The organism is Nostoc sp. NMS2, assembly GCF_017115105.1.
GTDB lineage: Bacteria > Cyanobacteriota > Cyanobacteriia > Cyanobacteriales > Nostocaceae > Nostoc.
Window position 1 is genome coordinate 1 of the sequence record NZ_JABXKH010000157.1, and the last position, 87612, is coordinate 87612.

General features: G+C 41.9%; 66 protein-coding genes, 2 tRNA genes and 2 pseudogenes. 39 read left to right on the plus strand and 31 right to left on the minus strand.

From position 1 onward, the window contains the following. Window positions 1-30: 30 nt before the first annotated feature. Window positions 31-546 (minus strand): hypothetical protein, encoded by a 516-nt coding sequence (locus tag HWQ36_RS28100; RefSeq protein ID WP_292708941.1) that lies wholly within the window; start codon window positions 544-546, stop codon window positions 31-33. 199 nt (window positions 547-745) lie between these two features. Here HWQ36_RS28100 and HWQ36_RS28105 point away from each other — a divergent pair, with 199 nt between their 5' ends. Then, window positions 746-925 carry a high light inducible protein gene (locus tag HWQ36_RS28105; RefSeq protein ID WP_069071239.1) on the plus strand — a complete coding sequence of 60 codons (180 nt, stop codon included), beginning with the start codon at window positions 746-748 and terminating at the stop codon, window positions 923-925. Between the two features lie 87 nt (window positions 926-1012). On the opposite strand, the gene HWQ36_RS28110 is transcribed toward HWQ36_RS28105, so the two are convergent. From HWQ36_RS28110 to HWQ36_RS28130, 5 genes are all read right to left on the minus strand, one after another. Next, on the minus strand, window positions 1013-2104 hold the full coding sequence (locus HWQ36_RS28110; protein ID WP_292708943.1) for a hypothetical protein: 1092 nt from the start codon (window positions 2102-2104) through the stop codon (window positions 1013-1015). A 174-nt stretch (window positions 2105-2278) separates the two neighbouring features. After that, entirely contained in the window at window positions 2279-5254 is a 2976-nt protein-coding gene (locus HWQ36_RS28115; RefSeq protein ID WP_292708945.1) for a molecular chaperone, read from the minus strand. Window positions 5255-5651: 397 nt separating this feature from the next. After that, a complete protein-coding gene (locus tag HWQ36_RS28120; RefSeq protein ID WP_292708949.1) occupies window positions 5652-5933 on the minus strand; it encodes a hypothetical protein in 282 nt (93 codons plus the stop codon). A 56-nt stretch (window positions 5934-5989) separates the two neighbouring features. Continuing rightward, entirely contained in the window at window positions 5990-6814 is an 825-nt protein-coding gene (locus HWQ36_RS28125) for an Rpn family recombination-promoting nuclease/putative transposase (protein WP_292708951.1), read from the minus strand. A 53-nt stretch (window positions 6815-6867) separates the two neighbouring features. After that, window positions 6868-9411 carry a proteasome protein gene (locus HWQ36_RS28130; protein ID WP_292708953.1) on the minus strand — a complete coding sequence of 848 codons (2544 nt, stop codon included), beginning with the start codon at window positions 9409-9411 and terminating at the stop codon, window positions 6868-6870. Window positions 9412-10457: 1046 nt separating this feature from the next. On the opposite strand from HWQ36_RS28130, the gene HWQ36_RS28135 reads away from it, so the two are divergent. The 10 genes from HWQ36_RS28135 to HWQ36_RS28180 all read left to right on the plus strand — a co-directional run bounded on the left by HWQ36_RS28135 (window position 10458) and on the right by HWQ36_RS28180 (window position 22033). Then, on the plus strand, window positions 10458-13751 hold the full coding sequence (locus HWQ36_RS28135) for a PAS domain S-box protein (protein WP_292708955.1): 3294 nt from the start codon (window positions 10458-10460) through the stop codon (window positions 13749-13751). A 280-nt stretch (window positions 13752-14031) separates the two neighbouring features. After that, window positions 14032-14754 carry a cyclase family protein gene (locus HWQ36_RS28140; protein ID WP_292708957.1) on the plus strand — a complete coding sequence of 241 codons (723 nt, stop codon included), beginning with the start codon at window positions 14032-14034 and terminating at the stop codon, window positions 14752-14754. A 243-nt stretch (window positions 14755-14997) separates the two neighbouring features. Next, complete coding sequence (locus HWQ36_RS28145; RefSeq protein WP_292708959.1) at window positions 14998-16494, plus strand: aldehyde dehydrogenase family protein; 1497 nt, start codon at window positions 14998-15000, stop codon at window positions 16492-16494. A 453-nt stretch (window positions 16495-16947) separates the two neighbouring features. Then, window positions 16948-17017, plus strand: a tRNA-OTHER gene (locus tag HWQ36_RS28150). 133 nt (window positions 17018-17150) lie between these two features. After that, on the plus strand, window positions 17151-17351 hold the full coding sequence (locus HWQ36_RS28155; RefSeq protein ID WP_012407952.1) for a hypothetical protein: 201 nt from the start codon (window positions 17151-17153) through the stop codon (window positions 17349-17351). Window positions 17352-17619: 268 nt separating this feature from the next. Next, a complete protein-coding gene (locus tag HWQ36_RS28160; RefSeq protein WP_292708963.1) occupies window positions 17620-18345 on the plus strand; it encodes a hypothetical protein in 726 nt (241 codons plus the stop codon). Window positions 18346-18377: 32 nt separating this feature from the next. Continuing rightward, window positions 18378-18446 (plus strand) — tRNA-Ser (locus HWQ36_RS28165). Window positions 18447-18748: 302 nt separating this feature from the next. Beyond that, window positions 18749-20182, plus strand: coding sequence for a VWA domain-containing protein (locus tag HWQ36_RS28170; RefSeq protein WP_292708965.1), 1434 nt, complete (start codon window positions 18749-18751; stop codon window positions 20180-20182). Between the two features lie 229 nt (window positions 20183-20411). Then, window positions 20412-21242 (plus strand): hypothetical protein, encoded by an 831-nt coding sequence (locus HWQ36_RS28175; protein WP_292708967.1) that lies wholly within the window; start codon window positions 20412-20414, stop codon window positions 21240-21242. 152 nt (window positions 21243-21394) lie between these two features. Further along, complete coding sequence (locus HWQ36_RS28180; RefSeq protein WP_292708969.1) at window positions 21395-22033, plus strand: ThiF family adenylyltransferase; 639 nt, start codon at window positions 21395-21397, stop codon at window positions 22031-22033. 260 nt (window positions 22034-22293) lie between these two features. Here the strand turns inward: HWQ36_RS28180 and HWQ36_RS28185 are convergent, their stop codons facing one another. The 3 genes from HWQ36_RS28185 to HWQ36_RS28195 all read right to left on the minus strand — a co-directional run bounded on the left by HWQ36_RS28185 (window position 22294) and on the right by HWQ36_RS28195 (window position 27336). Then, entirely contained in the window at window positions 22294-22569 is a 276-nt protein-coding gene (locus HWQ36_RS28185) for a peptidase (RefSeq protein ID WP_292708971.1), read from the minus strand. Window positions 22570-22618: 49 nt separating this feature from the next. Beyond that, window positions 22619-23041 carry a DUF4363 family protein gene (locus HWQ36_RS28190; protein ID WP_292708973.1) on the minus strand — a complete coding sequence of 141 codons (423 nt, stop codon included), beginning with the start codon at window positions 23039-23041 and terminating at the stop codon, window positions 22619-22621. A 416-nt stretch (window positions 23042-23457) separates the two neighbouring features. Beyond that, window positions 23458-27336, minus strand: a complete 3879-nt coding sequence (locus HWQ36_RS28195) for a response regulator (protein WP_292708975.1) — start codon at window positions 27334-27336, stop codon at window positions 23458-23460. A 323-nt stretch (window positions 27337-27659) separates the two neighbouring features. On the opposite strand from HWQ36_RS28195, the gene HWQ36_RS28200 reads away from it, so the two are divergent. From HWQ36_RS28200 to HWQ36_RS28240, 9 genes are all read left to right on the plus strand, one after another. Next, on the plus strand, window positions 27660-27983 hold the full coding sequence (locus HWQ36_RS28200; protein WP_292708977.1) for a YnfA family protein: 324 nt from the start codon (window positions 27660-27662) through the stop codon (window positions 27981-27983). A 683-nt stretch (window positions 27984-28666) separates the two neighbouring features. Beyond that, entirely contained in the window at window positions 28667-30109 is a 1443-nt protein-coding gene (locus HWQ36_RS28205; RefSeq protein WP_292708979.1) for an ammonium transporter, read from the plus strand. 163 nt (window positions 30110-30272) lie between these two features. Next, window positions 30273-31103, plus strand: a complete 831-nt coding sequence (locus HWQ36_RS28210; protein ID WP_292708981.1) for an SGNH/GDSL hydrolase family protein — start codon at window positions 30273-30275, stop codon at window positions 31101-31103. 95 nt (window positions 31104-31198) lie between these two features. Beyond that, entirely contained in the window at window positions 31199-32407 is a 1209-nt protein-coding gene (locus HWQ36_RS28215) for a 4-hydroxy-3-methylbut-2-enyl diphosphate reductase (protein ID WP_292708983.1), read from the plus strand. 162 nt (window positions 32408-32569) lie between these two features. Continuing rightward, window positions 32570-33343 (plus strand): class I SAM-dependent methyltransferase, encoded by a 774-nt coding sequence (locus HWQ36_RS28220; RefSeq protein ID WP_292708985.1) that lies wholly within the window; start codon window positions 32570-32572, stop codon window positions 33341-33343. A gap of 20 nt (window positions 33344-33363) precedes the next feature. Further along, window positions 33364-34572, plus strand: coding sequence for a precorrin-6y C5,15-methyltransferase (decarboxylating) subunit CbiE (gene cbiE, locus HWQ36_RS28225; protein WP_292708987.1), 1209 nt, complete (start codon window positions 33364-33366; stop codon window positions 34570-34572). A 320-nt stretch (window positions 34573-34892) separates the two neighbouring features. Beyond that, window positions 34893-36881 (plus strand): ATP-binding protein, encoded by a 1989-nt coding sequence (locus HWQ36_RS28230; protein WP_292708989.1) that lies wholly within the window; start codon window positions 34893-34895, stop codon window positions 36879-36881. 35 nt (window positions 36882-36916) lie between these two features. Beyond that, window positions 36917-37105: a hypothetical protein gene (locus HWQ36_RS28235; RefSeq protein ID WP_292709066.1), complete on the plus strand. Its 189-nt coding sequence runs from the start codon at window positions 36917-36919 to the stop codon at window positions 37103-37105. A 171-nt stretch (window positions 37106-37276) separates the two neighbouring features. Next, window positions 37277-37468 carry a type II toxin-antitoxin system HicB family antitoxin gene (locus tag HWQ36_RS28240; protein WP_292708991.1) on the plus strand — a complete coding sequence of 64 codons (192 nt, stop codon included), beginning with the start codon at window positions 37277-37279 and terminating at the stop codon, window positions 37466-37468. On the opposite strand, the gene HWQ36_RS28245 is transcribed toward HWQ36_RS28240, so the two are convergent. Continuing rightward, window positions 37440-43133: an alpha-2-macroglobulin gene (locus HWQ36_RS28245; protein ID WP_292708993.1), complete on the minus strand. Its 5694-nt coding sequence runs from the start codon at window positions 43131-43133 to the stop codon at window positions 37440-37442. The two genes, HWQ36_RS28240 and HWQ36_RS28245, sit on opposite strands and share 29 nt — an antisense overlap. A gap of 500 nt (window positions 43134-43633) precedes the next feature. Between HWQ36_RS28245 and pbpC the strand changes: the two genes are divergently transcribed. After that, window positions 43634-45988 (plus strand): penicillin-binding protein 1C, encoded by a 2355-nt coding sequence (gene pbpC / locus HWQ36_RS28250; RefSeq protein ID WP_292708995.1) that lies wholly within the window; start codon window positions 43634-43636, stop codon window positions 45986-45988. A 676-nt stretch (window positions 45989-46664) separates the two neighbouring features. After that, the gene (locus HWQ36_RS28255) at window positions 46665-47141 is read left to right on the plus strand and encodes a DUF1499 domain-containing protein (protein WP_292708997.1); all 477 of its coding nucleotides are present in this window, start codon (window positions 46665-46667) and stop codon (window positions 47139-47141) included. 392 nt (window positions 47142-47533) lie between these two features. On the opposite strand, the gene HWQ36_RS28260 is transcribed toward HWQ36_RS28255, so the two are convergent. From HWQ36_RS28260 to HWQ36_RS28275, 4 genes are all read right to left on the minus strand, one after another. Then, window positions 47534-48862, minus strand: coding sequence for a response regulator (locus tag HWQ36_RS28260; protein WP_292708999.1), 1329 nt, complete (start codon window positions 48860-48862; stop codon window positions 47534-47536). Further along, window positions 48859-51717 (minus strand): CHASE2 domain-containing protein, encoded by a 2859-nt coding sequence (locus HWQ36_RS28265; protein ID WP_292709001.1) that lies wholly within the window; start codon window positions 51715-51717, stop codon window positions 48859-48861. The genes HWQ36_RS28260 and HWQ36_RS28265 overlap by 4 nt, the downstream gene beginning before the upstream one ends. A 177-nt stretch (window positions 51718-51894) precedes the next feature. Beyond that, the gene (locus HWQ36_RS28270) at window positions 51895-52881 is read right to left on the minus strand and encodes a DUF928 domain-containing protein (RefSeq protein WP_292709003.1); all 987 of its coding nucleotides are present in this window, start codon (window positions 52879-52881) and stop codon (window positions 51895-51897) included. A 340-nt stretch (window positions 52882-53221) separates the two neighbouring features. Then, entirely contained in the window at window positions 53222-55774 is a 2553-nt protein-coding gene (locus HWQ36_RS28275) for a CHAT domain-containing protein (RefSeq protein ID WP_292709005.1), read from the minus strand. A gap of 143 nt (window positions 55775-55917) precedes the next feature. Between HWQ36_RS28275 and HWQ36_RS28280 the strand changes: the two genes are divergently transcribed. The 3 genes from HWQ36_RS28280 (at window position 55918) to HWQ36_RS28290 (ending at window position 58732) form a co-directional block, all read left to right on the plus strand. Then, window positions 55918-56046, plus strand: coding sequence for a hypothetical protein (locus HWQ36_RS28280; RefSeq protein WP_292709008.1), 129 nt, complete (start codon window positions 55918-55920; stop codon window positions 56044-56046). 246 nt (window positions 56047-56292) lie between these two features. Further along, window positions 56293-56571, plus strand: coding sequence for a hypothetical protein (locus tag HWQ36_RS28285; RefSeq protein ID WP_292709010.1), 279 nt, complete (start codon window positions 56293-56295; stop codon window positions 56569-56571). 535 nt (window positions 56572-57106) lie between these two features. Then, the gene (locus HWQ36_RS28290; protein WP_292709012.1) at window positions 57107-58732 is read left to right on the plus strand and encodes an NAD(P)H-quinone oxidoreductase subunit 4; all 1626 of its coding nucleotides are present in this window, start codon (window positions 57107-57109) and stop codon (window positions 58730-58732) included. 333 nt (window positions 58733-59065) lie between these two features. Here the strand turns inward: HWQ36_RS28290 and HWQ36_RS28295 are convergent, their stop codons facing one another. The 5 genes from HWQ36_RS28295 to HWQ36_RS28315 form a co-directional block, all read right to left on the minus strand. Further along, window positions 59066-59452, minus strand: coding sequence for a CVNH domain-containing protein (locus HWQ36_RS28295; protein WP_292709014.1), 387 nt, complete (start codon window positions 59450-59452; stop codon window positions 59066-59068). Window positions 59453-59601: 149 nt separating this feature from the next. Further along, window positions 59602-60150, minus strand: coding sequence for an antibiotic biosynthesis monooxygenase (locus HWQ36_RS28300; RefSeq protein ID WP_292709064.1), 549 nt, complete (start codon window positions 60148-60150; stop codon window positions 59602-59604). A gap of 157 nt (window positions 60151-60307) precedes the next feature. Then, window positions 60308-61255 carry a gluconolactonase gene (locus tag HWQ36_RS28305; protein ID WP_292709016.1) on the minus strand — a complete coding sequence of 316 codons (948 nt, stop codon included), beginning with the start codon at window positions 61253-61255 and terminating at the stop codon, window positions 60308-60310. A 6-nt stretch (window positions 61256-61261) separates the two neighbouring features. Further along, on the minus strand, window positions 61262-62008 hold the full coding sequence (locus HWQ36_RS28310) for an SDR family oxidoreductase (RefSeq protein ID WP_292709018.1): 747 nt from the start codon (window positions 62006-62008) through the stop codon (window positions 61262-61264). A gap of 101 nt (window positions 62009-62109) precedes the next feature. Continuing rightward, complete coding sequence (locus HWQ36_RS28315; RefSeq protein ID WP_292709020.1) at window positions 62110-62790, minus strand: NAD(P)-binding domain-containing protein; 681 nt, start codon at window positions 62788-62790, stop codon at window positions 62110-62112. A gap of 70 nt (window positions 62791-62860) precedes the next feature. Here HWQ36_RS28315 and HWQ36_RS28320 point away from each other — a divergent pair. Together HWQ36_RS28320 and HWQ36_RS28325 are read left to right on the plus strand one after the other, a co-directional pair. After that, a pseudogene (locus tag HWQ36_RS28320) lies at window positions 62861-63443 on the plus strand (Uma2 family endonuclease). Window positions 63444-63513: 70 nt separating this feature from the next. After that, window positions 63514-63807 (plus strand): DUF5678 domain-containing protein, encoded by a 294-nt coding sequence (locus tag HWQ36_RS28325; protein WP_292709022.1) that lies wholly within the window; start codon window positions 63514-63516, stop codon window positions 63805-63807. Window positions 63808-63905: 98 nt separating this feature from the next. Here HWQ36_RS28325 and HWQ36_RS28330 read toward each other — a convergent pair whose 3' ends face one another. Next, window positions 63906-64292, minus strand: coding sequence for a hypothetical protein (locus HWQ36_RS28330; protein WP_292709024.1), 387 nt, complete (start codon window positions 64290-64292; stop codon window positions 63906-63908). A gap of 238 nt (window positions 64293-64530) precedes the next feature. Between HWQ36_RS28330 and HWQ36_RS28335 the strand changes: the two genes are divergently transcribed. Beyond that, window positions 64531-65358 (plus strand): hypothetical protein, encoded by an 828-nt coding sequence (locus HWQ36_RS28335; protein ID WP_292709026.1) that lies wholly within the window; start codon window positions 64531-64533, stop codon window positions 65356-65358. A 130-nt stretch (window positions 65359-65488) separates the two neighbouring features. Here the strand turns inward: HWQ36_RS28335 and HWQ36_RS28340 are convergent, their stop codons facing one another. The 4 genes from HWQ36_RS28340 to HWQ36_RS28355 all read right to left on the minus strand — a co-directional run bounded on the left by HWQ36_RS28340 (window position 65489) and on the right by HWQ36_RS28355 (window position 68956). Further along, window positions 65489-65839, minus strand: a complete 351-nt coding sequence (locus tag HWQ36_RS28340) for a DUF1257 domain-containing protein (protein ID WP_012407317.1) — start codon at window positions 65837-65839, stop codon at window positions 65489-65491. A 141-nt stretch (window positions 65840-65980) separates the two neighbouring features. Continuing rightward, window positions 65981-67492, minus strand: coding sequence for an AAA family ATPase (locus HWQ36_RS28345; RefSeq protein WP_273762402.1), 1512 nt, complete (start codon window positions 67490-67492; stop codon window positions 65981-65983). Between the two features lie 96 nt (window positions 67493-67588). After that, a complete protein-coding gene (locus tag HWQ36_RS28350; RefSeq protein ID WP_292709029.1) occupies window positions 67589-67942 on the minus strand; it encodes a hypothetical protein in 354 nt (117 codons plus the stop codon). 222 nt (window positions 67943-68164) lie between these two features. Then, the gene (locus HWQ36_RS28355) at window positions 68165-68956 is read right to left on the minus strand and encodes an FHA domain-containing protein (protein WP_292709031.1); all 792 of its coding nucleotides are present in this window, start codon (window positions 68954-68956) and stop codon (window positions 68165-68167) included. Window positions 68957-69131: 175 nt separating this feature from the next. On the opposite strand from HWQ36_RS28355, the gene HWQ36_RS28360 reads away from it, so the two are divergent. The 6 genes from HWQ36_RS28360 (at window position 69132) to HWQ36_RS28385 (ending at window position 76011) form a co-directional block, all read left to right on the plus strand. Then, window positions 69132-69662 (plus strand): hypothetical protein, encoded by a 531-nt coding sequence (locus tag HWQ36_RS28360; RefSeq protein ID WP_292709033.1) that lies wholly within the window; start codon window positions 69132-69134, stop codon window positions 69660-69662. A gap of 133 nt (window positions 69663-69795) precedes the next feature. After that, window positions 69796-71370: a type II CAAX endopeptidase family protein gene (locus HWQ36_RS28365; RefSeq protein WP_292709035.1), complete on the plus strand. Its 1575-nt coding sequence runs from the start codon at window positions 69796-69798 to the stop codon at window positions 71368-71370. A gap of 643 nt (window positions 71371-72013) precedes the next feature. Further along, entirely contained in the window at window positions 72014-72289 is a 276-nt protein-coding gene (locus tag HWQ36_RS28370; RefSeq protein WP_114084755.1) for an NINE protein, read from the plus strand. Window positions 72290-72379: 90 nt separating this feature from the next. Continuing rightward, window positions 72380-72559, plus strand: coding sequence for a hypothetical protein (locus HWQ36_RS28375; RefSeq protein ID WP_292709038.1), 180 nt, complete (start codon window positions 72380-72382; stop codon window positions 72557-72559). Between the two features lie 135 nt (window positions 72560-72694). After that, the gene (locus HWQ36_RS28380) at window positions 72695-75205 is read left to right on the plus strand and encodes a heavy metal translocating P-type ATPase (protein ID WP_292709040.1); all 2511 of its coding nucleotides are present in this window, start codon (window positions 72695-72697) and stop codon (window positions 75203-75205) included. Window positions 75206-75513: 308 nt separating this feature from the next. Continuing rightward, a complete protein-coding gene (locus tag HWQ36_RS28385; RefSeq protein WP_114084752.1) occupies window positions 75514-76011 on the plus strand; it encodes an FHA domain-containing protein in 498 nt (165 codons plus the stop codon). Window positions 76012-76083: 72 nt separating this feature from the next. Here the strand turns inward: HWQ36_RS28385 and HWQ36_RS28390 are convergent, their stop codons facing one another. Continuing rightward, entirely contained in the window at window positions 76084-76431 is a 348-nt protein-coding gene (locus HWQ36_RS28390; RefSeq protein WP_292709042.1) for a hypothetical protein, read from the minus strand. Between the two features lie 468 nt (window positions 76432-76899). On the opposite strand from HWQ36_RS28390, the gene HWQ36_RS28395 reads away from it, so the two are divergent. Then, window positions 76900-77910: a TIGR01777 family oxidoreductase gene (locus tag HWQ36_RS28395; protein ID WP_292709044.1), complete on the plus strand. Its 1011-nt coding sequence runs from the start codon at window positions 76900-76902 to the stop codon at window positions 77908-77910. Window positions 77911-78034: 124 nt separating this feature from the next. Here the strand turns inward: HWQ36_RS28395 and HWQ36_RS28400 are convergent, their stop codons facing one another. The 3 genes from HWQ36_RS28400 to HWQ36_RS28410 form a co-directional block, all read right to left on the minus strand. Next, window positions 78035-78283 (minus strand): hypothetical protein, encoded by a 249-nt coding sequence (locus tag HWQ36_RS28400; protein WP_012407305.1) that lies wholly within the window; start codon window positions 78281-78283, stop codon window positions 78035-78037. 126 nt (window positions 78284-78409) lie between these two features. Then, a complete protein-coding gene (locus tag HWQ36_RS28405) occupies window positions 78410-78832 on the minus strand; it encodes a hypothetical protein (protein ID WP_292709047.1) in 423 nt (140 codons plus the stop codon). A gap of 137 nt (window positions 78833-78969) precedes the next feature. Further along, on the minus strand, window positions 78970-79326 hold the full coding sequence (locus HWQ36_RS28410; RefSeq protein WP_292709049.1) for an iron-sulfur cluster assembly accessory protein: 357 nt from the start codon (window positions 79324-79326) through the stop codon (window positions 78970-78972). Between the two features lie 325 nt (window positions 79327-79651). Here HWQ36_RS28410 and HWQ36_RS28415 point away from each other — a divergent pair, with 325 nt between their 5' ends. The 4 genes from HWQ36_RS28415 (at window position 79652) to HWQ36_RS28430 (ending at window position 85348) form a co-directional block, all read left to right on the plus strand. Continuing rightward, entirely contained in the window at window positions 79652-81295 is a 1644-nt protein-coding gene (locus HWQ36_RS28415) for a hypothetical protein (protein ID WP_292709051.1), read from the plus strand. 1685 nt (window positions 81296-82980) lie between these two features. Next, window positions 82981-83157 carry a CopG family transcriptional regulator gene (locus HWQ36_RS28420; RefSeq protein ID WP_181154351.1) on the plus strand — a complete coding sequence of 59 codons (177 nt, stop codon included), beginning with the start codon at window positions 82981-82983 and terminating at the stop codon, window positions 83155-83157. A gap of 271 nt (window positions 83158-83428) precedes the next feature. Beyond that, window positions 83429-84865, plus strand: coding sequence for a 9,9'-di-cis-zeta-carotene desaturase (zds, locus tag HWQ36_RS28425; protein WP_292709056.1), 1437 nt, complete (start codon window positions 83429-83431; stop codon window positions 84863-84865). Window positions 84866-84904: 39 nt separating this feature from the next. Further along, the gene (locus HWQ36_RS28430; protein WP_292709058.1) at window positions 84905-85348 is read left to right on the plus strand and encodes an SRPBCC family protein; all 444 of its coding nucleotides are present in this window, start codon (window positions 84905-84907) and stop codon (window positions 85346-85348) included. A gap of 71 nt (window positions 85349-85419) precedes the next feature. Here HWQ36_RS28430 and HWQ36_RS28435 read toward each other — a convergent pair. From HWQ36_RS28435 to cobQ, 3 genes and pseudogenes are all read right to left on the minus strand, one after another. Then, window positions 85420-85639, minus strand: a pseudogene (locus HWQ36_RS28435) (type II toxin-antitoxin system HicB family antitoxin). 103 nt (window positions 85640-85742) lie between these two features. Then, window positions 85743-85979, minus strand: coding sequence for a 2Fe-2S iron-sulfur cluster-binding protein (locus HWQ36_RS28440; protein ID WP_292709060.1), 237 nt, complete (start codon window positions 85977-85979; stop codon window positions 85743-85745). A 58-nt stretch (window positions 85980-86037) separates the two neighbouring features. Further along, a complete protein-coding gene (gene cobQ / locus HWQ36_RS28445) occupies window positions 86038-87522 on the minus strand; it encodes a cobyric acid synthase CobQ (RefSeq protein WP_292709062.1) in 1485 nt (494 codons plus the stop codon). Window positions 87523-87612: the final 90 nt, after the last annotated feature.

The window sequence follows — 87612 nt, forward strand, 5'->3', positions numbered from 1 at the left end:
GTTTCTGTTTTGGCTGCGGCTCTCCCAAACTCAGACCCTCTGCCATAATCCCTCTATCAATAGGGTTTGAGACGCGCTAACCCTGGCTGGCTGATAACCAACTGGCAAATTTTTACTTCCCAACAAAGCGTTTGCCATGTGTGATTTACCAGCATCGAAGCCTCCAGTCAAAACAACATTAGGCTTTTGTTTATAAAGCTTAAGCTGCTGCTGGAGATCATGTGGTGTAGCTGGCGATGTTGGTATATCTAGTTTGTCTACAGGAGGAGTAGCATCAATGTACTGATTCAGTAAATTTAGTTTGCGATAAAGTTGAGTGTATGGAGTTCCTGGATCAATTCCTTTGAGTGGTGGTGTTGATGCTGACATGGCTGTAGCAAAGTCAACCCCCAATATTTGCAGCCATTTTGCTAAAAGACCCATTGGAACTGTTTCAGGCTTTTGCTCATAAAAACAAATTTCTTCATGGGAGATGCCCAGTATATTAGCAACCTGTACTTGACCCATGCCTACTTTCTGACGATATCCCAGTAAGTCAATATTCATTGCTGTATCTCAACTGCACTATTAATATTACTTATTTGGTTATGGTATAGATATTAATCTGCCAGCCAGTAGGGATTACCCACCCTTATTTATCGGAAAGAATTTTGCCTTGATTTTATGTTGCATTCTCTTAAAAATCTGTTACATTACTTTACAGGCAGTTATAACTGTTACAACATAAAAGCTCGGAGTATTATTTATGGCAGACGTTAAAAAGACTACGCCTTCAGTTTCAGAAGATCCTAATGCTTTGCGCTGGGGCTTTACTCCTCAGAGCGAAAACTGGAACGGTCGTTTTGCAATGATTGGTTTTTTATCTGCTGTTGCACTTGAAGTCTTTTCTGGTCAAGGAATTTTACACTTCTGGGGCATTTTATAGATTTAAAGGTTTTTACAGCTTCATTAGATGATCGGGCAAGGCAGCGATTTGTAAGATTGTCTGCCTTTCCTTTATGAGAAAATTCCCTTAGCGCGACGAGCGAAATATTACACGGCCTGGGGATTCTTCTTGATTAATTCGCGCATATACTCGAAGACAAGTTAATACTTCACCAGGAATGCCACCACAGTCTAGTTGTAAGTCATCCTTGGATGAAGCACAGATATCTGCATAAAGTCCCGATAATTGGCGAATTCGCACTTCATTACCTGCATTAACTGCCTCATCAGCGACTTTCTTCAAAATGCGTCGTGATTCATGTTGTAGCTTTCCCCACCAAGAATAGCGTTCAGCCGGTGGTACGAAGACTAGGGAATGTATCGCTTCATCCATGTCAATCCAAGCACGGAGAATTGACAGGGGATCAGTGTTTTTCTCGGCTTTTTGGGTGCGTTGGAAGCGATCGCTTAAAGCATCAATATATTGATCGCGCTGTTCTGGTTTGGAGTGTAAGGAAATGACATCAAAGCTAAAAATGCTCTTTAAAGCATGATGTAAATCTGGGTCTATTTCGATAAAATTCATATATAAAAATAGGAATGCTGCTGGTAAATCGGATGCATTGCCTTGTGTATTTTGAGGATTTGAAAGTGCTTGTTGATACAATGTCAATCCCTGAGTTTGAACAGTACCACTAAGTCCGGGGTAGATAATTTCATCGCGGATAAAAGGAAGTTGATAGAGGTTAGAATTATCTGCGATCGCACCAACTTCTTGAGCTAAATCTAAAGTGCGCGATCGCCAAGTCGCAGCCAAATCTTCTGGTATCCGTAGCAGTTTGCGTTGAATCTCATTCCACAAATCAGAGTCAGTTGTGCTTTGCAATTTGGAATTACCCAGATAATAATTAAGTTCTGAGTCAGAATCGAAAGCTTCTCGGAGGTGACTTAGTTTTAAATCATCTGGTGCATCTTCCCAACCAGTATCTAGCTGTAGGGGTTCAGGTTGCAACAGGTTATGAAGTTCTTGCAGCACCTCATCGCATATTTTAGATCCTGGATCTAGTGGAAATTCTGTGCGAGCCTGATTTAAAGTAGCCTCTAGTCCATATAAACTAAACCGCAGTAACTGGGCTAACTCTGAGTTTTCTATCTCTAATAATTGACGCAAGTGCTGCATGAATATCACCTCCATATATTACCTGTATGTGATTCATAGCGAATTAAACTTAGCAAACCTCTGCGTTCCTTTGCGTTCACTCCGCGCCCCTTTGCGTTTAAAAATCTTAATTTTTTTCAACGCAGAGGAACGCAAAGGTTAGCGCAGAGGAACGCAAAGGTTTAATACAGGAGTTTAATGTATGCCGCAAAATGGATCGCGTTCTTTATCAACTTCATTGGGCTGCAATTCTAATTCAGCAATATAAACGCATCCCTCTTCTTTTAGGCATTCCTGATTGTTTGATGTCCAGTAAGGTACTTCACCGGCGTGCATCCGTAGGATACCTTGATCGTCAAGAGTTACACGATATTGGCAAGGATAATCTGTTGTCACATCTGGTTTGCTTAGTGCGCCAATTCGTATCCATTTTTTGCTGTTGGTTTCTGCGTCTGTTTGATAAATATAAAAAGTGTGCTGGCCAGTTTGCGGAAATGGAGGTAAGGGATTACTAATTAACCCGATTCCTGGTTCCGTCACGCCATCACGCAGATAGTGAAATTTTTGAAACAATTTACTACCATCATTTCCTACTTCAAAGACAAGATGATAGGCATCTGGTTGATCGACAGTTGCGGCCTCAATAACATTGACGGCAATATCACCATCATTTAAATCTTTATTGAAGCGTTCTACGGCGATATTCCAGTTCAATTTACCATCGGCAAATAGCGGCGATGTTTCTGAAACAACTGATTCTAAATCAATTCCAGGAATATCAATTAAATAATGGGGATTTCCCTGACAAAGCAACACATTAAATTCAAGGGTTTGGTCAATTTCAAACTGGACTTTAATTTTTTTCAGAAAATCTGCTTCTTGCATTTCCAGTTTATTCATGAGGTTTTTGCCGTCGAAGCTACCCCATAATCGTAAATCTCCATCTTCGTAGTCTTGACGGTAAATAATATTAGTTAGTTGGATTCCTTGCCATACAGTACGAACCTTAGCCACAGTTTCCCAAGGTGCGAGTTGATAGAGTTCTTGTCCAGCTTTGAATATGGTGAGTAAATCGTTACTTTGGGTTTTGCGTTTGAAGTTGCAAGGCAAATAATAAAACAGGTTTTTGACATCAATTTCTAGTTGGTTGGCTCCCTTACGCAGCAAGCTTTTAGACTCTTCTGGATCGAATCTCAATCTTCGCAGCTTCTCGGCATAGCAAGCGCCAGCAGAGGTGGCTAATTTGGTAAATTCCAACACAAAGGTAATTCGTTCTGGATTCCACACAAAATATGGAGATTTACTAAATTCTTGGTAGATTTGGCGCTGCACTATGTCTAAATTACAAGTTTTTCCAGATAGAATTAACCAATCAACTTTTTGGGAATTCCAAGAATCTTTGGTGAGTTCATCAGGACGCAAGCGACTTTCCATCAATCCTTTAGCAATACCGATCGCTTCTTTTATTCCTGAAACGGCGGCTCGTTCAAATTGCTGGTTATCTAGGGTGACGCAGATGCTATTTGGATCTTTGACTTGCAATTTAACGGCGCTTTGGGTGAGCAGTTCGGAAATTTGTTGCTCAGAAAGTGTGAAGGTTAATAGAGAATTATCTGCTGGTGCTTTTTGCCCAAGTTTAAGTTTGGCAGCTTCCGCATAATCCCAAAGAATATAAAAGGATTGTAGGCGTTGGGGTGCTTGTTGCCAACGAGTTGGTAATACTTTCTCGGCAGTATCTAGGGCATCTTTGTAAGAAATATCACCTTCTGGATTTTCTTTATCTAGACATTTTAAAAGACTGCCACTTTTAAATTTGCCTTGTTCTAAAAAGCGTTCGTTTAATTCAGAGTTAATTAAATCTTCTAGCTTTTCACTTTCAATATCACCTGTTGTTACTGCTGTCAATAAAAAATCTGCGATCGCAACCTTTAATAATCTAAAAATTCGCAGTGTAATTAACTCGCCACCTAACTGCAAATGACCAGATGAACCTAATAGTTTGGGAGTGAGTTTATAGTAACGTCCTCCTAAACCCCGGTCTTCATAATCGGCAAAAGTAGGGGTTTTATCTTCTAAAGTCAGTTCAATTAAAGCTAAATCTGTGGTTCCGCCGCCAATATCCAAAACGAGGACATTTTGTGACCATTTATTCCCTGCTTGACGGCAACGAGTTTTGAATGACTCAATGCCAATATTCAGATTACCGCCAAATTCTCGCCATAAAAAGAATATTGCCACAGAAACGGCTTCATCATAAGCAGTTTGGACATCATCGATCCCCAATTGCTCAACAAATTCCTTAACTTCTTTGCGAACAACTGGTGGAGCGACGGTGGGGTAGGTGACAACTGCTGTCAAAAAAGTTCCTTCTGAAAACCTGCGTTGTGCGCGTTGGCGGTAATCTTCAGTTAACTCGATTAAATGCGCCCAAGCAGATTGAATCAGTTGATTTGCGGTAATTATTTCTTCTTTACCATCCAAAATAATCGAAAACGATCGCTCCTGACCAAAATAACGTTTGGGTGAATGGTGAAATCTGCTGATAATTTCCTTTAAAGAACTGCTTGTACCTTGAGCGATCGCTTTTTTGCGGTTATCTCTAGCTTCCCTACCCATCCGCAGTTTTAAATCCCCTAGCTGCGAAATTTCTAACTCGCTGGGAATTTCCGTATCGCGGCGATCGATATCTAGGACAACTGGGATCAGATTTTGCGACTCTAGGGTAGGAACGCGGAACACCTCATGATAGATTTGGTAAAGTTTTTTGCTGACAGCACGGCGGAATCTTTCACTGTTTCCCAAAGAAAGCTCAATTTGGCGAATTGCTTCTAAAAATCGCTCTTTATTGTCACTTTCAAATACTTCACTCAATCGGCTGGGTTCTATCTCCAGGTTTTTGCTAATTTCTGTGATGAATTTCGCCCAATCATCATCGCTGACATCTGGTAAAGCCACGGAAGCGGGAGAACTGAGCCATTGTGATAAGCGATCGCGCAACCGCATTTCTTGTTCTTTTGGGAGAATTTCTGCGATCGGTACTTCAATCGGATCGAAAAGTGTGACTGTCGAATTTGACGTACCAAAATCTAAAGCAAACCATCCCGGGAATCTTTTTTGTGGTTTCTCAGTTGATTCTTGATCGGTATAGTTGTTCAATTTAAAAGGGTTCATTATAGTATTAGTTTCTGTTGTTCGTTTTATCGCTGGCTAAAAATTGTAATGTTCTATTATAAAATTACAAATTTAGTAAGAAAAAGTTGTGGTAAAGACTTTTAATCGTTGGTCTTGTACCACTGATTCTCTTTAGCACTGGCTTTTTTATTTAGCGCGATATCCACGGTGGACTAAGCTTTTAGGGACTGACAAGAAATAAATTATCCATCCTGTGGGGTGGGCATCCTGCCCGCCCTGAATATGGGACGGGTGTTAGCGTAGCGGCACGTAGTGCGGACACCCATCCCACAAGAAAATTTGGGATGTTTTTTTTATTTGGAAGTCCCTTATATGAAAGGGCATAGGCGTAGCCCAAACTAGGCGATCGCTATGAAAATTGCAGCCGTTACTAAGTTTATGTTGAAGATTCTTGCTCACTTGCAAGTCTTATTTGTTCGACTTGTTCGATAGTTAAATTAAGTATCCTCGCAACCTCTTCTATCGAAATACCATAAGCTAAACACCGAGGTATAAGTTCAAGTTTTGCTTGTTCTCGTCCTTGCTTTCGTCCTTTTTCCCGTATTTCTTCTAGCGCTTGTTTTAGTCCTTCTTGTCGTCCTAGTTCTAGTCCTAGTTCTAGTCCCTCTTGTTTAGCTTCTCGATAAACCCTAGTTTCTTGTAACTTAATTTCAAACATTGCCTCTACCTCTTCACGGCTTAAGTTTACAAATTTATAACCAGTAATTGTTGTGATTACTCAGCTGCAAGTCTTACTTGTTCGATGGTTAAATTAAGTAATTTGGCAACGTCTTCCATCGACATACCAAGAGCTAAGAACTGAGGTACAAGTTCAAGTTTTAGTTCTTCTCGTCCTTCTTCTCGTCCTTCTTCTCGTCCTTCTTCTCGTCCTTCTTCTCGTCCTTCTTGTTTAGCTTCTTGATAAACCCTAGTTTCTTCTAACTTAACTCCTAACATTGCTTCTACCTCTTCACGACTTAAGTTGGCAAATTTATAAACAGCGATCGTTGTGATTACATCTATTATCTCCTCCTTAGCTAAAACAGTTATCTGTTCTTGTTGCACCCGCTCAATTAAACGTTTCGCTTCTTGCACCATTTGAGTCTCTGAGGCAATAGTCAACTGCATCAAACTGATACCTACTTTTTGCTCATCAGGATTACCTAACTCATCCAAATAAATACGTTGTACTTGGGAACTATTCAGTAGCGATCTGTGAATAGTAGTCTTTTCCGGTTCCAAGCTGCGAGACTGTAAAATAACTACACCGTACCAGTCATCGTAAAGCGACGGGTTGCGATACATATACAGCATGGATTCGGAGAAAAAGCGATGGTATAGTAACTCATCTTTCTGGAATTGTACCTCAGCAAAAAAGATCATCTGAGATGCTGCATCCGGTGGAGGTAAAAATACCCCATCAATCCGAAATGTTGGTTCTTTAACTTCAACTGATTCAAAGCGATAGCTACTAGCTTCGGCTGGTGGCTGTTCTACTAACTCGAAAAATAATCCTGGGACACGCTTGAAAATTGTATAAAAAATAGCATCTCGTCTCACAAATACATCCTCATACCCGTAGCCGATCGCAATCAGTCATTTTCGGAGTTAGCTCATCTCAAATCATCTAAGTAAGAAACAGCAGCGATTTCTGAAAGAATCTGTAACCAAGTCGGAATTGCTATCTCAGATGGCAATTCCCCTGCCGCCAAATATCTTAGCAAAGTTTCTTTTTTTGAAAGGTTTTGCAAACTAGGAATAATTTGATCCAAAATACCTGCTAGTTCGGAATTAATTTGTTGATTAACTTCGCTAACATATTGCACAAGATGGAGACTAGCACTAGCAGTTATTTCATCTCGCAGTCGCAGTACTAAAAGTTGGTGATTGCTCGATCTCGGTAAACCTTGACTTTTTTCTGGTGCCCAGTCAAAAATTTGACCAACATTGTGTTTTTCGTCTTGACGCGCTAGGGGAAAGATGGTTTCAGGTGCAACGATTTTATCTTTACTAGTGATTTCTGAAATGATTGCTTCTTTCCATTCGTTAGGTTCGCATCCTAGTAATAATTTGTAAAAGAGATCGGCATCTTCAAAACCAAATTTTTCTTCAATTTCTTGTTCCATTTCTGGATGAAAAAATGCCTGTAATTGTTCGCGTTCTAGGGCTACATAAGTTGACAATTGGTTCAACAAATCTACCACTGCTTGATGAATGCGATCGCGGGCAAAATCTTCTACTTCCTTAACGGTTTTTTCAAATACTGGATAAAAATCATCACTCTTAGTCGGAAGGGAAGTATTTACACGATTTCCCCGATCAAATAATTTCCCGGCTGCACCTTTAGATTCTGTCAGAGCGATCGCTCCATTGTTGGCTTTGTTGAAGAGTAAAGTCCATTGGTTCCAATTGAGGATTCTAAAAGTGAGTTCGTCTTTAACTACATCGCTGACGACAACACCACGCCGATCTTTAAGCGGTTCTGTCCCTAAATCTTTTTGAAAATTCCTGTAGATTTTATCCAAGCTTTCGACTACAAAGCGCAACTCGATAAAGGCGGGACTGTCTCCTGTGGGGATACCTTGCTCGTGAATTTCATCTATGATGTCCTTCAAATGATCTTGTTGCTGATTCACCACATCAGCCGCTCTGCGAGTGTCTTCATACAGTTGCTTCAGACCGTGAGTTGCTACGTGAGTTTGAATCAATTCCCGCAGCTTACTAAGTCCCCCATCTTGACCAAAGTAACCTAGCTGCTTACCTAAATTGCTGCGGGGATCGGCATCTAACAGCTGTTCACTTAATAGCTCCCATTTATCTTGTAGCCGTTTAGACCGATCTAGGTAATCAGGATAGTCCAAGTTAGCCAAAAAATCTGGTGAACCTGCTTTGACGGTACTAGAACGTTTTGCTAATTCAGCTAGTCCCAACAGTGGCGACAGTAAAACGATGCGGTCTTTTTGGGTTGTAAAGGCTTCTGCACCGTCAATGGTAGTTTGCAGAACTTTGAGTTTTTGGAAAACGGTTTCCTCTTTTAAATTTGGACTATCTTCAATCAGGTGGTCAAGTTCTCTTTCGCCACCTTCACTGTCTAGGGGGAGTTGATCGAAGCGACCCACACCTACGAGAATTAAATCTTTCAGGTCTTGTCCCGGTCGCTGCTGCTGCATCATGGTGAAAATTTTATTGGCGCGATCGCTACCGGGAGATTTACCATTTAGCAATACCAAAATTGTTTGTACTTCTGCCAGTTCCCGCAGTGACAAAAAGGTATCCCTAGCCCCCGAATTCGCAGCCCCCAATCCTGGAAAGTCGATGAGAATAAATTTAGCTGCACCTGTAAAATCCCAAATTTCCCGTGAGATTTTCACATCGATATCTACGCGACGGATGAGTGGAAAGCTATTCTGCAATAACTTTGTTGGTAGCCTCTGGGGTGGACTCGGTAATCGGATATGCGCTGGCGGTAAATCCTCAAATTTTAGACTTTGGATTGCCATTGGCTGTTCGACCAGTTGTAGCCCCTCGCGGGCGGTGGTAGCATCAATCTGGTAGTGTCCACCACACATCACTTCCCCATAAGCTTGATAAGCCCGCAGGAATAATACTAATTCCCGGAGTAAATAACGTAGCTCCAAATTGTTACTACTATTCCAAGCCTCCTCACACCAGCCAATAATATCTTTGCCAGAGTTGAGTTTCGATACTGGTATCGGAGGAAGCCCTGCTGCTGTCGTGCGTTTATGGGCTTCCCCTAACATGAAGCGTAGACACTCATGTACCCCTTCGTGAGAAAGATACTCTACAGTGAAATTACTTAATTGAGTAGTTGCAAAATCGTCTTGCGGAATAATATGTATTGCGGTAACATTACCTGTAGTGGGGTTTTCACTGACTGGCAAAGCATCTGCATATCCAATTAGACTGCCTAAAAGTAAAGTTTTCCCACTACTGAATTCCCCCATCACCCCAATTTTGACAGGTGAAGTTGCCAGGTCTACAGTTTTCTGGGCAGCTGACCGTAAATGCAGGAGACAGTCATCAAGACTAGCTGGAACCCAATCTTCTTGTTTTGAAGGGTACTGGGGCACAGAATCTATCTTTCGGAGGATGAATTCGCCGTACTCCTTAAAACGGCCCAGTTTATCTGGTTCCATAAAGTAGTTCCCGCCTAACATGAATTTCTGTGAGCTTTATAACATATAAAACGTGATGGCTAGCCATTGTTGCAACGTGTTGATATCACATTTAGCATTTCTCTCATTTAATTTGCGGTTTTGGGATGAGGCATTTTGAACGTCAAGACAATTGTGAAAAATCGGGTTTTGTGGGGAAAGTTGAAGAAGAATTCAGAAGTCAGAATTCAGAATCCAGAATAAAAAAGTAGAGTTTTATACACAAAATGGCTGGTAAATGCTTAGTGTAGATATGGGCATTAAATCCTTTTAGACCCCTGATTTTAACAGAATTTCTGAAAAGCATTAGGTGAATATAATGATGCCTCCGGCACGCCCTGACAATTCAGGTTATGTGGAAAAGTCCACCAAAAACCTAACCCCCTAACCCCCTTCCCGACGCGGGAAGGGGGAAATTCAAAGTCTCTCTCCTAAAAGGAGAGAGATTTAGAGAGAGGTTTTCCAGATGACCTGAATTGCCTCCGGCACTCCAAGGGCGAACGCTACTACACAAAGCTTAGTCTACCTAAACGGGAAACATGATAAATTTCAACCCCACGGAAGTGGGTTTTGTTTGCATAGTCGCCATGAGTCTAATTAATGCTGAATTCTTCTTGATAAAAAATCAATATTTATTTGATAATAAATTACTGATTATTATGAATTTCTGATAAAGATGTAAGTGCCTCATAGCGAATCATTTAGTTTTCGTGAAGATAACTCAGGTTTTTAAGACATATAATTACATAGCTAAGATAAATTTATAGGTGATTTTAAAAATCAACATAGTCCAAAATTTGTCTAATAGATGAATAGTTTAAATTTCATCAAAAGTACTGAATTTAATCTTGACGATAACTTCAGCATTTTTTCAATTTATTTACAATAAAAGAGGATTTTCTACATACTATAAAAATAAATAAAGTATTAATATAAATAATGGATGGCAATGAAGATGATATCCATTTATTGACAAATTCTATTTTTAGACATCCTCTTAATAATTTAGGCAGAGCAGGCAGGCAAAAGTGTTTTCTAAAAAGGTGCAGAGCTACATTAACCAAATCTTATCTGAAGAGGAAGAAATACAACAGGATGAAAAAGTATTTTGCCAGCAAGCGGATATTGCTCCTTTGATGATTTGGATGGCTGGATGCAATGCCCTTTATTGTTACTTAAATTCAAATTGGCTGGAATTTACTGGCACATACTTAACAACAGGCGGGCCTGCATCTGCGCGAGAAGGGGAGATAAGCAATACCTGGGCTTGTAGCGTCCATCCAGAAGATAGACAGCGATGTGACTATATATACTTAGAAGCATTTGCTGTGCATGATTCCTTTCAGAGACAATATCGCCTCCGTCGGGCTGATGGCGAATATCGCTGGATTTTAGATACAGCCGCACCACGATTTGCAGTAGATGGTAGCTTTGTCGGTTACATCGGTTATTGTGTGGATATAACAGAAGTGCTGAGAGTGGGAAACCATACTACCTTGCAAAAAAGCTCCTCAGCATCTACAAACTTCTCTATTTTTCTAAGTGAAATTACCTGTCAAAAAAAGAAGATAGGATTAACACAACTAAAAGACCTACATACCGAAACTGCAAAACGCCAAGCAGTTGAAGCAGAGTTACGCCAAAAAACATCAGAATTTACAGCGATTTTACAAGTACTTCCTGATTTATACTTTCGTATCGATGCTGATGGAAGTATTCTGGATTACAAGTCAGGGAAGATAGAGAATCCGTATATTTCAACAGAAGATTGTCAGGGCAAGAGTTTGCTACAGTGCCTACCGAATGCTGTCAGCGATCGCTACCAGCAAGCAATAACTCAAGTCCTTGAAACTCAATCTTCAGTCAGTTTTGAATATACCTTACCGCTCCCACAAGGGAAAAACAATTTTGAAGCTAGGTTATTACCGTTACCAGACCAGCAAATAATAGTTCTTGTCCGCGACACCAAAGACAAAGTACAAGCAGCATTAATAGAAAGCGATACCAAGTTTCGCACCATTATTGAAAACGCCAATAACATTATTTTTGCACTGACCCTTGAGGGAATATTTTCCTACGTTTCTCCAAACTGGACTGAAATTTTTGGGCATGAGGTTGCAGAGGTTGAAGGCCAATCGTTTGTTCCCTTTGTCCATCCTGACGATGTGCCTATTTGTGCAGATTATTTCCAAAAAATTGCGACAACAACCGAAAAGCAAGACGCAATTGAATATCGAATAAAACACAAAGATGGCACTTGGCGATGGCATACAAGTAACTCATCTGCTATTAGAGATGCCAATGGTAATGTTATAAACTTCGTTGGTATTTGTTATGACACTACCGATCGCAAACAAGCAGAAGAAGCTTTAGCAGAACGAGCGCGGTTAGCAAATTTTCGTGCCGATGTAGACGCGGCCCTTACCCAGAGTGACAGCTTACAGAACATGATGCGCCGTTGCACCGACGCTTTAGTTGAACATATTGATGCAGCTTTTGCTCGTATTTGGACGCTGAACAAAAAAGACAATGTACTGGAGTTGCAAGTCAGTTCTGGGATGTATACCCACATTAATGGGCCCCATAGATATGTACCAGTCGGTCAATTCAAAATTGGTTTAATTGCCGAAGAGGGCAAACCCCACCTAACTAACTCTGTGCAAACAGATCCTCGCGTGGGTAACAAAGAATGGGCAAAGCAAGAGGGTATGGTTGCCTTTGCTGGCTATCCCCTGGTTGTTGAAGATGAAACTGTAGGGGTGATAGCCATGTTTTCTCGCCAAACGGTGACAGAATCAACTTTTAAAGCCCTAGAATTCGCTGCCCAGGAAATTGCTATTGGCATCAAGCGCAAACAAGCAGAAATTGCACTTAGAGAAAGTGCCCAACGAGAAGCATTACTCAATCGTCTTTCTAACCAGATTCGAGCTTCCTTGGATATCAATTACATTGTAGAAACCGCAGTGCAGGAGATTCGTAACTTATTCCAGATCGATCGCTGCGCCTTCTTTTGGTATCGGCAAGAGGCTGAGGTTCCCTACTGGGAGAAAGTATATGAGGCGAAAAGTTCCTCTTTAGCCTGTCTCCTTAACGATCAAGAAGCAACTAGTGCAGAAATTGAACTAATTGCAGCCAAAACTTTAAATAGAGAAATCATCCGCATTAATGATGTTGAGACTGTGGGCGATGTCACTACACAGCTATTTTTGCAAGATTTTGGTTTCACTGCCTTTATGTCGCTACCCGTACACACCCAATCTGGCGAAATAGGCACATTTAGCTGTGGTTCTTATAGTGGCTTTCGGCCTTGGCTGGATAACGAAGTAGAATTACTACAAGCAGTTACAGTTCAACTAGCGATCGCCATTGACCAAGCTAAACTGTACACTCAAAGTCGCATTGCTGCCCAAACAGCCCAAGACAAAGCCCAGCAATTAGAAGCAGCATTGTTAGAACTTCAACATACCCAAGCTCAACTGATTCAAACTGAAAAAATGTCCAGCTTGGGACAATTGGTTGCAGGTATTGCCCACGAAATCAATAATCCCGTCAATTTTATCTACGGCAATATTACCCACACCCGTGAATATACTAAGGACTTGCTGCACTTGGTAGAACTTTATCAACAGAGTTACTGCCCACCAACACCAGAAATTCACGAACATATTTACAACATTGATTTAGACTTTCTCAAGGAAGATTTGCCCAAAATCCTAGATTCTATGAACATGGGAGCCGAACGCATTCGGCAGATAGTCCTATCTTTACGCAATTTTTCTCGCCTTGATGAAGACGGCACGAAAGCAGTAGATATTCATGAAGGTATTGATAGCACCTTACTGCTATTGCAAAATCGCCTGAAATCCAAACCAGGACATCCCGAAATCCAAGTAATCAAAGACTACGGCAACCTACCACCAGTAGTCTGTCATGCTGGACAGATGAATCAGGTGTTTATGAATCTGTTGGCAAATGCGATCGATGTTTTAGAAGAGTCATTTGTCACTAGTCATTTGTCATTAGTAAACAACACTGAACAAATGACTTCTCCTCAGATTCGTATTCGTACCCTTATCCAAGAAGACCGTGTAATCATTGGCATTGCCGACAATGGACTAGGCATGACTGAGGAAGTACGCAAACGCTTATTTGACCCCTTCTTTACTACAAAACCTGTGGGTAAAGGGACGGGTATGGGCTTATCAATTAGCTACCAAATTGTCGTTCAAAAACACGGCGGACAAATCCAGTGTATTTCAGCACCAGGAGAAGGTGCGGAGTTTCTCATCATGATTCCACTACATGAGCAACCTTCAACATAAATACAACTTTAATCTTTTCTTAATCAAAAAGTTAACCTATTGGTTGTTAACTAAGATCAATTCACTTTTTGCTGCAACATTTTAACCCCCCAAAAACCTAAAATTTACAGGAATTTGGGGGATTATTTGTACTAGTATAGGGAGTTAAGACTATAAATATTACATTTCAATTGATTGAAAAACGTTGTAATGGTAGTACTATCTTTGCGTCGGCATACCCCAAATAAGGCGATAGCACCTTTAAAAAAATCCCTGAATACAAATAAAGTAGAAGGCCGGGATGATACAACCCCAAGGTCAAAATAGTATCACCTACACTCGTGTTATTCATCTAAGTCACGTAATTGACATAGATATTCCCCAGTGGTCTGGAGATCCGACAGTAGAATTTGAAACTGTGGCTGAACTCAATAATGATGGCTATTACCTCCGACGCTTCGCTTTGGGAGAACATAGCGCTACCCATATCAACGCTCCTAATAGCTTTCATAGCTATAGTATGGGAATTGACCAATACCCCGCCCAATCTCTTGTTGTACCTGCGGTGGTCATAGATATTCGCCAAGCCACAGCCGTGAATTCTGATTATGCTCTGACTATTGCTGATGTTCTGGCTTGGGAAGAAGAATACGGTGAAATTCCTCAAGGGTGCGTAGTTATACTGAATACTGGGTGGCAAAAAAAGTGGTTTGATAAAAGTGCATTTTTAAATCATGATGCTCAAGGCATTGCCCATTTTCCTGGGTTTGGTAGCGATGCGACTCAATTTTTACTGAATGAACGGCAAATTGCTGGATTAGGAATTGATACTCATGGTGTAGACCCCGGACAGGATAACAGTTTTGCTACTAATCGCTTGGTATTGGAAAAACCGCGCATTGTTTTGGAGAATCTCACCAATTTGGATCAGTTACCACCTAAAGGTACTACTTTAGCGATCGGGATTCTTCGGTTGCGTGGTGGTTCTGGTTCTCCTGTGGGGGTCTTGGCATTAGTGCCTTAATTTTTATACCAATTTCCTAAACTTGAAGATAATCTAGAAAGCAAGCAAACTTAGTATAGCTTTGTGTAAAATAGTAGCGTTTTTTAACGCAGAGGAACGCAAAGTCAACGCAAAGGTACGCAGAGTCTTGCCAAATTTTCTTGGCTTATTGTTTCTTTGTTTGTGTCCTTTGCGGTTAGTTTCTCATACAGAAGTGGTATTAGTACACAAGTTTCACTTGATCATCAGCCGGGGATTTTTAAGATGACAACTCCGCTATTTTGCCGCAATTACATCGACGGTCAATGGTTGAGTGCTGTAGGGGAAGCAACTTTAGAAAGTCGCAACCCTGCAAACAAAACCGAAATCGTTGCTACATTTCCTCGTTCTCAAGTTAATGATGTAGATACAGCAGTAGCCGCCGCCCGTAAAGCTTACCTCAGTTGGCGCACAGTCCCGGCCCCAGCTAGGGCAGAATATATCTTTCGCGTCGGGGAAATATTACTCCAACATAAAGAAGAACTTGCCCAGTTAATCAGTCGGGAAATGGGTAAACCTCTGACAGAAGCTAGGGGAGATGTGCAAGAAGGTATTGACTGTGCCTTTTATACTGCTGGCGAAGGACGGCGACTATTTGGGCAAACCACACCATCAGAAATGTCCAATAAATTCGCTATGACTGTGCGAATGCCCATCGGAGTTTGTGCCTTAATTACTCCCTGGAATTTCCCTGTGGCAATTCCTTGCTGGAAAGCTATGCCAGCTTTGGTGTGTGGCAACACAGTCATCCTCAAACCTGCCGAAGATACCTCAGCCTGTGCAACTAAATTGATTGAAATTTTCCAACAAGCAGGTTTACCACCAGGGGTAATTAATTTGGTGCATGGTGTAGGAGAAGAAGCGGGGAAAGCTTTAGTTGAGCATCCTAATGTAGATTTGGTATCGTTTACTGGTTCTTCAGAAACGGGTGCATTTGTCGGCGCTACTTGCGGCCGCACTCATAAACGTGTCTGTCTAGAAATGGGTGGGAAAAATGCCCAAGTGGTGATGGAAGATGCCGATTTGGAACTTGCCTTAGATGGCGCAGTGTGGGGAGCATTTGGGACAACCGGTCAACGGTGTACGGCTACAAGTCGCCTGATTTTGCATCGTGATATCAAAGAAAAATTTACCACCATGCTTTATGAGCGTACTAGTAAGTTACGCTTGGGTGCTGGCACTGACTCTAATACAGATATTGGCCCGATTGTCAATGAAAAGCAACTCAAACAGGTGAGCAAGTATTTGGATATCGCTCGTGAGGAAGGGGCAAAGGTTTTAATTGGTGGGGAAATTGCCAATGAAGGCGAATTGAAAAACGGTTACTTCTTTCAACCAACTATTTTGGATGATGTAACTCCCGATATGCGAGTTGCCCGTGAAGAGATATTTGGGCCAGTAGTGGCATTAATTGAGGTTAGTTCCTTTGAGGATGCGATCGCAATTCTCAACGATAGCAATTACGGTCTTTCTTCTTCAGTTTACACCCGCGATATCAATCGGGCTTTTACTGCCATGCGCGACATCGAAGCAGGTATCACCTATATTAACGGCCCTACTATCGGTGCAGAAGTACATTTACCCTTTGGTGGTGTGAAACAAACCGGTAACGGACACCGCGAAGCTGGAACTACTGCAATGGATGTTTTCACAGAATGGAAAAGCGTTTATGTTGACTTTTCTGGAAGTTTGCAACGCGCTCAGATAGATAACCGTAGTTAATTTTGTAATACAGCAATTTTCAGTTGAGTAGCGTATAAAAAAATACCTAACCCCCAGCCCCTTCCCTTGTAGGGAAGGGGAGTAAGCCTTTTAGAAGACAGAATCTAAATAATACGCACTGGAGAAATTTGTAGTACACCCTTGACATTATATAGAAAGTATACTACATTTGTAGTATGAAAATAAAGACGACAACAAAAGGCAAAACTGAAACCTCTCAGAAGTTTAACAATTGCATAGATGCTACTGTTTGGGACCGCGATTGGTGTTCGACTGCTCCGAAACCAACAAACGGACGGTTGCAGGATTCGGGTTCAATTCCCGACGGCTCCACTAGGCTTAACTGCGGTTGAAGTTATGTAGAGGCTTCCTTGGTAATTATGCTTTCTTTGGGTCTGTAGCTCTAACGGTAGAGTTCCCAGATGTCACTTGTGCCCTGACAGAAAAAGCTTACATACTTGCTCAATGGTAGAGCGATCGTATCTTAACGATAAGTGCAGGTTCAATTCCTGCGGTGTTACCACAGCTTTTTCAACTTGCACGAGGTGTGAGTGTAACTCTCACAGGGAGGGTATCGGTTCAATCCCGATCAGATCCACTAATACGAATTCGTAATTCGTAGTTCGTAATTCGTAATTAAAAAAGGGGTGATTGCAATGGTTCATATTCGATTTGAAGGACGTTCTGTTGATGTGCCAAAAACCCAATTGGGAATTGCAGCAGGGATGAATGATGTGGCGGTGAAGGAGCGCGTTGCTCGACATTTAGATGTGAATAGCGATCGCCTTTCTGCTTACGTAATTGATCGCCGTCCCAGTGGTGATTTGATCGTCCGCCCTGAAGCTGTCTATGGTTAAATTTCAGAGTCATCCGGTGATTTAAGGCTTAATTCCGCGCCCTAACTTGTAAAGCCTACACACCTCCGGCAACGGATTGCAGGTTCAATTCCTGTCGCTCCCGCTAATGGGAGCGTAGCCAAATTGGTAAAGGCAATTGTGAAAACTGCTTTGTTAACTTGTGCGGAATTCCAATTATTACTCAATACATAGGTGAGTTCAATGATGTCAGCTAACTCATGTTTAATAACAACTCAATTAATAGAACTGCATTTAAACAACGTGAGATATGAGCGAACATCGTTTGAGCGAGATTGTGATTGAGCGTCCTCGCGGTGGGATGAGAATTAGCCTCAAAAAAGTAACTGGCTTTAAGAAGCAATTACACAAAATCACTGAGGAAGCAAGTCAGGATGGATTGTTGAATCCCTACCTGATTAAACCAATAAATAAATCCAAGTATCTTTCAGATCATCTTGGCCCTTTGCGTCGGTTTTTGCGTTCAAAAGCCGGACAGCCTTGGAATGAGGTTTACAGCGAATTGTGTCAACGATTAGATTCCAAAACAATGGCAGGACAGCATGTTATCGGTCATGTGTGGGACTATGTTGAACGGCATGTAGAAATAATTGATGGTGGTTTTTATCGCAAGCTTTATCGAGGCTATCGAATCCAGCTAGATACAAACCATCGCGATCGCTTCTATATCCATCCTGAAACCGGAATTCTTTGTGCAGCCGAGAAAGTCCCTCGAAAGCAGAAGCAAAAGCAGGAACAAACTGATATTGTCATTATTGATAATTATCATGAGTACCAAAAGCTAAACGAGATTTGGTATTTAATTACCTTTGAAGATGTTCCGCCACTACAAACTCATTATGTGATGGATGCTGTCAAGGGTAGAATTCATTATTCTGCTGCTATGTATAGAGGTCGAATGATTTACGCTGTTAGGAAAAAGCAGTGTAATAAGAAAGAAATTCGATTTATTTTAAATCAACTTTCTAAAACCTAAAGTTTTCACTTCGTGCCCTAACTGAAAAAGCTTACATACTAGCCGAATGGTAAGGCACTTGACTTGAGATCAAGCAACTACGGGTTCAAATCCCGTGTGTGAATCAACGGCTTTTTCGACTTGCATGAGGTGATCTTATCTAATTGTGAAAATTACTTTTTTAAACGAACCGCCAAGGACGCAAAGAGCGCGAAGTGAAGAAGAAAGATGGATAATTTCACAGATTAACTAGGACTGCTACATAGAAATTCAAATTTATCGACAGTTGTTGCCGCGCCCCGATCGCAGAAGCTTACATAATTTTGCACAAATTATACACAATGCTTCTACAACTTGCGCGGTGACTCTATCGCCCCGCGTGCAACATCTGCCTCCTAATTCATTACAACTAAAGGAGGTTCCTATGGAAACCGCAGAACGCGATCTGCGTCTGGAAATGCTCAACAGTTTGCTCACAACTCCTCACCGCAAGCTTGAGCAAGTCGCAGAAATTCATCAGTTGATTGTTGAACTCGATCCCATTTTCTACGGACACCTGGCAGTGTGGTATCAGCGTTATGGCGATGTCCGCGACCATAAAGAAGTATTCTTAGCTCATTTGTTAACTAGCAATTTAACTGAACACCGGGATGCTGGATTTATGATGCTGCAAGAGTTTCCGCCCTATCAGGTGGCTCGTGTGGTGGACTTCATGAAGCAGCAGCAAAATAAGCTGCCTCGTTCGGCTCGGACTGCGGTACGGCGTTATTTGAAGGTGCGGGAGAGTAATCCGGCTCTGTTCGATCGCGCCGCTTTGCGAGGTCGTAAAGCAATGAAGCACTTGTATGCTTCACTGCACATAAAGCCAAATGAACGGGCAAATGCAATTCTGTTTGGCGATACTCCTCCAGACGGTTCCTTAGCAAATGTGCTGAAGCAGCTTGCTAAGGCAGAAAATGCCGCAGAACAGGCACGGCTGATTGTGGAGTTCAAAATTCCCTACGCGATCGCAATTGGTACTATCAAGCAACTTACACCTGTTGTATTAGTGGCGTTAATCAACAGCATGACTCCTCAAGAAGCGATCAATAACCTCAAGTCTCTCCAGACTAGAGGGGCAATGGATCATCCAGAAGTCAAAAAGCTGATTGATTCTAAGCTGGAAGCAGCGTCTAAGAGTACCCGTGTCTCAGCATTTAAAGCCCAGGTTGCCGCAGACGCAGGAGATTTTGACGCAGACACCGTTGCCCAACTGGAAAAGGTGACTAACGAACAGGTAAAGCGGCGTGGTGCGATCGCTCGTCCAACTGCTTTATTGGTGGACAAGTCTGGTTCAATGGAAAATGCGATCGCGACGGGTTTGCAACTCGCTGCCTTAATCTCTGGTATCACTAAGGCGGAACTGTTTGTCTACGCCTTTGACACCATTCCTTACGCTATTACAGCAAGGGGCAAGGAGTTGACCGACTGGGAGCGTGCCTTCCAGCACATCAATGCAGGCGGTGGTACTAGCATCGGCTGTGCATTGGAAGTAATGCGGAAGAAGAAACAGGTGGTTGACCAGATTATCATAGTGACGGACGAGGGCGAAAATGCTGCTCCTTACTTTGGTGAAGTTTACAAGACTTACTGCCGGGAGTTGGCGATAATGCCCAATGTGGTGATTGTCCGTGTGGGTGGTCATTACGACTGGGTGGAGAGTCAACTGAAGCAGCAGCAAGCACCTGTAGATACGTTTACTTTCGCGGGTGATTACTACAGCTTGCCGAACCTGGTTCCAATGCTAACGCGCCCCTCTCGTCTGGATTTGCTGATGGAGATTTTGGATATACCGTTGCCTGTAAGAGAGGATAAGTGAGGTTAGAATGTGGCATTGCTTGTCAGTACAAATGATGAGCAATGCCTTCCAGCCATCCTTGAAAGAGTATGTAAAAGCTCACCAGCGGAGTCCCTCTAGTAACTGAGAACACGCAATACTCCACCAACTTGCACGCAGAATTATATTAATTCGTAATTAAGAAAGTTAGATTTCATCACGGTTTTTAGGGTTACATTGGTAGCCTTATTTTTGAAAATTGGTATTAGTTATGACTAACATATTTAAGCTAATCAACCAAATTGCGATCGCAGAAGCACAGTTACATACCACCCAATTCCTTGCGCCCTGTGTCAAAGGTGGACGAGTCCGCACACGGGTAGCCGGGATGGTTTACACCTTCAATCCAAAGCCTAGTAAATTTGAAGGTTGGGGCATATTTCAGCCTGTGGATGAGAAAACAGCAACGGTTGTAGAAGAAGCAGACTTTCCCCAAATTGCCGAATACCTGCAATACTTTTCCCAAATACGGCTGCGGTTAGCACACCAACTGCAAAAACAAACTTGGTTAGCATACCCCGTGAATGAAGCAGATGTACGTCAACGGTTGAAGGTAGTTAAGCCGATCGCAGTCCACTTAGTTACTGAGGGTATTGCCTTTGAGCAAATCATTGCCCGATGGAATGGACAGTCTTGCTGGTTTGAGGAAGTAGATCGCCGTACCGATCCGGTAATTGTTGAAACTCTGCAATCTGTCGTTAAGCAACTCATTCCTGCTGAGGAATTACAGTTTAAAGGCATTACTCCAGAAATCCGCACAGTGTATGAATTAGCAACTCGGCGGATTGAGGGATTTACTCAACCCCAACAGGATGAAAAGCGACTGAGAAAGGCTTTACAAATGGGTGGCGGTACCTTAACTCAATTCCACGATCGCAACGACTACTGGACAGTCGATTGGACAACTGCTGATGGTGTTCGCCATAGTAGTGCGATCGCTAAAACTGATTTAACTGTTGTCAGTTCTGGTATTTGCCTAAGTGGACGCGATCGCGATTTTGACTTGCAATCCTTAGTGGGTGTCATGGAACAACAAGACTAGTACCGCAAGGCGGAATTAAAAATTAAAAATTAAAAATTAAAAATGAATACAGCGTAAGCGTTTCGTTGGTTTGGAATGGGTGGTTTATTTACACCGTGCTGTACTAGTGAGTGTATTAATTACGAATTACGAATTACGAATTACGAATTATTATGAGTATCTTCTTTCACGAACAGCTTTACCGCACTAATGCTGTGATGACAAAGCTGAAAAACTATTCTATAAACATTTGTGGTGCTGGAGCATTAGGAGCTAACATTGCAGAAAACTTAGCTCGCTCTGGTTTTGATAAACTCACAGTGATTGATTGCGATCGCATTGAGGAGCGCAATCTTTCGACTCAACCTTACTACCGTTCTGATGTTGGAGCGTTCAAGGCGAAAATTTTAGCAAACAATTTATATCGAGCAATTGGTACTAAAGTTGATGCTAAAACCAAGGAGTTGACACCAGCCAATACAACTCAATTACTCAAAGACAGCCAGCTAATTGTCGATGCTTTTGACAATAGTGTGGCACGCCAAGCAGTGAAAGATTATGCTGAACAATTAAGCATACCTTGTCTTCATGCTGGACTATCGGCTGATTATGCTGAAGTGATTTGGAATGATGTTTATCGCGTTCCTTCTAAGATTAACGATGATATTTGTGATTATCCGTTGGCGCGAAACCTAGTGATGTTAACCGTTGCGGTGACGTGTGAAGCGATCGTTTCATTCATTTCTACATCAGAACAGCGTAACTTTAGCATCACCCAAAAGGATCTGACTGTTCAATCTCTGTTTTTGTAGATTGCGTAGACGCTCTTAGCGGCTTGTCGCAGACATCGCCCATTATAATTTACCAAACTCTTGCAAGTTTAAGTTGTATATAGCTTTTCCTAATCAAATGAGGTACTTCATAGCCCCCTCATCGCTTGCGGGGAGGGGGTTGGGGGTGGGGTTTTTGTACCTTACTCAACTGGGAACCGCCATAGCAACTATTCACTTTTGCGATCGCAGGGAAACTGTTTTTATATCTGGAAACACTGCGATCGCTTTGTGACTAATCCTTACTCAGCTTTTGACCTTTTCCTACGAAACAAACTAGTCATACTTAATCCAGTAACCAACAACCCTAATAGTCCTAGTCCGTTCAAAATCGGGTAAATTCCCTGTAAACCCAAGATTTCACCACGATGAATCGAAAGCAGTAGACTACGTGGAACTCCAATGTTAGCTGACCACTCACCGACCAGGGTAGCTGCAATGCCGGTTAACAATGTTACAGCAAGCGGTAAAGCCAAAATAATCGCCAGAGTCCGGTGGTATTTGCGAAATGAACGCATTATCCAAAATCTCCATGTCTTTTAACTCCTGGTCTATGTTAGTTTTACCTCACTTAGAAACAGTGGCGATGTTTGTCTCAAGTGTTTGTAACCCTTTAAGAGATTTCGCTTTATCTTTTGCTTTCAGCGAACCCTTCACTTGGGTTGCAGCATCTTCGATGACATTATAGGTTTTTGAAGATTTAGTTTTGACACCATCTTCAACTTTAGACCAAGAGTTTTCAAACTTATTAAATTCTTGTTGAGCTTTGTCAAAGTTTCCGGCTTGCACCGCAGTTTTTGTATTTGTAACTACACCGGTCAAAGTATCAAAACCTCCCTGCGTAGCACCAGGAGTTTTAGATACTGTTGTCGTCTTAGTGGTTTCTGTGGTGGCAGGAGTCTGAGTAGTGGATTTTTGATCGCTGTTGCATCCTACCAATGTCAGTAAGCTAATTGCAGTAACAGGGATGATGTAGATTAAGCGTTTCATAAGACCTCTTGAATAATCATAAGTCGCCAAGTAACGACGGTATCAGCTACTATATCAGCTAAAGTTGCTGGAGATATAGGAAGATTCTATACAAGTTTTCTCTCTGTAAATGCTAAAATTTTTCATCCAAGTTTTTATTGGTACGATTGTATTGAAGCTGTTTTCTATATTAGACATCTCCCAAAAAGCAAAAAAGAATGTAGAGACGTAGCAGTGCTACGTCTCTACAAGGGTTCTGGATAACGCATATTTAATTTCTGGAGATGTCTATTAATTTGGAATTTATGCCCCATCATTTTTGGTTGGTAACTAAGGTGTGATTTGTTACTTTATTTATGATTAAAAAAGCACGTAGAATTCAGAATTAATTCGTGGGTGACTTAAACTCACATATTTATCCGCTACTCGTACAGAATTCAGACTGAATTCTTTCTTGTTAAAAAGTCTTGAATAGAGTTGACAGATTCTTTTAACTCTAAAACTAAGTTAGTAGCATCTCTAAGCTCTTGATCGTAAGCTAATTTTTCTAGTTTTTCAGAGGCTAGATACATAGCTGTGGATCCAACATTGGCACTAGCACCTTTAAGGTGATGAGCTTCTCGCGCAATTTGCCCAAAGTCATCAGATGCGATCGCTGCAATAATTATCTCTAAACGGGGTTTAATATCTTCAACGCATATTTGCAATAGATTTAATTCAAATTCTCGATCGTTTCCCGATATCCGATGCAAGTGTTCCCAATCAATTGCTAGGTCAATTGTATCGTTTTTTGTGGTAAAAACGGTCTGTTCATCAACAACTGGCTCTTGTTTTGAGAGAATAACACCTGTCCAATGCTCTAGAGTTGCAGCCAATTTTTCTTTAAACACTGGCTTACTCAGATAGTCATCCATTCCTGCATTGAGACACATTTGTTCGTCTTCTTTCATCGCATTAGCCGTCATCGCAATCACCACAGGACGACGACGCAAAGCAAAAGCATCTTGTTGCCAACGATGAATTTCTTTTGTGGTTTCTAAACCATCGAGAATTGGCATTTGGCAATCCATGAGAATCAAATCGTAAGGAATTTTTTCTAATAGTTGTAAAACTTCCTCTCCATTGGCGGCAACATCAGCTTTGTAACCCAAACTCTGGAGTTGCTTCAGGGCCACTTTTTGATTCACCAAATTATCTTCAGCTAAGAGAATTCTTAACTTCGATTGAGTAGAGGAGTTAGGGGGAGAGGAAGTAAGAATGCTGGAAGTTTCTGTACTTGGGATTTTTGTGTTAGCCTCTAGCCTTCTTCCTTTAGCCCCTTCTTCTGGTTGAGGCTGAGTTTTTAGAATAGTCATAATAGTATCAAGGAGTCGAGAGGGCTTAATGGGTTTGACTAAATAAGCAGCAAATCCTATTTTGAGCGCCCGTTGGAATTGGGCGCGTTGATTAATAGAGGTAAGTATAATCAAAGGTATCTTAGCAATTGCAGAATTGGCTTTAATTTGTTCTTCTAAAGTCATCCCAGAAGTTTGAGCCATTTGCATATCAACCAAGACGACATCATAAGAATTCCCCCGTTCACAAGCTTCCTGAATAGCAATGAGTGCAGCAGCAGCACTGTCAGCTTGATCTACCTGCATTCCCCAACTGGTAGCTTGATGATAGATAATTTTGCAATTAGTAGCATTACCATCTACCACTAACAAGCGGCGATTGTTCAAAAGTTCGCGATCGCTCTTGACGTTTGCGTAGCGGATCGCAGACAAGCTATCGTTTGGCAAAACAGACTCAAGTTGTTTGGCAAAAGGCACCTCAAACCAAAACTTAGATCCTTTCCCCATCTGACTTTCTACCCCAATGACTCCTCCCATCAAAGTCACCAGTTGTTTGCAGATGGCTAATCCTAAACCGGTACCACCATACTTGCGAGTGATAGAAGCATCCACCTGGGTAAATGGCGTAAAGATTTTGTGTTGGTCTTCAGGGCTAATGCCAAGACCTGTATCTGTGATGACAAAATGGATGGTAACTGTTGTGGAGGAAAGCGATGGCTTTGCCAAGGGCGATCGCAATTCTACTTGCACTACGACTTCACCAACGCTAGTAAACTTGATAGCGTTGCTAATTAGGTTCATCAGAATTTGCCGTAACTTACTAGCATCGCCTTTGAGGTGGGTAGGGACGTTGCTATAAAGTAGTGCGGCAATTTCTAATCCCTTACTATGGGCTGAGGGAGCCAATAATTCCACTACTTCTTCAACACAAGTAGATAGGTTAAAATCTAGAGTTTCGAGATTCATTTCTCCAGACTCAAGTTTGGAAAGATCCAAAATCTCGTTGATTAAACTTAAAAGGGCATCTCCACTAATCCGAATTGTTTCAAGAAAATCTCGCTGTTCTGGATTTAAGGGAGTATCTAACACCAAACTGGTCATCCCCAAGACAGCATTCATGGGAGTGCGAATTTCATGACTCATATTTGCTAAAAAAGCACTTTTAGTCTGAGAAGCTAATTCCGCTTGGTGACGAGCAATTTCAAGTTCTTGTCGCTGACGAGTTTCTGCTTTTAAAAGTTGAGCTTGGGCTAAAGCAATACCTACTTGGTCAGCTATTTGCCGCAACAGATGAGTTTCAAAACTAGACCATTGGTGGGAATCATCACACTGATGGACTATGAGCAAACCACGAAGTTCTTCTTTGACCAGAATAGGGACAACAAAATTGACTTTGACCCCAAATTGTTGGATTAATTTCAAGTCACTTTGTTGGACTTCGAGCAAATCTAACTCAGCCAGTCCTAAAATCTCTCCTTGACGGTACTGCTGTAGATAGTACTGTTGCAAGTATTCTGCCCGTAAGTAAGGGGCAGTGATATTTTGCTCTTTGATTGCTGGTAAGCCAGAAATTACTGCTTCAACAACGGTGGTTGCAGACTCATCTGGCAAAAGCTGATAGATCAAAACTCGGTCAGTTTGGAGAATCTTTTGTACTTCCTTGACAGTGATTTCGAGAATTTCTTCGATTTGCAAAGACTGGCGAATTTTGAGGGTGATTTCGGTAAAAAGTTGCGATCGCAAGTTTTGGCGTTGTAATTCCTCTTCAGCCCGCTTACGCTGAATAAATTGGCCCACTTGCTCACCAATAGAATTCATCGTGTTGACTAAATCTTGGTCAGGAGGTTGGATTTCACGATTGAAGCAGGTAATCACGCCCAGAATTTTGTTACCAGTGCGAATCGGAAAACCGAAAGCTGCGTGTAGTCCTACTTGAGCCGCGATTTTAAAATGAGGAAAATTCAGATCCGTGACGACATTAGTCAGCCAAACAGGTTCAGAACTAGCCCAAACACGTCCAGGTAGTCCAATTCCTTCTATAAATGTGGTTTGCCGATTCAGTGCTTCAAATTCTTGCACTTCCAGGGATGCTTTATGCCAGATGGAAAGAAAACGCAGCACATTTGCTTGCTGGTCGACCATCCAAATTTCACCTAAATCCCATCCTAAACTCTCGCAGATTCCTTGCAAGATTCGGGGGTTAGCCTCGTTGATTGTGGTAGACTCTGCCAAAACGCGGGTTGCAGCATATTGTGCAGTTAAATGCTGTTGGACTCGTTTGCGTTCGGTGATGTCAGTGCCAGTGCCAACAATGTATTCCACCGATCCTTGATAGTCTTTTAAGAAGGTATTCGACCAGGCAATCAGTCGGCAACTGCCATCCTTCATTACCCAATGGTTCTCATACTCCAAAAAGCCTCTACCAGTTAGCAATTCCTCAAAAACTGCTTTAACTGATTCCATCTCTTCAGGAAGTAGCAACAAGTTCCAGAAATACCTACCCCTCACCTCATCAAAAGAGTAACCCGTTATTTGCTCACAAGCTTGGTTGAAACGAACAATTTTCCCTTGAGAATCGAGAACTATTACTAACGCACTGGCTGTATGAAGGACTGCTGAGATCAAGTTACGTTCTTGATTTAAGCTTTCTTCTGCCCTTTTGCGCTCTGTTACCTCACGATAGATGAAGTAGTAAACTACAGTAAGAACGATAAAACTTAGGCAAATAGCGATCGCAATTATCATAGTATGGGCGCAAAATGCGAAATCTCGATGTGTTTCTAAGACATCTAAACCGACTTTTGACTTAAACCACTGGCGATTTGTATCAATTAAGCTAATTAAGGCAATAGGAGTCTGACAAATATACGAGGCTAAACGGGTGAGATCATCAAAGGCAGCTTCAGATGGCGTGTCGAGAATTTTATACTCCAAAAGTGTCTCGATTCTCTGTACTTCGTTATTAGGTAATGGTGCTTTCATCCTTAAGCCTTATCTATATTCTGGGGGCTGGGGAAGAGGCAGGGGGAGCAGGGGAGGCGGGGGGAGCAGGGGAGGCAGGGGGAGAATAAAAAATTAGCTCTTTCCCCCCTTTTTTAGTGCTGAGTTTAGGAGTTAGGAGTTAGGAATCAGAATTTAGTATTTTTCCCCTGCTCCCCCTGCACCCTGCTTCTCTGCCTCTTCCCCATACCTAATGTCCAATGCCAATGTCCAGGTCAATAAACTTACTTCAATTAATGACAATAGTTTAGTTAAAAGCGTTAGCGTAATTTCACTGAGTTCGCCCTTATGAACCAATTTGTCAAATGATTAAGTCTCTGCTGTATTTTTTGTGGGCTGGTTTATTTGAAATTGGGGGCGGTTATCTTGTCTGGTTGTGGTTGCGCGAAGGTAAGCCGTTCTGGTGGGGCATATTGGGGGGAATTGCTTTAGCTTTGTATGGGGTGATTGCAACTCTTCAATCGGCAAATTTTGGCAGAGTGTATGCGGCTTATGGCGGTGTGTTTATCGCAATAGCAATGCTTTGGGGTTGGAAGGTAGACGGGGTAACTCCAGACCGCTACGACCTCATAGGAGCATGTTTAGCTTTAATGAGTGTTCTAATTATCATGTTTGCACCCAGACCTTAAGTAAAACTTCTATAGCAATCTGATTTGATTTCTGAATCACTCGTAGAGAAAGGGAATAGGGAATAGGGAATAGGTAAGAAAAAATAAAGATGTACTGAGTTTTGTTCAAAAATCAAATAGGAGTCTTATAGATTAATAAATTTCGTAATACCTGCTTTTTAGAGACTGACAAAAAATAAATTATCCAAAATTATTTGTACATTTGCTAGGTAGGATATATATGCTATGCGAAGATGGGATGTTTTTTTTGCTGGAATTTCCTAAACAGATAATAACCTGACCAGAAATCGCCAAGGTTTTTTAATAACCAGCCTAAGTAAGCAGCCATCTGTATATCTCCCGCATAAATGCTTAGAGATAAAGAGAATTCATGATAAATTTGTACAAATTTTCTGAAAATTGATAATAATTATCAATTTTTACAAGTATCTTGATTTGTAACACGAAGTAACTAAAAATTTGGAGTTTTGTAGTGCTTGCATAAAATGCTATCCTGCACAAAAAGATGCAGTGATTGCATCGTTACACTCTTGTTTCCATTTTGGCAACTACAATCAGGATTATATTTTTGTTAACATTTCCAGCAAATTAAAGTTAAGTAACTTTCAAGACAAAAATGTGCAGCTAAAAGTAATCAAATGTAGTTAAGGATACAAATCATTGGTGCTTAGGAAGAAAAAGAAGTGTTGAAGAAAGTTGTGATGATTGGGGCTATCACCCTACTGTTTTTGGGAGGGCCGCTAATGGGCAATGCTTTTGCCCAAACAGCAGCTGCTGTACCTGCTGCTGATACTGGAGACACGGCATTTATGCTGATTTCAGCAGCACTCGTGCTGCTAATGACACCAGGATTGGCGTTTTTCTATGGTGGATTTGTGCGATCGCGCAATATCCTAAACACATTGATGATGAGTTTTGTCTTGATGGCGATCGTGGGAGTTACCTGGATTCTCTGGGGTTACAGTCTTTCTTTTGCACCAGGGTTGCCATTCATCGGTGGATTGCAGTGGTTTGGGTTGAACGGTGTCGGTTTAGAGACTCAAGGCTACTTGCCGCATCTGCCTTATGAAGATGCCCTCAAAGCAGCAGACCCCAAATATGCTGATGTAGTCTCTTATGCCGGAACGATTCCCCACCAGGCATTCACGATTTATCAAGCCATGTTTGCCATTATCACCCCAGCCTTAATTTCTGGGGCGATCGTTGAGCGGATGAGTTTCCGCGCCTATTCGCTGTTTGTGCTGCTGTGGTCAACCTTTGTTTACGCCCCCCTAGCCCACATGGTATGGGCGAAAGGTGGATTCTTGGGTTTATATGGTGGATTAGGTGCCCTCGACTTTGCAGGTGGCACAGTAGTTCATATTAGTTCTGGTATTTCTGCTCTGGTAGCAGCGCTCGTTCTTGGCCCTCGGAAAACCCATCCCGATCGCCTGAGTCCGCCACACAACGTTCCTTTCATTTTGCTGGGTGCTGGCTTGCTCTGGTTTGGTTGGTTCGGTTTCAACGCTGGGAGTGCCCTAACTGTTGCTAGTGGAACTTCTGGTGACTTCACCACAAATTTAGCAACAACAGCCTTTGTTGCTACCAATACGGCGGCGGCGGCGGCAGCTTTAATGTGGCTAATTTTGGAAGCAGTTTTACGGGGTAAACCCACAGCCGTAGGAGCGGCGACAGGAGCCGTTGCTGGTTTAGTAGGCATCACTCCCGCAGCTGGATTTGTGACACCGCTATCAGCGATTTTAATTGGTTTCATCACCGCCTTTGTTTGCTTCTATGCTGTAAGTTTCAAGCACAAACTGCAAATTGACGATGCTTTAGATACCTATCCCGTGCATGGCGTTGGTGGTACAGTGGGGGCAATTTTAACGGCCATCTTTGCCACAACTCAAGTTAACGGCGGAGGTAAAGACGGAGTGCTGCGTGGTAATTTTGGTGAATTGGGAGTTGAACTAGCAGCAATTGCAGTTGCTTACGCGATCGCAGGTGTTGGTACGTGGATCATTCTCAAGGTTATCGATGCTACAGTCGGGCTACGAGTTAAAGAAGAAGCAGAATTGCAAGGTTTGGATATCAACGAACACGGTGAAGAAGGTTACAACTCCGAGTTTGGCGATCGTCCGACTTAGTAGGGAGTGGGGAGCAGGGAGCAAGGGAGAAGAGTTTTCCCCCTGCCCCCCGCCCCTCTGCCTCTTTTCCATGCCCCATTCCCCATTCCCCAATTTAAGATTGTGTAATTTGCGATCGCTAGCGTTAAAATTTGATTCAAATAATTGGTAAATTTCGCTAGTTGTGTCTACTTCTTTTAAAACCTTTCCTATCTGGGCATTTTTCTCGCTGTTAACCAACGGCATCCTAATGTTGGCGGTCATCCTGCTAATTTGGCAACAGCAGAGATTGTCCGCTTTTTTTGGGATAGTAACATCCCCAGAACAAATTAACCTGAACAACTCAACCCAAATTGCTACACCTGATTTGGGTCGCCGTCACCAACTCTCTTACCAAGAGTGGGTAGACATCCTCAAGCAAGAAGCCAAGGTAGCTGCTGACCAACGTCCTCCGCATTTAACCATCCTGGCGGGAGATTCTCTGAGTTTATGGTTTCCCCCTGAGTTATTACCCGAAGGTAAAACTTGGCTCAATCAAGGAATTTCTGGCGAAACCAGTAATGGACTCTTAAACAGGTTGGAGATATTTAACCGCACCCAGCCAGAGGTAATTTTTGTGATGATTGGCATTAATGACCTAATTCGAGGGATGAGCGACGGGGTAATTTTAGATAATCAGCGACAAATTATCAGTTACCTCCAAAAGACGCATCCCACCGCGCAAATTGTTGTGCAATCGATTTTGCCACATGGGGCAGAAGACGCAACCTGGAAAGGACGAGATAAACTCTTAGCTGTTACTAACAATCGCATTCGGGAGTTGAATCAGCAACTACAAAGCATATCTACTAAAAAAGGTGTCAAATATCTCGATTTATATCCCCTGTTTACCAACAAACAAGGAAATCTCCGCCGGGAATTTACTACTGATGGCTTACACTTAAGTCCCGAAGGCTATATAGTTTGGCGTTCTGCATTGCAGATTTATAGCGAGATCAAATTAAAACCCTATTAACGTCCTTCACGAGAAAAAGGGTTTTCAGCATTTTTCTTATAAATCGCGTCTGGGTGCGAGAAAATACAAAATAGTGGTTTAAGTAAACAAATCTAATGGATACAAAAGCTTTTAAGCGCAGCCTGCAACATTCAGAAAATTACAATCGAAAAGGCTTTGGTCATCAAGCAGAAGTTGCCACCCAGTTGCAATCTGAGTATCAGAGTAACTTGATTCAAGAAATTCGCGATCGCAATTACATTCTGCAACGGGATGATGTGACGATCAGACTAGCACAAGCCTTTGGCTTTTGCTGGGGTGTAGAACGCGCTGTAGCTATGGCATACGAAACCCGTCAGCACTTCCCCACAGAACACATCTGGATTACTAACGAGATTATCCACAACCCTTCTGTAAATCAGCGAATGCAGGAGATGGCAGTAGAATTCATCCCTATTGAAGGAAAGAATAAAAACTTTTCTGTTGTTGGCACTGGTGATGTAGTGATACTACCAGCTTTTGGGGCTAGCGTTCAAGAAATGCAGATACTTCACGATAAAGGCTGCAAAATTGTTGATACAACTTGTCCTTGGGTATCTAAAGTTTGGAATACAGTAGAAAAGCACAAAAAAATCGATTATACATCAATAATTCACGGGAAATATAAGCACGAAGAAACAGTCGCTACTAGTTCCTTTGCTGGCAAGTATTTGATTGTGTTGAATTTATCAGAAGCAGCTTATGTTGCTGACTATATTCTCAATGGTGGGAATCGTGAAGAATTTCTGACAAAATTTGCTAAAGCTTGTTCAGCCGGATTTGACCCCGATCGTGATTTAGAAAGAGTTGGCATTGCTAATCAAACTACGATGCTTAAAGACGAAACTGAGCAAATCGGCAAGCTTTTTGAGCGGACTATGTTGCAGAAGTATGGCCCCATTGAGTTAAATCAGCATTTCCAAAGCTTCAATACTATCTGTGATGCCACTCAAGAACGGCAAGATGCAATGTTGGAATTGGTGGAGCATAATTTAGATTTAATGGTAGTAATTGGTGGGTTTAATTCATCAAATACTACTCAATTGCAACAAATTGCTTTTGAGCGAGGAATACCTTCTTATCACATTGATACTGTTGAACGGATTAAATCAGGAGATTCTATAGAACATCGACAATTAAATGGGCAGTTAACGACTACAGAAAATTGGTTGCCAGATGGTGAAATTGTCGTAGGAATCACTTCTGGTGCTTCTACACCAGATAAGGTGGTAGAAGATGTGATTGAGAAGATTTTTGCTGTGAAAGCAACAACAGCACTGGTTTAACAGCAATCAATTATTAATTTCATTTCTTGGCGAAACACTACACCAATATCAGTTATCAAGTTTGTAGTCAGGACTTTATTCCTTCTTTTGAAAGCACTAAAGTCCTGACTATAAACCATCAAAACTATTTACTATTTTCAAAAATTGTGAGAAATTCAATAAATGGCTGTTTATGAGCAAATTGGCAAAAGCTATGATTTGACTCGTCGCGCTGATCCTGAAATTGCTGCCCGATTAGCTGTTCACCTTCAGGTAAAATCAGATTTTTCATATCTTGATATAGGATGTGGCACTGGAAATTACACACTAGCTTTAGCAAAACATGGTGGTGTTTGGCATGGAGTAGACCAGTCAAAACAGATGATTGATGCTGCTACAAATAAGAGTAACGCTGTACTTTGGCAAGTTGCAGAAGCTGAAGCATTACCTTATGCTAATGGGACTTTCTCTGGTGTGTTATGCACGCTGGCAATACATCATTTTGCTGCACTAACTCCTGTTTTTAAGGAAGTTTATCGTGTATTGGCGGCTGGTTATTTTGTATTATTTACTGCCACACCAGAGCAAATGAGCAAATATTGGTTAGTCGAATATTTTCCAGAGGCTATACATAAATATGCTGAAAATATGCCAAGTTTAGAAAAGGTTAGATATGCTCTCAATGAGGCAGGCTTTAACTCAGTCAGCATCGAACCTTATTCTATTTCAGAAAATTTACAAGACTTATTTTTATATAGTGGGAAATATCGTCCTGAAATATATTTAGATGAAAATGTCCGCGCTGGAATTTCTACCTTTGCGTTGTTAGCTTCGGCAAATGAAATCACAACAGGATGTCAAAGGTTAGCAGCAGATATTAATACAGGACACATTACTGAGATTGTCAATAAGTATAAAAACAATCAAGAAGATTACTTGTTTTTAGTCGCTAATTAAAGTATTAATCATGAATTAGCATGACAGAGAAATGGCTTTCTATCGTCGGCATTGGGGAAGATGGATTACAGGGGTTAAGCGCGATCGCTCTTTCTCTAGTCGATCAAGCTAAAGTAATTGTCGGAGGCGATCGCCATTTGGCAATGTTGCCTACAGACGATCAACGTGAGAAACTAGTCTGGGCATCTCCCATTAGCACTTCTGTAGACGAAATCATCAAGCGTCGGGGTGAGTCAATCTGCGTACTTGCAAGTGGCGACCCTATGTGTTATGGCATTGGTGTCACCTTGATGCGGCGAATTCCCGTCTCTGAAATGACGATTATCCCCGCACCTTCAGCCTTCAGCCTCGCCTGTGCCAGGGTTGGATGGTCTTTAACTGAGGTAGAAACCTTGAGTTTGAATGGTCGTCCATCCTCCCTAATTCAGTCTTATATCTATCCAGAAGCGCGACTGTTGATTTTGAGCGAAGGGAAGGACACACCCGCCGTTGTTGCTCAAATTTTGACAAATCGCGGCTACGGGGGCAGCAAAATCACCGTCTTGGAGCGGATGGGCGGCGCTTATGAAAGAATTATCGAAGGGACGGCTGCATCTTGGAATGAAACTGAAATTGCGGCTTTAAATGCGATCGCAGTTTATTGTATTGCTGATCCTGGGGTTATCCCTTTGCCAAGATTACCAGGATTGCCAGATAACGCTTACCACCACGATGGACAATTAACAAAGCGTGAAGTTAGGGCAATCACCCTAGCAGCTTTGGCTCCCACACCGGGAGCGCTATTGTGGGATGTTGGCGCGGGTTGTGGCTCAATTTCTATTGAATGGATGCGGAGTAATGCTCGGTGTCGAGCGATCGCGATCGAGCAAAATTCATCTAGACTACTCTATATTGCCGATAATGCCGCCACTCTCGGTACTCCAAATCTGCAAATCATTGAAGGGAAAGCGCCCCATGCTCTGAAAGATTTGCCTGCACCAGATGCCATTTTTATTGGTGGTGGGGTGACAGCAACGGGACTTTTTGATGTTTGCTGGGAAGTATTGCGGCCGGGTGGACGTTTGGTGGCAAATGTGGTGACGGTAGAGGGTGAGCAAACTTTATTTCAATGGCATGAACGAGTCGGTGGTGATTTAACTCGTATTGCAATTCAACGGGCGGAACCTATTGGTAAATTTTTCGGCTGGCGAGGAATGGCGGGTGTAACGCAGTTGGTAATCGTAAAATAACAAGATTTGTCTCGCATCTGAAAACGTGCCAGCTAAATCTTTAACCGCTTACTTCGTTTTGTACCCTTCTACTTGCAAAGACGATACGCCAAGGGCAAAAGCAATAATCAGAAGTAATTAACCGCACATGATATCAAACGATAAATCTGATTATTGTTCTACACATGAACAAAGATTTTTGTCAAGATTAATTTAGATGTGCTTAATTTACTTTATCTTTGATTTATAAATATTCCATTATCTTAAAGTTTTGAGAAGTAGGTTGAGATTCTAAGTTTTTTAGGGAACTATTAGATACGCAGAACAAATAATATTCGTTTATGAACTTAAATTTAGAGGCATCAAGCAAAACAAGTCAGTCAAACAATAACTGGCATAATTTTGATAATTCATCGATGAATTTCAGCTATCAATCCGCAGTGAATGCACTTGGACAAAAAGCACTATCAGGACTGGAATTATCGTATTTATTCCAAGATACAGTCGCTTTAGTAGCTCAAATACTCAATGTCAAATACAGTAGAATCTGGCAATTACTTTCAGATAGTAATGCTTTGCGTCAAGTAGCTAGCATTGGCGAGAAACCTTTAGAAACAGACTTTGCTGAGATTAATGTCACAACTAATCACCAAATACAAAAGTTGTTGGAGAACACTCAGTTAATCGTTAATTTTAACACACCCAATTGTAAGATAGATGATTTAACTATTCCCTCTCCTGGTGATAGCGTTACTGGTTTGAGTGTGCTAATTCCAGGTGAGAGTAAGCCTTTAGGTTTGCTAGAAATATATGCTACTGAGGCGAAGAATTTTTCTTCAGATGACGTTCATTTTTTACAATCTATAACCCATATTTTAGCAACAGCAATTGAACGCAAGCGTTCTGAAGCATTAGTGTACACCCAAAGCCAAGTTTTAGAACAAGTTGCCTTTGGAGTCAACCTATATGAAATTTTTAACAACCTTTGTGTGTTGTTAGAGCAACAATTACCTGGGGCGTATTGCTCTATTTTAGTTGTAGATGAAGACAAGCGGCGACTACGGGGAGGAGCAGCACCCACTCTCCCAGAAGAATATGCTAAGGGTGTTGATGGTTTGATGATTGGTGAATTTTGTGGTTCTTGTGGTACTGCTGCTTATAGAGGAGATTCAGTATTTGCTACTGATATTGCTAATGATCCTTTATGGGCTGATTTCCGAGATTTCGCTTTGAGTTATAACATTAGAGCTTGTTGGTCATCACCTTTTACTTCGCAAACTGGTGAAGTTTTAGGGACATTTGCTATATCTCATAAATTTCCTTGTCATCCGACTCAGCATCATCTAGAAATTCTGAAAACCGCCACCCATATTGCCAGTATTGCTACAGAAACCTACAGAGCCGCAGCAGCTTTACAAAAGGCTAACAATGAATTAGAACGAAAGGTTTTAGAACGTACATCTGAATTAAGAAAGGCTCTACTGGACTTACAAAAGACACAAGCTCAACTGGTTCATAGTGAAAAAATGTCAAGTCTAGGACAAATGGTAGCAGGGATTGCTCATGAGATTAACAATCCTGTGAGTTTTATTACTGGTAATCTCAGATATGCAAATCAGTATATCAATGATTTACTAGATTTAATTGCGGTTTTTCAAGAGCAGTATCCCCAAATAAATCCCACCATAGCAGCCAAAATAAAATCTATCGAACTGGATTACTTGTGTGACGATTTACCTAAATTAATGGCATCTATGAGTACAGGTAGTGAGCGAATTACAGACATTGTTCTGGGCTTACGCAACTTTTCACGACTAGATGAAGCAAAAATTAAATCTGTAGATATTCATGAAGGCATAGATAATACATTGATGATTCTAAATCATCAGTTGACACTACCAAATAAATTACCTGATATTCAGATAGTTAAAGAATATGGTCAACTGCCCAAGATTAGTTGTTATGCAAACCAGTTGAATCAGGTTTTTATGAATATTATCAATAATGCAATTTATGCCTTAAAGGAGAATATGCAATATTGGCAGTCTGGAACTAAGATACCAACTATTCAAATAAAAACTTTTGTTGTAGACAATGAGAGGATTTTAATTAGTATCAAAGATAATGGACTTGGTATGAAGTCAGAGATTCAGGAACAGATATTTAATCCCTTTTTCACTACTAAACCTGTTGGTCAAGGAACTGGTTTAGGGTTATCAATCAGTCATCAGATTATTGTCGAAAAGCACCAGGGTAAACTCAGTTGTATCTCTGCATTAGGTAAGGGAACTGAATTTCAAATCGAAATTCCTATTCAGAATTTTCAGTAATCAGGAATAACATCAATTGACTCTTTACCTTAAAGTTGGGCTTTATCTTTTGTATAACTACCGATGTTCTTCCGGTGCGCTGGAGTTATTGCAGCGATGATTTGGCAAATGGCGGTAGGATTGCCCCAGAAGATGCTTACAAACAGATTAAAGCACTTTGGAAACAGTTGAAGCGCAGTAAAAAAAGATTGTTTATTGATGATGATTCACCAGATAAATCCTGAAATGACTCCCATTCCAGGTAAATATTGCTATCCAGTAAATAACGAATAGTCAATTCTAGATTCCCTTTCTTACATCTTAAGTGCGATCGCTCCTTTCAAATTTTCATGCTTCAATTACAATGCGATGGCTAAAAATCATTAAAAATAGAAAAGTAAGTTCATTGCCAAGTTATGAAACTCCAAGTTGTATTAGAACCCAGTAACGAAGGCGGATACACCGTCCATGTTCCCTCACTTCCTGGCTGTATCAGCGAAGGAGAAACAGTAGAAGAAGCATTAGAGAATATCCAAGAAGCAATAGAACTTTACCTAGAGCCATTGGAAGATGAATTGATTACTTTCCATCCTCCAATATCAATGTAGACTCAGCAGTACGCCCAAATTCTTCTGGTGCATATTGCAGGTGAACTTCTGCGCCAGGCCAGGAAAATGTCCCAGGGGTGACAGAACGGACTAAGTAATGCAAGCTATAAACTCCTGGTTCCAGGTGGTCGGCGTATGCGATAATGCGATCGCGGTACACATTCTTAAACCCAAGTTCCCAGCTATCGGCTTTTGCTTGTAATGCAGCCGTGGTAGTTTGAAAACTTGCATCCACCGCCTCAAAGCCTGCTGGTAGGGGATCTTTTATTATTATATGATCCACGGGGCGATCGCAGATGATTTCTAAACCAATATCAAACACCTGTCCAGAGGCTAAAGTCAAGGGTTTATCGAAAGCGTAAATCCCGGTTTTTTGTAAAACTTTCTCTTCATTTACTTGACTAATTTCTCGCGTTATGCGTAAACCGTTAAACTTACCTGGTTGATTTCCCTGCAAGCGATAATTATAAGCAACCAGATAGTGTAAAGTGCCATTACCTGATTTTTGCAGCGTTAAATCATTACGACCACGAGGTAATTGATTCATTGGCACATTTAGCTGTAAGCTAGGATTTTTGTAGCCATCAAAATGATTTTCTCCTAACTTATTATTAGCTAATTGCACAGTAGCAACAAAATTCGGCGGTGTGGGTTGCAGTTGACTATAATCGACCAAAGCTGTTAATGCTTGAGCATTATTATAGTTAGTTTGCCATGTGCCATCCCGTCGTAGTGCGAGAAGACTTTGGAATAACTTATCGATAACTTCGGGTTTACTTTGTTTGGCAATAAATAAGCGTAAAGCTTGCGCTTGCGTCGTCGTAGATGAACTCATCCATCCCCAACTGCTGGGTAAACTCACAACTGCTGTGCGACCAGTTTCATAGATATTCTGTTGCAGCTTGTTTAATAATTGTTGAGATTCATCTTGCCATTCTGGGAATTGAGATAAATATCGCGCTAGTTTAATTTGAGTTACTAAATCAAAATTATTGCGCTGTTCATAAATATCTGCAAGAAAAGTATTGCGTTTATCTCCCAGTTCTACTAAGGCGATTAAAGCATTAATTTGCAGTTGCCTTTTACAGAGTAGTTGTTTGCAAAAATCGTATTCTCCAGGATTCGCCAGAACTTTTTGTAAATAGGCTTTCAGGCGAGACAGCATTCCAGAATCGATTAAATTAGGGAACACCTGACTGGCTTTAGCCAAAGATTCACCCGCATAAGCAGAAACCCAAGGGTCAGATTTTTCCTGTCCGGGGAAAGCAGCAAAACCACCATCGGCTATTTGGAGTTTTTGTAATTGTTCGATTGCTAAATTAGCTTGTTGGCTAGGATTAAATTCTGCAAAGGTTTGACCATATTTTTGGGTGATAGTTTGCAAATTAGCCGCAATCATTAATTGACTCGCTGCCGGTTCTGTGAATGGCAAATCATTATCTTCTAAAACCTGCTTTGCTGGTGCTTGAATTTCCGGTATTAGAGTACTCGCCAACTGAATATCTAAACCTCCCGCATCAGGGAAGGTATTTTTATCAACATTCAGGGGAATTTTCACATTATCCCCCCCTTTCGTAAGGGGGGTTGGGGGGATTACACCAGTTTCAACAACTTGTTCTGTAATTTCAATTGGCTTAATTTCCAAAGGAACTTCAAAAGCATCTGCGGCTGTGCCATTTAGCTGAGTGGTAAAGCGAACCTTCCCAACTCCCAGACTATCCGCCACCATTGGAAAGCGATAAGCGTGAGTTGCAGATTCAGCTTTGGTTTGCAAAGCAGTAGTTGTGGGGTTTTTGTCAGCAAACTTTACATTACCGCTAAGTTCGCCATTAATTGAGATATTTCCTGTATTTCCGGTGTTGTTGGTGACGGATAAACCAGCGAGAATGCGATCGCCTGGACGGGCAAATTGTGGCAAGATGGCATTAGTTAGCAGTGGCTTGGTGGTGATAAACGTCGCGTCCCCATTCCCGAAATGCAGATTTCCATCAGTGGCCACAGCCATCACTCGCCATGTAGTTAAATCATCCGGCAATTTAAAAGTTACCTGTGCATTCCCATTAGCATCAGTGAGGACAGAACCGTTGTAATAGGCTAAGGCTTTAAAATCGGTGCGAGTGCGAGTATTAGCTGCACCGGTTGAGAAACCACCGCCATAACCCCAACCTTTGGGTTTAGCTACATCTTGTGGTTGTAATATGACATCTGGGCGATTATCGCTAAAACGGGTAGATATTGTCTGTTCTGCATAAACTGTATCCACTAAATCTGGTGGACGATAACCAGAAAGTTGTAACACCGCCTCATTTACCACCATGACTGTAAACTGTCCTTTGGTGGGATTGCCTTGATTATCCTTCAATTCCAATTGTATTGTTTCTTCTGCACCAGGTTCTAATGATGCTTGCACTGGCTTAACTTGCAGTTTTAAATACTTATCCTCTAAGTTAACTTTAAAAGATGCAAAACCAATCTTCACCAAGTTATCTAAACTTCCCGCTTCCACTTGGCTTATGGGTTTACCTTGTCTGACTAAGACAGCTTCAATGGCTGCATTTGGCAGCATTTCTGGCGTAACTTGAAACTGAATTTGTGGTGCGCTTCCTTGAATTTTGGTAACTTGCTGATAAAGGGGTTTGTCTTTAATCACAGCAAAGTACAATTCTGCATCTGGATAAGGAGATTGAATTAGTACTGTAGCGGTTTCACCAGGTTTAAACTCTTGTTTATCTAATTTAACTTCTAAGATATCTTTTTCTCTCGAACCCCAAAATACTGGATTTTCTCCAGTTGCCCAAATTTGTAAGTCTGTGGCACTTAATTCGGATTTTGCATCGCTAAAATTCACTCTAATCCGGTATGAACCAGATTCCGGTGCTGTCAAACTTACCGATTGCGGATTGTTAGCAGATGTAATTTCTGTTTGTCCGACTGTTTTATATTCAACTTGATTTTTTGGCGTTCGGCTACCTTCAACTAATTGGGTGACGCTGCTGTATTTAATCTCTTGTAATTCCAGGCGCACTCGTTGACCTGTTATCGGTTTTCCTGTAGGATCAGTGACAACCACATCAATAGGAAAAGCCTTACCAGCATCAGTAATAAAATTACTTTTTAACCCAATTAGACGATTACTTGGTAAAGCTGTAAAAGTTTTGGAATTCGCTACAGATAGATTAGAAACATCTGCAACTTGTACATCTACTTGATAAGTCATAGGATATGGTAAATCATTAGCCACACTCACTGTTTGACTACTTTTACCATTAGCATCTAGTTGGGCATTATTTTGCAACACATCACTAGATATAGTAGGAGTTTCCTCTGGCCATAACCACTGCCGACCAAAAGTAAATTCTTCCCAACCTTTGGGAAGAAAATTAGCTTGTTGACGAGTAATAAAGTATTTTGCTTCTCCACCTTCTACAGGGGCACCAAATAAATAATTGCTGGTAGCATTAATATCAACTTTATCGTCAATATAAGCAAATTCTTTATCGAGATTGAGTTCGACTTTAAAGTTGGGTGGCTTAAACTCAGCTACCCGAAATTCTCCAGAAAGTTCTTGTCCATTTTTACCCTTAGCCTGGATTGTATGATAGCCTAAGCGCTGAGTAGTTTTGATTGGTAATTCCAGAGAAAATGTGCCAAATTCATTTGTAGTTTGCGTACCTAAGTTGGTCTTTTGTCCATCAGGATTTACTAAAGTTAATTGGTAAACGGCATTTTTATCTTGCTGAATTGTGCCATTTTGCAATAAGCCAGCAAAACCAGTAAACCAAGCTTTTTCGCCTGGTTGATATAACTGTCTGTCTGAGAAAATTATCCCGCGTGATTCTGGCTTACCATCTTGCCAACCTGCATCAATACCGTAGCCATAAACGCCGCTATATTCTTCAGTTCTAGCGAATGCCCAGTCTTGGTTTTCACGGGCAATTACTAATAATTGTGGTGATTTACTAGAACTTTCATTCCCAGGATAACATTGCTGTAATCCTTCACGAACAATTCTAAAAATTCCATTTTCATTAGTTTTACCCGTTGCACAAGGTACTGGTTCAGGGCGAGATTTTGCTTGTAATTTTGATTGATAAATTTCCACAGCAGCCGCTTGAACTGGTGAACCATCTGTAAGATGATTGACGCGAATTAAACCTGATTCAGGAAACCACTGAGTAAATACGCCCAAATTCGTCAATTCAACCATGCCATAAGTAGTAGGTTCTCGCCATAATTCCTTTCCATTCTCCTGATATTTATTAGTGCGGGCTTGCACTCCATAAGCTAACATTCCTGTAGCTGCACTTATTTTTTCTCGGAGAGGAACAGCAATATCAACTGATTGATTTTTCTTACCCAATACCTTAAAGCTTTGCCAATCAGAAGGTTGTGGTAATAAATCATTACTATTATTAAAATAAACTAAATCTGTTGGTTTAACTGCTCGATAAGCTGCTTTGTATTTAGATTCTGGTAGATTTCCGGTACTAATATTTAGCTGTAAATTTTTACCTGTGGGGAAAATATTCAAATCTGATGGTACCCAGATATCCCCAGCTAAATCTCCAGTATCATATTTAAGTGTGACAGGTTTACCCAAAGTCTGCCCAAACTTATCTTTGAGATTTCCGCCGATAGTAATTGTATAAGTTTTAGCAGGTTCTAGCGCATAAGGATTGATGCCGACAATTTTATCTTCATCATTTATTTGGATGATTCTCGAAATGTCTTTTGGCGCTGGATTAATGGTAATACTTTCTTTAGCTGAATCTGGCAGTAGAACGTTATTAAATTCTAGCTGAGGACTGCCTTTAATAAATCGTCCAAATGTTCCACCTGAATCTGGCTGTCCGTAAAAGTTAATTTTCTGGAATGCCAAAGGTGAATAAGTTACTAACTTACTGGCAAATTCTTTCTCTGTCGGAAGATTGCCATAAGCAGGGAGTATTCCAGGAGAAAAGACTAGGCGATAAGGGGTTGCCTTTTCGAGATTTTGCTGGGGGATAAGATTATAAATCCAATTGCGGGTTGAAGGGTCAAATTTTTCTAAAGGATTTTCTTCATTTTTTAATGGTTTTTCTTCTTTGTTTAATTCGACTTTGAAGCCTACACCCTTGTTTTGTCCTTCAGGAATTAACTGTAAATGTTCTTGTATAGAAGCTAAATTTAATTCTACGTTGGAAGTAACTTGTAGCTTTTGTTGTAAATCAATTGGTTCGATATCAGCCTTCTCAATGGGATTGACACCGGGTAAATTAGTTAAACTAATAGATTCGGTGTTGAAAGTCCAAGGTAAATCTTTGTCTAAGCGATGATTTTTTAAATCGGCTAAACCTGCTTTGAGAGTGACTTGAAATCTTGTCGCTATTGGCAATGCTTTCTCAGCTTGAAAGCCTACCATGCGCGGTGTCAAAAAGCGAAATTGACCGGGTAAAGGCGGCCAAAGAGCAAATTTTTCTAAGATTTTCTGTTGTTCTGGATTGTCAAGACTTTCAACTGGGATTAAAGCTTCTTTAAAACGAATGCGGATTTGGTTGAGAGGTTTTGCATCGCCAATGGGACTTATTTGTTCAATCCAGTCTGGCAATTTTGGTGGTGTGATTGGGGATACTGCTGGGAGTTGTTCTTTATTTGAGTTGATACTAAAAAAATTACATCCTGTCATCGCTAATGTAAACGTAAAGAGAAGAAGAAACTGTATCCTTCTCTTCTGGCGTGAGGAATGGCTAATTTTTTTTAACGAACCGCCAAGTACGCCAAGGACGCTAAGTAAGAAATAGAGAATTTTATGGTAGGAACGGAGTAAAAATTTTATAATCATATTTTTAGTAGTTCAAAATAAAAAATTCACAAGTTATAGCGAACAAAAGTTTGCATACCTTATTGAGTTGGCAATGCCAAGACGAATAAAGGATGCTAGATGACTATTTTTTACCTAGATTTTGGATTTAACTATGTTTATTTACATAGATAACCAATCAATTGTGATTGTTCCTAAAAATCACTACAATTCTTAACTATGAATAAGTATTTAATTTCTGCAAATATTAATTTACATCTGCTAAGTGATTTTAAATAAATTATTAAGGATTTGATATATTTGCTGATGTAGATGTAATCAGTGCGTCAAAATTAAGGTAGGTTTTCTTGGGTAGGGATTCCCTGATGAAACTAATTTTACGATCGCTACTCCAAATGAGGCATAGTAGCAAAGTTATCCTAGCTGTACTGCTAATCTGCCTGATTATCCGCTCGTTACCTTATTTTGCACCCGTCCGGGTCGCAGATATTGCCCAAAATCAGTTGGCAATGCAATTTAGCGATCGCAATGGTTTACCATTAGGAACATTACTCACCCGTGACCAAGAACATACATCAGTAGTCGCACTAAATCAAGTTTCGCCCCAGTTTACACATGCCATTTTAGCCGCCGAAGATGGCAGCTTTTACCATCACGGCGCGTTGGATATGAAAGCTGTTATCCGCGCCAGCAAAGAAGCCATCCACGCGAAACGAATTGTTTCCGGCGCTTCTACTATTACTATGCAGTTGGCGCGAATGTTAGATCCTGTCCCCCGCAGCTTCTCTGGTAAACTGAGTGAAATTTGGCTATCTTGGCGGTTAACAGCAGGGATGAATAAAGATGAAATTCTCTCTGCATACATTAATCGGCTACCAATGGGCGGGAATATATATGGTGTAGAAGCAGCCGCACAGACTTATTTTTCTATCCCAGCGAGTGAGTTGAATCTTGCCCAAGCTAGTTTGTTGGCCGCTATCCCTAATAATCCCACATACTTTAACCCTTATGAACATTGGCAACGGTTGAAGCAGCGACAAAAATACGTCCTTAATCGTATGGTAGAGGAAAAGTATATTAGTGGAGCGATCGCAGCCCGAACACACACCGAAAAAGTTGTGTTTCAATCTCGCCCACGAGGAATTATCGCCGCACCACACTTTTTATTTTGGTTAGCCAATCAAATCCCCCCAACTCCCCTTGAAAAGCAGGGCTGGGGCGATAAATCCGTTATTCGCACGACTATAAATCGCCCTTTACAGCAGTTTGTCGAAGCACAGGTACAGCAGGTGATTTTTTCCCTCGCCGCTAATAATGTTCATGATGCAGCTGCGTTGGTAATTGACAATCACACTGGTGAAGTATTGGCTTATGTCGGTTCACCTGATTACTTTAATCAAGCCAAACTAGGACGCAATGATGGAGTGCAAGCCCTACGTCAACCAGGTTCTACCCTCAAGCCATTTGTGTATGAATTAGCTTTAGAAAAAGGCTTAATTCGTCCAAATACAATTTTGGCAGATGTCCCTACCCGTTATGCAATTCCCGGTGCAAGACTTTACAGCCCAACTGATTATACCGAAAGGTTTCTTGGCCCTGTGCGGGTGCGAATCGCCTTAGCAAATTCTCTAAATGTACCCGCAGTAAGGGTTTTAGAAAAAGTAGGTGTGGAAACTTTCTTAGAACGACTCCATCAACTTGGGTTTGAAAACCTCAATCAAACCCCAGAACATTATGGTTTAGGTTTAACTCTCGGTAGTGGCGAAGTCAGTTTATGGGAATTAGCCCGTGCCTACCTTACTATGGCACGACTCGGAGAAGCTACGCCGCTAGTAAGCACATTTTCTGATTTCCCAATCCAAAATCCCAAACTTGTACTGAGCGCAGTCGAAGTATCTAAAATCCAAAATTCGACGACAATATGGCAATTAATCACTCATATCCTCAGTGATAATCATTCTCGTGCGACAGCCTTTGGTGTAGACTCAGTATTAAATTTACCCTTTCCTGTTGCTGTCAAAACTGGCACTTCTTCCAATTTTCGTGATACTTGGACAGTTGGCTTCACTACCGATTACACCGTCGCTACTTGGGTAGGCAATTTCAACGGCGAACCGATGCGACAAGTCTCAGGTGTGACAGGGGCTGCACCTTTGTGGAATCGAATTATGTTACACTTGCACGAACATCAAGAACCAGCAGCTTTTCCGCCTCCAGAAGGTTTAGTGCAATTACCTATTTGTGCAATTTCGGGGTTACGACCAACACCAGATTGTACCTCAGTGGTGCAGGAATATTTCTATCCAGAAGATAAAATTGGCTACGAAAGTGACAATCAATTTAATTTACCACCAGAGTATAACGAGTGGTTGGCAAAACAACAGCAATCGAGTCTTGTTTCTAGCAATTTGAGAATTTTATCTCCCCATCATGGCGATTTATTTTTACTCTATCCGGGTGAAGAAGCAAAGCAAAAACTCGAATTTAAGCTAGCGGGAAATAAATCTGCATCTGTAGAATGGTGGCTAAATGGCGAAAAGTTAGATACAAACCCAGCTAATGCTTTATTTTGGAATTTACGTCCTGGTAAGTGGACTTTGGAAGCGAGAAGCGGGGAAATGAGCGATAAGGTAAGTTTTCAGGTGGAATTAGCTAATATTAAACCTACTCGTCGAGGATTTTCTATTAGTAATTCTCAGGTAAAGGGGAATCGTCCATAATTAAAATAATTCGTAATTCGTAATTCGTAATTCGTAATTAAGTAATGCATAGGGAATTTTGACCCCACCGCAAAACTTGTCGCGCAATGTAGGGACTTCCAAATAAAAAAATACTCTAACTACTTCTTGTGGGGCGGACAAGATGTCCACCCCACAAGATTGGATAATTTATTTCTTGGAAGTCTCATAAGCGAGGGACTTAGACCCCTCACAAATATTAAATAGCAAGGCAATGCAGTGCTAGAGGGCATTGATTAAAAAAGGCAGGGATTACCTGCCTAGTTCCGTTAAACAGTTTGATGAGTAAACTATTGCAGATCGTATTGACAAAGCCATTGCAAGATTATGTCAAAGGTGTGACCAGAAATTAATACGCTTGGGTTAGCTCTAAAAACCTAGAAAATCCCAAATGAGTATATATATTTGCTTACCACGTCTGCTTCATAGGAATCTCAACTACAAACTCTGTACGCCTACCAGGTGCAGAAATACATTTGATTTTTCCCTTATGGTTCTATAAAGAGTTTGAGGAACTTGTGAAGGCTATGGATCATTTCTTATTTGTCATTGGTGAGTGTTTCAGGTATATTTATGTTTCTTAACAATGAGTAAATAGATCATGTTCCCTCTGCTAAAAACATACCCCTTTCCTACGGAATGCTCTGTGAACGGGGAAATGAAGTACGTGCAACGACTTCTGTGGAGTATTATCTTTGTAATATTCTTCAGCCTGACTAGCATCTTCATACTTCCTGCTGCCACCTGGGCGGCCACTTCTAGCTTGGGAGTTGACAATAGTCATCTTGCTCCTTGTCCCCCTTCTCCGAACTGTGCTGTCAGTCAAGATGCTGATTCCAAACATAGCATTGACCCGATCGCATATCATGTAGACCTCAATACAGCACGAGCAACTTTACTCAAGGTTCTTAGTGTTGTTCCACGTACAGAGGTTATCCAACAGACAGATAATTACATCCATGCTCTTTCTAAGAGTCGGATATTCAAATTTGTGGATGATGTCGAGTTTTATTTCCCTGCTAATGAGTCAGTAATTCATCTGCGTTCGGCATCACGTCTTGGAGACTCGGATTTTGGTGTAAACCGCAGACGTTTGGAGCAAATTCGTCTGGCACTGCGTGATTTAAAAATTTGATTTGTGGTTTGTAGTGAGTTCGCGCGGTCTTGGTGGTTTCCTCCATGAGCGACTAACAAACCCGTAGAGTAAGGACTTTAGTGCTTGAAAGTCAAGAACTAAAGTTCTTATTATCAGCTATTAAGCATTTATACATCTGTCGCATTAAAAAGTTTTTAGCCTTCGCCTTTTTGTCAATGTTTCTGATTCTTAAAGTTAAGATGATAAGAGAAAAGTTTGAGAAACTTATGAGGACATTTCAATTAGATTGTCTTTATAAATTTTGGTTATATGAAAGTATAAAAGTTTATTCGGCACAAATCTGATCCTACAGGTCACTACCCTAAAGCGATACCTTTCCTAACGGAACGCTACGCGAACGGTGAGCTTCTCTACGAGACGCTCCGCGAACGCTAACGCAGAACTTTTCGGTCTACTGAAGTTGCTAGAGTAATAATAAACTTCGTTCCCTGACCAGAAATTGACGAACAGTTGATTTGTCCATTGTGTTTATCGATAATAATTTGGTAGCTAATAGCTAATCCTAGCCCAGTTCCCTTTCCCACAGCCTTAGTTGTAAAAGATGGCTCAAAAATTCTAGCTTGCACTTCAGGAGGCATACCAAGAGCGTTATCTTCGATGCAAATTGTCACGGTTTGTTGCTGATGCTGGACTGATGTAGCGATCGTGATGGTGTAAGGGTTAGCAGTAGCTATTTCCTGAACTGAGCGGTTTTGATAGAGGTCATCAAATGCATCAATAGCATTGGCGACAATATTCATAAATACCTGATTCAGTTGTCCGGGATAGCAAGAGATTGGAGGTAACTCACCATATTGTTTGACAACCTCGATTATAGGGCGTTCTCCTTGGTCTTTGAGCCGATGTTTTAATAGCATTAAGGTACTATCAATTCCTTCGTGAATCTGAAACTCTACCATAGATGAGATATCAGATCGAGCAAAGGTTCTTAGAGAAAGGCTGATATCCCTCAAACGACTAATTCCCTGATCCATTGATCTCAGAATTTTTGGTAAATCTTCAACCAGATACTCTAAGTCAATTTCTTCAACAAGTTCTTCAATTTCTGGGTCTGGATGTGGTAGCTTTTGCTGTTGGAGATTTACTAAACGTAGGAGATCCTTGACATATCCCTCAATATGAGAGCAATTTCCACTAATAAAACCAATCGGGTTATTAATCTCATGACCTATCCCTGCAATAAGTTGTCCAAGAGTGGACATTTTCTCACTCTGGATTAGTTGTAGTTGGGTGTTTTGTAACTGTTGGAGAGATTGGGTTAATTCGGCGGTGCGTTCTTGCACTCTTTGTTCGAGGGTACGGGTAAGATGGGAGATTTTCAGATGTAACTTTAATCGAGCAATGACTTCTTCTTGCTGGAAGGGTTTGGTAATATAATCAACTGCACCAATTTCCAGCCCTTTCACTTTGTCTGTGGCATCGGCCAAGGCAGTCATAAAAATGATCGGAATATTCTGAGTGATGGAATTAGCTTTCAACCTGCGGCAAGTTTCAAATCCATCAATACCGGGCATCATGACATCTAGGAGAATAAGATCGGGAGCAGCGTATTCTGTTTGTTCGATGGCGGATTCTCCATCGGTTGCCATCAGTGTTTTCCAGCCATATCCCTGAATCGCTTCTGATAGCACTTTAAGATTGTTGGGATTGTCATCTACCAAAAGGATATGCATTGGCTTTAAGAGAGGTTCGATCATCATTGACGTGACTCGGTTATTACAAAAGATTTAAGGAACTTACGGATTTTTCCGGTTTGGAAGTTGACAGTAAATTTGCTCAACTCATTTGCGAAAGGAGTTAGCTGACCGTCTTGCTTAATTAACTCTTTTATGATTCCCTCAATTGCCAGAATATCTCCCATCATTGCCAGATGATAAAGTTGTTGTAAAACATCCTGTGATGGCAGAACCAATTCAGCATCAGCTTTCTGCTCAGGCTGGTAAAATGACTTTTGAGGTGTGGATTGATCGTAAATCCACTCCACTTTTAGCAGCGATAGCTTCGCTGCTGCCTCGAAGGCAGAACGCAGTGCATTAAATAGTTCATCAATTTGCAGAGGTTTTGGCAAAAATGCTGTGGCCCCTGCCTGAAAACTCCGTTGCCGACTTTCCTCGAAGACGCTGGCACTAGAGACAATAATTGGAATAGAACGAGTTTGTGGATTTTCTTGTAAATGAACCATTAACTCAAAGCCATCCATGTTAGGCATAGCTAAATCAAGGAGAATCACATCCGGGTGATGTTCAGTTACCATCTGTAGCGCATATTTGCCATCGCTTGCTTCCAGGGTTTGACAGCCAATTTCTTGGAGCAAACTGGTCAACATCAAACAGTGGTTAGTATCATCATCGACAATGAGAATTTGAGGCGCAGTACCCCGAATTCCGGTGATTTTCTGATGGGTTGGGGCTACTGCTGTGCCCGTCTTAGACATTGCTTCTATTTGCCAGTCATGGGAAACTGGTACTGGTACTATCAAATCTAGCCAAAAGAGACTACCTTCACCCAGATGACTCTGTACTTGAATTTGGCTGCCCATCAATGCCGCAATTCTTTGACTGATTGCTAATCCCAAGCCAGTCCCTTCAGATTTCCGCCCTGCTTCACCTACTTGCTCAAAAGCCAAAAAGATTTTCTCTAGTTGGTCTGATGACATCCCAATACCTGTATCTTCAATCTGGAAGCGAATCTTCTGATGTGTCATTTGTTCATTGTCATTTGTCATTTGTTTAAACTCTTGCTCAATGACCAATGACGAATGACTCATGACATCTACTTTGAAGTTGACGCTACCGTTGTCTGTGAATTTGATAGCATTACCTAGTAAGTTGATCAAAACTTGCCTTAGTCGCTTTTCATCAACTTCAATGGCAACTGGTAGGCGATCGCTGATTAAAATATTCAATGAAATCCCTTTCTGTTTTGCTCGGATACTGCAAATTTCAGTGACACCATGCAAAAAAGTGGGCAGATGTATATTAGTCGCAACCAATTCTAATTTCCGAGCTTCAATCTTTGAAAGGTCGAGAATATCATTGATTAGCATCAGCAGGTGTGTGCCACATTGGTGGATAATGCTGACACCTTCCAGATTTTTCTCTGTCATATTTGGCGATACTTCTAGCACCTGAGCAAAACCAAGGATGCCATTAAGCGGTGTGCGTAGTTCGTGGCTCATATTTGCCAAAAACTCGCTCTTTGCTTCGTTAGCAGCATCAGCAGCTTGCTTGGCCTCAAGCAGTTCATGAGTTCGCTCTTCAACTTTGAACTCCAGAGTTTTGGAATAATCTAATAGTTGAGCATTGGCAATTTCTAGCTGCTGATTTGCTTCTTCTAACTGTCTCTGTTTATAGGCATTTGTTGTTGCAATCACACTGCTGATGAATGCGGCTAAAGCGGGTGTGACTGGAATCAGAATGCCATGTAAAAATATCCCATAGCCACCCCCCACAAACACACCACAGATGCCTATAGTTGCCCAGAGAATTTTGCCACCAAGAATCCGCAGCCTACGACTGGATAAGAACCAACTACCACTAGAACCGATCGCAGACCATAAGATAATCCAGAGCGACACAGCCCCGCCAGAAAGGCCGTACAGGTTTGTCTTCCCTGTTTTTGCCCCTTGCACCAGTTGATGGGCAATATTGGCATGGACAACAACCCCAGGCATCGTTTTTTGGGCAGAGATCCAGGAGGAACTGAAGGGTGTGTTGAAGAAGTCATTGGTACTAGCGGCCGCTGATCCAATAAATACCATGCGATCGCGCATGAGGTTGGCTGGAATTCTCCCTGCTAAGACATCGCGCATGGCAACTGTCCGAAATGCCGCGTCTGTTCCATGCCAATTGAGCAGAATTTGATAGCCGCCTGAATCAGCATCAGAGTAGCCTGCTTCTTGATTGTTTAGTGGTATGTAAATTGCTTTACCCAACTGAAACTTTTGCTGCTTGGGGTCAATACTTTCTAAGGTAATCTTGTCAGCTTCTAGGTACTTGAGCGCTACAAGAGTTGCTAGCCCAGCTTTGAGCGTGTTTTGCTCTTTGGCATCAACTGCCGTCAGGAGGGCGCGACGGACAAAGCGATCGCCATCCAACACCAAATCTGCTAACCCTACTTGATCGAGTTTCTTCAACTCCGGTGGCGGATTGACGCGCTCACCAGTGATTTTCTCAACGCCGATCAAATTAGGAGTGCTGCGGAAGATTTTTACAAGTTCTTCATGTCCGCTTCCCTCCGGTAAATCTCGATAGAGATCCAGTCCGATGGCTCTGGGTTGCTGCGCCCGAATCTTTTCTAGTAACTTTGCTAATGCCCAATCTGGAATTGGCCATTTACGCACCGATTGAATATCGCGTTCATCGATTGTGACAATCACAATTTCATCTGCGATCGTCTCCTGTGATCGCTGACGAACCCATTCATCACGAATTTTCCATTCAGGCAAATTGAAAAATCCCAACGATTGCCCGACAATGACAGTCAGGGCAACAGTGGGAGTAATAATCAAAACGCTACGAGTCTGTTGGATAAAGGTTTGGAATCTGCGCCACATGGTGACTGGGGAGTAGGGAGTAGGGAGTAGTGAGAGGGAGCAGGGGAGTAGGGAGATGAGGGGAATGAGGGGGACAAGGGAGACAAGGGGGAATCATTGAATAAATCTCTCCCTTGTCTCCCCCCTCCTCCTTGTCTCCCTTGTCTCTTTCCAATGCCCAATGCCCCATGCCCAAAATTAGTTCGTAGATACTAATAACGGAACTGTGACAATCTCCTTCAAGCTAACTGAGGAGAGTAGTTCTTCCCATTGCTTGTTAAGAGTTAAATTGGTGGGTTGAGCGCTATGTAGGACTGCAAGTGTTTCCACGCAGTCATACCAAACGCCATGTTTACCGAAAGCTGCCGCCCGCTTTAGAGCATCTTCTTGCTCCATTGCTGTTGTCAGTTCAGCATTAGGCTGGATGCGTTGAATCCAACCATCGATATAAGGCGTATTTGGGCCAAGCTGTCCATCAAGTTTGACAGCTAGAAACCAATGGTAGTTTTTTCCAACTGCTAAAGCTGGTGCTTCGACTGGTAATTTGACAGCAATTACCCCAGCTTTAAGAGCAACAGGAATGGTCATTTGATACTGTGTATTGCCAGCTTCATCCTTGAGGCTGAACACAGCTTCTTCTGCATTAGAAGCAGGGAGATATACCAGAATTGTGGGACGTTCAGACACTGTTGTGCCATAGAAGCTTTGGGGTAGGAGTGCGATTAGGGCTGCTGGGCCTGCTGCACCTACAGTTGAAGGATTTAAGTAGTAAGTACCAACCCGAGAAGCTCCTCCACTTGCCTGTTGAGGAGCGTTTTTGCCAGTACTGGGTGTAAAAAGGTCGCCTCTAGAAGCTCCTCCACTTGCCTGTTGAGGAGCGCTTTTGCTGGCACTGGGTGTAAAGAGATTGCCTCTAGAAGCTCCTCCTGTTGATTGTCTGGGAGCGCTTTTGCTGGCACTAGGTGTAAAGAGATTGCCTCTAGAAGCTCCTCCTGTTGATTGGCTGGGAGCGCTTTTGCTAGAAGCAGGGATAAAGAAATTACCACGAGAAGCTCCTCCGGTCGCTTGGCTGGGAGCGCCATTGTTGATTGGTGGGGTAAATGTAACAGCATAGGCACTGTTCAATGTAGTACTGGTGAATAGAGCGATGACGCTTAATGCACTAGCTAAATATCGGTGTTTCATGATGTAGCACCTCATTTGAGAAAAGTAATACTAAATACATTTATTCTGATTGTGGGAAAAAGCTGGAAAATCCTTTCATCTAAGAGTCAAAGGCTTCAATACCTAATAGAAATATAAACGAAACTTGACTTTTTTACCGTAAAAATTTGCGCAAAATGCCAGGTAGTTTATAAGTAAATTTACGCAAATAAAAGAAGATACAGAAAGTAGGGCAAAGCTCGCAATTTAAATCCCTCACCAAATCTCCGATTTGGTGCTTTGGAATTAGATGGAGTTAGAGAGCAAAAGATAAATTCCAATCCCCTGCCCCCTGTCCCCTACCCCCTGCCCCCTGCCTCCTTCACAACCAGTTACCAACCAAAACGAAGGCAGACCAAAAGAAAGGATCGTGGAAATCAGTTTGGCGGATTAAGTTGATTTGGGCTTGTCGCAGTGCTTCGGCTTTAGTGATTTTGGGCTGTCGCAATTGCTCATAAAAGCGCGTCATCAGCATCTCGGCAGCTTTATCTTTGACGGGCCAGAGAGTGGCAATGGTTGAGCGGGCACCAGATTTGACAGCCAAGCCTGCTAGTCCAAGAACAGCGCGATCGTCACCTGCTGCTGTATCACAGGCACTCAGTACTAGCAACTCAATTGCTTTCGATGACTCGCTACCCCGATTTTTGAGGAGTTCTGACAATTCCTTAACGTTGACTTCTCCATCCCAAGTCAGTAGGAAGGTATCTTCAAGGCGGGAGCTAAACTGTCCGTGGGTCGCCAGATGGACAATATCGGCGTTACTAGATTTGACGCGACTGGCAAGGGCTTGACTAGTGAATTGCTGGTTGAGCAACATCGAAGATCGAACTGCCTTCGAGATTTGCTTAACTTCTAATTCTACGGCAGGCAAAGCACTAAAGCCATTACGAGATTGGCTGATACCGCCGACGATCGCATTAATGTGATTTTGTTGGAGCGATCGCGCACTCATCAATTGCATTCCTGGTGAGAGAGCAACAGCATACTTTTCGATCAGATATTGCTTACCGTCATACAAAGCTGCTATGGGAATATTACGTAATCGACCATCCAAAACGAATACTAGCGTTTGGGTATCTTTCAAAGCTTGATCCATTTCGGCAGGACGAATTAACCAACTATATATTTCTTGGGACAAGCGATCGCGCTCTTGGGAATCGGAGACAGGATTGAAGCCAACTAATAATTTTTCTAGAGTTTGTTCGATGTCGGCTTGAGATTTTTTTGTCACATAGTAACGCAACGGTTGTCCAGTTTTAGAAAGGATTACTGCTAGGCGATCTGGCAAGATAATCGGATAAACAACAGTTGCATTGGGGTCAATTTGGTCAATCTGCTGAGATGTATCTAAACAAGCTTCCCGGAAAAAGTTATCGAGTTCTGCAACTTGGAGTGCTTCAATCAAGTCACGAGCTTCCATCAGTTCTGCTTGACTGGGTTGCTGATCTAGGAGCAAACCTACAAGTTCTCGGTAAACAGGCTCCACACTTTCACGGAAAGAGAACTGAACATCGGGGTTGACTGAAACTAAATCTCCCCTGATTGACTTTAAAGCTTTGACCGCTTCAGTATAAGCAGTAATTGCTTCTGGGCGATCGCCCTGTTCCTTATACAACTGTCCCACCTGCCAAGCCGATTGAGCAATGATATCCTCAGCTTGGAGTTGACGCGCAATGTTGAGGGATTTCTTAGTTAACTCCTGTGCTTGTGATAACTGCTGTGTCCGACGATAGAGTTTTCCCCACTGATGCAGTGCGTAAGCTTCTGCTTGAGCATCTTGGATCTGCTGTGCAGACTTGACTGTGACTGCCATGAGTTGCGCCAGGTCTTTCAGTGGTATGATTTGGCTAGAATTTGACTGCCGATTCAGTGAGGCAACAAAATTAATTGCTGCGTAGAGAGAGGTATGACTGGGGGGCAGTTCTGCAAGTTGTTGTAGTAGTTGAGGTGCGAGTGGGGTAGCCAATTCCGGCTTGTCATAGTCGAGGAAAAGTTTGAAACGTCCTAAACGTGCCTGTAAGCGATCGCCTGGATTTGTACCTACCTGTTCTGCTTGTTCAAAGTAATCTAATGCCGCCTTTGGATCTTGTAAGTCTACGGCAGTTTTTCCTAAGCTTAGTAGGATGGAACTCAACTGAGGTGTAGTTTCAATTTTACGAGCGATCGCTAAGCTTTGCTCTAACACCTGTTGGCTCTTGCCAGAGTCGCCAATCATCAACAGGGCTAAACCAAACGATTGTAGCCCATTAACTTTAATTTCCGAATCTGGCATTGCTCCTAGCTTTTGATTTAGCTCATCCAACTGCTGTTTAGAACGGCGATAAAATCCCAAACTTTGTAAAGCTTGTGCCTGGTTAATTTGACTACCCAAGCTGCCCATTGTATCGCCTGCTTGTTCATAATATTTTTGAGCTTGTTGCCAACTTTCGAGAGCAGTTTCGGCTTTGCCATTGTGCAATTGCAAATTTGCTTTGGTATTAAGTGCCTGTGCCCAGAGAATCGCATCAGCAGAAGGAATAGAGGTTTGTAACAGTTTTAAGCTTTGCTCAATAGACTCTTCGGCTGCTTTCCATTGGTTAAGTTCCTGTTGTGCGAGTGAAAGGTAACTTAAGCTTAGGGCTTCGTTAAGGCGATCGCCTTGAGTATGGTAGTCTTGTGCTGCCGTTTGCCAAATCATCACGGCTTCTGCAAAGCGTCCTGAACGGTAGAGGTTTCGTCCCTGTTCTATCTGGTTAGTGGATGCTGGGGCATTCAGAGTAGATTTTGCTGATACTTGCACAGATGCTTTAGCAGGAGTAATAGTCACTGCCAAACACAAGCTCAAAATACTCAGACCAATATATAGCCAACGACGTTCTTTGATTGGGAAAGCCATAAATAATTACTAATACCTTAAAGGAGAGTCACAGCACTCACTTAAATATTGCCCAACTAGTCATGCAATCTATCAGTTCCAGCTTTCACCGAGCGTTATTTGTTGAGCGATCGTATAAAACTTAAATACTGTACTGAATTTCTGTGTTTTCGTCTGATGTCGAAATCTTCGACCAATCTTATTTTGCGATCGCTAGCGAAGAACTGGCAGCCACGCGAATTCAACGAATCCGTAATCCGTTTAATCGCCCGGCATCCCGTACTTCCAAATAATCACGATGTGGACATCCCAAATCTTCACTGCTCCAAATTGCATTCATTCTTACGACAGATATATTGTTAGTGTGAGTATGCCTTTCAACATAGTCATAATCTCAGCAATTAGATGCTTGGAAAGAGATTTGCTTAGATGTTTTAATATCATTAAGGAATTTACAACTAAATGTAAGCCTATTCTCAATAGACCATCCAATAGTTTCTGTAAGTTAATCATTTATAGCAAGGTAGCAATTTCAAATAATGGAAAATACATTAGTTGATAAAACTTTCCGTGACAGCGATGGCAAAATTGTCTTAGCTCAGATGCCAAACCTACCACTGATTGTTTGGATAGTAACCAGTCTACTCACTCTAATTTTTACTAGTGGTAAAATCAATACAGTTTTAGATGTACTAGCAAATGGCTCATTGTTTACTTGGGCGTGGCTAGAATTATTTCAAGGCGTTAATTATTTTCGTAGAGCGCTAGGTCTTGCTGTATTGATTGGTATTATTGCATCAAAAATTCAGTATTCATAACGGACTCAGTAATTTAGGACTTACGCAAAAATTGCCAAAAAGCTTAATTTATTGCAGAGAAGAGAAGAATTTGTGGAGTGTGCGTAAGTCCTATAATTAAGCAAATCCTATTTATACATTTTCATAGACTGTGGCTCTAGTCTATATAGGTTTGTTGGGTTTCACTTCGTTCAACCCAACCTACGATTATCGGCGTTGCTGAATTAAGGGATGAACAACTTATCCAAAGTTTCGCAGCATGGAATTATAGCTGCGTTAATATTTTATGTCAACTGACAATAAACTTCACTAGAAAATGTAACTGTATTGTAACGGTGGCTTTATTTGACGTTGCAAAAGTTTACATCTAGAATAGAAAGCGGCAAAATACGATAAGTATTTATTCTTATTATCCTGATAATTTGACATTCAATGAGTATATATTCTTGTAAATAGTTAAGATTCCATCTTCTAGAGTTCAAGACAGTTTACAAAAGTATATATTCCTTAATATAATGAAATCAAAAGTGAGAAGGCAAATTGATTGTCAGAAGTGATGAATGCTATTGAATTTCCCTGGCTAACAGCCATAATCCTCTTACCCTTGGTGGCTGCCTTAGCCATCCCCCTGATCCCAGACAAAGAAGGTAGAACTGTGCGGTGGTATGGTCTGGGAGTTGCGATCGCTGACTTTGCACTGATGATTTATGCTTTTTGGTATAAGTACGACTTTCAGAGTTCAACACTGCAACTTGTAGAAAACTATCCTTGGATACCGCAGTTAGGTTTGCATTGGGCTGTGGGGGTTGATGGTTTATCGATGCCCTTACTGCTTCTAACAGGCTTAATAAATACCCTCGCAATCTTCGCGGCTTGGAAAGTTACCACCAAGCCGCGATTATTTTATGGTTTGATGTTAGCGATGTATAGCGCCCAACTTGGCGTATTCGTCGCTCAGGATTTGCTATTGTTCTTCCTAATGTGGGAAATCGAGTTAGTGCCGGTTTACCTGCTGATTTCCATCTGGGGAGGACAAAACCGCCGTTATGCGGCTACCAAATTCATTCTTTACACCGCCGCCGCATCAATATTTATCTTGATTGCCGGTTTTGCACTTGTCTTCTCTGGAGATACCATCACCTTCGACATGGCGACTCTGGGAATGAAAGAATACCCCAAAACCTTGGAATTGTTGGTTTATGCAGGTTTCTTGATTGCCTTCGGTGTGAAGTTACCAATTTTCCCCTTACACACTTGGCTACCTGATGCCCACGGTGAAGCATCAGCACCCGGTTCGATGATTTTGGCTGGTGTGTTGTTAAAAATGGGCGGTTATGCTCTCATCCGCTTCAACGTGGAAATGTTGCCCAATGCCCATGTGACTTTTGCCCCAGTACTGGCAATTTTGGGTGTAGTTAACATTGTCTACGGTGCTTGCTGTGCCTTTGCTCAAACCAATCTCAAACGGCGTTTGGCTTACTCTTCAATTGCCCACATGGGATTTGTGCTGATTGGAATTGCCTCCTACACAGAACTGGGTATAAGCGGGGCAGTGCTACAGATGGTTTCCCACGGCTTGATTGCTGCTAGCTTATTCTTCCTGTCTGGCGTGACTTACGATCGCACCCACACCTTGATGATGGATAAAATGGGTGGTATGGCCAAGGTAATGCCTAAAACCTTTGCTCTGTTTACTATTGGTTCAATGGCATCTCTCGCCTTACCCGGAATGAGTGGTTTTGTGGGTGAGTTGATGGTATTTCTCGGTATCGCCACTAGTGATGTTTACAGTTCTAGCTTTAAAGTTGTAGTTGTGCTGCTGTCAGCAGTTGGTGTGATTTTGACACCGATTTATTTACTATCGATGCTGCGTCAAGTATTTTACGGCGACCAAAGTCAAGAGTTGCACTTGGATGCTGTAATATCTGATGTCAAACCCCGCGAAATATTTATTACCGCTTGTTTGCTGCTGCCAATCATCGGAATTGGTTTCTATCCTAAATTGGCAACGCAGACTTATGATGTGAAGGCAGTGGAATTAGCCGCCCATGCTCGTCAAGTTTTACCAATTGTTGCTCATCAGCAACCATCAAGTTTGTACTCGCGGATTTTCTCTGCACCAACATTGGCTAATTCTCAAGTTGAAAGATTAACATTTCTGAATAGATTAACTTCCCATTAAGGGGCTGCAAGTAAATTCTAAATATTAAGGGAATAAAGGGGTGGTTTTGTAACCACCCCTAAAATTTTGGCATTTCTGAATCCATACGTAGGGGCAATTCATAAATCATTGGTGTCAACTTAAGGGAAAATCTGCTTTGTTTCAAGGTTTTGCCCTCATCCCCTAACCCCTTCTCCCAACTTGGGAGAAGGGGAACTGGAGAATTTGCTCCCCTCTCCCAATTTTGGGAGAGGGGTTGGGGGTGAGGGCACAATCTCGAAAGCTTGCCAATCCTAGCTTCTACGTTAAGTTGACACCTATGTTCATAAATTGCCCCTACTGTATGGTTAAAAACTATTCAAACTTGAGAGTTCCGTCAATATTGGTAATGTGTTCATTAAGATCAATGTATGTTCCTAAATATGTCTGTCCGTCGGCTCTCTCACATTCAGCACGGAGTCTGCTAGCACCAGCTAAACCAACATTCTCACAAGTCTGAGCAAATTGCTCTCCATCCCAGCTTAAGGTTCCATCAAGATTGGCGATATATGGATTTAAGTTAATGGAAGTTGTAGAAGGAGTATATCCATCGGCTTTTTCGCAAGTAGCTGTTAGGGTTGAGCCATTAACACTAATATTTTCACAAGTCTGAGAAAATTGACCTGTTGCCCAAGCATTATTGATGACTAAATTAAAGCTCAGAAAGATAGCACAAAAAAAAGCTGCAAAAATTTTCAGCATTAGTTCTCTGTCCTCAAGTAGATAATTGGTTAAACTAACCAAGATAACATTTTATACTTTCGTATTTTTATCTACTTAAATTTAATAGTTTTTAACTATACCTGATAGAGATGCTTTTTCTACGAGACACTACGCAAAGAGTAATTTTCCTATTTAGCATATAGCCACCAACTAAACAAACGGCTGACTCTGGGCATGACAACATAGGTCAAAAGTACAACCATAATAATGGTAACGATCAGCGAAACAATCAAAGGTGGTAAACCGCGAAGCAGAGGGACTAGAAACTTACTCAAAATATTAATCAACACAAATACAACAGCCCAAGTCAGCAAGGCTGTTTTATAACGTGGTGGAGTTTTCAGTGGTTGACCAGGAAGAGAAAACCAAGCTTCTAATCCACTGATTTGTTGAACGTAAGGGTCAGATTCAACCAAATGCTTACCTTGATTGAGCCAGTATTCGCGATCGCGCGATGTCATCCACACCTTTAAATTTTCATAACCGTCAAACCGGAAGATGATCACATATTCATTTCGCACGCCCAGTTGAGGGCGAATCACATTTGTTCCTAAATGCCCTACATAGGTTCTGGAAACACTGGTAATATCTTTTAACCAAGTCTCGTAAGCGCTTTCACATCCTGGTTTGACAACTTGTGTAATGACCACGGTTACAAATTGATCGTCCTGTTCCATCTCCATTAGTTATGCCAATCAATTTTGGATTTTAGATTTTTTCACGTAGCTTGATTTTCGCAGAGCGAGTATCAATTTGCTTGCTGTGAAACATTTTTAAATTTTGGACTTCGGCGTGAGCGCTCAGTCGAAAGCTTTTCAATTCAAAATCCAAAATTTAAAATCTAAAATTCGGATATCCAGCTTTTCCAACCTCAAGCCGAACAACGTTAGCAGGAACGACACCTGTAGGCGGAGGTAAAAACATTCCACCATTAGTCACAACATAAATCGCGGTGCGTTCGTCGAAGACGTTGCCAAAGGCATCGCCATCAGTTTGACCAAAAGCCACGGCTGTGCTACCAATTACACCTTCTTCAGCTTGAGCAATGATAGTTGTGCTACCATCGGGCGCAATTCGTACCACACTGTTGTAAATGTGCGTTGCTCCATAAAGGTTGCCTTCTACATCAAATGCAAAGTCATCAATATTGGTCTGCTCAACAAAAATTTCCGGCTCACCTGGTTTATTAGTGCTATCAACGGGAATCCGCAAGAGCAACATTTTTTCCGTATTTGAAACGTAGAGGAAATCACCAAAACGCTTTAAACCATTTGCAGCCGGAGTAACATTATCCGAACTGCTACGAGCAAGCATTGGATGTTCTAGCCAAATTGACCCGCAGCCTTGAGCGATATCAATTAGCCAAATTGCACCACGATAAGAATCTGCTGTCAAATACTCAGTGCCAGAAAGTAGAGTGATCCCATTAAGAAATATAGCATCTGGCAGTGTCAGCAAGGTTTCCACCGTGCCATCATTTTTAACTAGAGAAACCACAGGTATAGAATCAGCATTCCAGCCTGTTGTCACCAGATCGCCATTGGCAGTAAAAGCAAGACCACTGACTTTGCCTTGAACAGTGGCATGAATTTGCTGATTGCCATCTGCGGTAATGCGAACAATCTCGCCAACTTCGTGATTACTTACAAATATTGTGCCATCTGGTGCGATCGCTAGATTTTCCAAAAAAGTATTGACCGGGAACGAGGTAATAATTTTAGCAGGTGCTAATTCAATCGGCTTATCTGCGTAAATAGACGGTAAACCTGCGGAATTTCCCATATTAACCTACCATTGTAATTGAATAGGGCCACCAAACTTTCGCATCTCTGCAAAAAATAGTCCTTGCGCTCCTCCATCTGGAAGCGTTGCCAAATAGACAGCAGTTTCGGCTCCTTCTTCCGCCGTGAACGGGGCATTATCTCCCCCCATGTCTGTCTTCATCCAACCTGGAGAATAGGCATTTACAAGAATATTAGTACCTTGGAGTTCCTTGGCAAGAATCACGGTTAATCCATTTACTCCTACCTTCGAGAGTCGATAGGATGGCGCTAAAGGGTAGTAGTCAGTGGGAACTGATACCAAAGATGCCATTTCCGTTGAGATATTGACAATGCGACCGTAGTTTTGTTCTTTCATCAACGGAATTAATGCTTGAGAAATTCTGAGTACCGCTAGAACATTGGTTTCAAAGGTCGATCGCATCGTTTCCAGTTGCACAGTTAGTAAGCTGGATTCCTCCGGCTTAGTTGTGGGATTTACGCCTGCATTATTGACCAGAATATCTACCTTGCCATAAGTTTCACGTAGCCACTTAGTAAAGTGTTGCACACTTTCATCATTCGTGACATCCAGCGTGTGATAATCAACATCAAACCCTTTATTGGTAAGCTGCCCTTTAGCAGCAAGACCATCTGTTTCATTACGACTCGTCAGAATTACGCGGTTGACAATTTGGGATAATTGACGGGAAATAGAATATCCTAGCCCTCGATTACTGCCTGTTACCACAGCAATCCTTTTTTTAGTCGTCATTTTTATGACCTTGAAACTGCTTTTGATTTTACTGTACTGAGATACGATAAATTAAGCAAGTTGATTGCAGCAATGTATTCAATCAATGAGACTACTTAGGTTTAATTCAAACTCGAAGCTTGCCGTCCACCTAAGCGTTGTCCTGACGCTGTGGGTAAGACATTGACAGAGATAGTTGCATAAACACCTTGTTTTTGACCACCTATAATCAGGCGAATAAAATCTCCCAAGCCTTCTACCAATCGAGCATTACGTAAAACACCAGAATCTACTGCTAAAAATCCGATTTCTTCAGCAAGCCCCATCACTGTTTTTCTAGCTTGCTCATCGTCTCCTACAACAAAAACAGAAACTCCATAATCCTTTAGTGGTTCAGGTGCTAACTCAAAGACTTCCTGCGCCATCGTATTAAAAGCTTTTACCACCCGAGCATTCGGTACATTTTTAGCAAGCTTTTCAGCTAGGGATTCTACTATTGGTGGATAAGCAAATCCTTCAGGAATATCCTGATTATTACAATCAATAATAATTTTACTGTCAATAACTTCAGGATTAGAAAGCAACTCTTTTGGCATAATGTTGCGTGCTGTCCATAAAATTACATCAGCAAACGCCGCCGCCTGATCATTTGTACCACCTTGCGTTCTGTGTCCTGCCAACTCTGCTGTTGCTTTTGCTTTTTCGGCATCACGAGAGCCAAAAAATACTTCATGCCCCTGCTCTGCCCAGAGTATACCTAGAGAGCGTCCCATATTTCCACTGCCAATAATTCCAATCTTCATGAGTGAACCCTCATATCACTGTAGATTGTGAAAAGATTATAGTTAAAGCAGGTGTAGCCACAAAGCAATTATGACCACCAACTTACCTGTAGCCACAGAAATTATACCAATGGTTTTGCAATTGCAACCTGCGATCGCACTAACTGAAGATCAGTTTTACGAGTTTTGTCAACTAAACCACGACTTTCGCATCGAACGTAATGCTGTGGGAGAATTAGTGATTATGCCCCCTACTGGTTCCGAAACTGATCAACATAACTTTGACATTATTGTTCAGTTGGGTATTTGGACAAAGCAAGATGGCACAGGTGTAGGATTTGGTTCCAGTGGTGGTGCGATCGCCTGATGCAGCGTGGATAAAGTGCGATCGCTGGGAAGCGATACCAGCAGAACTGCGAAAAAAGTTTGCACCGATTTGTCCTGAGTTTGTGATTGAATTGCGTTCAGAGAGCGATCGCTTGCAAATTTTGCAAGACAAGATGCAAGAGTATATTGATAATGGGACGCAACTTGGTTGGTTAATTGATAGAAAACAACGGCGAGTTTTTATTTATCGTCCTAATATTGCGGTTGAGGTATTAGATAACCCTAAAACCCTTTCCTGTGAACCTTTACTACCTGGTTTTGTTTTGGATTTAAGTCAGATTTGGTAGTTAAAATCTTGCAACAGACGATTAAAAATAGTGCTAGAAATATTTCACATCCACGGACAAAATTAAATATATGAACACAACACCCTCTAAAAGAGAAACAGATGAAATGCTCAAGTGGTTGAATCGTAACCGCCAGATGTTATTAGATTTATATAAAAATCAATATATTGCTTACAATGCAAATGGAATAATTGCTCACAGTGAAAACTTACGCGAAGTCTTAGCATTAGGTAATGCTGCAAAACAGCCTTTTTTAATTTACCTAGTTCCTCGTCGCACTTCTTCTATAGAGATTTTACCAATTCACTTCCGCAGCGTCGTCAGTACTACCTGCGGCTCTGGGAATGATGTGTTCAATTTCTAAAATTCCCAGAACATACTTTTGGAGACTAAGGCAATAACCACACTGGTGATTAGCCTGTATCCGTATCTGCGCCCGGAGTTCTTCAGAAATTTGGCTCACTAGCTTAAGGGTTCAATCAACCCACGTTTGACAGCTTCGCTTAACGCAGTAGCTTTTCTTAAAAGTCCTTCTTGATAGACCTGCATCAGGGTTTGTAACTCTGAGCGATCGCCTTCACTAAGAGTCCCTGATTGTTGGCGATCGAGCAGTTCGCTCAACCGGGCATCCTGTTCAGATTCCATTTGCAGTTCGGTCAGCATCAGGACTTGTTGATCAGAAAGGGCAAACACAGGCTCAAGTTCGGTGATGTCTCCACTGACGGGCGGAATTGAAAGTTGAATGGTATCTACTAAAATGCTGGCGACATCACGATTTGCCAACCGTGCAAAGCGTTCTGCACGTTGGTAAATTTCGTCTGGCAGGTTAATGATGATTTGGGTACTCATAACTCTTGTAAATACTCCTCTCTATTCTCACTTGCAATTAGTAATTATGTGTTTCAGGGGCATAAATGAAGAATGTAATTTAAGACACTATGCTGTGAAGCTTTATTACCTGGGTTTATTTTAGATTTAAGTCAAGTTTGGTAGTAAAAAATCTTAAGGTATGAGAGTTTGAAGCAGACATTATGGGCAAACTAACCTAGTGGTCAAATTTTATGATCACTAGGAGAAACAGAAAATTATGAAGTTGAATCTCAATTATAAGGAGATGCCAGTTTTACCCTACATCCAACGTAAAAAACTACCAGCAAAACCTGGCATTTATTACGTAGGTAATAGTAGTTCTCCAGTTATGTATGTTGGGCTTTCGCGTAATTTGAAAAGCCGTCATATAAACCATCATCGTCAAGGACAGTTTGAGGCTATTGAAAATGCTTACATCCGCTACCGTGTTGTCACAGAAGATTTATTAGCTACAATCCTAGACTTAACAGGGATTCTCAGAAAGTTAGAGAAGCAAGCTATTGATTACTATAAACCAATTCTAAACAATACAACCGTAGCAAACCAACCAAAATTTACGACACTACATGGCCCGACTTATATTCAAATTCATAAAGCTAAAGAAGCAGGCTACTGTTCACATTTTGACGCACAAGATGGGGATGAATTGACAATAAACACTAGTCGATTACCTGTACTAACTAGAGCTATCAAAGAACAGCGTCCTATTTTATTAATAGCCTCTGGTTCTTACAAAGATTATGAAACAGCAGGTTATGATAATCTGTCTGAATTGGTTGTCTACAAAAATGAGAAAATTTATCTTCTTATAAGTCGCTTCATTCCCTATGGATATGAAGATTCTAATTGCTTTGGTTACGGTTATGTTGTTTATGGAGGAAGTTCCAAAATATTTCTCAATCCTTATATTATTCTCAATAATAGGCCGGGATTTCAGGAATTTAGAGGAAGCTATTTAAAACTGGGATTTACTAATTGTGAGCGTTCTCCCTTTGCCAAAGAATTATTAACTCTTGGAGACTTCAATTTACTCTCGCTGACATGATTTGGTTTTTTAACTGGCATAAACTATTAAAATAGGGACTGAGAAATACATCTCAGTCCCGATAAAAAAGCGGGCTAACCGCTATTTATATGGTTAACCCGTGCAGCTTTGGGAACGCGCAGAGAAATTGTTATTGCAATACCAACTTCACATTGGCGTTTTGCAGACCGCGCTGTTTTACTTCAGCCAAAGTTTTGTTAACAGCATACTTTTGGTTGATTGAGTTGATCAACTCGGTTTGGTTGTGCTTCTTAGCAACTCCCCACAAGTCAGCGATTAGGTCAAAAGAACCATCGCTGTTGCGAGACCAGCCGAGGTCATATTCGCCATCCAACATAGCAACGATGTCAGAACGGACACGCTGACCGTTATAACCACGGACATCAGCTTCAGTCTTTACGCTGATACCGAGGTCGCGCAAAGAAGCTTTGAGGATTTCGGCATCGGTGATTTTGGTACGCAGGGTGCTAAAGTGAGACATTTGGGTTTCCTCCAATGAGAAGATTGAGAAAAACGACAACGGTTTGTTTTGGGCGAAGCCGCGCTTAACAGGATGCGGCTTTTCTTATAACTGCTAGCATTTTCAGCTAGCCTTTCCCCCTGGGATGGCAGAGGAAAGCTTTTAAAACTCCATTCGCTGATATTCAGCTACGGAGGATGCTGCGGGGCGGGCGCGCTGTCTGGCCCAATCTCTCAGAGCCGTTACTTGTTCTTGCATCGTTCGAGACAGCGGCAATGTTGCCTTCAGTGCAGCAATAATATCTAGTTGGGTGAACTCCCGATCTTGGGCAAAAGCTTCATACATTGCCGCAACGATCGCTTGCTCAACTTCTGCCCCAGAAAATCCGTCAGACATCTTGGCTAGTTGCTCAAGATCGAATCGAGAGATGTCTTCACGGCGCTTGGTCAGATGAATGTTGAAAATCTGCTGCCGTTCTTCTGGTGTTGGCAGATCCACAAAGAAAATTTCATCAAAGCGTCCTTTCCTCAAGAACTCGCCAGGTAAGCGTTCTACTCTGTTGGCAGTTGCCATCACGAACACTGGTGATTTCTTATCTTGCATCCATGTGAGGAAAGAGCCAAAAATTCTACTTGAAGTCCCCCCATCAGAATCAGAGGAACCTCCACTACCAGCAAAGGATTTATCCAATTCATCGATAAACAAAATCGCTGGGGAAATAGATTCTGCTGTTTTCAGGGCGTTCCGCAAGTTTGCTTCACTTCGTCCCACCATTGAGCCGTCGTAGACTCGCCCCATATCCAGCCGCAACAGTGGTAAACCCCACAGCCGGGAGGTAGTTTTGGCTATTAATGACTTACCACAACCGGGAACCCCTAGAATTAACATCCCCTTTGGTTGAGGCAAACCATACTCTCTCGCTCTTTCTGTGAAAGCATTAGAGCGTTGCTTGAGCCATCTTTTTAACTCTTCTAAGCCACCTACAGCATCAATGGTTTCATCTTCTTCAATGTATTCTAAGATGCCATTGCGCCGAATTAGTTGCTTTTTCTCAGATAAAACGATATCTACTTCATCTTCCGTCAAACGCCCTGTAGTCACCTGCGCCTTTCGGTAGACTTTCTCAGCTTCATCTTTAGTTAGACCCAAAGCTGCTCTGAGAAGCTTTTCTCTAGCCTCTGTTGTCAACCGCCGACCACGATTTTGGTCTACGTGCTGAGTTAGTACTTTATTCAACTCTGCCATATCTGGCAGCGTAAAGTCGATAACAACAACTTCTTTTTCCAACTCTATAGGTACTTGTTGCATCGGGGACATCAAAATGATGTTCTTTTGCGTACCTTTAAAGCTAGCGATCGCATCACGTAACGATCTGTTTGTTGCAGGCGCATCTATAAAGGGGTGTAAATCTTTAAGAATAAATATACTTGGTTCTTTCTGGCGAATTATCCACTCAATGGCCGCCTCTGGAGACACGGTATTATGTTGGGTGACATTTCGGGGTTGACCATATTCCACAATCCCGTGTGTTACTGTCCAAACAAATACTCGGCGTTGGGGCTTTAACAACTGAGCGATCGTGGAAACTGCTTGCTCGGCCCGCTCTTCCTCGGAGGTCACAAGGTAGATTAAAGGGTATTGAGCTTGAATTAGGATATTGAGCTCTTCTTTCATACTTCGACCCACTTGAGACCTTATAGAGACAGTAGAGACATTGCTTCTGGTAAAGACAACCAAATTATGAATGAATAATCCATAATTCCTATCTATCTAGCAAGGAACTAACTCTTCCTCACCCTTGGGGTTGGTTTCATCTTCATCCATTTCATCGATAGAAAGATGCTCTTGACCAACTATTCCTGGTTGATTGCCCAAAGTAACCAGTTCCCCATCACGTAAGACTAATGAGCTATCACAAGTTGGGCATGAATAAACTCTATGAGTTCGCCCAAAAGAAGAATCTTCTAACTCGTCAACCAATTCTTGATGAGACAGATAAAAACCAAGAGCGCGTTCGGCAAGTTCTGACATTGGCTCGGAATCAATTGCTGAACGAATCTTCAGTTTTCTGTGCAACTCTGGCGATAAATACAAAGTGACCTTTTGCTTAGTTTGCGTTTGCATATAACTCTTTAACGGTCTTACCCGGGTATGTATATCAACTTATCGGTTCTTCTATTGGTTGTCAAGACAGCAAAACGTTTTAACGCCACTTTTGTTACATTTATTTACAGTTGGGGCTGAAATGCTGTTTGTTGAGTGATAAATAGCTGGCTTTTAGGCACTCAAAACCTGAAACCTTGATGGAAATTAGCGATCGCTAATTTAATGATTGCCTAACTTGGCTTACTTTTTAACTATTTGGAGCGTAAGCGGATTAAAGTTGAACACCTTTCCAGTTGTAAACAACTGATATCCACAGGAGATGCCAGCGAATGACACCAGCATAGAAAAAAGGGACACCGAGCCGATTACAACACCACTGGCGATGAATAGAGCAATTCCGATGCCAATCAATACCCATCCCAGTTTACGATTATCGCGTCCACCCCAATTTAGAGCTACTACACCTCCCATACACAGCAAAATTCCAGGTGTGCTGCGTAAGTAAACGCTCACATAAATGCTTGTACTTAAAAATGTAATGCCTGCTAGGATTAGCCCTAAGCCAATAAGCTTGCTAGCAAGGATGACTCGATCTTCCTCTTCTTGACTGGTGTTAGGTACTGTAATTTTTGTTGGCGCGGAGTTTGGTGTAGGATTTTTTGTGGCAGATGCAGAGTGTTGCTGCACCCTAAACATAAAAGTTATTTTGTCTCCCTGCCCAAGTGAAACTCTGTCTCCTGGATGCAGTGGAAAAAAAACTTGAGGTTGAAGTTTTGCACCGTTAATGTATGTACCATTAGAACTGCCCAAATCGGTAATATGGTATTCGTCCTTATTCACCCAAATTTTGGCGTGGATGCGAGATGCCACATCCGAATCTGGTAAGCCAGAAATATCAATATCTGGTGGTTTTTGGTCGTTTGGCTTACCAATGGAAATTACAGAAAGATTTGGTGGAAATTGCAAAGATGTGTTGGTTTGGAAGTGAAAAAGCTCCAAAGTTAGCTCGGCTGTGTGAGATACACTGTACATAAAAATGTGTGATAAAGCACTCTTTATAAGCTTCTCTACTGAAGAGTCAAAAGAGAATGGTAAATATCCTGAAAGAATATTTAATTTTTAATGAGCGCTCTTTCAGTGCAAGGTATTGATCTGAGTTTCTGGTATTTCTATAAAATCAGTGACTTTGGCAAAATGTGTAATGTAAATGGCTACTGCTAATAAAATCTATAGTTTGGGGCGAAGAATTTATCGGTTTGCCAGAAGCATTAGCGGGGTTATTGCCCTGTTAGTAATTCTTTGGGGTTGTACTGCAAATGATTTTAACGCTGGAGCGATCGCATGGAAAACTTATAGCAACTCCCGTTATGGCTTTGAATTTCCATATCCGAGTAACTGGACTTCTTCAGCAGGCCCAGCAAATGGTGATGGAATTGCGTTTATTTCACCCCAAAACAAAACGGTGGAAATTCGCGGGTGGGCAAGTCAGCAGCTACTGGATTCGATTGTTACAGAGCAAGAGCCAGTGAAAAAGCTCAAACCCAACTTTCAAACCGCCCAAGGAGTATCTGGGGTGCTAGTTGTAGAAGTTGATCGAGGAATAGGTTCTATGACACTGACACTAACTCAGGATCAAGTAAAATACTGTTGGCAGGGACGAAGCAAGAGCCAAGAATTTCAAGATTACTATCGTTTGTTTTATTACATTGCCCAGCAGTATCGAATTTCAAAGTCTTGAGTTAGGACTGGGGTTTTTTGACCGATGCGAAACTCAAAACCTTTATATTCATGATATTTATCCACCTCTGACTTTTTCTTGCGATAATTCCCAAGGGGGACGCGCTCTCCACTGGTTAGTCAAAGGGGGATAGATGACATTCAAGCGGTTGGTTTTAATTTTTGTGCTAACGCCGATAGCAGTTCTGTTGGCAGTTTCGGCTTTATTCGGTAGTTGGCAAGAACCCCAGTTCCAAAGTCGCCTGGAACTGTACCAAACCAATATTGCTTTGCAGGCCCAAGCTTGGCAATCAGAAGATAGCAGTAATGACAATCTTCAGGGGATTCGGGAAGCGATACTTGGTGAGCAACCCCTAGAAAGCGCCACAAATCAATATCAGGAGGCGCGTCAGTCAGTTCAAGCGAATTTGGACAAAGTTAACAATAAACTTGCACAATTAGGCTCTCAATCTGAAATAACTCCCACACCTCCTAAACCTCTACCGGAAGTTCCTCCGACTACTAAAACCTCTAAACAGGGAAAGCAACAGTTACAGCAATCCCTTAAGCAATTACAAAAATTACTGGCTGAATTAGACCTGCGCCTGGGAATTTTACAAGCACAGCAAGGACAGACGGATACAGCCCTGAAAACTTGGAGCGAATTACAACAACGCTCAGATATCAATCCAGAGTTTGGGGAAACTGCCGTTGTATTAAGTGGACTGTGGAGCAATCCTCCCCGTCTGCTCCAAAATGCTCAAGAACGGATTCAGAAGAATTTAGAAGGTTGGTTTCGCTCTACTGCTTTGGTTCAGCTATACCAACTCCAACAACGACAAGACGCTTTATTAGCAGTAAAAGCTGCACAAAAAGAAACTGCTGCTCAAGCAGTGTTGAAATTAGGGGTTATTGGCACTATTCCTACCTTGGCGGCTTTAATTGGTCTAATATTGCTGATTTTATTATTTGCTCAACGCTTGTTGAAAGGAAAAGCCTCGTTGCTAGCTCAAAATGCTGATATTCCTTGGTCAACGCCTTGGGATGGTGAAACTGTTTTGCAGGTTTTTATTGTCGGCTTTTTCTTTATGGGGCAAATTTTTGTGCCCTTGGTGATATCGGTGCTACCCATCCCGCGTCCTATTGTTGATGTGCGACTTCAGGCGTTTTCTGTTTTGGTTAGTTACCTATTGGTAGCATTTGGTGCGCTGTTAGTGCTGTATTTTTCTCTCAAGCCGTTTTTTCCTTTACCGGAATTTTGGTTTCGCTTCCGTTTTCAAGATAACTGGTTTCTGTGGGGACTGGGGGGCTATTGTACGGCTTTACCTATAGTTGTGATGGTATCTTTAATCAATCAACAGTTATGGCAAGGACAGGGTGGTAGTAACCCCCTGCTGCAACTAGCCCTAGAAAGCCAAAATGGGGTAGCACTTGGTATATTTTTCTTTACAGCAGCGATCGCAGCCCCATTTTTTGAAGAAATTCTGTTTCGCGGCTTTTTGTTACCTTCTCTAACTCGTTACTTACCCGTGTGGGGCTCGATTCTGATCAGTAGTTTGTTGTTTGCGATCGCTCACCTCAGCTTGTCGGAAATTCTTCCCCTGACTGCATTGGGGATCGTTTTAGGGGTAGTTTACACGCGATCGCGCAACCTCCTTGCTCCTATGCTCCTCCACAGCCTTTGGAATAGTGGTACATTATTAAGTCTATTTGTTTTAGGTAGCAATTAATGCTTGAAACTACGGTTGCCAAAAATGCAAATATCTGATTTTATCTGCTTATGTAAGAACAATTTACTGGTTATAATTGGTTATAAGCATAAATACTAGCTGAAAAGCCAATTCAGATAATGCTGTTAACATAGACAACAAACTATCTAGTTAAGCATTTATTCTTATCCGGGTGATTTTAGCCAATAACTGATCTTGTAATTGGTGCAATGGCGTTTCACGACCACTGGAAGCGATGTCTACGAAGGTCACTGAGCGAAGTCGAAGTGCGGGCTACGCCTACGTCAAAAAAACCCGGAAATAATACTGATGAACTTGTAAAAAGTGGTATAGCAGTTTTTGGTGATTATTGAGATTTATTCTTCTCAATATCAATGTCTTACTTGAAAATCTGCAAAACTTCTGCACCAGGGTTTGCAGTCATCCAATCCACCAAAATTTATTAAGGAGCGCCAGATTTTCAAGCTATGCCGCAAGACATTTTAGCGTCTCCTCTAGAATAGAAGCACGCTGATTTTAGTCATTTTGGGGCTTACTTGTACTGAAGAAATTAAAAATCTATTTATTAAGCAAGTAAATGTATTTGCTTTGATTACAATAAAGACTTTATTTTTATATCTCACTTATCAAGGAGCAGCATTATATGTCAAATCTCAACCCCAGTCACCCTACCAAACAACTTCTAGCTGGTTACTGTGGCATTATTCTTGGAGGATTTGGGGTTCATAAATTTATTCTAGGATACGCTCCAGAAGGCTTTATCATGTTGGTGGTTTCTGTAGTTGCGGGTTCTTTCACCTACGGCATTGCCTTGTTAATTATGCAACTTGTAGGTTTAATTGAAGGCATGATCTATTTGAATAAGTCCCCTGAAGAATTTGTAAATACCTACTTTGTGAATAAGCAGGGCTGGTTCTAGTACAAGAAGGCAGTTATTGCTGGAGTCAGAAGGTAACACACGCTTCAAAGGGCTTTTGAGATCCCCCCTTTTGAATTTATTTTTATTGGTATGCTCATTTTCAAACCTAAACAGCTTAACTGGGCAATGTTCTTCTTGTTGGGCATAGGGTATTTCAGCGTTATGTCTCATTTGGAAATCAACTATTTCTTAAAAAGCCTGATTGTAATCATGCCAATGCAAGTGGTAGCAATTATCTATGTGACTTATTTACGCTGGAGTCGTCAGTGACCCTTAGCGAAGTATGATAAATTAAGAAATTTGATAGGGTTGACATACAGTCGTAGTTCCATATTTAGCCTACGCTCAAATTAGAGACGCTTTTAGTCAGGCGTTGAATTTCTGTAGCGAATCTAAACACTTGCCATGCAACTTGTCCCAAAAACTAAGCTAGCCCCAGAACTTGACCCAATCCTAGAGAAAATTATTCTTGATGTTGGGGGCATGAAGTGTGCTGGGTGTGTGAATGCGGTAGAACGACAGCTAACCCAACATCCAGGAGTCAAGAGTGCCTGTGTGAACCTGGCTACAGAGGTAGCAGTTGTAGAGTCAGAAACTGGTGCGGTAGATGCAGATGCACTAGCAGAGAGATTGACATCTGTTGGATTCCCAACTCAACCCCGAAAAGCTAGGGGCACAGTAGCAGGTGAGATATCTACTTTACCAGACCCAGCAGAACGACAACGCCGAGAAATGCGGTCTTCTGTAAAGCAGTTAGCGATCGCTGCAATGTTGCTGTTATTGTCGGGAAGTGGACATTTTGGTAATCTTGGTAGCTCAGTGCTGCCACTATTAAATAACATCTGGTTTCACTGTGGATTGGCGACAGTGGCGCTATTAATTCCCGGCCGCCCGATTTTAATAGATGGCTGGCTAGGCTGGCGGCGAAATGCGCCTAACATGAACACCCTGATCGGATTGGGAACGCTGACAGCCTACATTGCTAGTTTAGTAGCGCTGCTTTTTCCGCAAATGGGTTGGGAGTGCTTCTTTGATGAACCAGTGATGATGCTGGGCTTTATTCTTTTAGGAAGGACATTAGAGCAACAAGCTAGAGGTCGCGCTGCTGCTGCATTTAGAAAATTGCTAGCACTCCAGCCACAGGTAGCGCGATTGATTGCCAACCCAGAAAAAGCAGGAGTGGGATCTTCTAGTGTAGAGATTCCTGCCGAACAGGTGCGGGTTGGTGAATGGTTACAGGTGCTGCCTGGTGATAAAATCCCTGTCGATGGTGAAGTGGTGCTTGGTCAAACAACAGTCGATGAATCCATGTTGACTGGGGAAGCCGTGGCAGTAATTAAGCAACCGGGAGATGCGGTGACAGGGGGTACACTAAACCAGTCAGGAGCGATCGCTATTCAGACAACCCGGACTGGAAGTGATACAACTCTAGCTCAAATTGTCGCTTTAGTAGAAGCTGCCCAAACTCGGAAAGCCCCAGTACAGAAATTAGCCGATACAGTAGCTGGTTACTTTACCTACGGGGTATTAACAGCATCTTTATTAACATTTGTCTTTTGGTACTTTTTCGGCACTCACATTTGGACTGATATCACTATGTCTGGTGAGATGGAGATGATGAGCCATGCTCACAACTCCCCACTCCCCACTCCCCACTCCCCTCTATTAATCAGCTTAAAACTAGCGATCGCAGTTATGGTAGTCGCCTGTCCCTGTGCTTTAGGACTTGCTACCCCAACAGCTATTCTTGTTGGGACTGCTATGGGTGCAGAACGGGGTTTGTTAATCAAAGGCGGCGACGTTTTAGAAAAAGTACACAAGTTAGACACCGTAGTATTTGATAAAACTGGCACTCTGACCACAGGTAATCCCATTGTTACCGATTGTCTGTTAATTGGAGGAGATGAGGGAGTAAGCAAACATCATTATTCTTCCTCATCCCCCTCATCCCCTTACTCCCTAATCCAATTAGCAACAGCCGTAGAAAGTGGTACTCACCACCCTTTAGCAAAAGCGATTCAGCAAGAAGCACTGCGGCAACAGTTATCGATTCCAGAAGCTGTGGACTTTCACACGGAACCAGGATTAGGGGTATCTGCCGTGGTAGAGAACACAGTTGTACTTTTGGGTAACTGGGACTGGTTGAGTTGGCACGGTATTTCAATTAGTGAAACTGCACAACAGGTAGCACAGGATTTGGCAACAGATGGTAAAACAGTAGTTTGTGTAGCAGTTGGAGGAACTCTAGCCGGACTAATTGCTGTTTCTGATACCCTTAGACCAGATGCCCAATCCACTGTAGACAAATTGCGTCAGATGGGCTTACGGGTAATGTTGCTCAGTGGCGATCGCAAAGAAGCAGCTAACGCCATAGCCAAACAATTAGGATTAGACGGCGCTGATGTCATAGCAGGTGTTCCCCCAGCCAAAAAAGCCGCCGCAATCAAGTCTCTCCAGTTAGAAGGGACAAGGGGACAAGGGGGACAAGGGGGACAAGGAGACAAGGCTACAAAGAAAACTCCTCACTCCTCACTCCTCACTCAGCAGTCCGTTGTAGCAATGGTAGGAGATGGAATCAATGATGCTCCAGCTTTATCCCAAGCAGATGTAGGAATTGCTTTACACTCCGGGACAGATGTGGCAATGGAAACTGCTGAAATTGTCCTAATGCGCGATCGCTTAAACGATGTAGTCGAATCTATTCAGCTTAGTCGCGCCACCTTCAACAAAATCCGCCAAAATTTATTCTGGGCTTTTGCATATAATACAGTTGGCATTCCTTTAGCAGCAGGTGTTTTGTTCCCTAGTCTGGGTTTTGTCCTTAACCCATCTGGCGCTGCTGCATTAATGGCTTTTAGCTCTGTTAGCGTCGTCACAAACTCAATATTATTACGACGATTAGCTCGTCACTCGTAGAATACTTTCTTGCACCTAAAATTTCCCATCACAAATCTTAGTTATTGAACAGAATTCAGGAGTCAGGACGGGCTAAACGCCCCTTCTGAATTCTTCTTCAATCCCATCTCAACTTAACAATTTGTAATTCGTAATTATTTGTTAAACTGAGTTGACACTAAGGTTTTAGGCAGATCGCAAAGCCTGTTAAGACACCTACAAAAGCTATCATAGCTACTGGAGTAGAACGACCAAGTTCTACTCTTTCAAGGTATTATGCAACTTTAAAGCTTATTTAGATCAGCACCACAGACTGACGGTGCGCGAAAATGGCAAAATACGATACGAAACAAATCTTGTTAAATCACATTTCCACCGATTTGTCAATGGCAGCAGAAACCAATGAAAACCATCTACTGATTATTGAAGACGATCAAGGTCGCAAAGAATTTTCTCTAGAGCAACCCGTCTACTCTATCGGTAGAGACCGCGAGTGTAATATCCGTTTGATGTCGCAGTTTGTCTCCCGCCGCCATGCCACATTAGTGAGATTGCCACGAGAGCATAATAGTCATAGCTACTATTACCGGATTGTAGATGGCGATGCCAAAGGTAAGGCTAGTTCTAACGGTTTGATGATTAATGGACGTAAGATACCAAACCACGATCTTAGAAATGAAGACGAGATCGTTTTTGGCCCTCAAGTTCGTGCCATTTATTACCTTTTAAAAAACACTCAACGTTTGGGACAAACGGATTCGAGCGAGTACGACATTACACTAATAAACCCCGGTATGGCCGAGGATTTAGAGGATCTGGGAGATTGAATTATAACTACCAATCACAGTTTGACACTCTCACGGCTTTAAGGCGTAAGAGTGTCAATTAAATTACCAAAGCTATCCTGCAAGACTTTCAATCAAATGCCAATGGCGGCTACTTTCAATAGCCTGCTTGATGAATTCAAACATTTGTCGGCAATAATTATCTAGGTGGAGAGGTAGTTCTTCATTTTTAATCACAATACTCATCCGGGTTTCTGTTTCAGTAGATTTTGATTTATCAATCAGTACTTCTACTGTGATCAATTTAGGAAAAGGAACATTACCAGGAATTTGACGAGCGATAATGTAATCGCCCATGTTGTATTGAATATCCAACTGGCAGTCCTGTAGAAGTTCTACAAGTAACGGCAACAGATGGTCACTAGCAACAGAAACAATAAACGAACAGGTATAGCGAGCCATAATAGCCCCACGCCTTGTAACACTCCGTCCATCCTATAATACCGAAGCATCTAAACGGAAAGTCATTCAAAAAGCAAAGTTTTTGAGTTTTGAGATTAGGCATCACCACGGAGGCAGAGGGGAAGGGGGCGGGGAGCGGGGGGAGCAAGCCCAATACTCTGCGACAAGCGTTGCGGAACATGGGTTTGAAGCTCCGTCCTTCCAGGACGCTTGGGCTGGAGCGGAGTACAAGCTCCGTCTCAGTTTTTCCCCCTGCTCCCCTACCTCTTTTGACCAGATATACATCTGACTCCCGCAAAACTACACGCTGTAGGGGTAATTAATGAATTGCCCCTACTTTAGAATCAGGGTTTTGGCTATTATTTGCGTCTGATACAGTTGCATCTGTTCTATCCACAAAGAAAGTGCTGTAGGCTAAAAGTTTGATCAAAAACTTTACAATAAAAGTTTGGCTGAGGTAGAAAATGAATGAAAGTAGCAATTACTGGAGCAACAGGATTTGTCGGTAGTCTTTTGGTACAAAGACTCCACACAGAAGGTCATAAAATAGTAGTATTAACTCGGAACACCGCTTTTGCTCAAAAGGTTTTTCCATCGGAGGCTTTCCCGAATGTAGAAATTGTTGCCTATACACCAAATACATCTGGTTCTTGGCAAAGTGTCATAGGTAGTTGTGATGGCGTAGTTAATCTGGCAGGAGAACCCATCGGTGAAGGACGCTGGACACCAGAACGCAAACAAGAAATCCTCAATAGCCGAAAGTTAGGCACACAAAAAATAGTTGAAGCAATAGCCAACGCTAACCCCAAAACGGCAGTCGCTACAACGGGGAGCCACCCCCTTGCGGAGGTTCCCTCCGTTGGGGGGAGTGGCGTGGGAACCCCCGCAACGCGCTGCCTCCCAACTGTGTTAATCAATGCTTCGGCTATTGGCTACTACGGCACTAGCGAAACGGCAAACTTTGATGAAACAAGCCTAGCTGGTAACGATTTTCTTGCCCAGGTCTGCCAAGCCTGGGAAGCAGAGGCGATAAAGGTAAAAGATGCTGGTGTACGGCTGGTAATTCTGCGTTTTGGGATTGTTCTGGGCAATGGTGGGGCTTTAGGTAAAATGATTCCGCCTTTTAAACTCTTCGCTGGTGGCCCTATTGGCAGTGGTCGGCAGTGGTTCTCATGGATTCACGTAGACGATTTAGTTAACCTGATTCTGCAAGCTTTAACTAAACCGGAAATAGAAGGCGTATACAATGCCACTGCACCTAACCCAGTCCGAATGGCAGATTTAAGTCAAACTTTGGGACAAGTGATGAATCGCCCTTCTTGGTTGCCTGTTCCTGCTTTTGCGATCGAAGCTCTTTTAGGAGACGGGGCTATAGTAGTTTTAGAAGGTCAACAAGTCCTTCCTAAGCGCACCGTGGAAACAGGATTTGAGTACAAATATCCTAATTTACAGTCAGCACTAAGACAAATTCTTACGTAGAGTCAAAGGGAATGGGGAAGAGGCAAGGGAGCAGGGAGCAGGGAGCAAGGGAGAATCGTTTTCTCCTCAGCAAGAGCAGCACCCCGTCCCTCTGCCTCTTTTCAATCTCCAATCCCCAATCGCTTTATTCTTGACTAGAGAGAAACTTTTTGGAAACCCAACTGATAATACCACTGAGAATTGCACCGCCCATGAGGATTCCGATCGCTGGGTTAAATACGGGTTGCCAAAGTTGATGCCACAAATCCAAACCCAAATTTACTCCCACAGAATCACCGATCGCAGCGATCGCTAACCAGACAAAGCCAAACAAAACCAAAAAAACATCTGCGACTAAAACTGTGTTTAGCCAATTTAACAATTTATCTTTCATGATTGGAATGGGGAATGGGGAATGGGGGAGATGAAGGAGATGAGGAAGATGAGGGAGACAAGGGGAATTATTGAACAAGCTTGTCTCTTCCCAATGCCCAATGCCCAATCCCCCATTCCCCACCCTCTACTCTTCAAACAGCCAATTTTTGACTTTTTTCAAACTCTGCCAATCTGGTTTTCTAGTTAAACCGTCTTCAATACTATTTTTTATTTCATCCTGCCACTCTTCATTGACAAAAATTAGCTGCTGTGCTATGTCAATATGTTCTCGTAAACCTTTTTGACCTGTTTCCAGCATTGCTAAGGCGATATTGACTCTAGCTTGTGGGTCTTGTGGGTTTAACTTGACTGCCTTCTGTGCAGCTTTGTAAGCCAAGTTGGGTTTGTTATCGAGTAGATACAACCACGCCAAACAGATCCAAGCAGCACTCGTTTTAGGAGCGCGATCGCACACTTCTTTAAATACAGGGATTAAAGAATCTACCGTTTCTCCTGCTTTATAGCGTTCTAAACCTGTATCAAACAGGGATTCAACTGTATTAGTCATTGGTCATTTGTCATTGGTCATTGGTCATTGGTCATTGGTCATTGGTCATTGGCATTGGTCATTGGCATTGGTCATTAAATGAATAACAGACAAAGGACAAAGGACTAATGACAAAGGACTAATGACAAATGACAATATTACACCCCAAATGACTTGCCGCAACCGCAAGTTTGGTTGGCATTAGGGTTAGTAAATTGAAAGCCACCACCAATCATGGCATCGCTGTAATCGAGCATTAAACCGTAGAGATATAAAAGACTCTTGCGATCGCTGACAATTTTGAAGCCATCATAGTCAAAAACTTCATCCTGCGGGGTGATCTTGCTAGTGTCTTCAAAGTCCATCATGTAAGACATCCCAGAACAACCACCCTGACGGACTCCTACCCGTAAGCAGAAGTCTGTGCCTTGCCTGTCCCGGAGGGATTTTACCTGGTGCAATGCGGCTTCGCTCAACAGAATTCCGCGTTGTTGAGACTGAATTGTTTGTGTCATCTGCTTTTTTAACTCCTTAATTAGTCTAAGTTTTACCCGATATCGGCTGGTTAATGCCTCTGGGTTGCCCTTGGTGTTTTTGTATTCATTCTAGCGGTTTGGATGTCGTTAGATGCCAAATTGTAAACACTCCGTTAAAAGCGGCCAAAGATTTTTATCCTAGAATTGAGAGACTCAGTGTGTTTAGAGATTCGGTATTTTTGGAGTTCAAGCATGGCTTGTCTGAGAAGCAACTATCTTTCAGGTGCAGCCATAAAAACCTAATCCGAGGCTAGCTATTCCCCAAAGTTTACTTCCAAATTGCTTCTTTTGATTAACTTACTCTATGACAAGTTTTAATCGCTCTACCAGTCGTCGCTTGAAGAAATTAACTCAAATTCCTTCTGTATGGGAGGGCGATCGCCGTCCGTTGTCATCACCAAACCAGCACTCAGACTCTGACGAAAAGGGAGAATGCATTCTTTGGGTAGATTACTCCCAAGGTGTTGTCAGAGGAATGGACGTGGTAGCTTCAGATGTTGGCCCAGAAGCAATAGTTCGTACCTTAATGCGAGCAATGGAGCATCCCCACAGTCCGGCAAGACCTGCCAGACCCCAAAGAATTGTAGTCAAAGACCGCGAGATCCAATTTTACCTGCGGGGAGTACTGCAAGACTTGGATATTGCCATTGACTACGCACCAGAACTGCCTTTAATTGACGAACTATTTCGCGGGTTCGCTGACATCCTCGATAGTCAAACCCCTGACTTACCCCCACAGTATGCACAAATCTTGCGAGAGAAAGCATTTGCTATTTGGCAAGCAGCACCTTGGGAATTTTTGGAAGAACAGCAAATTTTGTCAATTGAGATTAATAAGTGGGATGTTGGCACAATCTACGCCTCAGTCATGGGAATGCTGGGAATGGAGTATGGGATTTTGTTTTATCGCTCAGAAGAGTCTTTAAAACAGTTTCGCACCGCAGTTTTACAAGATGAAGACTCAACGGAGCATCTAGAAGAAGCTTTCCTCAAGCAAGATTGCTTGTTTCTTACCTTTGAGAGTACTGATGAAGACGAAGATGAAGACGAAGACGAAGAAAATGATTTGGCGGATCTGCCATTATCAGAAATTGACCCCACTTTCGGTAATATCCATCCTTTAGAGGGACTGCGATCTGTTTTGTATGACGAAGAAGCACTGGTAATCTTTGTTGCGATCGAAAGTCTGATCCGCTTTATTCGCGATCACCGTCGCCATTTACATGAAGATATTTTTCCTACCCTCAGCCGTCGCTATCGCATTTCTCTGCCGCAGTCTGAAGAATCAACTAAATCTGTGGCTGTGACAGTCTCTACTATGCCGCAGTTAGCAGCAGAATTAGAGGAAATGGCTGGCTTTGGTAACGATGATGAGGAAATTGACAATCTTGACTTGGCAAATTTTCAATCATTGCAAGATGACTTGATACCAGAAGACTCTTTCCTCAGCTTAGGTGTAGTGTCCTGGGATATGTTGGATCACCTCCGTAAGGGGGTAACTTACCATCAGGCTGGTGAAATCAAACAAGTGGGTGACGGTTTGCCGGTGATTTTAATTCAAACTTCCCGGCCCAAGGCTAAGACTGTAATTGAAAGAATTGAAGCAGCAGGCGGACTGAGAGCGATTTGCTTTAATCCAGGTGCCGATCCTTTCGATGGCGATCGCTATGACCTCGGTTTGTTGCAAACTCAAAATGGTGAATTGTTCCTATTTGGTGAATTTTTAGATGAAGATCCTATTCATGTAGAAGCCCGGAAAAAATGGAATCAACGCTGTAAAAATACAAAGGGCTACTGTGGTTTAATCATCGCTAAAGGACTAACAGGAGCTTCCCGTGGCAATCCTCAATTACGGGATATGATGGCTTTGTTTGAAACGCGATCGCTTTCACCGAAAGATTTAGGTATTGGCACTCTCCAACTCATGCCCCAACTAAAATTGGAATAGTTGCATTCATGGCCGTAATCCTTAATGTCAGATTACGGCTATAAGAAATTAAGTTGATATGTATTTGATTCGCATATTGACCAAATTCAGCGCTGAGGAGTTAGTGGTATTACTAAGTGCTGAGTCAAATCCCGAATACTTAGCCTTGACGCACCTAGTACGCCACTGCGGAAGTTTATCTACTTCGACAAGATAATTGATTTTTCCCTAAGTTTTGTTAATTGAGATGTTAGCTGCATTTCTGCCAAGCTGTACTAGTAAATATCCCAGGATGGCAGCTAACTTTACCTAAATTTCATGAAGTATGTGTATTCTCATAGTTTTTAAGTAATTTAATCTTGATATTTACTAGTATAAATAATTACAACTTACTAGTTAATTATTTACGAAGTTGGGTTTAATCAAACTTAGCCGACGCACTTAAATATCAGAATCTTTTTTTTACAACTTTTTCAGCTTAAGAGGTTGTTCTATATCAATATCATTAAGCAAAAGCTTATATTTATCTCTTTCTATTTGTAAGTTTTTTATAAAGTGTAAAACTGAGTTGGTTTAGTGTCTAAATAAAGTTTATCTAAAGCCCATAAATCATGGCTATAATGAATACACTCAACAAAAATATTGAAGTGCAAAATTATTTTTATGGTTACATTTACCAATAAATAGGGATTTTATCCCAAGACTTTTTTAGCAGTATTTTTTCTCTGAGCTTAGATATGAAAAAGCAGTTTAAAGCAAGTTTTTTAGCGTATTAATTGGCTAAAAACAATTTTTATCACCTCAAGATAGGTGAATACGATGAGTTAAGACAATACTGGCTTTCAAACAAATTATATCGCTAGAGGGAAGAGAAAAAATATCTAAGATTTCATCATATATTTCCGTGGACTTAGTGTAAAAAAATGAAACAAAACTAAAATATTATCATCGGCGACAGTCAAATAGCACCACATCTATTCTGGGTAATTTTCCTGAGTAAAATTACAGATAGCACTGTTAAAATTTACCAGAAAACTTGGCTTTTTATACTCAGTTATCTGAGTCTTATACCCTTGTTTATGACTACAACATTAGCACGGTAAAGCAATCAGATTAATTGCAATAAGCCAAAAGTCCTAACCGTTTAAGTCGCTCTTAGCTTATTGGTTACAACAATGTGTACAGATGGACGTTTGCTCTAGAGCGATCGCTTATTTGCCTACTTTTAAGTGATTGTTCACGAACTGTATATGTCACCGCAACCCGGCTGTAGGACAGCATTTCAGCCTGACAATGATTCTAAAGTTTTATTTTCATCTGTTATACCAGATGTTCTCACCAAGTGGGTTTGGCGAACTTGGTTAAGATAGAAGGTCAAATTATGTCAATGGGGAATAATTTTGAAAATCTTGATTGAGTCAGCAGTAGGTTTCTCAAATTCATTTATAAAAGTTAATTGTCAAGCTTTACTGATGCTATTAGCAGGGTTATTATCCTCAGAAGGAACTATATGCTGTTTTTGCTGTCAAAATAGTAACAAATAAAGTGTAGTTTGTTGATTTCTTTAGAAAATTATGAATCTTTTGACAAAACGAAAATTTTTAATATTAATGGTATTACTTGTTTCCTGAGACAAATTCTGATAACCTTATCGGTTCCCTCTTTAACTTAGACTCTTTCGACAATCTCAATATACAGCAGATAGCATGATAATGACAAATAAAAAATGGGCCGTTAAACGCATAACAGTTAATCTCGCAACACAGGAAGCGGAAAAACTAGAAAAATATTGTCAACAAACAGGTAGACCTGCAACCGATGTGATTCGTGAACTGATTAGAAGTTTGCCTATATCGGACGACGGCAAAGATGTAAACAAATAAGAACAGACTTTCACTACTTACTAGATATCTGCTTTGCGACCAAGAAAATAGCTTTGATACTTTTTTGAGTGCGCCGCAATGGACAATAATTTGTCTAGCCGATACAGGCGCGTTTTTCTCGCGTCTGGTCAATTACCGGGACTAAAAGAAGTAATCAAAGAGATTTTAGTATCGACATTGCCTGCCTTGATATGCTGGTATTGATATTAAGTAGCAAATTCCGACACCAACCCAGTTACAATCTGTAAAGAAACTGAAAAGGAACGACGGAATGCGTGTTGCAATTGTAGGTGCGGGACTGGCTGGACTAGCAACCGCAGTGGATCTAGCTGATGCTGGTTGTGAAATAGAGATTTTTGAATCTCGTCCGTTTGTGGGTGGTAAAGTTGGGAGTTGGGTTGATGGAGATGGCAACCATCTAGAAATGGGGTTGCATGTATTTTTTGGGTGCTACTATCAACTATTTGACTTGATGAAGAAAGTGGGGGTGTTAGAAAACTTACGCCTCAAGGAACATACCCACACTTTTATTAATAAAGGGGGCCAGACTGGTGGTTTGGATTTTCGCTTTTTCACAGGTGCGCCTTTTAATGGCTTAAAGGCATTTTTCACGACTTCCCAACTATCGTTGCAGGATAAATTGCAAAATGCGATCGCTTTGGGCACTAGTCCCATAGTTCGCGGATTGGTAGACTTTAACGGGGCGATGAAAACCATCCGCAACTTGGATAAAATTAGCTTTGCCGATTGGTTTCGCAGTCATGGTGGAAGTAATGGCAGCATCAAACGCTTATGGAATCCCATCGCTTACGCATTGGGATTTATTGATTGCGAAAATATGTCTGCCCGTTGTATGTTGACGATATTCCAGTTATTTGCAGTCAGAACTGAAGCTTCAGTTTTGCGAATGCTAGAAGGTTCTCCATCTGAGTATTTACACAAGCCCATTTTGGAATATTTAGAAGCCAGAGGCACTAAAGTTTATACACGTCGGCAAGTGCGGGAAATTCAGTTTGCATCAGGGGAACAAACCCGCGTCACTGGTATAGTAGTTGCCCAAGGTGAGGCAGTAGAAACTATCACTGCTGATGCTTACGTTTTTGCCTGTGATGTTCCAGGAATTCAACGTATCCTACCCCAAGAATGGCGTAAGTGGTCAGAATTTGACAATATTTACAAACTGGATGCAGTACCAGTGGCTACAGTGCAGTTACGCTTCGATGGTTGGGTAACAGAACTGAACGATGAAGAGCAACGTAAACAGCTAAATCACGCGGCTGGAATCGATAATTTACTGTACACAGCCGATGCTGACTTTTCTTGTTTTGCTGATTTAGCGTTGACTAGCCCTGCTGATTATTATCGCCCAGGACAGGGGTCTTTGTTACAACTAGTGCTGACACCGGGAGATCCGTTTATTGCACAAAGTAATGAAGCGATCGCACAGCATGTCCTCAAGCAAGTCCATGAACTGTTTCCCTCGTCGCGGGAGCTAAATATGACTTGGTATAGCGTGGTAAAACTTGCTCAGTCTCTTTACCGAGAAGCGCCAGGGATGGATGCGTACCGTCCCAACCAAAAAACACCAGTAGATAATTTCTTCCTTGCAGGGAGTTATACTCAGCAAGACTACATCGACAGCATGGAAGGAGCAACTATTTCTGGACGGCGGGCGGCAAAAGTGATTTTGGAGAGTTTGAAGAGATAACGAACCGCAAAGGGCGCAAAGGGCGCGAAGGAAGAGAGAATGTCAGATTGGTTAGAGCATACTGTGCAGGTAGAAGTAGAGGCTCCCATAGATTTAGTATGGAGCCTCTGGTCTGATTTGGAGCAAATGCCCCGGTGGATGAAGTGGATTGATTCGGTGAAAATTCCGCCAGATAATCCAGATATATCTCTTTGGAAATTAAAGACCGGCAGTTTGGAATTTAATTGGCAATCCCGAATTCTCAAAGTTATTCCCAACCAAATTATCCAATGGGAATCGATTGATGGTTTACCGAATCAGGGAGCGATTCGCTTTTACGATCGCCACGATAGTAGCATTGTCAAAATGAGTATTTCCTACGCTATCCCCGGCATTCTTGGCAAAATTATGGATAACTTATTTTTAGGGCGGATAGTTGAATCAACAATTCAAGCTGATTTGGAAAGGTTTAAAGAATACGCGCTGAATGTTAAATCTAGTTAAGCATAGATGGACTTTGTTAATAGGAAGTTTCCTTATATTGTGCTAAAGCTGCGGGAACTTAAGACCCGAAACTATGCAGCATTATAAACTGTTGGTTCTGGAAGTGAATCACCCGTAGCTTCGTAAGCCATAATAAGAGACTCTAAGGCTTCAATTCCATTTTCCACAGCTAACTCGTAATTATCCCCATGAGTCCGCCAGTGTTGTCCTGGAAAATCAGGGAATCCTACTAAAGTAGCAATCATCTTCATCAGACCATTGAATAAGCATTTGGTACTTCAGCTTACTCATCTTCTTTCTTCTCCTCTAATTAAAGCCAGTCTACCCACACCTTAAATAACTACCAAACGAGAAATTAAGGGTTTCAATAATTTTACAGGGTAGTAAATAATTACTACCAAGTAGGATCGCTAAACAAATTAATCGTCAATTCCTGGCGTGGCGGTACTGCGGTGATACAAGCGCGGATGATTTCTCCATCCTCTAATTCGACGGTGCAAGCGTGACAAGACCCCATTAGGCAACCGGTGGGAATAAATACTCCAGCCCGGTCTGCTACATCTAAGAGCGCTTCTCCAACTTCGGCATCTACTGTCACATCATCTGGTAAAAAGTGGACACGAACAATCATTAGATAATAATTCGTAATTCGTAATTAAGAGAGTCTCAAAGTGAGATCAGAGCCTAGTTTAAGACAAAAATGGAGTTAAGTCTAAATGGCTTTCTACTTCAGTGGCTAGGGAGTCCAAAATCTGCTCCCTCTGTTCTCGGTAGTTAGCAACGCCGGTGGGCAAAGATTTTAAACCGCGCTGTTGACGGAGGCGATTTAACCAAGCGCGTCGCCAAGGGCCGTTGTCAAAAAGCCCGTGGAGGTAACTTCCCCACACCGATTGACAACTATCCACTAATCCTAAATTAATATCGTCAAATAAGGCATGGTAAGATTGAGGGTCTATTCCTTGCTGTTCGATGCGCGATCGCCCTTGGTGAATTTCAAAGCCATTGACTGGCAAACCCTGTTGTGGATAATTTGAGCTAACTTGGCGCTGGCGGGCGATTTTTTGTCCGGTAATTACGGTTCTAATTGGTAAAAGATTTAACCCCTGATATCTGCCAGCTTGTCCCTCTATCCCTTCTGGATCGGCGATGATTTGACCGAGCATTTGATAGCCACCGCAGATACCTAAAACGGTTCCGCCAGAAGCAGCATAGTGTTGGATAGCTTCTGCCATACCGCTTTTTTGCAGCAGTAGTAAATCAGCAATTGTGGTCTTTGTGCCTGGAATAATTACGGCATCTGGATGTCCCAAATCATGCTTGGGACTGAGGTATTTTACTGAAACTGTGCTTTCTGATTCCAGTGGGTCAAAGTCGGTGAAATTAGCAATTCTTGGTAAGCGGATGACGGCAATGTTGAGGTCTGTTTGGGCTTTACTTGACGACGATTGACGTTCTAGTAAATCAAGGGAGTCTTCGGTTGAAAACACGTCTTGCAAGTAGGGTATAACACCGATAACAGGAATACCTGTGCGTTCTTCTAACCATTTTATCCCCGGATCTAGGAGCGATCGCTGTCCTCGAAATTTGTTAATTACTACACCCTTAATTAGAGCGCGTTCATCTGGTTCCAATAACTCTAAGGTTCCTACCACATGGGCAAAAGCACCACCCCGATCGATATCAACTACTAACATCGTTGGTGCATTCAAATATTTTGCCACCCGCATGTTAGTTAAATCGCGGTGCTTGAGGTTAATTTCTGCTGGACTACCAGCACCTTCACAAACCAGTAAGTCAAATTCTGTTCCTAAATGCTGTAGCGATTCTTCAATTGTCCGCCACCCCAGTTCAAAATATTGCTCGTAGTAATCTGAGGCACTTACTTTCCCTACAGACCTACCTTTGATAATTACTTGGGAAGTCATATCCCCTTGAGGTTTGAGTAAAATTGGGTTCATTTCTACCCAAGGCACGACTCCTGCCGCCCAAGCTTGCACTGCTTGGGCATAGCCAATTTCTCCACCACTGGCAGTAACATAAGCATTTAAAGCCATATTTTGACCCTTAAAGGGAGCCACCCGCCAGCCACGCCGCGACAGAATGCGACAAATAGCTGTAGTTAAAAGTGATTTCCCTGCATGGGATGTTGTCCCCACCACCATAATTGATTTCATAGTTGCTATTAGTTAGTTTTTCAAGATACTTGGGAATTGGGCACTTGTACTGAGCGACTTGTGCCGAGCCTGTCCTGAGCGTAGCCGAAG

What these genes read in the sequence shown, in the direction of transcription:
- HWQ36_RS28100 (WP_292708941.1), bottom strand. Translation starts at nt 546, where the DNA reads ATGAATATTGACTTACTGGGATATCGTCAGAAAGTAGGCATGGGTCAA.
- HWQ36_RS28105 (WP_069071239.1), top strand. Translation starts at nt 746, where the DNA reads ATGGCAGACGTTAAAAAGACTACGCCTTCAGTTTCAGAAGATCCTAAT.
- HWQ36_RS28110 (WP_292708943.1), bottom strand. Translation starts at nt 2,104, where the DNA reads ATGCAGCACTTGCGTCAATTATTAGAGATAGAAAACTCAGAGTTAGCC.
- HWQ36_RS28115 (WP_292708945.1), bottom strand. Translation starts at nt 5,254, where the DNA reads ATGAACCCTTTTAAATTGAACAACTATACCGATCAAGAATCAACTGAG.
- HWQ36_RS28120 (WP_292708949.1), bottom strand. Translation starts at nt 5,933, where the DNA reads ATGTTTGAAATTAAGTTACAAGAAACTAGGGTTTATCGAGAAGCTAAA.
- HWQ36_RS28130 (WP_292708953.1), bottom strand. Translation starts at nt 9,411, where the DNA reads ATGGAACCAGATAAACTGGGCCGTTTTAAGGAGTACGGCGAATTCATC.
- HWQ36_RS28140 (WP_292708957.1), top strand. Translation starts at nt 14,032, where the DNA reads ATGATACAACCCCAAGGTCAAAATAGTATCACCTACACTCGTGTTATT.
- HWQ36_RS28145 (WP_292708959.1), top strand. Translation starts at nt 14,998, where the DNA reads ATGACAACTCCGCTATTTTGCCGCAATTACATCGACGGTCAATGGTTG.
- HWQ36_RS28155 (WP_012407952.1), top strand. Translation starts at nt 17,151, where the DNA reads ATGGTTCATATTCGATTTGAAGGACGTTCTGTTGATGTGCCAAAAACC.
- HWQ36_RS28160 (WP_292708963.1), top strand. Translation starts at nt 17,620, where the DNA reads ATGAGCGAACATCGTTTGAGCGAGATTGTGATTGAGCGTCCTCGCGGT.
- HWQ36_RS28170 (WP_292708965.1), top strand. Translation starts at nt 18,749, where the DNA reads ATGGAAACCGCAGAACGCGATCTGCGTCTGGAAATGCTCAACAGTTTG.
- HWQ36_RS28175 (WP_292708967.1), top strand. Translation starts at nt 20,412, where the DNA reads ATGACTAACATATTTAAGCTAATCAACCAAATTGCGATCGCAGAAGCA.
- HWQ36_RS28180 (WP_292708969.1), top strand. Translation starts at nt 21,395, where the DNA reads ATGAGTATCTTCTTTCACGAACAGCTTTACCGCACTAATGCTGTGATG.
- HWQ36_RS28185 (WP_292708971.1), bottom strand. Translation starts at nt 22,569, where the DNA reads ATGCGTTCATTTCGCAAATACCACCGGACTCTGGCGATTATTTTGGCT.
- HWQ36_RS28190 (WP_292708973.1), bottom strand. Translation starts at nt 23,041, where the DNA reads ATGAAACGCTTAATCTACATCATCCCTGTTACTGCAATTAGCTTACTG.
- HWQ36_RS28195 (WP_292708975.1), bottom strand. Translation starts at nt 27,336, where the DNA reads ATGAAAGCACCATTACCTAATAACGAAGTACAGAGAATCGAGACACTT.
- HWQ36_RS28200 (WP_292708977.1), top strand. Translation starts at nt 27,660, where the DNA reads ATGATTAAGTCTCTGCTGTATTTTTTGTGGGCTGGTTTATTTGAAATT.
- HWQ36_RS28215 (WP_292708983.1), top strand. Translation starts at nt 31,199, where the DNA reads ATGGATACAAAAGCTTTTAAGCGCAGCCTGCAACATTCAGAAAATTAC.
- HWQ36_RS28220 (WP_292708985.1), top strand. Translation starts at nt 32,570, where the DNA reads ATGGCTGTTTATGAGCAAATTGGCAAAAGCTATGATTTGACTCGTCGC.
- cbiE (WP_292708987.1), top strand. Translation starts at nt 33,364, where the DNA reads ATGACAGAGAAATGGCTTTCTATCGTCGGCATTGGGGAAGATGGATTA.
- HWQ36_RS28230 (WP_292708989.1), top strand. Translation starts at nt 34,893, where the DNA reads ATGAACTTAAATTTAGAGGCATCAAGCAAAACAAGTCAGTCAAACAAT.
- HWQ36_RS28240 (WP_292708991.1), top strand. Translation starts at nt 37,277, where the DNA reads ATGAAACTCCAAGTTGTATTAGAACCCAGTAACGAAGGCGGATACACC.
- HWQ36_RS28245 (WP_292708993.1), bottom strand. Translation starts at nt 43,133, where the DNA reads ATGACAGGATGTAATTTTTTTAGTATCAACTCAAATAAAGAACAACTC.
- pbpC (WP_292708995.1), top strand. Translation starts at nt 43,634, where the DNA reads ATGAAACTAATTTTACGATCGCTACTCCAAATGAGGCATAGTAGCAAA.
- HWQ36_RS28255 (WP_292708997.1), top strand. Translation starts at nt 46,665, where the DNA reads ATGAAGTACGTGCAACGACTTCTGTGGAGTATTATCTTTGTAATATTC.
- HWQ36_RS28260 (WP_292708999.1), bottom strand. Translation starts at nt 48,862, where the DNA reads ATGATGATCGAACCTCTCTTAAAGCCAATGCATATCCTTTTGGTAGAT.
- HWQ36_RS28265 (WP_292709001.1), bottom strand. Translation starts at nt 51,717, where the DNA reads ATGTGGCGCAGATTCCAAACCTTTATCCAACAGACTCGTAGCGTTTTG.
- HWQ36_RS28270 (WP_292709003.1), bottom strand. Translation starts at nt 52,881, where the DNA reads ATGAAACACCGATATTTAGCTAGTGCATTAAGCGTCATCGCTCTATTC.
- HWQ36_RS28275 (WP_292709005.1), bottom strand. Translation starts at nt 55,774, where the DNA reads ATGGCTTTCCCAATCAAAGAACGTCGTTGGCTATATATTGGTCTGAGT.
- HWQ36_RS28285 (WP_292709010.1), top strand. Translation starts at nt 56,293, where the DNA reads ATGGAAAATACATTAGTTGATAAAACTTTCCGTGACAGCGATGGCAAA.
- HWQ36_RS28290 (WP_292709012.1), top strand. Translation starts at nt 57,107, where the DNA reads ATGAATGCTATTGAATTTCCCTGGCTAACAGCCATAATCCTCTTACCC.
- HWQ36_RS28295 (WP_292709014.1), bottom strand. Translation starts at nt 59,452, where the DNA reads ATGCTGAAAATTTTTGCAGCTTTTTTTTGTGCTATCTTTCTGAGCTTT.
- HWQ36_RS28300 (WP_292709064.1), bottom strand. Translation starts at nt 60,150, where the DNA reads ATGGAACAGGACGATCAATTTGTAACCGTGGTCATTACACAAGTTGTC.
- HWQ36_RS28305 (WP_292709016.1), bottom strand. Translation starts at nt 61,255, where the DNA reads ATGGGAAATTCCGCAGGTTTACCGTCTATTTACGCAGATAAGCCGATT.
- HWQ36_RS28310 (WP_292709018.1), bottom strand. Translation starts at nt 62,008, where the DNA reads ATGACGACTAAAAAAAGGATTGCTGTGGTAACAGGCAGTAATCGAGGG.
- HWQ36_RS28315 (WP_292709020.1), bottom strand. Translation starts at nt 62,790, where the DNA reads ATGAAGATTGGAATTATTGGCAGTGGAAATATGGGACGCTCTCTAGGT.
- HWQ36_RS28325 (WP_292709022.1), top strand. Translation starts at nt 63,514, where the DNA reads ATGAACACAACACCCTCTAAAAGAGAAACAGATGAAATGCTCAAGTGG.
- HWQ36_RS28330 (WP_292709024.1), bottom strand. Translation starts at nt 64,292, where the DNA reads ATGAGTACCCAAATCATCATTAACCTGCCAGACGAAATTTACCAACGT.
- HWQ36_RS28335 (WP_292709026.1), top strand. Translation starts at nt 64,531, where the DNA reads ATGAAGTTGAATCTCAATTATAAGGAGATGCCAGTTTTACCCTACATC.
- HWQ36_RS28340 (WP_012407317.1), bottom strand. Translation starts at nt 65,839, where the DNA reads ATGTCTCACTTTAGCACCCTGCGTACCAAAATCACCGATGCCGAAATC.
- HWQ36_RS28345 (WP_273762402.1), bottom strand. Translation starts at nt 67,492, where the DNA reads ATGAAAGAAGAGCTCAATATCCTAATTCAAGCTCAATACCCTTTAATC.
- HWQ36_RS28350 (WP_292709029.1), bottom strand. Translation starts at nt 67,942, where the DNA reads ATGCAAACGCAAACTAAGCAAAAGGTCACTTTGTATTTATCGCCAGAG.
- HWQ36_RS28355 (WP_292709031.1), bottom strand. Translation starts at nt 68,956, where the DNA reads ATGTACAGTGTATCTCACACAGCCGAGCTAACTTTGGAGCTTTTTCAC.
- HWQ36_RS28360 (WP_292709033.1), top strand. Translation starts at nt 69,132, where the DNA reads ATGGCTACTGCTAATAAAATCTATAGTTTGGGGCGAAGAATTTATCGG.
- HWQ36_RS28365 (WP_292709035.1), top strand. Translation starts at nt 69,796, where the DNA reads ATGACATTCAAGCGGTTGGTTTTAATTTTTGTGCTAACGCCGATAGCA.
- HWQ36_RS28370 (WP_114084755.1), top strand. Translation starts at nt 72,014, where the DNA reads ATGTCAAATCTCAACCCCAGTCACCCTACCAAACAACTTCTAGCTGGT.
- HWQ36_RS28375 (WP_292709038.1), top strand. Translation starts at nt 72,380, where the DNA reads ATGCTCATTTTCAAACCTAAACAGCTTAACTGGGCAATGTTCTTCTTG.
- HWQ36_RS28380 (WP_292709040.1), top strand. Translation starts at nt 72,695, where the DNA reads ATGCAACTTGTCCCAAAAACTAAGCTAGCCCCAGAACTTGACCCAATC.
- HWQ36_RS28385 (WP_114084752.1), top strand. Translation starts at nt 75,514, where the DNA reads ATGGCAAAATACGATACGAAACAAATCTTGTTAAATCACATTTCCACC.
- HWQ36_RS28390 (WP_292709042.1), bottom strand. Translation starts at nt 76,431, where the DNA reads ATGGCTCGCTATACCTGTTCGTTTATTGTTTCTGTTGCTAGTGACCAT.
- HWQ36_RS28395 (WP_292709044.1), top strand. Translation starts at nt 76,900, where the DNA reads ATGAAAGTAGCAATTACTGGAGCAACAGGATTTGTCGGTAGTCTTTTG.
- HWQ36_RS28400 (WP_012407305.1), bottom strand. Translation starts at nt 78,283, where the DNA reads ATGAAAGATAAATTGTTAAATTGGCTAAACACAGTTTTAGTCGCAGAT.
- HWQ36_RS28405 (WP_292709047.1), bottom strand. Translation starts at nt 78,832, where the DNA reads ATGACTAATACAGTTGAATCCCTGTTTGATACAGGTTTAGAACGCTAT.
- HWQ36_RS28410 (WP_292709049.1), bottom strand. Translation starts at nt 79,326, where the DNA reads ATGACACAAACAATTCAGTCTCAACAACGCGGAATTCTGTTGAGCGAA.
- HWQ36_RS28415 (WP_292709051.1), top strand. Translation starts at nt 79,652, where the DNA reads ATGACAAGTTTTAATCGCTCTACCAGTCGTCGCTTGAAGAAATTAACT.
- HWQ36_RS28420 (WP_181154351.1), top strand. Translation starts at nt 82,981, where the DNA reads ATGATAATGACAAATAAAAAATGGGCCGTTAAACGCATAACAGTTAAT.
- zds (WP_292709056.1), top strand. Translation starts at nt 83,429, where the DNA reads ATGCGTGTTGCAATTGTAGGTGCGGGACTGGCTGGACTAGCAACCGCA.
- HWQ36_RS28430 (WP_292709058.1), top strand. Translation starts at nt 84,905, where the DNA reads ATGTCAGATTGGTTAGAGCATACTGTGCAGGTAGAAGTAGAGGCTCCC.
- HWQ36_RS28440 (WP_292709060.1), bottom strand. Translation starts at nt 85,979, where the DNA reads ATGATTGTTCGTGTCCACTTTTTACCAGATGATGTGACAGTAGATGCC.
- cobQ (WP_292709062.1), bottom strand. Translation starts at nt 87,522, where the DNA reads ATGAAATCAATTATGGTGGTGGGGACAACATCCCATGCAGGGAAATCA.